The sequence below is a fragment of the Pseudophaeobacter flagellatus genome (assembly GCF_021228235.1).
GTDB classification, from domain to species: domain Bacteria; phylum Pseudomonadota; class Alphaproteobacteria; order Rhodobacterales; family Rhodobacteraceae; genus Pseudophaeobacter; species Pseudophaeobacter flagellatus.
The window spans coordinates 56,630-169,692 of record NZ_JAJQRG010000002.1 but is presented as its reverse complement, the minus strand read 5'-3'; the positions used below and the strand labels follow the sequence as shown (position 1 = coordinate 169,692).

The following is a 113,063-nucleotide window of genomic DNA, read 5'->3' as shown; positions in this document are numbered from 1 at the left end:
GAATTCAACGGGTTTTGCCGGTGCCGAAGGCCCGTTGCCGCACGTGCCTGATGACCTGCGTCCAGTATTGGATGCTGCTTTGCCTTATTATGAGGCGATGAAGGCGCAAAAGATCTGAAAGGTATTTGCGGGGGCTTTGCCCCCCGCGCCTGGGGGCAAAGCCCCCAAGGTATTTATGGTAAGATGAAGCGCGTCAGCCGATCAGTTTCCCCAGCTTCATCGCGATGGACATATCGCCTGAAATTTTCAGCTTGCCCATCATCACCCCGGTCATCGGGTTCAGCTTGCCTGAGAGCAGCTTTATCAGATTCTCTCGGGTGAGTTTGATGGTGCAATCGGTGTCGCGATCAGTTGTTGTAGCGCTGCCATCGGCCAGAATGATGACGCCATCCTTGCCACAGTCAAATTTCAGCGATCCCTCAACGGTCTTCCCGTGAAGCCCGTCAGATATGCCATCTGCAATGTCTTGTAGCACCATCGGATTGCCCCCTTGGACTGTCACGCAAAGGGATAGGCCTGCCCCCGATAGCTGGCAAGCCTGACGAGGCGGCAAGGGTAGGACAAAAGGAAAAATTCCCAGGATTAGAGCCTGTTTCGCCGTTTAGGCGATCGCTTGAAGGGTCATGTCGCAGGGGCTGGCGGCAAAGAAGGTTGCCAGAACTTCGGCAAAGACATCAGGTGCGCCGGGAACCGCGGCAAACAATGTCATCGAAGAGCGCAGCTTCTTGGCATCTGTTGCCCCAAGGATGCTGGCGGCCTCTTGCCCCTGATGGGACAGCATCAGTTGGCTGACCTCAACCAGGCGGGCGCGCAGAGTGTCGTGACCCAGATAGGCGGTGGCCTCTGCCAGGTCTTCGATACCGTAGAGCTGCGCCATGTGTGACTGGCCCAGTTCGGCCAGCTGGGGAAAGACGAACCACATCCAGTGGCCCGTCTTCTTACCCGCACTCAGCTCTGCCAGGACATCCGACCAAACGGTATCCTGGGCCTCGACAAACATCTCCAGCTCTTCTTCGAAATCATCCTCGAAATCACCGTTTATGTCGTCAAAGTCGCTCATTTTTTCAACCGACGATCACGGGCTGCCAGAAGTTTCAGGCGCAGCGCGTTGAGCTGGATAAAGCCCGCGGCATCGGTCTGGTCATAGGCGCCGGCATCTTCTTCAAAGGTCACATGGGCCTCGGAATAGAGCGAATGATCGGACCAGCGGCCAACGGTCGAGGCCATGCCTTTGTAGAGCTTGAGACGTACGGTGCCGGTGACATGGCCCTGGCTGGCATCGATTGCGGCCTGCAGCATTTCGCGTTCGGGGCTGTACCAGAATCCATTGTAGATGAGTTCTGCATATTTTGGCATCAGCTCATCTTTGAGATGCATCGCACCCCGGTCCATGGTGATGGATTCAATACCGCGATGGGCCTCGAGCAGGATGGTGCCACCAGGGGTTTCGTAGATGCCACGCGATTTCATGCCGACAAAGCGGCCTTCGACCAGATCGAGGCGGCCAATACCGTGCTTGCGGCCATATTCGTTCAGCGCTGTCAGCACGGTGGCGGGCGACATGGTCTCACCGTTTATGGAGACGGGATCGCCTTTTTCAAAACCGATTTCGATGAATTCGGGTGTGTCTGGTGCATCTTCGGGATTAACCGTGCGCTGATAGACATAGTCGGGCGCCATTTCGGCGGGGTCTTCCAGCACCTTGCCCTCGGAAGAGGTGTGCAAGAGGTTGGCATCCACCGAGAAGGGGGCTTCGCCGCGCTTGTCCTTGGCCACGGGGATTTGGTTTGCTTCGGCAAATTCCAACAGGCGGGTGCGCGAGGTCAGATCCCATTCGCGCCAGGGGGCGATGACCTTGATATCGGGGTTCAACGCATAGGCGGCCAGTTCAAAGCGCACCTGGTCGTTGCCCTTGCCGGTGGCCCCATGGGCGACGGCGTCGGCACCGGTGGCTTCGGCGATTTCCACCAGACGTTTGGAGATCAGCGGCCGCGCGATTGAGGTGCCCAGCAGGTAGAGCCCTTCATAGACGGCATTGGCGCGGAACATTGGGAAGACAAAGTCGCGCACGAATTCTTCGCGGACGTCTTCGATATAGATGTTTTCAGGCTTGATGCCGAGCATCTCAGCCTTTTTGCGGGCGGGCTCCAACTCTTCACCCTGGCCAAGATCGGCGGTGAAGGTGACAACTTCGCAGCCGTATTCGGTCTGCAGCCACTTCAGGATGATGGAGGTATCAAGGCCACCGGAATAGGCCAGCACAACTTTCTTGGGCGCGGACATGGAATTTCCTCTCAGTCAGATCGATTGGCCGATACCGGGTTTCACGCGCGAGGGCAAGGTTTGGCGGGGTTTTCCTTTCTTATGCACTCGCATAACGTGACAAAATATATGCAGTTCTTTCGTGGGGTATTGGCCGTGACAGGTTGGAAGATTTTTTCACATTCAGTTTTCTTACTGAAACATAATTTTAGTGATGCGGTCAAAATTTCCTGGCCGCTGATCTTGATCACCGTTTTGGGGTTCATTTTTGGCAGCTCGGCTGAGGTCAGCGGAGATTATGGCGCAGCACAACAGGTAAAAGGCGCGGATATTTTGTTGCAGTTGGCCATGGCCGTTGCCGGTGTCTGGGTGGCCGTCGCCTGGCATCGCTATGTACTGCTAGAGGAGGTACCCGGTCCCATCCCGCCGTTTCATGGCATGCGCATGCTTTCCTATTTCTTCACCGCAGTTTTGCTGGGCCTTGGCATTGGGCTGTTTGTTGGCATTGCTGGGGCTGTGATCGGGATGGTGACCTATAACCTGATGCCAGTGTTTTTCGTGCTGATGTTTGCGCTGGTTGTTGTGGCTATCTGGATGTTTTACCGTCTGTCGCCCTTGTTGCCAGCTGCGGCGCTGGGTGAAAATCTGGGCGTGAAAGAGGCCTGGGAGGCCACCGCGCAGATTTCAGGCGCTGTTTTGATGGCGGTACTGTTCCTGGCCGTTTCTGCCGTTGCCATTGGCGCGATTGCGGCCTTTGTGCTGCTGCCCCTAAGCATCCCGTTGGGGTTGGCGGTGATTGCGGCGTTGCAATGGGCCTATAGCATGGTTGGGATCAGCATTTTGACTACCATCTATGGCATCAGTATCCAGGGGCGGTCGCTGTAACCCGGGCACCTTTGCGCCTGACATTGGCCCAGCCCCCTTGCCTTGGGGGCTGGCTTGGGCCACTCAATAGCACATGAGCAATCCAGACACCCCTTTTCATACCGCCGCCCGTGCCGCCGAAGCGGCGATGCGCGACGTTTTTCCCGCAACGCCATTGCAGCGCAATGTGCATCTGTCTGAACGGTTTGAGGCTGATATCTACCTCAAGCGCGAAGATCTGAGCCCGGTGCGATCCTACAAGATCCGTGGTGCCTTTAACGCCATGCGCAAACAGCCTGATCAGCAGTTGTTTGTTTGCGCCTCGGCGGGCAATCACGCGCAGGGCGTGGCCTTCATGTGCAAACATCTGGGCGTCAAGGGTGTGATTTTTATGCCGGTGACGACACCGCAGCAGAAAATCCAGAAAACCCGGATGTTTGGCGGTGACAATGTCGAGATCCATCTGGTTGGCGACTATTTTGACGTCACGCTGGCCGCGGCTCAGGACTGGTGCGCCCGCGAAGGTGGGCATTTCCTGTCGCCTTTTGACGATGCGGATGTGATTGAGGGGCAAAGCTCTATCGCGGTTGAGATCGAGGCGCAGTTGGGGCGGGTGCCGGACCATGTGGTTCTGCCAGTGGGCGGCGGTGGCATGTCTGCCGGTGTCACCACCTGGTTTGGCGATCGGGTGCACAGTCTTTATGTCGAACCGGCTGGCGGGGCCTGTCTGCGTGCCGCACTTGCTGCCGGGCGACCGGTGGCGCTGGACCATGTGGATACATTTGTCGATGGCGCAGCGGTGGGCCGCCTTGGCGCGCGCCCCTATGAGGCGCTGAAACATGTGCTGCTACCGGATGTCATTGCCCTGACAGAAGACCGGGTCTGCGCCACCATCATCGAGATGCTGAATGTCGAGGGGATTGTGCTGGAACCGGCGGGCGCTTTGGCGATTGAGGCGCTGGGCGATCTGCGGTCCTGGATTCGCGGCAAGACGGTTGTCTGTGTCACCTCGGGCGGGAATTTTGATTTTGAACGCTTGCCAGAGGTCAAGGAACGGGCGCTGCGTTACAGCGGCGTCAAAAAATACTTTCTCTTGCGTCTGCCGCAGCGGCCCGGCGCTTTGAAAGAGTTCCTTGGCATGCTGGGGCCAGAGGATGATATCGCGCGGTTTGAATATCTGAAGAAATCGGCCCGAAATTTTGGTTCGGTCCTGATCGGGATAGAGACTAAGCGGCCAGAGAATTTTTCGGACTTTTTTGCGCGGCTGGATGCGGCGGGTATGTCCTATACGGATATCACCAGTGATGAGACACTGGCGCAATTCTTAATTTAAAACAGTATTTTACGGTCAGTTAATGGTTGGAAACCTCTGCCAGGAAGACCTGTTTTGACTGATCGAAGTTTGCCAGAATTTCTGGCAGGTCGACGGTATCTGCTGCACCCCCGGCTGCTTGGCGTTCGCCTTTGAGGCAAAGGTCCGAGAACTGGTCAAAGCCAAGATTCAAGGCACATCCCTTGAGGAAATGCAGGTCTTGTTCCAGCTGGCCGCGATCATCACCACGCAGCTTTTCAATAATTTCGTCGACTTCCTCTAAAAAAAGTTCCACTACTTCGTCAAATCCATCGGACCCAATTTCGTCTTTCAACTCTTTTACCCGAGGCCAATTTATCATTATCGTGTTCCTGTTTGCCTTCAGTTTGCGGGGGTTAGACTGGCTATATATAGTAAACTTATGATGAAAAATCGACAACAAGACAAATTTTCACGTTCATATCGTATTAAAGGTCTGCACGGATAGTAACAGCAGTGATAAGGCCGCGATCATTTTTTAAGAGGTACCAAGGGTGCTGCAAGAAGGTTCATCGGACAACGAGGAACACGCCATGAGCGGGTCGATTAGTCGTGTGCTGGTCGTCGATGATAGCCGCTTGCAGCGCCGTATTCTTGTTGCCTCCTTGCAAAAGTGGGGGTTCGATGTCGTTGAGGCAGACAGCGGCGAGGCGGCGATGGAGATTTGCCGCCAAGAGCCGCCGGACCTGATTCTCAGCGATTGGATGATGCCGGGGATGAATGGGCTGGAATTCTGCCAGGCCTTTCGCGAACAATCCAAAGATAATTACGGCTATTTCATTCTGCTGACCTCCAAGAGCGAAAAGAACGAGGTGGCCGAAGGTCTGGATGCCGGCGCCGATGATTTTTTGACCAAGCCGGTCAGTTCGGATGAGCTGCGGGCGCGGATATCCGCAGGCGAACGTATCCTGCGGATGCAGCGCGAGCTGTCGGAAAAGAATCGAATCGTTTCCGACACGCTGGGCGAATTGCAGCGCGTTTATGACGCCATCGACAAGGATCTTATCCAGGCCCGCAAAATTCAGGAATCACTGGTGCCGGAACTGTCGAAAGAGTTTGGCTCTTCCACGGTGAGCCTGCTGCTGAAACCCTGTGGCCATATCGGCGGTGACCTGGTTGGCATGTTCTGCCCCAGTGTGAACCAGATCGGCTTCTATTCGATTGATGTGTCGGGGCATGGCATTACCTCGGCGATGATGACTGCCCGTCTGGGCGGCTATCTGTCTTCGACTTATTATGATCAGAACGTCGGGATGGAGCAGCGATTCAAGCGGTTCTATGCCCTGCGGCAACCGGATGAGGTGGCGCGGCTGCTGAACGCGCGCCTGATTGCGGATACCGGGATCGAAGAATATTTCACCATGGCCTATTGCATCGTCGATCTGCGCAATGGGCTGTTGAAAATGGTGCAGGCCGGACATCCGCACCCGCTGTTGCTGCGCCGTGATGGCACCACCGAATTCCTTGGTAAGGGGGGTGTGCCGATCGGTTTGGTTCCCGATATCAGCCACAGCCAAGAAGAAATATACCTGGAAAAAGGCGATCGCCTGCTGCTGTATTCTGACGGGTTCACCGAGGCGCGGCTGGAAAACGGCGAGATGCTGGAGACAGAGGGCCTGCTGGAACTGATCGGCAAATGTGATCGGGGCCAGAGCGGCAAAGAGTTCCTGGATGATCTATACTGGAACCTGACGCAGATCATGTCGTCGGAACATGGGCTGGAAGATGACGTCTCGGCTACCCTGTTTGAATTCGAAGGTCCCTGATTCAGGGGCCCAAACGGCACGACAATCGCGCCGCGCTAGCGCTTGCAGAAATACTGCTGCGCAAAATGCCGATCCCCCGGATTCCCAAGGCAGGATATGACATCCTGTGGTGCCAACCAGACCGCCTGATGCTGGCTTTCGGCGGGTGGACCCAACCGGCGCAGGGGGCGGGCGACATAGATCTGGCAGATCTTCTCGGCCCAGAGGTCATATTCCGGCATGAAGGTATAGCGGCGAAACGCGCCTAGCCGCCGGGGCGCAGCAATGGACCAGCCGGTTTCCTCAAACACTTCGCGGTGCAGCGCCGGAAGGGGCGATTCGCCCGGATCAATGCCGCCTCCGGGCAGTTGAATCTCCGGGCCGGGCTCTAGCTGGCGAGTCAGTAAGACCTGGCCATCACGGGGCAAAATCGCATAGACACCGGGGCGCATGCGATAGTTTTGACCCAGCCGTGGCCGCTCTCCGAATCGTCTGATCATATCGCCCCCTTCACTCTATTGTGTAAAACCCTATATAGGCTCGATATGCCAACCCTCGGCGCGTAAGGAAACCCCCATGGCTCTTGGATCAAAAATGACGCTTGGATCAAAAATCGCATGGGACGATACCGTCCTGCCCTTTCAGCTTGATGCATCGGATATGCGCGGCCGCGTGGTGCGATTGGATTCTGCGCTGGATGGTATCCTGAAACAGCACAATTACCCGCCTCAGGTCGAAGCGCTGGTGGCCGAGATGGCCCTGCTGACTGCCTTGATTGGGCAGACGGTGAAGCTGCGCTGGAAACTGTCGCTGCAGGTTCAGTCCAAAGGCGCGGTGCGGATGATCGCCACTGACTATTATGCGCCGCAAAAAGAGGGCGATCCCGCACGCATTCGCGCCTATGCTAGCTATGATGCGGATCGGCTGACCGATGCAGCCCCCTTTGATCAGGTGGGCGAGGGCTATTTTGCGGTGATGATTAACCAGGGCGAAGATACCACGCCCTATCAGGGCATTGCCGCCCTGGACGGGCCATCGCTGGCGGCCTGTGCCGGCGCCTATTTTGCCCAGTCAGAACAGTTGCCGACGGTGTTCAGCCTAAGCTTTGGCAAATCGTCTAGCCCCGGTGTGGCGGAACACTGGCGTGCCGGCGGCATGATGCTGCAGCATATGCCCAAGGCCTCTCCGTTTGTGGCAGGTGGAACCGAGGGCACGGGCACCACGCTTCAGCCAAAGGATCTGGTCGAAGGCGAAGCCGCCGAGAACTGGCACCGGGTCAATACCTTGATGGCCACGGTTGAAGAGCTGGAGCTGATTGGCCCCTCGGTCACCCCAACTGAATTGCTGCTGCGCCTGTTCCACGAAGAACAGCCACGGGTCTATGAGGCCCAGTCGGTGCATTTTGGCTGTACCTGTTCCGAAGAACGTGTGCGCCAAAGCCTGTCGATCTATTCGGCCAAGGACATCGCAACCATGACCACCGACGACGGGCGGGTCACGGCGGATTGCCAGTTCTGTAGCGCCCACTACGATCTGGACCCGGCAACCGTTGGCTTTGAAGCGGAAACCGCAACAGGTGACTGATCTGCGGCAGGCATTGCAGGCTGCCCTGTCCAAGCCACAGACACAGGGGCAGGCGGGTACTGGCCAGGCTACGGGCGAGGCAGGGTCTTCGGATTTTGACCTCAACCCCGATCTTGTGGTGCCTCGCCCGCGCAGGCTGCGCCCGGCCGGGGTCTTGGTGGCGATTTCATTGGCCCAGCCAGAACAGCCTCGGGTGATCTTGACCAAACGGTCTTCGGCGTTGAAGCACCACCCCGGCCAGATCGCTTTTCCCGGTGGCAAGGTTGATGCAGACGATGCCGATGTGATCGCCGCGGCCCTGCGCGAAGCCTGGGAAGAAATTGGCCTGCCGCAAGACCTGCCCGATGTCATCGGCCAGCTGCCCAGCCATGAAACCGTGACCAGCTTTCAGGTGACCCCGGTGGTGGCGCTGCTGCATGAGGATTTTGAGATCCGCCCAGAGGTCGGCGAGGTGGCCGAAGTCTTTTCCGTGCCACTGTCGCATCTGCTGGATCCGACAAAATATACCGTCGCGGCGCGCAGTTGGCGCGGCACCCGGCGGCATTATTATACCGTGCCCTTTGGGCCCTATTACATCTGGGGTGCCACCGCGCGGATGTTGTTCAACCTTGCAAAAGTGATGCAGTAATGACCTCTCTTGCGGCGCAGCCCTGGTTACATAATCCGGCAACGCAGCAGGTCTGCGCGGCGCTGACGGCACAGGGTGCGGCGGCCTATTTTGTCGGCGGTTGTGTGCGCAATGCGCTGATGGGGGTGGCGGTCTCGGATATCGATATTGCCACTAATGCCACGCCGCAAGAGGTACTGGCCCTGGCGCAGGCGGCGGGGATCAAGGCGATCCCAACCGGGATCGATCATGGCACCGTAACGCTGGTGGCCAATCATATTCCGCATGAGGTGACCACCTTTCGCAAAGATGTGACCACCGATGGCCGCCGCGCTGTCGTGGCCTTTTCCAAAGACATCGCCGAGGATGCCGCCCGGCGCGATTTCACCATGAATGCGCTTTATGCCCGTCCAGATGGCCGCCTGGTTGACCCGCTGCAGGGGCTGGCCGATCTGCAGGCCCGGCGGGTGCGTTTTATCGGTACGGCACGGAATCGCATCCGCGAAGATTACCTGCGTATCCTGCGGTACTTTCGCTTTCACGCTTGGTATGGCGACGCGCAGGTGGGCTTTGATCCTGATGCCCTGGCGGCGATTGCGGACAATCTGGAGGGGCTGTCGCAGCTCTCACTTGAACGTGTCAGCGCCGAAATGCTGAAACTGCTTGCTGCCGCTGATCCCGCCCCGGCGATTGCGGTGATGCGTCAGTTGGGGGTGTTGGGGCAGGTGCTGCCCGGTAGCCATGATCGCGCCCTGGCGCCGCTTGTTCATCTTCAGGATGTGCACCAGGGCTATCCCAAGGCCGCCATAACACCCGATCCGATCTGCAGACTTGCGGCGCTGGGCGGCGAAGAGCTGCTGCCCTATCTGCGCCTCAGCAAAGCACAGGCGCGCCGACTGCAACAGCTGCGCGGCTCTGCGATGGGTTCCGACAGGACCAGCAAGCTGAGCTACCAGTTGGGACCTGACATGGCGCGATCTGCCTGTCTGTTGCGTGCAGCCCTGCTGGAACAGCCCGTTTCGCCTGATTTAGAGCCTGATTTGGCGCGCGGTGCTGCAGCTGTCTTTCCGGTTGTAGCGGCGGATCTGATGCCAGATCTATCTGGCCCTGCGCTTGGCGCCGCGCTGAAGAAGTTGCAGCAGGCATGGATTGATTCCGGCTTTGATCTGACCCGCGAAGACCTGTTGCAGCAGTTGAAATAACGCGCTGCACCCCCAGACCTAAACCTTCGGGTGGCACCTGCGGGGCCCAGCCGGGGGTGACAGTCAGAGATATTTTCAGTATCCGGAGCAGAGCCAAGACACTTATGCCGGGTGGGATGCATATGCACCACGGGATCTGGTCCAGCTACGGTCATCGCGCCCACGCCTTGGCGGGCATGGCATCACGCCTTATCTGCAGTATCACACGTCTCATTTGATCACCCCCATTGGAGCGCACTTCTGATGTTTCGCTTTTTTGAAAACCTTGTTGATCCATATTGCGACTATCCCGAAACGGACCAGCCGCCGACCCGGCTTTGGCCCTTTTTAAAGGGCTATACTGTGCCGTTTCGCGCGGTTTTCATCCTGACGGCCTGCATGTCGGTGGTGGTTGCGGCAATCGAGGTCGGCCTGATCTATTATATGGGCCGGGTGGTGGATCTGCTGAGCAAGACGCCCGAGCAGGTCTGGCAGCAGCATGGGGCAGAGCTGATCCTGGTGGGGCTGTTCATTCTGCTGCTGCGGCCAATCCTGCAATTGGCTGATGTCTTGTTGCTGAACAATGCGATCCTGCCGAATTTCGGCACATTGATCCGCTGGCGCGCCCATAAACATGTGCTGCGCCAGTCTGTGTCTTGGTTTGAAAACGACTTTGCCGGCCGCATTGCCAACCGGATCATGCAAACGCCGCCAGCGGCGGGCGAGGTGGTGTTTCAGGTCTTTGATGCGATCACCTTTTCGCTGGCCTATCTGATCGGCGCAGCGATCATGCTGATGGTGGCCGACGCGCGGCTGATGCTGCCGCTTTTGGTCTGGTTTGGCCTCTATGCGCTGCTGGTGCGCTGGACAATTCGGCGCGTGGGACCGGCTAGCCAGGCGGCTTCCGATGCGCGTTCAACCGTGACGGGCCGGGTGGTGGATAGCTATTCCAATATTCATTCGGTCAAGATGTTTGCCCATGACGGCCGCGAGCTATCCTATGCAAAAGAGGCAATTGAAAACACCCGCGAGACCTTTCAGCAGGAGATGCGGATTTTCACCGTGATGGATGCGGTTCTCGTTACCCTGAACGGGCTGTTGATTGTGGGTGTGGTGGGCTGGGCGCTGCATCTGTGGATGATTGGCGCGGCCTCCGCCGGGGTGGTGGCGGCGGCGACGGCGCTGACCCTGCGGTTGAATGCGATGACCGGTTGGATCATGTGGGCGCTGACATCGTTTTTCCGCCAGCTTGGCGTGGTGGCCGAGGGCATGCAGACCATCGCGCAGCCGATTGATCTGGTGGATGCCAAGGGGGCCAAGCCGCTGCAGCTGACCCAGGGCGCGGTTGTGCTAAAGGATCTGTCGCATCACTATGGCCGCGAGGCGGGCGGTCTGGATCACCTTGATCTGGTGATCCAGCCGGGGGAAAAGATTGGCCTTGTAGGGCGCTCTGGTGCGGGCAAATCAACGCTGGTCAAGCTGCTTTTGCGGTTCTACGACCCCGATGCCGGGCAAATCCTGATTGATAATCAGGATATTCGCCATGTTACGCAGGATTCGCTGCGCAGCGCCATCGGCATGGTGCAGCAGGACAGCGCCCTCTTGCACCGATCCGTGCGCGATAACCTGCTCTATGGACGCCCCGACGCCAGCGAGGCGGATATCATCGCTGCCGCCAAACAGGCGCAGGCGCATGATTTCATTCTGGATCTTGAAGATCCCCAAGGTCGGCGCGGCTATGATGCCCATGTGGGGGAGCGTGGCGTGAAGCTATCGGGCGGGCAACGCCAGCGGGTGACCTTGGCGCGGGTGATTCTAAAGGATGCGCCGATCCTGTTGCTGGACGAGGCCACCTCGGCGCTGGATTCCGAGGTCGAGGCAGAAATTCAGCAGACGCTCTATGGCATGATGCAGGGCAAGACGGTGATCGCAATTGCACATCGGCTGTCCACCATCGCACAGATGGACCGCATTTTGGTACTGGATCAGGGCCGAATTGCAGAACAGGGTCGCCATGCGGATCTGCTGCGGGCTCAAGGGCTCTACGCCCAGTTCTGGGCCCGGCAATCGGGTGGTTTTTTGAATATCGAGGCAGCAGAATGAAGATAGGCAATCTGATCGACGCGTTTCAACCCGCCAAGGGCGCGCCCCCTAGAAGATTGGGCGCCTTTATGATGTGGTGCCTGTCGGGAGCCTGGCCGATGCTGATCCTGGCGGCGGGGTTTTCGGCCCTGGCCGGCGCGATGGAGGCCGGCACCGCCTATATCCTGGGGCTGGTGATTGACACCTCTCTGGCAAGCGGGCCAGAGCAGTTTTTCACCATGGGCAATATTGTGGTCATTTTGGGCGCATTGGGTTTTTTCCTAATTCTGCGGCCGCTGCTGTTCGGCCTGTCAGCGGCGTCCAATGCGATTGTGGTGCAGCCCAATGTGAATCCGCTGGTGCTGTCGCGGCTCAACCGTTGGACCCTGGGTCAGTCGGTGCGCTTCTTTGACGATGATTTTGCGGGTCGCATTGCCCAGAAACAGATGCAGACGGCCTCGGCGGTGACCTCGGTGGCGACCGAAGTGATCAACGTGGTGGCCTTTGCGCTGGCTTCTCTTGTGGGGTCGATGGCGCTGCTGGGGGCAATAGATCTGCGCATCACGCTGCTGTTTACACTTTGGCTTCTGGGCTATTTTGCCATGATCAGCTGGTTCTTGCCGCGGGTGCGGCAGCGGTCGGGCAAACGGGCCGGGGCACGGGCCATGGTTTCGGGGCAGGTGGTGGATACCATCACCAATATCAAAACCGTCAAGCTGTTTGCTCATGCCGCCCATGAGGAACGCAGCGCCCAGGATGCGATGGTGCAATTCCGCGAGACCGCACTGGAGTTCGGCTATCTGGCGGCAACCTTCCGATTTTGCCTGATGGCGCTGGCGGGGCTTCTGCCGGTCCTGCTGATTGGCGCGACGTTGCTGTTGTGGCGCGACGGATCCGCCAGCGAGGGCGATATCGTGGCGGCTGGTGCGGTTTCCATTCGGATTGCGCAGATGACAGGCTGGGTCAGCTTTACCCTGATGGCGATCTATTCAAACGTTGGCGAGATTGAAAACGGCATGAAGACCCTCAGCCGTCCTGATCGGGTCGAAGACCGCCCCGAAGCGGCGCCCTTGTCGGCAACCGCAGGGCAGATCACCTTTGACGATGTGGGCTTTGCCTATGGGCGTGATGTGGGCGGGGTGCGCAATGTATCCCTGCAGATCAAAGCGGGGGAAAAGCTGGGTATTGTCGGGGCCTCCGGCGCGGGGAAATCTACCCTCGTGTCGCTCTTACTGCGGCTCTATGACGGGGAAGAGGGCCGGATCCTGATTGATGGCCAGGATATCGCGACGGTCTCGCAGGACAGTCTGCGCAGCCAGATCGGCATGGTCACGCAGGAAACCGCGATGTTCAATCGCTCTGCCCGTGAAAACATTCTTTACGGTCGACCTGATGCCAGCGAAGCAGAGCTGATCGCGGCGGCGAAACAGGCCGAGGCGCATGACTTCATTCTGGATCTGCAAGACGGGCAGGGGCGGCAGGGCTATGACGCCTATCTGGGCGAACGAGGCGTGAAACTGTCGGGCGGGCAGCGGCAGCGGATCGCGCTGGCGCGGGCAATCCTGAAGGATGCGCCGATCCTGATCATGGATGAGGCAACCTCTGCGCTGGATTCCGAAGTCGAGGCACTGATCCAGTCGGCCTTGGAGCGGGTGATGCATGGTAAGACGGTTCTGGCCATCGCCCACCGTCTGTCCACGCTGAGCGAAATGGACCGCATCATCGTGATGGAACAGGGCCAAATCGTCGAGGTTGGCAGCCATGCCGAGCTTTTGGCCCTGGGTGGGCTCTATGCGCAGTTCTGGTCTCGCCAGTCCGGCGGTTTCATCTGCACGGATGAGGACGAGAGCACAGCCGCCGAGTGATTTGGCAGAGTGCGTTGCTGGGAAACCGTCGGGGGCAGTGTATTTGCACTAAAACCGGCTTTCTGCTGTCTTGGCCGGGTTTTCACCTTTTTTAGCTGGCCGACAGTCGCTATCTAGCCCAGATGACAGATGTAGCCAGAACCACAGCAACCATCACCCGCCTTGGACACCAAGGCGATGGTGTCGCCCTCGGCCCGCTTTTTGCGCCCCGTACCCTGCCAGATGAACGGGTCAGCGGCGTGCAGCAGGGCACGCAGCTGACCGATATTCGGATTGAGACGCCATCCGAGCATCGCATTCAGGCGCCCTGTCGCCACTATAAATCCTGCGGTGGCTGCCAGTTGCAGCACGCCAGCGATGATTTTGTGGCCTCCTGGAAGCTGGATGTCGTGAAAAATGCGCTGGAGGCACAGGGGCTGGAGGCGACATTCCGCCCGATTCATACTTCTCTGCCGCAGTCACGCCGCCGCGCCACGCTGGCGGTCCGACGTACCAAAAAGGGTGCCATGGCAGGGTTTCACGGCCGCGCCTCTGGGGTGATCACGCCGATTCCCGATTGCCTGTTGCTGGACCCAGCGCTGATTGCGGCAATCCCCCTGGCCGAGGCCCTGGCAATGGCGGGGGCCAGCCGCAAAACGCCGCTATCGGTGACGTTGACCCAGTCTGAAACCGGGCTGGATGTGCTGGTGCGCGACGGCAAGCCACTGGACAGTGATCTGCGGGCCGAATTGGCCGGGCTTGGGGGGCAGCATGGGGTTGCCCGCCTCACCTGGCAGGACGAGCAGGTGGCGATGGAACAGCCGCCGTTGCATAGCTTTGGCTCGGCCCGTGTCTGCCCGCCGCCCGGTGCCTTTTTGCAGGCCACCCGTGATGGCGAAGCGGCGCTGCTGGCAGCCGTGCAAGACATCACCATGGGCGCCAAGCGTATCGTCGACTTTTTTGCCGGCTGCGGGACGTTTTCACTGCCACTTGCTGCCAATGCCGAAGTCTACGCGCTGGAGGGCGAGGCCGATATGATCGCCGCGCTGCAGGCTGGCTGGCGTCAGGGCAAAGGGCTGAAGAGGTTACAGGCCGAGGTGCGTGATCTGTTCCGCAATCCGCTGCTGCCGGAAGATCTGAAACCCTTTGGCACCTATTATGAGGCGGCGGTAATTGATCCCCCGCGTGCCGGTGCCGAGGCCCAGGTGGCGCAGCTGGTGGCCGCGCGCCTGCCCGTGATTGCCTATGTGTCCTGCAACCCTGTGACCTTTGCCCGTGATGCCAAAACCCTGGTGGCTGGTGGCTATCGGCTGAATTGGGTGCAGGTTGTGGATCAGTTCAGATGGTCCGCTCATACCGAACTGGCCGCCAGTTTCACCCTGAATGATTGACCGCGCAGCTGTAGCCCGTGCCCGGCCGCCTACAAGACCGAACTTGGATAGAACCTGATGACAGTGACAGAACGCCTTGATGGGCTTTTGCAAGACACGCGATTTACCCGTTTCATCATGGCGGTGATCCTGGTCAATGCGGTGACGCTTGGGCTGGAAACCTCTGAGCCAGTGATGGCGCGGATGGGCGAGCTGGTCCATTTGATCGACAAGATCTGCCTTGGCATATTTATCGTCGAGATCCTGATCAAACTGTTTGTGCGCCGCTTGCGGTTTTTCCTTAGCGGGTGGAGCCTGTTTGATTTTGTCATCGTGGGCATTGCCCTGGTGCCTGGCGCGCAGGGGTTTTCGGTCTTGCGGGCGCTGCGTATCCTGCGTGTTTTGCGGGTCGTCTCCGTTGCGCCCAGCCTGCGTCGGGTGGTCGAAGGCTTTGTCACCGCGCTGCCGGGCATGGGGTCGGTGTTTCTGCTGATGGCGATCATTTTCTACATCGGCTCGGTGATGGCGACAAAGCTGTTTGGCGCGAGCTTTCCGCAATGGTTCGGCGGTCTTGGACAATCCGCCTATTCGCTATTTCAGATCATGACGCTGGAAAGCTGGTCGATGGGAATCGTGCGGCCAGTGATGGAGGTCTACCCCTACGCCTGGGCCTTCTTTGTGCCCTTTATCATGGTGACCACCTTTGCGGTCGTGAACCTGTTGGTGGGTCTGATCGTCAACTCGATGCAGGATGCACATTCCGCCGAAGAAGGCGAGCGCACCGATGCCTATCGTGACGAGGTGCTGGAGCGGCTGAAAGCCATCGAGATCATGGTCAATGCGGATAGAACCGCGCTGCCGGGTTCAGGCGCTGTTTCGGCCCCCGCACCCGATCGGGCAAAAGATAACAAGTTGTGATTGTGATTTTGCTTCAATTTGCGGTATGGCGCTGACAAGGGCGATACAGCCCAGATGGTGGCAGGTCAGACAGGAAGACACATGGATAGACGGGCATTCGGATTAAGCGCAGTTGCGAGTGTGGCAGTGGCAGGGTGCGGCGGTCCCAATCAGGTCAGCCGGTTCAAGACCTACACCGGACCAGAGGTGACCAGCCTTGTGATCAACAAGGGCGCGCGCAAAATCTATCTTCTGCATGGGCAGGAGATTCTGCGCGACTACAAGATGGACCTCGGCTTTGCGCCGCAGGGCCCTAAACGGGTCGAAGGCGATGGCAAAACGCCAGAAGGGGTGTACCATATTGATCGGCGCAACCCGAACAGCGCCTTTCATCTGTCGCTGGGTATTTCCTATCCCAATGCCGAAGATCTCGCCCGCGCTGCCGCTCTTGGGAAAATGCCGGGCGGGGAAATCTTCATCCATGGTGAGCCAAACGATAAGAAGGCCCGCAAACGCGCTGGGCGGGTGCCGGACTGGACGGCAGGCTGTATTGCCGTACGCAACGAAGAGATCGAGGAAATCTACGCCATGGTGCGCGATGGCACCCCGATCGCGCTGCGGGCATAGTTATCCGCTTCCGCGCTGGCCTGGGTATAGTCGGGGTGGAACATCCGGAGAAAAACGAAGGGACCGCAAAGCAGACTGTCGGCGCTGAGCCTGCAGTTGCTGTTGCAAATATCGGTCCTGCGATTTACTTCGGGGCAATCACAGCAAGGAGATTTATGCACAGAGGTTTCGATTGCACCGCATTAGGCGGTATCGCTCGGCACATTTCGTAGCCGAACCATTGTGTATGACTTCTTCGGAGTTTCCATGAAAACTCAAAACATATTGATCCGTCCCTTCGATAGGGTGACGGATGTCGAAAACCTGTTGGGCATCTGGTTTGACGCATCGCTGAGGGCACCTCCGTTCATCGGTGAGCCAAGGCTTGTCGAGCAACGTAGCCTGATCGAGAAAGACTACTTTCCAACAGCCGAGACTTGGGTTGCCTGCCATAACGGCGAGGCCCTTGGTTTTATCAGCTTGCTGGGCAGTTTTATTGGCGGGATATTCATTGCGCCAGACCGGCAAGGCATGGGCGTTGGGCGCAGGCTCATTGCACATGCGCTGGAGCTATCCCTTGAGGTCTATACTGCGAACCGACAGGCCTTTGACTTCTACATCTCGCTCGGTTTCCAAGAGGTTTCTCGGCGTGATGTGGATGATTTTGGCTATCCGTTCCCAAACGCTGCTTTGCAGATGAAGGGCTAGCACCGGGGCGGGCAGGGTGTTCCTTGCCCGGCCACCGTGCAGTTTCAAAGCCAAGCACGAAAGGTGGTTTCCTCTGCGGCCCCGACAGCCTGCGGCGGACATCGATCATGAAGAGTCTGCGGGTCGTCGTTGATCGATCTGGCTGGCGGATGAGCAGCTGTTCAGGCGAAGCCTAGAGCATGTGGCGCAAAAGTTGGTACGGCTCTTGCGCATCTGAAACATGCGAAATCAAGCAAGGAACGTCAGTCTCGTGAATGTAAATGAACGCGACTGGCCTAGCTGGCCATCACCAGGGTCCACCAGATCTTGCCGTTGCTTTCCTGGAACCAGGAAAACCCCATGTTGATTGCCTTGGGGTCCAGAAGCACCGAACGGGTGCTTGGGTCTTCCATCCAGGCGGTCAGGGTTTGTAGCTCGTTCTCATAGGTTTCAGAGATATTTTCCCCCTGTACCGTGCCAGTATAGCCGGTGCGTGCAACCCGATCCAAAGGCGAGGAGCCGTCAGAGCCAAAATGCCAGGGGCGGTTTTGTACCGACATATCGCGTGAATGGGTGGCCGCCGCAGCATTGAGCTGCGCGTTCAGTTGTACCTGTGTCGCGCCCGAGGCCTGGCGCAGGGCATTGATGGAATCAAGCATCCGCAGCTGCACCTTATCGGCGTTGCGAATGCGGTAGGCCTTGCCACCGCTGCCGGTTTCAGATGTGGGCGTACAGGCCGCTGCCAGCGTCAGGGTGGCAGCCATCAAGATCAGAATAACGCGCTTCATCTTGCTTCTCACTTTATCATTCGCTTCTGCACTTAGCCTTCCTGTAGCGGTTGCGCAAACAGGCCGGCAGAAAACTGCAGAGAAATTACATGGTTTGATTTGCGACTGAGGCATTCCGGCCATACTATGCCTTAGCCCGAATGAATACGCGCAGGATATATTTCAGATGAAACGTACACTATTAGCTGGAGGCACCCGTCGGCAGTTTCTTGCTGGCTCTGCTGCCATGATTGCCACGCCTGCCCTGTCTCAGGTGGCGCCAGAACCTGAAGATGATCAAGCCCTTGACCCGCTGCGCCCGCCGCCCGAGCCAGAGCCGCCGGTAAAGCGCAATATCTCTGCCTTTCGGGCAAAACGCTGGCAGCCCTACTTCGATCACCTGCGCAAAGGGGCGATTCTTGTCGATATCGACAGCCGCGCTTTGCACTACTGGTCTGAAGATGGGAATAACTACCGACTTTTCCCCTCTTCCGTGCCATTGTCCGATGATTTGACCCGCAGAGGCCGGACATCAGTCATCCGTAAAGTGGACGGTCCGGGCTGGGCGCCAACGCCCAATATGCGAAAGCGCAATCCAGAATGGCCGTCCTATATTCCGCCTGGTCCTAATAACCCATTGGGAACGCACGCTTTATACCTAAGTTGGAAGTTCTACCGCATCCACGGAACCCATGACACACGCAAGATCGGCCGCAAATCTTCGAACGGCTGTATCGGGCTGTATAACGAGCATATCGCAGAGCTATTTTCCCTGACACAGGTGGGCACACAAGTGTTGCTTATTTGACCACATCGCACTGTCTGCAGGGCGAAAAATCGCAACAAGCAATTGCAATTCTGAGGGTTTACTGGTTAGAAAAAATTACGAGGTAAGTCTTGGTTGCGTAGATCTATTTAGGTCTGCGCTAATTCTGGAGGTTAACATGAACAAACTTGTACTCGCAGCCGCTCTGACCGCTGCTGCATCCACCGCTACTGCTGGCAACTTGGCAGAGCCTATCGTAGAGCCAGTCGTAATCGAAGAAGCTGCAACCAGCTCTTCCAGCGGCATCATTCTGCCCCTGCTGCTGCTCGTCCTGGTTGGCGCAGCTGTTGCAAGCAGCTAATTGCCCTGCACATGATTTGTAAAAAGGCGGTGGTTTTCCATCGCCTTTTTTATTTTCAGCTGCCGGTAATTTGACTGCGTGTAAATTGACCTGGGCCAGCTTATCAAACCTGCCTGGGCAGGTCTGATAAGGCAGCAGGGTGCCAAAGCGCCGTTTTAGCCCGGCTCTGCTTCGGCCAGAACCCTGTCCAGAACCTCCAGGATCATCTCGACCCCTTCGGCGTCGATGGTCAGCGGAGGGCGGATTTTCAGGATATTGTCTTTGGGTCCTTCGCTGCCGATTAGAATACGGTGGTCGCGCATGCGGTTCTTGACGTAGGAACACAGCGCCGTGGCCTCGGATCCGTCCGGGTTGATCAGCTCTACCCCCAGAAACAGCCCCATGCCGCGGATATCGCCGACAGATTGGTATCTCTGTTCAAGCGCCCTTAGGCCTGCAATCAATGCCGCACCGCGCTGGCGGGCATTGTCCTGCAGGGCCTCGTCATCGACAATATCCAGCACTTCCTTGCCCATGCGGCACGACAGGGTCGATCCCCCAAAGGTGGAAAAGAACTCTGGCCCATTAGCAAAACTGTCAGCGATGGCGCGGGTTGTCACCAGCACACCAAGGGGATGCCCATTGCCGATGGGTTTGCCAAGCACCACGATATCTGGGCTGGCGCCTTGGTGTTCAAAGCCAAAGTAATAGTCGCCAAGACGGCCCAGTCCGGTCTGGACCTCATCGGCGATGCAGATCCCGCCAGCGGCGCGGATCTTTTCATATACCGCCGGCAGGTAGCCCCTTGGCGGGATGATTTGGCCGCCAACCGAAGGGAAGGTTTCCGCGATGAAGCCGGCAATGCCCTGACCCCGCGCTTGCAGTGCGGCAATGGCGGGATCTACCAGATCGGCAAACTTCTGTGCCCGCTGCGGATCATCGCGGCCGAACGCTCCACGATAGTCATCAGCTACCGCGACCAGTTCAACCCAGTCAGAGGGGCCAACCCCGCCTGGCGCGTTGAATTTATAGGCCGAGACATCAATCACCCCGGTGGTATTGCCATGATAGCCGTGATCCGGTGTCACCATACCCTTGGCGCCGGTATGGGCGCGGGCCAGACGCAGCGCCAGCTCGTTTGCTTCGGTGCCGGAATTGACAAAGAAGCAGACATCCAGGTGATCGGGCATCTTTGACAGGATCTTGTCGGCAAAGGCGGTTTGGGCCGGGTGCAAATAGCGGGTGTTGGAATTCATCCGCTTGAGCTGATCTGCCGCGACGGCCTGAATACGCGGATGGGCATGGCCGACGTGGGGCACGTTGTTATAGGCATCCAGATAGGGGCGTCCCCATTCATCAAACAGGTGGTGCTTCCAGCCGCGCAGCAGCATCACCGGATCGCTATAGGTCAGGCTGAGATTGCCGCCAAAGTGATCCCGCCGCCCCTGGCGGATGTCTTCCTTGCTGGTCGGGGTAAAGCAGCATTTTCCATCCGGCAGGTTCAAAAGCGCCGCCGGGTTGGGGCAGATCGCTCGCCACATGTACATTTCATCCGGATCACCAACACCGGGCCAGTCGGCCTCGATGCCCTTGGTGGTGAGCGCCAGTTGGAAATGCACATGCGGTGCCCAGCCGCCATTCTGGGTCGCATCGCCCAAGCGGCAGAATTCTGCGCCTTTGTCGATCTTGTCGCCGGGCTGCAGCCTATCGCAACATTCCGGGTCCAGGTGGCCATAGAGCGTATAAAAGGCATCCCCTGCCGGGGTCTGGTGGCGCAGGATGATGACGCCGCCATAATCCAGATGCCCGGTGCGGTTTTCCACCACAAAGACCTCGCCTGCCAGCGGCGCAAACATCGGCGTGCCAGCCGGGGCAAAGGCATCCACCGCCAAGTGCACGGTGCGCCGATTGCTGGCCTTGTAGGAGCCTTTGCGAAAGGCCGGTTCGGCATAGATCAGCCGGGGTTCGTGGTAATAGCCCAGCCAGATGCGCCCGCCGTCTTCAAATTCTTCGCCGACACGGGCGGCCTCGCTCAAGGGCATGTCAAAGGGGTTTTGCGGCCAGGTCGAATGTTCAACCGAGAGCGCGCCCATAGGAGCTGCGCCAAGATCTTCGCCCATCAGCGGGGCAAAATTGCCGCGCTCGGATGCGATCCATTCCATGACCCGATCGGCACCGTCAACAACTGGCAGGCCACAGGCCGCGCGCAGGCGGGCGGCAACCAATGCGGGGTTCAGATCATGCCTTTCAAGAAAACGCCAGGCGGGTGCCTGCGAGATGGTCACATAGGGATCATCGGGATTTTCGTGGGCCATCAGGGTGGAATTCACCACCGAAACTGCCAGCCGCGCCCGCAGCAGCGGATAAACCAGATCAACCTCTTGCGGGGTCAGCGGATAGGCCGCGTGATACCCGGCCACCAATGCTGTCAATGCGGCTTCGGGGTCGGCCTGGTCCAGCACGATATAGGCGGCGGCAATGGCCAGATCACAGATGCGCGGCGCGGCGCACATATCGCCGAGATCAATCAGGCCCGAGACCTGGCGCGGTTCTGTCAGCTCACCCGTGACCATGATGTTATAGTCATTGGCGTCATTGTGGATGGCCTGCCTGGGTAGCTGCGCCAAAACAGGCTCTAATTTGGCAAATTCAGTGCCTATGTCGCGGATCAGGCTCTGTCGTGCAGGCTCTGTTATGGCTGCGATTTCAGAGCCTATCCAGCTGGCCTGCATCAGATCCCACTTGAAGTCACGTGCCAGTCCAGGGTGCTGAAAATCGGCCAGCGCCTTGCCCGCACCACCAAGTGTGGCGCCGATCTCATGGATCAGGGGGGGCAGCTTGGGGTTGGTCCTCGCGTAGCATTTGCCCGGCAGGCATTCGAGCATCCAGCACAGTCGGTCAGCGCCCGCCTCATCGGTGATCAGGCACATGGTCGTGCCGTCTCTGGCGGCAATCACCCTGGGGCAAGGCAGATCGGGGGCGCGGCTGGCAATATGCTGGAAGGCCTGCACCTGCATTTCAACCAGCCAGCTGTCACAGCCAGGGCGCATGGCCTTGAGGATATAGCCCCGGCCATCGCTGGCCTGGGCCTTGAAGTTCAGGTCATATTCCCCGTCAAGCCGACTTAGCTCGGCGGTGATGCCCCAATGGGATTTTAGGGCATCGACCCAATGCGCAAGACTCATTTAATTTTCTCCCCGTTTGTCGCTGTCGCGACAATCCAATATTGGATCCTATTTGGACCGGGGAAGACGGATTAGTCCAGCCAACCTTTGAGATTATTCTCGATAACGCCGGCAAGGGCGGCGATGTGGTCGTCGTCGTCGTTCAGGCAGGGAATATACAGGAAGTCTTCGCCGCCGGCCTCTTCAAAGCTTTCTTTGATTTCTTCGTTGATCTCTTCCAGGGTTTCGATGCAATCGGCGGCAAAGGCCGGTGCCATCACCGCGATGCTTTTCTTGCCCTCCTTGGCCAGGGTGGCAACGTGATCGACGGTATAGGGTTTGAGCCATTCTTCGGGGCCAAATACTGACTGAAAGGTGGTGGTGATTTCAGTCCCGTCCCAGCCCAGCCGTTCACGCAGCAGCCGCGTGGTTTTCTGACACTGACAATGATAGGGATCGCCCTGCATCAGATAGCGTTTTGGCATGCCGTGGTAGGATACCACCAGAATATCGGGGCGTTTGTCGGCCTTTGCGTAGGCCTCTTCAACCGAACGGGCCAGCGCGTCGATATAGGCGGGATCGTCAAAATAGGCCGGGATGGTGCGGGCGGCGGGTTGCCAGGTCTCCTGCATCAGGGCGCGAAAGAACTGATCGTTGGCGGTGCCTGATGTGGCACCGGCATACTGCGGGTAGAGCGGCATAAACAGGATCTTGGTGCAGCCTGCCGCAACCATGGCGCGGACCTTTTCCTGCGTCGACGGATTGCCATAGCGCATGCAGAAATCCACCATGACCTGATCGCCATAGCGTTTGGACATGACCGATTTCATTTTGGCGGTCTGATCCTTGGTGATAGTCATCAGCGGGCTTTCGCCCTTGTCGTGGTTCCAGATCGATTTATAGGCGGCGCCAGATGAAAATGGCCGCTTGCTGAGGATGATCAGCTGTAGCAGCGGCTGCCATTTCCAGGCCGGGTAGTCGATCACCCGTTTGTCCGACAGGAATTCGCTCAGATAGCGGCGCATCGGCCAATAGCTGTAGTCATCCGGCGTTCCGAGGTTTGCCAGCAGAACGCCGACCTTTTCGCCTTTGATCTTTGGATGATCTGCTGGCGCGTGGGCGGGGCAGGTGGCGGGGGTGGAAGAATCCAACATAGGGGCGGTGTTCCTGTATCTGCGGCAAAGCTTTGCGTATGGAAACCATGGCGAAAGTCACAATCCGCCATAAGATAGAGTGTTACGAGGCCAAAGGCCAATCGGATCACATTGGCGCAGTGTTTTGTTTTTACTATGGGTCGAGGGCGCGATGGGGCTGCGGTGTCACGCTGCAGTCTTATTCGGGCAATTTGGTTTCCGGCACCTTCAGGGCTTCGGCAAGTCGCATCTTGGCGGATCCAGGGCGCAGGGGCTGCTGCTGGCTGTCCGAGGGCGACCAGCCGGTCAGGCAGACCAGTTCAAAGGTGGCAGGCAGGCGGTCGTCCTTGGTGGCAAAGTGCTCTCGGTAGACCGCTTCGGTCTGGGCAAAGAGCGCCCTGGGGCTGGCTTGTTTCAGCCGCTGGCTCAGCGCATTCCCTTCGCCCATGGCGCGCAGATCCCGCATCAGATGCAGGCTGTCACGGTATTCGACCGTCAGTGGCACCACATCGGCCACCGGCAGGGCAAATCCCGCCCGTTGCAGCAGCCCGCCCAGATCGCGGACCTCTCCCATGGGGGCAATACGCGGCGACAGCCCGCCACAAACCCGCGTCTCGGCCTCGGCCAGGGCGCTGCGTAGCTGGTGCAGGGTGCGCCCGCCCAGCATGATCGCCAGCAGCAAGCCGTCCTCTGTCAGGGCGCGGCGGCATTGGATGAGCTGGCCAACGGGGTCATTGGCCCAGTGCAGTCCCATGGCGTGAATGATCAGATCATGGCTGCCGGGCTGCAGATCCAACACATCCGTGTCGGGGATGATTTTGGCCTTGGGAAACGAATCCTGCCAAACCTGCGAAAAAGGAGTCACAATCGAAGGACTTGAAAAGACTCTGTTTACCAGTTTCAGGCGATCTTCGACCTCGTCGCGGGCAAGGTCATGCAGAAACAGCGCCGCAGGCTGGTGGCGGCGGCGATGCGCCGCCAGGGTCCGGCGGTCAAACAGGTCGGGCTGTGATTTGGGTGCTTGCGTCATAGGAGCTATGTAAATGTTGCGCGCGCAGTTTCAAACCGCTGTTTCACTTGTTTATCCCGCCAAATGCCTGGGCTGCGGTGATTTGGTGGAACAGGATTTTGGCCTGTGTGGTGCCTGCTGGGTCGGCGCGCATTTCATCAGTGGCACCATCTGCGACGGCTGCGGTCTGCCGCTGCCAGGTGAGGCAGATGACCACCAGTTGGAGTGTGACGATTGCATGGAACAACCGCGCCCTTGGAGCCGGGGCCGGGCAGCCATGATCTACAAGGAAAGGGCACGCAGCCTGGTGATGGCGCTGAAGCATGGCGACCGCACCGAGCTGGCCGCGCCTGCGGCAATCTGGCTGCAACGGGCGGCAGCGCCGCTGTTGCGCGGTGATCCGTTGATCTGTCCGGTGCCACTGCATTGGTCGCGTTTTCTGAAACGACGCTACAATCAATCGGCCCTTTTGGCAGAAAACCTGGCGCGACAGGCGCAGCTGACCTATCAGCCCGACCTGTTGAAGCGGATAAAACAAACCCCGAGCCTAGAGGGCAAGACGCGGGCGCAGCGATTTGCAGTGCTGCAGGATGCCATAGCGGTGCATCCGCGCCAGGTCGAAGCCCTGCGGGGGCGGGTGGTTTTGCTGGTTGATGATGTGATGACCTCGGGGGCGACGCTGTCGGCCTGCGCCGAAGCCTGCCTGGCTGCGGGCGCCGCAGAGGTGCGGGTTGCGGTTTTGGCGCGGGTCACACGGGCGTGATTTGCCGGGCTGCTACTGGCAAAGATTGCAATATCCCCCCATATACCTCAGAATCTCAGCAACTGGATATGGAGCCTAGGATAACTATGGTTGAAATTTATACCTCGCCGCTTTGTGGATTTTGCCACGCGGCCAAACGCCTGTTGAACAAGAAAGGCGTGGAATTTTCCGAGGTCAATGTGCTGACCAACCCGGAGCGCAAGTCCGAGATGATCGAGCGGGCCAATGGCGGCTATACCGTGCCGCAGATCTTTGTTGGTGACACCCATGTGGGTGGCTGTGATGATCTTTACGCGCTGGAGCAGGCTGGCAAGCTGGACGCCCTGCTTGCTGCCTGAGGCAAACCCAAGCAGCAGAAGGGATATTTGATGCGCGCCGCCCTGTTGCAGATCACCTCCAGCGATAGCCCGGCAGAAAACCTGGCCCTGTTGCAGCGCTTGATTGGCGAGGCAGCGGCCAATGGGGCAGGGTTCGTGTTGACGCCAGAGGTCTCCAACTGTGTTTCGCTAAGCCGCGCGCATCAGCAGTCGGTGCTCTGTCTGGAAGACGAAGACCCCAGCCTTGCCACCCTGCGCGACTGCGCCGCCAAGCATGGGATCTGGCTGTCGCTGGGTTCTTTCGGGGTCAAGACCAATGACGATGCGGATGGCCGTTTTGCCAATCGCCAGTTCCTGATCTCGCCGCAGGGCGAGGTGGTGGCACGCTATGACAAGATCCATATGTTTGATGTGGCGGTCACCCCGGAAGAAACTTTTCGCGAATCAGATGGCTACCGGCCGGGCAATCGCGCGGTAATCGCCAAGACGCCTTTTGGCACGCTGGGGCTGACCATCTGTTATGATCTGCGCTTTCCCCATCTGCACCGGGCGCTGGCCAAGGCGGGGGCCGAGATCCTGATTGCGCCAGCAGCTTTTTCGCCCGTGACCGGTGCAGCCCATTGGCACGCCCTGCTACAGGCCCGCGCCATCGAAACCGGCTGCTACGTTCTGGCCGCCGCCCAGACTGGCTTGCACAAAACCAGCCGGGGCGCGCAGCGCAAGACTTATGGCCATTCGCTGGTGGTGGATCCCTGGGGTGCAATCCTGTCGGATGCGGGGCGCGAACCGGGGATAAGCTACGTTGATCTTGACCGCGAAAAAGTGGCACAAGCACGCAGGCGCATCCCCGCCCTGACCCATGACCGAGAGTTTGACAGTCCTTGATGGAAGAAACCCACTCCTTGGCGGTGTCGCTGTTCAGCGAGATCCTGATGGCGGACCAACTGGCGCGGGCCCGTCTGGGCAAAGCCCTGCCTAAGGGGATGGAACTGTCACATTTTTCTGTGCTCAATCACCTGGCACGGACAGGGGTTGAGCGTTCTCCTGCGCAACTGGCCAAGGCCTTTCATGTGACGCGCGGCGCGATGACCAACACGCTGAACAAGCTGGAAGTTGCCGGCTATGTGCATATCCGCCCGGACTGGGACGATGCCCGGCGCAAGATGGTGGCGATCAGCCCGGCGGGGCGACAGGCCCGTGATGCTGCGCTGGCCAGCATCGTGCCGCTGATTTCTGAAGTGGTTAGCGATCTGGGCGGTGAACGCGTCCGGGCAACCCTGCCAATTCTACGTGAACTGCGCGCAAAGCTGGAAACCACCGCCTGACGCAGCCCCAGATTGCAGCCCAAATGACCTTGGGCCTTCTGATATTGCTCTGTGATAATTCTGTAGGTGAAATGTAAGGGATGCCCGTAATTGGGCATCCCTTGCTCCGTTTGAATCCTCTGTCGAGGTGTGAGTGGTGGCAGAATCAGGGCCAAGCCCTGGAGGGTCAAACGGGTGTGTCGCGGCCTGTGGACACAGGCGCAAAAACAGGCGCAAAAGCTGTATTTGAAGTGGCCTATAGGCTTTGAGCCCCAAGCCCAAGGCCGCAAAAGTGCAACCCTCCTATCCAAAAGGATAGGAGGGGCACACCTCGAGTTGCATCGCATCATAAGCGCTGGGCGAAACCCAGTGCAGGCTATGCCTTTTTGATGCTGGCGGTAACGTAGTTGACCGAAAGATCACGGTCGGAAATCGACCAGTTCCAGCTGAGCGGGTTAAAGACAAACCCCTTGCGATCTACCGGGGTCAGTCCGGCCTGCTGCAACAGATCGACCAATTCATCGGGGGTGATGAATTTATGCCATTCATGGGTGCCGCGCGGCAGCCAGCGCATCACCACCTCGGCGCCAAAGATTGCCATGGCATAGCTTTTGGGGTTGCGATTGATTGTGGAGCAGATTTCCAACCCGCCGGGTTTCAACAGTTGTTGCGTTGCGGTCAGATAGCTGAGCGGATCGGCGACATGTTCCACCACCTCCATGTTCAGCACCACGTCGAACTGTTCGCCAGCCGCAGCCATGTCTTCGGCGGTGGTATGGCGGTAATCAATCTGCAGCCCGGTCTGTTCGGCATGAAGCCGCGCCACCGGCAGGTTGCCAGCTGCGGCATCGGCGCCGGTGACTTCGGCGCCAAGCCGCGCCATGGGTTCACACAACAGTCCGCCACCGCAGCCGATATCCAGCAAGTGCAGCCCTGCGAAGGGCTCTGGTTGGGTCAGATCCCGATCAAACTCGGCGGCGATCTGACCGGTGATATAGTCCAGACGGCAGGGATTGAGCATGTGCAACGGCTTGAATTTGCCATTGGGATCCCACCATTCAGCGGCCATGGCCTCGAATTTTGCGATTTCTGCCGGGTCGACCGTGGATTGAGGCGCTTGCATTCCTGTCTCCGTATGTTCTTTTGTAGGCTATGATGTCATCTAGGTCAGTAATGGACAAACACACGGATCAAAAGCGCGCTGTGCACTATCTTTACCCCCCGCTCGACAGTTTCGATCAGCGGATGATCGAGGTGGGGCAGGGACACAAGATATATGTTGAGCAATCTGGTAATCCACGTGGCATCCCTGTGGTGGTTTGTCACGGTGGGCCGGGGGGCGGCAGCAGCCCGGCAATGCGGCGCTATTTTGACCCCAAAATCTATCGCATCATCCTGTTTGACCAACGCGGCTGTGGCCGCTCGCAGCCGCATGCTTCTTGTGAAGATAATACCACCTGGCATCTGGTTGCCGACATGGAAATCATCCGCCGCCAGCTAGAGATAGAACACTGGGTGGTCTTTGGCGGCAGCTGGGGGGCGACGCTGTCGCTGATCTATGCCCAGACCCATCCAGAGCGGGTGATGCAGATCGTGCTGCGTGGCGTCTTTTTGATGACCAAGAGCGAGCTGAACTGGTTTTACGGTGGCGGTGCTGGGCGGTTTTGGCCGGAACCCTGGGCCAAATTTGTTGCTCCGATCCCGCAGTCAGAGCGCGACGATATGATCGCCGCCTATAATGCCCGGCTGTTTTCGGGCGACAAGGCGGAAGAAACCCGCCTGGGCCGCAGCTGGTCCGCCTGGGAAAATGCCCTGGCCTCGATCCATTCCAATGGCACCTCGGTCGAGGGTCCCGGCGATTACGCCCGTGCCTTTGCCCGGCTGGAGAATCACTATTTCACCCATGGCGGCTTTCTCGATTTTGATGGGCAGATCCTGGCCAATATCGGCCGGATTTCACATATTCCGGGCGTCATCGTGCAGGGGCGCTATGACATGATCTGCCCGCCTGCCTCGGCCTGGAAACTATCAGAGCTGTGGCCAAATGCCGAATTGATCATGGTGCGCAATGCGGGGCATGCTTTGTCAGAGCCGGGAATCAGCGCAGAGCTGGTGCTGGCCATGAACCGTATTGCCAAGGAACTGTTGCCTTGACCCGTATCGACCGCCGCGCGCTGTTTACCTCTGGTGCTGCCGCAGCCCTGTTGGCTGCGACCGGAACCTCTTTGGCTGCTTCGCCGCGGTCGGGTGGGGTCTTGCGTCTAGCGCTGCCGCGCGATGGTGGGCTGCTGGATCTGGTGGCGCGTGGCGCGGTGCTGGACTGTCTGACCGAAATTGCCCCGGATGGGCTGTTGCGGGCTGAACTGGCAAACAGCTGGCACAGCCGGTCTGACGCCCGGATCTGGCAGTTTGATCTGCGCCAGGATGTTGTCTTCCATGATGGCAGCCTCTTGCAGGCGGCAGATGTTGTGGCCTCGCTGGCGGGTCTGGTCGTGCCGGGTGTTGAACAGCTGTCGGTGGTTGCACTGGGGGCGCATCAGGTTGAATTCCATCTGTCCCATCCCAATCCGCACCTGCCCTATCTGCTGGCGGGGGCGGGCTATGCAATTGCGCCGCAGGGTGCAGTCGATCTGCCGTTGGCACAGCTGATCGGCACAGGCTGCTATCAGGTGGACCGCGCCCAGGAGGGGCGGCATTTTCGGGCCACCAAAGTGGCAACCCATTACAAAGAGGGGCAGGCCGGCTGGGTCGACAGCCTGGAGGTGATTGTTATCTCTGACCCGGCAGTGCGGGCCGAGGCCCTGCGTGATGGTTTCGTTGATGTGGCGGCCCTGCCGCAGCCAGAGGCATTGTTGGCGCGGGGCGGTTTTCTGTATCACCCCTCGGCCGAGGACATGGCCTTGGCCACCCGCTCTGATGTTGGCATTCCGCGGGTGGTGGCCCAGCATAACGCCCTGGACGACGGGCGGATTGGTGAACGCTGGTGGCGGCTATGACTTTGGTGAAGATTGGCCGGTAACGGGCCGCGCGCAACTGAAGGCTTGCAGATTCGAAACAAGAGGCGTATATGGCAATTCAACAGCGGCGTGTTGAGCTCTGGTTCAAGACACCACCGGATTAGTCAACGGGCCGCGCGCCCGTTTTTTTGTGTCCTTCGGGATGCCGAATCCACCGCCCAACCTGATTGTGGCCAACCCGATTGTGGGAAGTCAAATGACCAACGACCTTATTGCCAAAGCTGCGATTGACCGCCGATTGGCCGAAATCCTCATCCCTGTGATCGAGGATCTTGGTTATGAGCTGGTTCGCATTCGCCTGATGTCCGGCAAAACCACCACGCTGCAGATCATGGCCGACAAGCCAGACGGCGGCATCGAGGTGGATGATTGCGCGGCAATTTCCACCGCAGTCAGTGCCTCGCTGGATGTTGAAGACCCGATTCTGGATGCTTATACTTTGGAAGTATCAAGCCCCGGTATCGACAGACCGCTGACCCGGCTGAAGGACTTTGACATGTTCGAAGGCTACGAGGCGAAGCTGGAAACAGATGAGCTGGTCGGGGGCCGTCGTCGCTTCAAGGGCGAACTGGCCGGCACCGAAGATAATGAAGTTCTGATCAATATCGATGATCAGGGCGAAACTGTTACCATTGGTCTGAAATTTGACTGGCTGTCTGATGCCAAGCTGGTTTTGACCGATGATCTGATCACGGAAATGCTGCGTCAGCGCAAAGCGGCCGGCACCTTGAACGAAGACGCATTTGACGAGATCGAGGCCGAAGAGCCCGAAGGGGAGAATAAGTAATGGCTATCACCTCTGCAAACCAGCTTGAGCTGTTGCAAACTGCCGAAGCTGTGGCGCGCGAAAAGATGATCGACCCCGGCCTGGTGGTTGATGCGATGGAAGAAAGTCTCGCCCGGGCGGCCAAGAGCCGCTATGGCAGCGAGATGGACATCCGCGTGTCGATTGACCGCAAGACCGGCAAGGCGACCTTTACGCGCGTGCGTTCGGTTGTCGAGGATGACGCGCTGGAAAATTACCAGGCGGAATTCACCGTCGAGCAGGCCAAGCAATATATGGCTGACCCCAAAGTCGGTGATACCTTCGTCGAAGAAGTGCCCCCGGTCGAAATGGGCCGAATCGCGGCGCAATCGGCCAAGCAGGTTATCCTGCAACGGGTGCGCGAAGCAGAACGTGATCGCCAGTTCGAAGAGTTCAAGGATCGCGCAGGCACCATCATCAACGCGCTGGTCAAACGCGAAGAATATGGCAATGTCATCGTTGATGTGGGCGCGGGCGAAGGTATCCTGCGTCGCAATGAAAAAATTGGCCGCGAAAGCTATCGCCCCAATGATCGTATCCGCTGCTACATCAAGGACGTGCGCCGCGAACCCCGTGGCCCGCAGATCTTCCTGTCGCGGACTGCGCCAGAATTCATGGCCGAACTGTTCAAGATGGAAGTGCCCGAAATCTATGACGGTATCATCCAGATCAAGGCGGTTGCCCGCGACCCCGGTTCGCGCGCCAAGATTGCCGTGATTTCCAACGACGGCTCGATTGATCCGGTTGGTGCCTGCGTGGGTATGCGCGGCAGCCGGGTTCAGGCTGTTGTGAATGAATTGCAGGGCGAAAAGATCGACATCATTCCATGGAACGATGATCAGCCTACCTTCCTGGTGAACGCGCTGCAGCCCGCCGAAGTGTCTAAGGTGGTTCTGGACGAAGAAGCCGGCAAGATCGAAGTTGTCGTGCCGGAAGAGCAGCTGAGCCTGGCGATTGGTCGCCGTGGTCAGAACGTGCGCCTGGCCTCGCAGCTGACTGGGCTTGATATCGACATTATGACCGAAGAAGAAGAATCGGCCCGCCGCCAGAAGGAATTCGAAGCGCGCACCGGTCTCTTTATGGAAACTCTGGATCTGGACGAATTCTTTGCCCAGCTGCTGGTTTCGGAAGGTTTTACCAACCTTGAAGAGGTTGCCTATGTCGAGCAGGAAGAGCTCTTGGTGATTGACGGTGTGGACGAGGCCACGGCCTCTGAATTGCAGGCCCGTGCCCGCGACCACCTGGAAGCCAAGGCAAAGGCCGCGATTGATGCTGCCCGCGAGTTGGGCGCCGAGGACAGCCTGATCCTGTTTGAGGGTCTGACCCCTCCGATGATCGAAGCCCTGGCCAAGGACGATATCAAGACACTGGAAGATTTTGCAACCTGTGCAGATTGGGAACTGGCCGGTGGCTGGACCAATGACAACGGCGAGCGGATCAAGGACGACGGTATTCTGGAGCCCTTTGGCATGAGCCTGGAAGAGGCACAGAACCTGGTGATGACCGCACGGGTCATGCTGGGCTGGGTGGATCCTGATGATCTGCTTGGCAATAGCGATAATGCAGAAGACAGCATTGAAGAGGAAGCTGAGGCTTAAGCCTCGGGTTTCGAACAGGAGAGAACGGTATGGGTCGCGCAGGCGCCAGTAAAAATCACGAAGATGGGCCGGAACGCAAATGTATTGCGACCGGCGAGTCAGAGCCCAAGCAGGGCCTGCTCCGCTTTGTGATGGGGCCTGAGTCGCAGGTTGTGCCCGATGTCTTTGGCAAATTGCCGGGGCGTGGGGTTTATGTGACAGCCAGCCGCGAAGCGCTGGAGCTGGCGGTAAAGAAAAAACTCTTTGCCCGTGGTTTCAAAGCGCCGGTGACATTGCCAGAGGATTTGCCCGATGAGGTGGAGCGGCAGACGCTGCGCCGCCTGGTGGAGCTGCTGAGCCTGGCACGCAAATCGGGCCAGGCCGTTGGTGGCTATGAAAAAGTCAAGGATTGGCTGGGTAAAGAACAAGCCACGGTCCTGATTCAAGCAAGTGATGGATCAGGGCGTGGCAAATCAAAATTGAGTACCCCGCATCGGGGAAAATTCATCGGGTGCCTAACGGCTGACGAGCTGGGGATGGCATTTGGGCGTCAAACTGTGATACATGCGGCGCTCGCCTCTGGTGGACTCAGCAAACGTGTTGTAGACGAGGCGCAACGATTGCAGGGTTTGCGCGAAATGGTGGGCGGCAACGGCCGCACAGAAGGATAAAGAGCTTTATGAGCGATAGTGACGGCAAAAAGACCTTGGGTCTGCGTGGCGGCGGTTCCCGGCCTGGGAATGTAAAACAGAGCTTTAGCCACGGGCGGACCAAGAATGTCGTGGTGGAAACCAAGCGCAAACGCGTTGTGGTGCCAAAGCCGGGTGGCAACAAGGGCGGCAATGCCGCGCCTGCAACCGACGGATCCCGTCGGCCAGCTGGTATTACCGATGCAGAGATGAGCCGCCGCCTGAAGGCGTTGCAGGCTGCCAAGGCGCGCGAAGTCGAAGACGCGGCCAATCGTGCCGCTGAAGAGAAGGCCCGCGAAGAAGACCGCGCCCGCCGCCGGGCCGAGGCCGAGGCCAAGGAACGCGAGCAGCGCGAAGCCGAAGATCGCGCCCGTCAAAAGGCCGAAGATGAAGAGCGCAAGAAGCGTGAAGCCGCAGAGGCAGCCAAGCGCTCTGCCGAGCCCGCTGCCGCTAGCAAGGCTGCTGCACCGTCCGAAGCTGCTGCCCCTCGTGCAGCCGCCTCTAAACCGGCACCTGCCCAGACCCCGCGCAAATCTGATCGTGAACGCGAAGAGCGTGGTCGCAGCAACAAGGGACGGACCGGCGATGATAGCCGTCGTTCCGGCAAGCTGACACTGGGTCAGGCCACCGGCGGCGCGGGCAACCGTCACCGCTCCATGGCCTCGATGAAGCGCAAACAAGAGCGCGCCCGGCAAAAAGCCATGGGCACGGTCGAGCGCGAAAAGGTTCTGCGCGAAGTGCAGCTGCCCGAAGCCATTATGGTTTCCGAGCTGGCAAACCGGATGTCCGAACGTGTTGGCGCGGTTGTTAAATCGCTGATGAACATGGGCATGATGGTGACACAGAATCAGACCATCGATGCTGATACTGCGGAACTGATCATCGAAGAATTCGGCCACAAAGTGGTGCGTGTCTCGGCGTCTGACGTCGAAGACGTGATCAACGAAGTACAAGACAAGGTCGAAGACCTGCAGTCACGTCCACCTGTGATCACCATCATGGGCCATGTTGACCACGGCAAGACCTCGATCTTGGATGCCATCCGCAACGCCCGCGTTGTGGCCGGTGAAGCCGGCGGTATTACCCAGCACATCGGGGCCTATCAGGTCACTACCGAAAGTGGCGCGGTGCTGAGCTTCCTCGACACCCCTGGCCACGCGGCCTTTACTTCGATGCGTTCGCGCGGTGCACAGGTCACGGATATCGTGGTTCTGGTTGTGGCGGCGGATGACGCGGTGATGCCGCAGACCGTCGAAGCCATCGCGCATGCCAAGGCGGCCGAGGTTCCGATGATCGTTGCGATCAACAAATGCGACAAACCGGCTGCTGACCCCATGAAGGTTCGCACCGATCTGCTGCAGCACGAAGTCATCGTCGAAGCGATGTCTGGCGACGTGCAGGACGTCGAGGTTTCGGCCCATACTGGCCAGGGTCTGGACCAACTGCTGGAAGCCATTGCGCTGCAGTCTGAAATCCTGGAACTGAAGGCCAACCCGGATCGTGCCGCCCAGGGCGCCGTGATCGAAGCGCAGCTGGATGTGGGCCGTGGCCCCGTTGCCACTGTTCTGGTTCAGAACGGCACCCTGCGTCAGGGCGATATCTTTGTTGTCGGTGAGCAATACGGTAAGGTCCGTGCGCTGATCAACGACAAGGGCGAGCGCGTGCAAGAAGCCGGCCCTTCGGTCCCTGTTGAGGTCCTTGGCCTGAACGGCACACCTGAAGCAGGCGACGTGTTGAACGTGACCGAAACCGAAGCCCAAGCGCGCGAGATTGCTGAATATCGTGCTCAGGCTGCCAAGGATAAGCGCGCCGCTGCCGGCGCTGCGACAACCCTGGAACAGCTGATGCAGAAAGCGAAAGATGACGAAACCGTCTCTGAGCTGCCGATCTTGGTCAAAGCTGACGTGCAGGGCTCTGCCGAAGCCATCGTTCAGGCGATGGAAAAAATCGGCAACGACGAAGTCCGCGTCCGGGTGCTGCACTCTGGTGTAGGCGCCATCACCGAAACCGATATCGGCTTGGCCGAAGCTTCCGGCGCGCCGGTCATGGGCTTTAACGTGCGGGCCAATACCTCGGCCCGGAACACGGCCAACCAAAAGGGCGTTGAGATCCGGTATTATTCGGTGATCTACGATCTGGTCGACGATGTGAAAAAGGCTGCTTCCGGCCTGCTCAGCGCCGAGATCAAAGAAACCTTTATCGGCTACGCGCAGATCAAGGATGTCTTCAAGGTGTCCAACGTTGGCAAGGTTGCCGGGTGTTTGGTTACTGAAGGTGTTGCTCGCCGGTCTGCTGGTGTGCGCCTGCTGCGTGACAACGTGGTTATCCACGAAGGCACGCTGAAGACCCTGAAGCGGTTCAAGGACGAGGTTGCCGAAGTGCAGTCTGGTCAGGAATGCGGCATGGCCTTTGAAAATTACGAAGATGTGCGCGCAGGCGACGTCATCGAGATCTTTGAACGCCAGGAAGTTGAACGTAGCCTGGATTAAACTGATCCTGAAATGTCGATCTACGATTAACCCAGTTTGGGCTAAGTATCTGGATCTAAATCAAAAGCCCCGGCAGAAATGCCGGGGCTTTTGCATGTGCACCGCCGCGGCAGGTGTGTTTGGCTTTTACTAATGCTGGGGGAAACGCTGCTGCGGCGCATTGGCGTGTATAGGTTTTTGCCCACTCCAGCGGCCGTGTTGAGCGGTGAGCAAGCTTGGGGCAGCCATTATTGGCTGCCCCGGTTCTGCGAGTGAGTGGTGGTCTTGAAATATGGTAGAGCGCGGGCGAACCTTGGGGACCTTATATGCGCTCCGCAGCGGGCTGCATCGAAAGGTTTTGCCTGTATGGCTGCACCGCAGATCCCCTGTAAAAACCCCGGAGAGGGGCATCTGTCTGTCTACGGTCTGCCCAGGAAAGCTGTTGGGTCTTGGTGGGCATGTTAAGAGTATGCCGATATTTTGCCAAATTGGTTAAAAAAGGTTTCCGGCGATTTGCGCTGCCCGTTTTTTTTGCCGATCCTGGTATTTTCACGAAGGGTTGAGGGGTGGCGCGGGGGGCAGACAAAGCAAGGCAAGCCCTGAGGCAGATCTGTCAGAACAGGGCAAAGGGGTAGGGGGGCCGCAACCAGTCGGCTGCAACCCCTCGTTCAGAGCCAGTCCCGCAGAATGGGGATCAGCGGAATATCTGCCGCTGGCATTGGATAGTTTCGCAGCTCTTGCGGGCGCACCCATTTCAGCGTCTGCCCTTCGCGGGCCTGGGGAATACCGTTCCATTTGCGACAGGCAAACAGCGGCATCAACAGATGGAAGCTATCGTAGCTATGGCTGGCAAAGGTCAGCGGTGCCAGACAGGACGACCAGGTGTCGATGCCCAGCTCCTCTTGCAGCTCCCGGACCAGGGCCGCCTCTGGGGTTTCGCCGGGTTCGATCTTGCCACCGGGAAACTCCCACAGCCCGGCCATGGCTTTGCCCTCTGGTCGCTGTGCCAGCAGAACACGCCCCTCTACATCAATTAAGGCAACCGCCGATACCAGAACCACCTTCATGAGCGATAGTCCGCATTGATGGTGATATATTGGTGGGTCAGGTCGCAGGTCCAGACGGTGCAGTGCCCCTCGCCAAGTCCAAGATCCACCTTGATGGTGATCTCATCACGGCGCATCTGTGCGGCACCGTCTTCTTCGCGGTAGCTGGGGCTGACCCAGCCCTTTTCCGCCACCAGAACATCGCCAAAAGAGATGGAGAGCAGGTCGCGATCCGCTGCTGCACCAGATTTGCCAATGGCCATGACGACGCGGCCCCAGTTGGGATCTTCGCCGGCGATGGCGGTTTTCACCAGCGGTGAATTGGCAATGGCTAGCCCATGGGTCTTGGCCTCTGCGTCTGAAATGGCGCCGGTGACCTGGATTTCGACAAATTTGGAGGCGCCTTCACCATCGCGCACAACCTGATGCGCCAAATCCAGCATAACAGCTTCTAGTGCTTGGGAAAATTCAGGTTGATTGGTGACGTCAACGCCAGAGGCCCCAGTCGCACAGAGCATCAGACTGTCCGAGGTAGAGGTGTCGCTGTCGACGGTGATGCAGTTGAAGCTGCGGTCGCAGAGGCGGCTCAGCTCTGCCTGCAGCGGTTCTTGCGGGATTTTGGCGTCGGTAAAGATATAGACCAGCATGGTGGCCATATCGGGTGCGATCATGCCTGACCCCTTGGCGATACCGGCGATAGAGACGGTCTTGCCCTCAACGGTAACCTTGGCCGACGCGCCCTTGGCAAAGGTATCGGTGGTCATGATCGCCTCGGCGGCGGCCTCAAGCGCTGTGTCCTGCAGCCCATCGTTCAACGTCGCAATCTGGGCAATGATGCGGTCATGCGGCAGTGGCTCGCCAATCACCCCGGTCGAGGCGGTAAAGACCCGCGCAGACGGCAGCCCGGTAATCTGCGCCACCGCAGCGGTGATTTCCGCCACCGAGGTCTGGCCATAATGGCCGGTAAAGGCGTTGGAATTGCCAGAGTTCACCAGAATGGCAGCGCCGGCACTGCTGTCGCCCCCCAGCTTGCCCTGGCAGTCGCGCACCGGTGCCGATCGGGTCTTGGACCGGGTGAAGGTGCCGGCGACGGTGGTGCCGGGATCCATCACGGCCAGCATGACATCGTTGCGGTTCTGGTATTTGACGCCAGCAGAGCCCGCGCAGAGGCGCAGGCCCTTGATCACCGGCAAATCCGGAAAGGCCGCTGGGGCCAGTGGAGAGCGGGGTAGGCTGTCGCCCATGATCAGTTCCTCACCAGGCTAAGGTCGCGCAGGATTTCGGGGTCGAAATCTTCGATCTCCGGGCGCTCAATCACGGCTGCGGCCGTCAGATCGCTGACGCGGGCCTCGACGGCGGCATCTTTCAGCTCCTGGCTCAGCGCCTCGCGGACCTCTTCAAAAGCTGGGGCGGCGGTCTTGCGGCGCTCTTTCAGCAGGATCAGGTGCCAGCCGAACTGGGTTTCAACCGGGGCAGAGACCTGGCCGGCCCGCAGGTCCAGCACCGCCTCTTCGAATTCGGGGACCATGCGGCCACGGGTGAACCAGCCCAGATCGCCGCCATTTGGCCCGGATGGCCCGATAGAGCGTTCCTTGGCCATGGTGGAAAAGTCGGCGCCGCTGTCCAGCTCTGTCTTGATTTCCAGCGCATCTTCCTGGGTTTCGACCAGGATATGCGCGGCGTTGAATTCATCGCCGCCATCGCCATCGGAATATTTGTCCTCGTAGGCCTGGCGCAGGTCATCCTCTTGGCTGGCGGTTTCCATCACGGAGTCTATGACATTGGCGGCCAGCAGGGCGCGCTCTTCGTTGTCGATGGCCAGTTTCACATACTGGGGCATGCCTCCGTGCAGTTCCTGTTTTAGCGCGGTTTGCTGTACCAGCTGATCAAGGATCGCATTGTATAACACATCATCGGGCAGCTGTTTGTACTGCTCGGGCAGGCTGTCGCGGGCCATGATCATGTGACCCAGGGTGATCGCTTCGCCGTTGACGGTTGCGATCACGGTATTGGCATGGGGCGCAGCCAATGCAGGCAGGGGCAGGGCCAAAAATATGCCCAGTGCTGTACCACGCAGAAAAGTGAGGCCTTTACGCATTGAATTCTTCCTATTCCCGGGCCGCAACGGGGCGCGGCGTTGACACTTATTTTCCTGCCCCTTACATCCCAAAGAGGCCTAGGGCAGGACCGTCGTTTCCCCCGTTGTTTATGGGTTGAGACCGCGACGGGCAAGCCTGCCTGATACAGAGGCCGATAAGAGGATCGTTGGAGAACACATGCTGGGTATCGGAACACTCGCCAAAAAGGTTTTCGGAACACCGAATGACCGCAAAATAAAGGCGACACGGCCGCTGGTTGCACAGATCAATGCGCTGGAAGAGACGTTCGAAAAGCTTAGCGATGAGGGGCTGAAAGCGAAGACCGCAGAGCTGCGCAAGCGGGCGCTGGAAGGTGATAATCTGGACGACCTGCTGCCAGAGGCCTTTGCCAATGTCCGCGAAGCCGCGCGCCGGGCGCTGGGGCTACGGGCCTTTGACACCCAGCTGATGGGCGGCATCTTTCTGCATCAGGGTAACATTTCCGAGATGAAAACCGGCGAGGGTAAAACCCTTGTGGCGACCTTCCCGGCCTATCTGAACGCGCTGACTGGGCGCGGTGTGCATGTGGTGACGGTGAACGAATACCTGGCCAAGCGTGACTCGGAATGGATGAGCAAGGTCTTTGACGCCCTTGGCATGACAACCGGCGTGATCTGGTCGGGCCAGCCCGATGATGAAAAGATGACCGCCTACAAATGCGACGTCACCTACGCCACCAATAACGAACTTGGCTTTGACTATCTGCGCGACAACATGAAGCCCAGCCTCGATCAGGTGTTCCAGCTACAGCATAATTTTGCCATCGTGGATGAGGTCGACTCGATCCTGATCGATGAGGCCCGCACGCCGCTGATTATCTCTGGCCCGGCCGAGGATCGTTCGGATCTGTATATTTCCATCGACAAAATGATCCCCTTCCTGACGGAAGAGCATTTTGAGATTGATGAAAAAACCCGCGGTGTGACCTTCACCGAAGAGGGTAACGACTTTCTTGAGAAAACCTTGCGCGAGCATGGGCTGCTGGACGAGGACGCGTCGCTTTATGATCCCGAGAGCACCACAGTGGTGCACCACGTCAACTCGGCTTTGCGGGCGCATAAGCTGTTCCAGCGCGACAAGGATTACATCGTGCGCGACGGCGAAGTGGTCTTGATCGATGAATTCACCGGCAGGATGATGGCCGGGCGCCGCCTGTCCGAAGGGCTGCATCAGGCGATCGAAGCCAAGGAAGAGGTCTCGATCCAGCCGGAAAACACCACGCTGGCCTCGGTGACCTTCCAGAACTACTTCCGTCTCTATGACAAGCTGTCCGGCATGACAGGCACCGCCCTGACCGAGGCCGAGGAATTTTCCGAAATCTATAATCTGGGCGTGGTCGAAGTGCCCACCAACAAGCCTATCGCCCGCGTTGACGAAGACGATCGCGTCTATCGCACTGCGGTTGAAAAATTCCAGGCCATGGTGGAGGAGACGAAGATCGCCCATGCCAAGGGCCAGCCGGTTCTATTGGGGACCACCTCGATTGAAAAATCAGAACTGCTGAGCCAGATGCTGGAGCATGAAGGCATCAAACACAACGTGCTGAACGCCCGCCATCACGAGCAGGAAGCGCAGATTGTGGCGGATGCAGGTCGGTTTGGCGCGGTGACAATCGCCACCAACATGGCGGGGCGCGGCACAGATATTCAGCTTGGCGGTAACGTCGATATGATGGTGATGGCAGCGCTAGAGGCCAATCCGGATGCCGATCCTGTCGCCCTGCGCGCCGAAGAAGAAGCCAAGCACGCGGAAGAAAAGAAAAAGGTCCTTGAGGCCGGCGGTCTCTGTGTGATGGCCTCTGAGCGCCACGAAAGTCGTCGTATCGACAACCAGCTGCGCGGCCGTTCTGGCCGTCAGGGTGATCCAGGGCGCACCTGTTTCTACCTGAGCCTGGAAGACGACCTGATGCGGATCTTTGGCTCGGAACGTCTGGATAAAGTGCTGTCCAGCCTGGGCATGAAGGAAGGCGAGGCGATCATTCATCCCTGGGTGAACAAATCGCTGGAACGCGCCCAGGCCAAGGTCGAAGGCCGCAACTTCGACATGCGTAAAAACGTGCTGAAGTTTGACGATGTGATGAACGATCAGCGGAGGGTGATCTTTGGTCAGCGCCGTGAAATCATGGCCGCCGAAGATCTGTCAGAGATTGTTGGTGATATGCGTGAAGAGGTGATCGAAGAGCTGATCGACACCTATATGCCGCCAAAAACCTATGCCGAACAGTGGGATGTCGATGGGCTTCACGCCGCCGTTCTGGAAAAGCTGAGCATGGATGCCCCGGTTGCCGATTGGGCTGCCGAAGAAGGCGTCGATGATGAACAGATGGCCGAACGCTTGAATGCTGCCGCCAATCAGATGATGGCGGAAAAAACCGAAGCCTTTGGCCCGGAAAGCATGCGCAACATCGAAAAGCAGGTGCTGTTGCAGACCATTGATGCCAAATGGCGCGAACATCTGCTGACACTAGAGCATCTGCGCTCTGTTGTGGGGTTCCGAGGTTATGCGCAGCGCGATCCGCTGAACGAATACAAGAACGAAAGCTTTCAGCTGTTTGAAACCATGCTCGATTCGCTGCGTCTGGATGTGACCCAACAGCTGAGCCGGGTGCGCCCGATGACCGAGGAAGAGCAGAAGAAAATGCTGGCGGAAATGGCGGCGCGTCAGGCGGCCATGCAGCAGATGGCGCAGGGTGGTGCGCCTACCCCGGCGGGCAACCCAGAGGATGCGGCACCCGGTTTTGTCGAAGATGACCCGCAGACCTGGGGCAACCCTTCGCGCAATGACAAATGCCCCTGCGGGTCCGGTAAAAAGTTCAAACACTGCCACGGGCGCATCGCCTAAGCCCCAGCCAGCAATGATCCTGCCCTGACCGCAGCTGCGGCCTGGGGAAACCGTAAAATCTGCGTGAATGACCCCGGCCCTTGGCTGGGGTTAATTCTTTTTGGCTACCCATATTTCCAATGGCGTCACCGCGCCTGCACCCCTTGCGATGGGGCATTATAGGCGGAAATGACGGGCGAATGCCTGAATCTCTTCAGGTAGTGGTCATAAACCGGCCTCTTTTGAAGCCTTAAATCAAGGCGCCGAAGGTAAATGTTGATGCTTGGTTCTGGAGGGTAAGATGCTGAATAAACATGTCATTCTGATAAGCGCCGCGACTGTCGCCTGTGCTTTGGGAATCGGTTTCATGATGCAGCCTTCTGCAGATCACCAACCGCGGATGCAACAGGCAGAGGCCGCGCAACCGCAGCTGCCGCAGGACTCGGCCTTGGCTCAACCCGTTGCAATTGAAAAAATTACACTCACCTCGGCCAAGCCGCAGATCTCCGCCTCAGAGAGGGCTGCCCGGGCGGTTCCGGTTGCCGGTTGTGCGCTCCAGGCCGAGGGTAAGGCGCTGCCCGGCGCGCTGGTGCAGCTACAGCTTTCTGCTCCCTGTCGGCCGGGGGAACGTATTACGCTGCACCACCAAGGCATGATGGTTACAGAAACGCTGGATGAAGACGGCGCATTGGATCTGGTGATCCCTGCGCTGGCCAGCACCGCAACCTTTATCGTTGTGCCCTCGTCAGCTTCTGATCCGGCTGCCGCTCTGGCTTCGGCGGGCCGGGTTGTCCAGGTGGCGGTGCCCGATATGGCCAGCGTTGACCGGGTTGTACTGCAATGGCGTGGCAACAGCGGCTTTGAAATCCATGCGCGCGAATTTGGCGCCCAATATGGCGAAGCGGGCCATGTCTGGCATGGTGCGGACCCGGCGCAGGGCGCCGGGCTGTTGCTGCAACTGGGGGACCCGGCGCAACTGGTGCCGCACCTGGCCGAGATCTACAGCTTTCGCCGAGATGCGGATCGCGAAGAGACCAAGGCGGCGGGCAATATCGAAATCAGCATCGAGACCGAAATTACCGAGATCAACTGTGGCCGCGAAATTGCCGCCCAAAGCCTGCGCATGTCGGATGGGCGGGTGCAAAGCCGCGATTTAACCCTCGCCGTGCCAGATTGCAGTGCCACGGGTGACTTTCTGGTGTTGAATAATCTGGTAGAAAACCTGAAAATCGCCTCTAGGTAATTCTCGGCTACTTCAGGATTTCACATGCTCGATTTTCGTGCGGCGGTTTGCGCCGCACTGCTCCTCTTTGTCTCTCCGAAATTCGCGCAGGCGCAGGATGTGACCCTGTCGTCGCCGGATGGGGTGGTTGAAATCACCGGTAACCTGTTGGGATTCGACGGTGAATTCTACCGGGTAGAGACAAAGTTTGGAGAGCTGACCCTGGATGGATCTGGTGTCAGCTGTGACGGGCCCGGCTGCCCCAGCCTGTCTGATTTTGTCGCCGAAGTGACCCTGTCGGGTTCAGCAAACATGGCAGAGGTTCTGCTGCCGGCATTGATCGAAGGCTTTGCCTTGCGCAATGGCTATCAAACCCGCCGCGAGACGCTGCCCGGCGGTAATTTCGATTATATTTTGCTGCGCTCGAATGGTGCCCCAGCGGCGCGATTTTCTTTTCTGGTGGGCACTACGGATGATGGCTTTCGTGATCTGATTGCGCAGGAGGCCGATATCGTCATGGCCCTGCGCGAGATGCGACCGGGAGAGCAGACCCGGGCCCGTGCGGTGGGGCTTGGTGATATGACCACGGCCAGCCGCAGCAGGATTGTTGCGCTGGATGCCATGGTGCCGGTGGTTTCGCGGGAAAACCCGGTGACGCGGATTTCCCTTCCGCAACTGGCGGCGGTGTTTTCCGGCGAGATCGATAACTGGCAGGTCCTGGGCGGACCGGATGCGCCGATTTCGCTGCATTTGCCAGTGGCGGGATCGGGCATGACCCAGGCCTTTCAAGACCGGGTTTTGGCCGCCGCAGATCGGCAGTTGGCGGCGGATCTGCGCTATCACGAACGGGAAAAGAACTTGGTACGGCGGGTTTCCACCGATCCTTTTGCTATTGGAATGGCAAGTTTTTCTGACACAGGCACCGCACGCATGCTGACGCTGACGGGGCCTTGTGGCTTTTCCCTGCGGGCCAATCGCCGGGGGATCAAGACAGAAGACTACCCATTGACCGCGCCGATGTTTTTGTATCTGCCACAGCGCCGCCTGCCCAAGGTTGCGCGTGATTTCCTGGGCTATGTGCGCGGTCCGGGGGCGCAGATCGTTATTCGCCGCGCCGGGTTTGTCGATCAGGCACCCGAGATGATTTCGCTGAATGCCCAAGGCGACCGGCTGAGCAATGCCATCCTTGCCGCAGGCCCAGAGGTGGATCTGGCAGAGCTGCAACGGCTGGTGCAGGTGCTTTCCGGGTTTCAGCGACTTAGTATTTCGTTTCGCTTTGAAGCCGGATCGACCCGGCCAGACGCCCAGTCACGCAGCAATATCGCCCAAATGGCCCGGGCGTTGGAAACCGGGTTGTATGATGGGAAAACATTGAAATTCATTGGTTTTTCTGATGGCGAAGGCCCAGCCTCTGGCAATCGTGCGATTGCAATCAAACGGGCAAAAGGGGTGCAACGAGCGGTTCTGGAAGCGGCAGAAACCATCGGGGTTGAACGCGTAGATCTAGAGGTCGATGGCTTTGGCGAGGCCCTTCCCATGGCCTGCGATGACAGCGACTGGGGCCGACAGGTTAACCGCCGGGTTGAAGTCTGGGTGCGCTAGTGCCATTTGGCGCGCCCTGCTGTGGGGGGCATTATAGTAGGCCTTCGGTGCGAAAGCTGAGCTCAGCCGCGCTGCCGATGATCAGGTGGTCGTGCAAGACAATCCCCAAGGGAGAGAGCGCCTGATTGACCCGTTCGGTCATGTCAATGTCACTGGCCGAGGGCGAAGGGTCGCCCGAGGGGTGATTATGCACCAGAATCACCGCACTGGCATTGAGATCAAGCGCCCGTTTAGCCACTTCGCGCGGGTAGACGGGCACGTGATCGACGGTGCCGCGAGCCTGTTCTTCGTCGGCAACCAGGCAGTTCTTGCGGTCTAGAAACAGCACCCGAAAATGCTCGATGCTGCGATGTGCCATGACCGTGTGGCAGTAATCCAGCAGCGCGTCCCAGCTGGAAATCACCTGCCGCTGCATCACCTTGGCGCGGGCCATGCGTTGGGCGGCAGCCTCCAGCACCTTGAGATCGGTGATCAAGGCCTCGCCGACACCTTTGACCTGGGCCAGCCGTTCCGGGCGGGCGCTGACAACCCGGCTGAAATCGCCAAACTGTTTCAGCAACTGATGCGCCAGCGGTTTGACGTCCTGCCGCGGTAGCGATCGAAACAGCACCAGTTCCAGCAGTTCGTAGTCGGGCATGGCGGCAGCACCGCCGTCGCGAAACCGATCCCGCAGCCGACTGCGGTGATCTTTGATGTAGGAGGGCAGCCGACCAGTGGGGAGGGCTGCATCGGCTGGGGTGGGGCAGTCCCCGGACAGGGGGGCATTCGGAAACAGTGGCAGGGTGGCTGCATCGCGTGTTTTACCCTGTGCCATGATCCCTTTCCTTTGCGAGTGCAGAGGCTTTCAACTTAGGCGGACAGAGGGAGAGGCAAAAGAAAAACGCCCCAGAGGGGGCGTTTTTATTGGTAGCATTTTGATTGAGCGCTGAAACGCCAGACGGGGGCGTTTCAGGTATGCCCGCCTACCCCTTCATGCCGTCCCAAAAGCCCTTGACCGAGGAAAAGAAGCTGCGGGATTCGGGGTTGGTATTGTCCTCCGAGAGGTCTTCGAATTCGCGCAGGATGTCTTTTTGCCGACCGGTCAGGTTCACTGGGGTTTCCACCGCCAGTTCTATGAACATATCGCCGACACCGCCGCCACGCAGGGCGGGCATGCCCTTGCTGCGCAGGCGCATCTGGCGCCCGGACTGGCTGCCTTCGGGGATCTGGACCCGTCCACGGCCACCGTCGATGGTGGGCACCTCTATGGCACCGCCCAGGGCCGCTTTGGCCATCGAGACGGGCACCCGGCAATACAGATTGTTGCCGTCCCGTTCAAACAGACCATGTGGTGCGACCTCGACAAAAATGTAGAGATCACCTGGGGGGCCACCGCGCAGGCCAGCTTCGCCTTCGCCAGCCAGGCGAATGCGGGTGCCGGTTTCCACGCCCGCCGGGATGTTCACCGAGAGGGAGCGATCCTTTTCGGTGCGACCATGGCCATGGCATGATTTACAGGGGTTCTTGATGATTTGGCCCAGCCCCGAACAGGTCGGGCAGCTGCGTTCTACCGTGAAAAATCCCTGCTGGGCGCGCACTTTACCCATGCCCGAACAGGTCGGGCAGGTGGTGGGCTCTACACCGCCTTCGGCACCGGATCCGTCGCAGGCGCTACAGGCCACCGAGGTGGGCACCTTGATGGTCTTGTGCAGCCCGGAAAAGGCCTCTTCCAGAGAGACCCGCAGGTTGTAGCGCAGATCGGCCCCGCGAGAGGCGCGTTGACGCCCACCGCCCGGCGCGCCGCCACGGCCCCCCATGAAATCGCCAAATAGGTCGTCAAAGACATCAGAGAAAGCGGAGGAGAAGTCGCCGTTGCCGCCGCCTTGGCCGCCGGGACCACGGCCACCGCCGCCCATGCCGTTTTCAAAGGCGGCATGACCAAAGCGGTCATATGCGGCCTTTTTCTCGGCATTTTTCAGGACGTCATAGGCCTCGTTGGCCTCTTTGAACTGTGCTTCTGCATCCGGATTATCGCTGTTGCTGTCCGGATGCAGCTCTTTGGCCTTCTTACGAAAGCCCTTCTTGATTTCATCAGCGCTGGCGCCTTTGGCTACGCCTAGAATCTCGTAATAATCGCGTTTCGACATCGGTTTACCCCTGCTGCCTCAACGACAACGAGCCGGCCCGTGGTCGGACCGGCCCGTTGCGGCCAAGTGTTCAGACCTTAGCGCTTGTCGCCGTCCAGATCTTCGAATTCGGCGTCGACGATGTCGTCATCACCGGGAGCTGCGCCTTCGTCAGCAGCGGAAGGCTCGTCGCCGGTCTCATCCTGAGCAGCCTTGTAGATGGCTTCGCCAAGACGCATGGAGGCCTCGGTGACGTTCTGGATGCCTGCCTTGATCTTTTCGGCGCTGGCGGCGTCACCTTCCAGATCATCACGCAGCGCGGCCAGAGCCAGCTCGATGGCTTCGACAGTGGAGGGGTCCACTTTGTCGCCATGCTCTTCGACGTGCTTTTCGGTCGAGTGGATCAGGCTTTCGGCCTGGTTGCGGGCTTCGATCAGCTCGCGACGTTCCTTATCGGCCTCGGCATTCTCTTCGGCGTCTTTGACCATCTGATCGATGTCGGCATCGGACAGACCACCAGAAGCCTGGATGGTGATGACCTGCTCTTTGCCGGTGCCTTTGTCCTTGGCCGAAACCGACACAATGCCGTTGGCGTCGATGTCAAAGGTGACTTCGATCTGGGGCAGGCCGCGGGGCGCAGGTGGGATTTCTTCCAGGTTGAACTGGCCCAGCATCTTGTTGTCTGCCGCCATTTCGCGCTCACCCTGGAAAACCCGGATGGTCACGGCCGACTGGTTGTCTTCGGCGGTCGAGAAAACCTGAGACTTTTTGGTCGGGATGGTGGTGTTGCGGTCGATCAGGCGGGTGAAGACACCGCCCAGAGTTTCGATACCCAGCGACAGAGGCGTCACGTCGAGCAGAACAACATCTTTGACGTCGCCTTGCAGAACGCCGGCCTGAATGGCAGCACCCATGGCAACCACTTCGTCAGGGTTCACACCTTTGTGTGGTTCCTTGCCGAAGAATTTGGTCACCTCTTCAAAGACCTTTGGCATCCGGGTCATACCGCCGACCAGAACGACTTCGTCGATGTCAGAGGCCGACAGGCCGGCGTCTTTCAGAGCGGCGGCGCAGGGCTTCATCGAGGCTTTGATCAGGTCGTTGACCAGGCTTTCCAGCTTGGCACGGGTCAGTTTGATGACCATGTGCAGTGGCTGGCCCGAGGAAGGATCCATCGAGATGAAGGGCTGGTTGATTTCGGTCTGGCTGGAAGAGGACAGCTCGATCTTGGCTTTCTCAGCGGCCTCTTTCAGACGCTGCAGGGCCATCTTGTCTTTGGTCAGATCAACGCCGTGTTCCTTTTTGAACTCGCCCGCCAGGTAATTGACGATGCGCATGTCAAAATCTTCACCGCCAAGGAAGGTGTCGCCGTTGGTCGATTTGACTTCGAACAGGCCGTCGTCGATTTCCAGGATGGTCACGTCGAAGGTACCACCACCAAGGTCATAAACCGCGATGGTCTGGGTTTCTTCCTTGTCGAGACCATAGGCCAGCGCAGCGGCTGTTGGCTCGTTGATGATGCGCAGCACTTCGAGGCCAGCAATCTTGCCGGCATCTTTGGTGGCCTGACGCTGGGCGTCGTTGAAATAGGCAGGTACGGTGATCACGGCCTGTGTCACTTCTTCGCCGAGATAGGACTCGGCGGTTTCTTTCATCTTGCCGAGGATGAAGGCAGAAATCTGCGAGGGGGAGTATGTCTCACCCTTGGATTCAACCCATGCATCGCCATTGCCGCCGTTCACCAGGGAAAAGGGCAGGTTCTTTTTGTCTTTGGCCAGGTCTTCGTCGTTGAAGCGACGACCGATCAGACGCTTGACGCCAAAGACGGTGTTTTCAGGGTTGGTTACTGCTTGACGCTTGGCAGCCTGGCCGACCAGACGCTCATCGTCGGTGAAGGCAACAATCGATGGTGTGGTGCGTGCGCCTTCGGCGTTTTCGATAACGCGCGGCTGCGACCCATCCATGATGGCAATACAAGAGTTGGTGGTCCCGAGGTCGATCCCGATAACTTTGCTCATTTTGATCCCTTTACTTACTAAGGCGATTACCCGCGGCCTGAACCCGTTGTGGCATCCAGGCCCCGATTTTGTTGCAGTGGGGTCTGCACCTCACTGCGTCACGGCGTATATAGGGAGCGGAAATTGCCCCTGCAACCGCCTGAACGCATCGAGAATTGCGATTCAGTGCGCTTTTTTGCACGGGAGAGGGTTAAGAACGGGCTAATCACCATGAGCATGCTGCGATTGCGTGGGTTTGAAATTCACAAAGGGTATCTGGATCCTGCGGCGCAGCGCGCCCTGATCGAGGTGTTGCGCCCGATTCTGCGGGCGGCACCGCTGTTTTCGCCTGCGGTACCAGGCGGCGGCAAGATGTCGGTGCGGATGACCTCGGCTGGGGCCTTTGGCTGGTATGCCGACGCGGCTGGATACCGCTATGTTGATTGCCACCCCAAGGGCCACGACTGGCCTTCGATCCCGCAGCCGGTGCTGGATATCTGGCACGATCTCACCGGGTTGGAGCGGCAGCCAGAATCCTGTCTGCTGAATTATTATGGCAAGGATGCCAGGATGGGGGTGCATCAGGACAAGGACGAGGCGGATTTTTCCTATCCCGTGGTGTCGATCAGCTTGGGCGATGACGGGTTGTTTCGCATGGGCGGCACCCGCCGGGGTGGGGCGACGGATCGGCTCTGGTTGAATTCAGGCGATGTGGTGGTGATGGGCGGCGCGGCGCGGCTGAATTATCATGGGGTGGACCGGATCCGCTTTGGCTCTTCCCGGTTGCTGCCCAAGGGCGGGCGAATCAATCTGACGCTGCGGGTGGTGACCTGAGCCCCCGCTAAGCCTATAGAGAGACCGGGGAGAGCTTAGCGCCGTGCGTTCCAGCTGATAGAGGCATGGCGGCGGGTGTAGAATTCACCCATCAAGCCAACCATGACCAGCGCCAGCGCCACCCAGGCGGCATATTGCCAGCTGCTGAAATGCGGGTTGTAGTTGATAAAAGTATAGCCCCGCGCCTGATCGATGCAGTGAAACAGGGGGTTCCAATCAAACATCGCCAGCATAGAGCTGGGTAGGGTATTGGCCAAAAACATCTTGCCCGAGGCAATCATATTGGCCCGCTGGTAGACCGTTGTCAAAATGCCAACGGTTCCGGGGGACCAGGGTTTGAGCACCAGAAACACCAGCCCGACCGCTGCACCGGTGAACCAGGCCAGCAGCACCATGCCATAGGCCTGGATGGGCTGTTCGATTTCTAGTGGGGTAAAGGCCACATGATAGACAAAGAGGATGAGAAACAGCGAAACCGTCTGAATATAAAGCGAGCCAACTGCCGCCGAGAGAATCGCCACCATGGTATTCATCGGCGCATGCTGCATCATTGGGCTTGCAGGGCCTTCGGCACCGGCCACGGCCCCAACGGTTTTCGTATGGGTCAGAAACAAAAAGATGCCCGACATCACATAGAGCAGGAAATCCCCCCGGATCGCAGAGCCACGCAGCCCGATCACCGCAAACATCACGTAGAACAGGGCAACAAAGATTACCGCCTGCATGATATTCATCGCCAGGGCGATCAGCGCATTGTTATGCTTGGAACGGACGCTGCGCACGATAGAGTGGAACACCACTTCCAGCAGCGAAATGGCGCTGTAAAACCTCGTCTCTTCGGGGCGAACCTGAAACATTTTGCCTGCGATCTGTGCTGTGGCCACATGAGCCTGCTGATAACCGAACGGACTTCTTGCTGATCCATCTTGTAATCAGCATAAGGGGGCAGAGAAAAATTTTCAATTAACCCTTTCAACGTGGGGAGCCGTGCATGACCTATGAAGCGCTAATTCCGGTGATCCGTCGCCTGGCAATCGAAGCTGGCGACAAGATCATGGAAATCTACAATTCTGACGATTTTGACGTGAAGGTAAAGTCTGACGACAGCCCGGTGACCGCTGCGGACGAGGCAGCTGATGCCTTGATCTCGGCCGGTCTGCGCAGCGCCTTCCCCGACATGATGTTGGTGACCGAGGAACAATCCGAATCGCACAAGACGCGTGGCGATACCTTTCTGATCGTGGATCCGCTGGATGGCACCAAAGAATTCATCCATCGCCGTGGTGATTTCACCGTGAATATCGCCTTGGTTGAAAAAGGTGTGCCCACCCGTGGTGTGGTTTATGCGCCGGCAAAACAGCGGATGTTCTTTACCCTGGCGGATGGCTCTACCGTGGAAGAAGTCAGCGCAGCCGGCGTCTTTGATCCGCAGGTGATCGGCGAGACCCGCGCCCTGAGTGTCGCGCAAAGCGACAATGCCGCGCTGATGGTGGTGGCGTCGAAATCGCACCGCGATCAGGCGACAGAGGACTACATTGGCAAATATAACGTCAAAGACAGCAAGAGCGCGGGATCTTCTCTAAAGTTCTGCCTGGTGGCCACAGGCGAAGCGGATATCTATCCCCGCGTTGGCCGCACCATGGAATGGGACACTGCTGCGGGCCACGCGGTCTTGTCGGGTGCGGGCGGCAAAGTGGTGCGCTTTGACGATCATTCGCCGCTGCTCTACGGCAAAGAGGATTATGCCAACCCCTTCTTCATTGCCTATGCCCCTGATGTTGAACTGAAAGAAGCCTGATGTCTGTCCTGATCGTCATCCCTGCCCGCTATGCCTCGACGCGCTACCCCGGTAAACCGCTGGTCGCATTGACCGGGGCGAGCGGTGAAAAGCGCAGCTTGATTGAACGATCCTGGCGAGCTGCCTGTGCAGTGCAGGGGGTCGATCGGGTGGTGGTGGCAACGGATGATGATCGCATCCGCCAGGCTGCCGAAGGCTTTGGTGCTGAGGTGGTGATGACCGCCGAAAGTTGTGGCAATGGCACCGAACGCTGCGCCGAGGCTCATGCCACGTTGGGCGGCGGCTATGAGGTGGTGGTCAACCTACAGGGCGATGCGCCGCTGACCCCGCATTGGTTTATCGAAGACCTGGTCAAGGGGCTGCGCGCTGCGCCTGAAATGGGCCTGGCAACGCCAGTGCTGCAATGTGACGGCGCAACGCTGAACAGTCTGCTGGCTGATCGGGCGGCGGGGCGCGTTGGCGGTACCACTGCGGTTTTTGGCCGCGATCGCAGCGGGCTGTATTTCTCTAAAGAGGTGGTGCCTTTTTGCGCTGAACAGTTTGCCCCCGCTGACCTGACGCCGGTCTTCCATCATGTCGGGGTCTATGCCTATCGGCCGGATGCCCTGGCGGATTATCCCAACTGGCCCGTTGGCCCACTGGAACAGCTGGAAGGACTGGAGCAGCTGCGCTTCCTGGAAAATGGCCGCAAGATACTCTGTGTTGAGGTTGCCGCTCGCGGGCGAGAATTCTGGGAGCTGAACAATCCCGAAGATGTAGAGCGTCTAGAGGCGATGATGGCGAAAATGGGTGAAAATTAGCGTAAATACTATCTGCAATGAGCAGATTTTGTCTCGTTTTGCCGGGCTAGAGTTGTGATCGGTCATGGATTTGGGTCACAATAATGATAGGGGGGCGCTAGGCTTTCCCTGCACAAATGATAGGCGCGGCTGATGGCGAACAATGAATGTGGAGCGCTTGTATTGCAGACTAATCGATAGATGTCCTGTGATATTTGACCAAATTCTTGATGTGAAAGAGTGAGAACTCAATGCGTAAAAAAGTAACAAAAGCAATTTTCCCGGTGGCGGGTCTGGGCACGCGTTTTTTGCCTGCTACTAAATCGGTCCCAAAAGAGATCATGACATTGGTTGACCGTCCTTTGGTGCAATATGCCATCGACGAGGCCCGCGCGGCCGGTATTAAGGAATTCATCTTTGTAACCTCGCGCGGCAAGGGCGCGTTGGAGGATTATTTTGATCACTCTCCCGTGCTGGAGCAGGAACTGCGCAAAAAGGGCAAGAACGAACTGCTGGAGGTGTTGAAAGACACCTACATGGATAGCGGCGCCATCGCCTATATCCGCCAGCACCGTGCCATGGGGCTGGGCCATGCTGTCTGGTGCGCCCACCGCCTGATTGCCAATGAACCCTTTGCGGTGGTTCTGCCGGATGACGTCATCGCCGCCGAAAAACCCTGCTTGCAGCAGATGGTCGAAGCCTACGAAGAAACCGGCGGCAATATGGTTGCGGCTATGGAAGTCGCACCTGAACAGACCAGCTCTTACGGGGTGCTGGATGTTGCCGAAGATCACGGTTCTGTCGTGTCGGTCAAGGGGATGGTGGAAAAGCCCAAAGCCTCTGAGGCGCCGTCGAACCTGGCGGTGATCGGGCGCTATATCCTTGGGCCATCGGTGCTGCGCAACCTGCGGCAGATGAAATCTGGGGCCGGTGGTGAAATCCAGCTGACTGATGCGATTGCCCAGGACATTGGCTCTGATGTGCCGGTTTCTGGCTTCCGTTTCCAGGGTGAGCGGTTTGACTGCGGCTCCAAGGCTGGGTTCCTGCAGGCCACGGTATCCTTTGCCCTGTCCCGCCCCGATCTGCGCGACGATCTGATGGCGCATCTGAACAAGGTAACCCAGATCGACAAGGCCGCTGAATAATCAAGGTAGCGGAAGGCTTTAGGCGAAAGTTCTGTTGATCGCATGGCCCGCCGCGGTCAACACATATCAGGGCTGTGAAAGGCGTAAATCAACGTGACGACTGTTCTTGTGACCGGCGGTGCCGGCTATATCGGATCTCATGCCTGCAAGGCGCTAAAGGCGGCGGGATATACACCTGTCACCTATGATAACTTGGTAACTGGTTGGAAAGATGCGGTTAAATTCGGCCCCTTTGAACAGGGGGATCTGAAGGATCGCGCCCGGCTGGACGAGGTTTTTGCCAAGCACAAGCCCGTGGCAGTGATGCATTTTGCGGCTCTTAGCCAAGTTGGCGAAGCCATGAGCGAACCGGGCCGATACTGGGCCAATAACACCGGTGGCTCGCTTAACCTGATCGAGGCCGCCGTGGCGGCGGGCTGTCTGAATTTTGTCTTTTCTTCCACCTGCGCCACCTATGGTGAACACGACAATGTCGTATTGGATGAAAACACGCCACAACTGCCGCTGAATGCCTATGGTGCCTCTAAACGCGCGGTCGAAGATATCTTGCAGGATTTTGGCGCCTCTGCCGGGTTGAATTCGGTGATTTTCCGCTATTTCAACGTTGCGGGTGCCGACCCCGAGGCCGAGGTGGGTGAATTTCACCGTCCCGAGACCCACCTGGTGCCGCTGGTGCTGGATGCGATCGACGGAAAACGCGACGCGCTGACCATCTTTGGCACTGATTACGACACGCCTGACGGCACCTGCATCCGCGATTATGTGCATGTCTGCGATCTGGTCGACGCGCATGTTCTGGGCCTGAAATGGCTAGAGGATGGCAAGGGCAGCCAGGTGTTCAACCTGGGCACCGGCAGCGGCTTTTCGGTGCGCGAAGTCATGGACCGTGGCGCTGCGGTTACAGGCCGCCCGGTGCCCTGCAATACCGGCCCGCGCCGGGCTGGTGACTGTACTAAATTGGTGTCGGGCTCGATCCGCGCGGTCACCGATTTGGGCTGGGAGCCGCGCCGTTCAACCCTGGACACCATGATTGCCGACGCCTGGGCCTGGCACCAGACAGGCCATTACGAGGCCTGATGCGGTGGCCCAGCCCCGTGTCGCCGCATCTGCCCTGCCGGGTTGGGCTGTGCGTTATAGGCTGCGCCTGAAGCGCCGCAAACTTCTGTGGCGTGCCCTGCGGGCACGGCACCGCCTGATGTCTCTGGTGGACCGCACCAGCGAGATTGCGGAGCAGGATATTCTGGCCTTTGTGGTGCTGCGCAACGAAGCGGCGCGTTTGCCCTATTTTCTGGATTATTATCGCCGCCTTGGCGTGGCGCAGTTTCTGGTGGTCGACAATGCCAGCACGGATGGCAGCGCTGCCTATTTGGCCGATCAACCGGATGTCTCGCTATGGCAAGTTGCGGATGGTTATCGGGCGGCGCGATTTGGTCTGGACTGGAGCGCCTGGCTGCAGATGCGCTATGGTCATGGGCATTGGTGTCTGACCGTGGATGCGGACGAGCTGCTGACCTATGATGGCATTGACAGCCATGATCTGCAGGCGTTGACGGCTCATCTGGCGGCGCAGGGGCGCAGCGGCTTTGGCGCGATGATGCTGGACCTGTTTCCCAAGGGTCCTCTGGACAGCCACCTGTATATGCCGGGGCAGGATCCCTGCGCGGTGCTGAACTGGTTCGACCCTGGCCCCTACCGCGCCACCCGCCAGAATCCGATGGGCAGTCTCTGGCTGCAGGGGGGGGCGCGGGAGCGGGCGTTTTTCGCAGACTGTCCAGAGCGCTCTCCGACTTTGAACAAGATTCCACTGGTTCATTGGAACCGACGGTATGCCTATGTGAATTCAACCCATTCCCTGCTGCCGCCCCGCCTGAACGAGATATATGAGGGGCCGGGCGGGCCGCAGCCTGCTGGTGTTTTGCTGCACAGCAAGTTCCTGCCCGAGGTTGTTGCCAAATCGGCAAGTGAAAAGCAGCGTCAGCAGCATTTTCACACACCGCAAGATTTTGACGGCTACTATGACAGGCTGATGGGCGCGCCGGACCTATGGCATGAAAAGGCGCAGCCCTATCGCGGCCCGGCGCAGCTCTGTGCGGCTGGGTTGATGCCACGGTTGCAGTGGTAAGGCTGCCTGAACCGGGTGCATGGGGGCAGGCAGACAATAATCAGCGGTAAAGAGACCGCCTAACCGCTTCTAAATCCGTTGTTTATAGAAGTTTTCCATGACATATTGCGGCCTGTGGCAGGCATTTGCGCGGCCCTGGAATTACCCATGGGCCCATGCCGGTTTGGCCCTGCTACAGAATATGTCGCAGCATGTGCCATTGCGTCTGGTACGGGGCATAGAACAGGCGTGGAGGGACTGTGGGGCTTTGGGATTCTTACCGTATGCGGGTTCGGCGCAAGCGCAGGCTGGTGCGGGCGCTGCGCAAATCGGCTGAGCTGAGCTGCCTGCAGGACAATACGCGCGCGATCCAGCCCAGTGATGTTCTGCTGGTCTGCACCATGCGCAACGAACAGATCCGGCTGCCCTATTTTCTGGAGTATTACCGCAAGCTTGGGATCAACCACTTTCTGTTTGTCGACAACGACTCTGACGATGATACGGTGGCCTATCTGCAGGGCATGGACGATGTGTCGCTGTGGCAAGCCAAGGCGAGCTATCGGCGGGCGCATTATGGCGTCGATTGGATGAACTACCTGAAACGCAAATATGCCCATGGGCATTGGGTTCTGGTGGTCGACCCGGATGAGCTGTTTATCTATCCCTTCTGTGATACCCGGCCTATTCAGGCGCTGACCGATTGGCTTGATAGTTCGGCCATCCGCAGTTTTTCTGCCATGTTGATCGATACCTACCCCAAGGGGCGTCTGAGCGAGACCCCTTATCACGCCGGGCAAAACCCGCTGGAAATTGCCAATTGGTTCGACAGCGGAAATTACACCATCAGCAAGAATCCGATGTATGGCAATCTGTGGATACAGGGCGGGCCACGTGCGCGGGTGTTCTTTGCCGATGCGCCGCGCAATGCTCCTGCCCTTAACAAGATCCCGCTGGTGAAATGGGACCGCCGCTATGCCTATGTCAGCTCGACACATGCCCTGTTGCCACGTGGGTTGAACCAGGTTTACGAAACCGACGGCGGGGAAAAAGCCAGCGGCGCGCTGCTGCATACCAAGTTTCTCGATACGCTGGGGATCAAGGCCCAGGAAGAGCTGGCGCGCAGCGAGCACTATGCCAATTCGCGCGAATACAAGGCCTATGCCAAGGCGCTGGAACAGCAGCCAGAGCTGTGGTGCAAATGGAGCGAGAAATACATCAACTGGCGCCAGCTAGAAATCCTAGGCCTGATGTCCAAGGGGAACTGGGCATGAGCGCCGCTTCGGTTGGCATTGTCATGCTGGTGCATACGGCGCTAGAGCGCGCCGAACAGGTGGCGCGGCACTGGACGGCGGCGGACTGCCCCGTGGTGCTGCATGTGGACAAGAATGTTGATGAGGCCGTCTTTCAAAGGTTTCGTCAAAGTTTGGCGTCAGATCCTCTGGTCCGGTTTTGCACGCGGCATCGCTGTGAATGGGGCACCTGGGGCATTGTTGCGGCGTCGCAATCGGCCGCGACCCTGCTGTTGCAGGACTTTGCAGAGGTCCGCCATGTCTACCTGTCTTCGGGGTCTTGCCTGCCGCTGCGCCCGGCGGAAGAATTGGCTGCCTATCTAGAGGCGCGGCCGCAGACCGATTTCATCGAAAGCGCCACCACTGCCGATGTGCCCTGGATCGTCGGCGGTCTGGATGTGGAACGCTTTACCCTGCGGTTTCCGTTTTCTTGGAAAAGACATCGGTATCTGTTTGACCGCTATGTCGATCTGCAGCGCAGGCTGGGGATGCGTCGGCGCATCCCGGCGGGCCTGGTGCCGCATATGGGCAGCCAGTGGTGGTGCCTGACCCGGCAGACCCTGACGGCGATCCTGCAGGATCGCGAACGCGCGCGCTATGATCGCTACTTTCAAAAGGTCTGGATCCCGGACGAAAGTTATTTCCAGACCCTGGCGCGGAAACATTCCAGCCGGATCGAGAGCCGCTCTCTGACCCTGTCGAAATTCGATTTTCAGGGCAAGCCGCATGTGTTTTACGATGACCACCTGCAACTGCTGCGGCGCTCTGACTGTTTTGTCGCGCGCAAGATCTGGCCACGGGCGGATCGGCTCTATCAGGCGTTTTTGACCGATGGTGCCAGGGCGCTGACGCGCACCGAACCCAACCCCGGCAAGATCGACCGCATTTTTGCCAAGGCGGTAGAGCGCCGCACGCGCAGTCGCCCCGGCCTGTACATGCAAAGCCGGTTTCCCAGTCGCTGGTCGGTCAAAAGCGTAACGTCGAACCGCTATTCGGTGTTTCAGGGCTTTTCCGAACTGTTTGAGGATTTTGAAACCTGGCTGGCGCAGATCACCGGGGCCAGGGTGCATGGGCATCTGTTTGCGCCAAAACGCGCAGAGCTGGCCCAGGGCAGCACGATGATCAATGGGGCGCTGACCGATTGCGCCAAGCTGCGCGATTACAACTCCCAGAGCTTTCTGACCAATCTGATCTGGAACACCCGAGGCGAGCACCAGTGCTTTCAGTTTGGTCCTGGCGACCGGCAAGAGATCCGCGCGGTGCTTGCCAGTGATCCCAATGCGCAGATCTCGGTGATCAGCGGCGCCTGGGCGGTGCCGCTGTTTCGATCTGATCGGGATTTTGGCGATGTGCGCCGCGAGGCCGCCAGGCTGCAACAGATAGAGGCCAGCTATCTGCATACCCTGCGCCACCGAGAGACCAAGGCGCGGGTACGGATCTGGAGCATGGCAGAATTTGTCGAGGCCCCCATGGAGCCGCTGCAGAGCATTCTGGACGAACTGGGACATTTGCACCCGCTGAGCACACCGCCTGCCTTGGTCAATCTTGATGGGTTTGGCCAGTTTCTGCAAAACCTCAAGAACCAGGGCATGCACCCCCATCTGATGGGGGATTTCCCGGTCGAACAGGGGGGGCTGGACCGTGCCAAACCCCCTCGGAAACCCTATCTGGTACGAAGGTAACCAATGACAGATTTGTTTGACTACTTCGTTGTTTTTGCCGAAATGCGGACGGGGTCCAATTTTCTGGAAACCAACCTCAATGCGATCACAGGGGTCTCCTGCCATGGTGAGGCCTTCAATCCGCACTTCATTGGCTACCCCAACCGTGATGATCTTTTGGGGGTGACCCAGGAGATGCGCGAACAGGATCCGGGCGCGCTGCTCTCGCGCATCAAGGGATCTGCGACGGCTGGCGGGCTTGCTGGATTTCGCTATTTCCATGATCATGACCCGCGCATTCTGGATCTGGCGCTAGAGGATCCGCGCTGTGCCAAGATCATCCTGACCAGAAACCCGTTGGAGAGCTATGTTTCCTGGAAGATTGCGCGGGCCACCGGGCAGTGGAAACTGACCGATGTAAAGCGCCGCAAAGAGGCGCAGGCCCGCTTTGACAGCGCTGAGTTTTCCCAACATGTGGCCGATTTGCAGGCGTTTCAGGTCACCCTGTTGAACAGGTTGCAAAAAAGCGGTCAAAGCGCCTTTTACCTGGCCTATGAAGACCTGCAGAGCCTGGAGGTAATGAATGGCCTTGCGCAGTGGCTAGGGATGTCCGGGCGGCTAGAGGCGCTGGACGCGAGCCTGAAGCCGCAAAACCCGGCACCGCTAAGGTCCAAGGTCGAGAACCCCACCGAGATGGCGGCAGCCTTGGCAGAGATGGATCATTTCAACCTAGGCCGCAGCCCCAATTTTGAACCCCGCCGCGGGCCGGCAGTCCCCAGTTATGTTGCCGGCGCGGTGACGCCGCTGCTCTATTTGCCGATCAAGGGCGGACCCGAGGCCGAGGTAACAGCCTGGATGGCCCAGCTGGATCAGGGGGCAGGGGAAGAACTGCAAAGCCGGATGAACCAAAAGCAGTTGCGCCATTGGAAACGCCATCATCCGGGATTTCGCAGCTTTACGGTGTTGCGCCATCCGGCTGCGCGGGTGCATGCCGCCTTTTGCCGTCGGGTGCTCGCCAAAGGTGGCGAGAGCTATGGCAATATCCGTGAGACGCTGCGCCGCCAATTCAAACTACCGCTCCCCAAAGGCGGCCCCGATGTCAGCTATAGCGTCGCAGATCACCGGGCGGCCTTTTCGCAGTTTCTGACCTTTTTGCAGGCTAATCTAGCCGGGCAGACCTCGATTCGGGTGGATGCGGACTGGGCCAGCCAGTCGCAGGCCCTATTGGGGCTGGCTGAACTGGGGGCACCGGATCTGGTCCTGCGCGAAGAAGAACTGGGCGAGGCGCTGCCTGCTCTGGCGCAGCGGCTGGGCAGCGCCAGCCCAGGGCGACCACAGCGGGCGGCGGCGGATCAGCCCTACCCCTTGGCCGCGATCTGGGATGCGGCGCTGGAAAAGCAGGTTTCATCTCTCTATCAGCGCGATTACATGATGTTTGGCTTTGCCCCCTGGGTGGCAGGACCAGAGGGCTAGAGCGTATGGGCTTCATGCGCAGTCAGGCGGCACGCTCTCGTTTACGGATTTCGCATCTCGAATAGCCGAAACCGGAACCCACTTTCGAGCGACACGCTCTAGACCCGCAGCGGTGCGCGATCAGGCGGCCTGGACGGGCTGATTCTCTGTCAGGATGGCGAACAGCGTCGCGGGGTCGTGGTTGGCACGCAGTTTGGTGCAAAAGCTCTGTTCGCGCAGGGTGCGCGACACCAGCGCCAGGGCCTTCAGGTGTTCCACCCCCGCATCTTCGGGCGCAAAAAGCGAAAAGGCGATATCCACCGGCTGGCGATCCACCGAGTCAAAATCCAGCGGTTTTTCCAGAATCACAAAGACGCCGCGTACCTCGTTCAGGCCATCAAGGCGGGCATGGGGCAGGGCAACGCCGTGCCCCACGCCGGTAGGACCAAGGCTCTCGCGATCCAGCAGAGCCTCGACAGTGGACTGGGCATCAAGGCCATAACAGGTATGTGCGACCTCAGAAATTTCCTGAAACAGGCGCTTCTTGCTGGATGCGGCCCCAATTACCCGGACGGCGCCGGGTTTCAGAATACTCGAAATCTGCATAGGTCACCTGCTCTGTTCAGATGCTGTGGCCCAGCTCTATGTCTGGCCTATACCTGTTGTGGGTCGATCCAACCAATGTTGCCATCTTCCCGGCGGTATACCACGTTCACACCGTTTTTGCTTTCATTGCGGAACACCAATACCGGCGCACCTGCAAGCTCCATTTGCATCACGGCTTCACCAACAGAGAGGGACTGAATCCTGGCCTCCATTTCGGCAACAATGATCGGCTGCAGTGTGTCGGGTTCGGCACTGGAATCCGCGTCGTCAGAGGCGAGGATATAAGAGTTTGCGCCGAGGATTTCAACCGGTTCGCTGCGATCGCGATGGTGATCTTTCAGCCGACGTTTGTAGCGGCGCAGCTGTTTTTCCATCTTTTCACAGCAGGCTTCAAAAGCGGAATAGATTTCAGTGGCATGCGCCTTGGCCTGTGCGGTTAGCCCAGTGGAAAGATGCACGGTGGCTTCGCAGACAAATTCATGTGCGGACTTGGAAAATACAATATTCGCGTCAGTCGGACGCTCAGCATATTTCGAGACGACGGCCCCTAGCTCGGTTTGAACATGGGTCTGCAACGCTTCGCCAATGTCGATCTGTTTACCGGTGATTTTGTAATGCATGTGATCTCCTTCACAAATTTTCACCCAAAACACCATCCGGGCCGGGCCCGAAGGGGTGTCGTCAGTTTTGGGTCAGGGGATTTGGCAGGGAAGTGCGAGACAGGCCTTCAGGTCTTGTTGCCAAGACCACGTCTAGGTCTGCCTGATACTGCACGTTTGCCATGTTTCAATTCGATGACAAACCAGCATAAGAGTCAATGGTATTCCGCCAATTTGATCCCGCCATTTGTGTCGGATTGGCGGAAAATCGCTATTGTTGAGTATCGTAAAAAGGGCTCTCTTTTCCGGTGCTTGTCGTGCGTTCCGCCCCGGTTTTCTGCGGGCTAAGAGATGCGGAAATTGTCACCCAGATAGACCCGGCGGACGTTTTCATTTTCAACCACTTCCGCGGGGCTGCCGGACATCAGTACCTGGCCGTCATGCAGGATATAGGCGCGATCCACGATCTCTAGGGTTTCGCGTACGTTGTGATCGGTGATCAAGACTCCGATCCCGCGCTTCTTGAGATCGGCCACCAGATGGCGGATATCGCCAACCGAAATTGGGTCAACCCCGGCAAAGGGTTCATCCAGAAGCAGGTATTTTGGATCGGCGGCCAGGCAGCGGGCAATTTCCACCCGGCGACGTTCGCCCCCTGAAAGCGCCAGGGCCGGCGCCCGGCGCAGGTGCTCGATGGAAAAATCCGACAGCAGCTCTTCTAGACGTTCGCGGCGTTTGTGGTCGTGTTTGACGGCAATATCCAGCACTGCCATGATATTGTCCTCGACCGAGAGGCCGCGAAAAATCGACATTTCCTGCGGCAGATAGCCAATCCCCAACCGCGCGCGACGATACATCGGCAGGCTGGTGACGTTCTGACCATCAATGGTCACGGTGCCGGCCTCGGGAAAGACCAGCCCGGCGATGGCGTAAAAACTGGTAGTTTTGCCCGAGCCATTTGGCCCCAGCAGCGCCACGACCTCGCCGCGATTCAGCGACATCGACACATCTCGGATCACCACTTTTTTGCGATAGCTTTTGCGGAGTCTTTCGATGCGCAGGCCAGAGGAGCCTTCGGTGAGGTGCAGGTCAGGGGTGCGGGGCATTAGTTACTGTCGTCCGATTCGGAGCTGGGGTTCAAAATGGTTTTGACACGCCCTGCCATGCTAGCGGTGCCGGTGGTCAGGTTGACCACCATCCGCTGCGAGGTAAGCGAGCCTGCCCCCTGGTTCAAAAGGACATTGCCTGTCATCACGATGGTACCCTGGTCGATGCTATATTCCGCCTTCTCGGCCTCGGCGGCATCCGGGCCGCTGACCAGCAGCACATCGCCCGTGGCTTCCAGTCGTTCAATGCCGCGCTTGCCGGTGTCGTCGGTTTTGTAGATCACCAGAACCCGAGCAGCTGAAAGCCGCATAACGCCCTGTATGATCAACACATTGCCAATAAATTCCGCCGAGCCATCCACCTGGTTGACTGCCAGCGTATCCGAAGTGACCTCAACCGGCTGCGATGGATCTGCCTTGACCGAGCCAAAGGCAACAGACGCGGTTTGCGCCGCCACCGGCAGTGCAAGAAACAGGCTGGTCATCAGGGCAATCAATAAACGGCACAAATGGGTCAAGGATCTATCTTTCCAATTTTTAAGGAGCGTATACCAGCTTGACGCCTTTGGTGAAGAGTAGATGCACGGGCCCGCCAATAGTTTCTGAGGTGATCTCCATATGGCCAGCCGTCAGATCACCAAGCGCGCTGGTCGCCCGAATGGCACCGGGGCTTTCGGCCTGCACCCGGCTCAGCTGCGTCTTGAGCGCCTCTGTCGTGACCACCATGCCATCGGCGGTGGTCAGTTCGACATTGCCGATAAAGCGGGCCAGATCCTGATCGGGATGCACTGTGCCGCGATCGGAACTCAGCGTCAGCCGACCTCCGGCCACCATGCGAATCTCGGCCTCAAGGCCGCTGGCGATCACCGGTTCGTCCGCCTTGGCGCGGGCCACGGTTGCGATGACCTCAATTTCATCGCCCTGCGCGGTAGAACCGGAAAAGAACGGCGCCGTTACCTGCTGGCCGCGCAGGCGTTCCTCTATCTCGCGGTCGGCAAAGGGGATGACCGCCTCGGTTTCGGCACCGCGCGAGATCATGAACAGCGTCGATAACAAGGCCAGTGCCGTCAGGGGCAGCAGCACTTTGAGATAGCTTACGGTGCGCGAATATGGATCCATGATCGGGTTCCCCTGCGACTATCCAAGCCCGGCGCGCAGGCAGTCGTGAATATGCAACAGCCCCTCGGCGCGCTGGCCCTTATTGGGGTCAATGGCAAACAGACAGGTGATCTTGTGCTGGTTCATGATGGCCACGGCTTCTTCGGCCAGGGCATCGGGGGCGATGGTGGTTGGCTGCGTGGTCATGACCTCGGCAGCCTGTTTTTGCAGCAGCCCATCCATGTGGCGGCGCAGGTCGCCATCGGTGATGATGCCCAAGATCTGGCCCGTGTTATCGGTGACGCCGACGACGCCAAATCCCTTTTGGCTGATCTCGATCAGGGCTTCGGTCATTGGGGTATCCTGGCGGACCAAGGGCAGGGCATCGCCGCCATGCATCAGATCGCGCACCTTGCTGAGCTGGGCACCCAGCTTACCGCCCGGGTGAAAGTCGCGGAAATTTTCGGGTCTGAAATCGCGGTGTTTCATGATGGCAATTGCCAGCGCATCGCCCATGGCGAGGGTCAGCGTGGTGGAATTGGACGGCACAATACCGTAGCCGCAGGCCTCGCCCATGGCGGGGATTTGCAGCTGCACATCCGCCTGGGTCATCAGGGTGCTTTCGGGTTTGCTGGACAGGCCAATCAGCGGAATGTTGAAGCGCCGGGTAAAGGCCAGCAGATTGGCCAGCTCCGGCGCTTCGCCAGAGTTGGAAATTGCCAGCACCACATCGCCCTTGGAGAGCATGCCCAGATCACCATGGCTGGCCTCGGCGGGGTGAACAAAATAGGCCGGGGTGCCGGTGCTGGCCAGGGTGGCGGCAATCTTGTGGCCGATATGGCCGGATTTGCCGATGCCGCTGATGATCACCCGACCAGTGGCCGCCAGGATCAGCTCCGCCGCCGCTACAAAGCGGTGGTCAAAGCTCTCGGCCAGGGCGTCGAGCGCGCGGGCTTCGTCGGTAGCAACCTGACGGGCCGTGGCGAGGAATTTATCTGAGGAGGTCATGAGTGTGCAAAAATATCCGTTTCGGGCCATCCAGCGAGATCCAGTTTGGCACGCATTGGCAGAAAATCAAAACAGGCCTGGGCCATTTCCATGCGGCCTTCGCGCTCTAGCCGCTTGTTCAGCGCCTCACGCAGGCGGTGCAGGTACAAGACATCCGATGCAGCATAGTCCAGTTGCGCATCAGTCAGGGTCTTGGCACCCCAGTCGCTCATCTGTTGCTGTTTGGAAATGTCTACTCCGATCAGTTCTTGCGTCAGGTTCTTGAGCCCGTGGCGATCCGTATAGGTGCGCACCAGTCGGCTGGCGATCTTGGTGCAATAGACCGGTGCCGTCAGCGCACCAAAGGCATGATACATGGCGGCAATATCAAAGCGGCCAAAGTGGAACAGCTTCAGCGTATCGGGGTCTTGCAGCATGGCGCAGAGATTGGGCGCCTCGGTCTGGCCCTTGGCCACCTGCACGATATGGGCATTGCCATCGCCATCCGACAGCTGAATGACGCAGAGCCGGTCGCGGTGCGGGTTCAGCCCCATGGTTTCGCAGTCGATCGCCACTACAGGGCCAAGTTTGAGATCATCAGGCAAATCGTTTTGGTAAAGATGGTTGGTCACGGAGGAAATCCTTTGCCGATAGGGGCTGCGCTGGACCTGATCTGGGGTCCTGGTGTGGGTCTGAAGGGCGCGACAGGCGTCCCGCGTGTCTGCACGCCTGCTTGAAATAGGAGGAATGGCGCGCGAACTCAACTGCTGGACCGCGCTGGCGATGATTAAACTGATGATATGGCAGAGTAGGGAGGGGCGGCTGTCGCTTGTCCCCGGCTGGCGCAATTGCCGGTCGCATCATGGTCGATGCCGGTCAGGATGAACCGGAAACAACCGGATTCGCAGGGGCGCGGTGGCCGTAAATATTGCTGCAACGCAGAGAAAGCAGCCGTTCCGTGGCCCAAAGCGGTGAAAATTCGTCTCAAAACCAGCGTCCAGCGAAAAATTCGACCTGAAAATAAATTTTATGCTTGAAACAAATCGAAATATGCATCTGCATATATAGTAATCAATAACACCAACAGGGATGACTTCGCATGAATCAGACGGACACGCTTGCCGCACTTGCCTCCGGACTTCTGGATGGGGGGATCAGGGTTGTCGATTGCTCCGCCCCGCTGGGGCCGGACACCCCGCTGTTGAAACTGCCGCCCGAGCTTGCCGATGACACGCCCAAGATCGAAATTCATCAGATTTCGAGATACGGCGACCGTGGGCCGTTCTGGGCCTGGAACTGGCTCAAGCTTGGTGAACATTCGGGAACGCATTACGACGCGCCGCACCACTGGGTCACCGGCAAGGACTATCCCGATGGGTCCGTCGACACGATCGATCCGCAAAAATTCATGGCCCCTGCAAATGTCATCGACTGTTCGGCACAGGCCGCCGAAGACAATGATTTCCTGCTGACCAAACAGGGCGTGCAGGACTGGGAAGCCGAGCACGGAGAGATCAAGGCGGGCGAATGGGTTCTGATGCGCACCGACTGGGATCAGTACAACCACGACGAGGACAAGTTTCTCAACACCGATGAGAACGGCCCCCACACCCCCGGCCCCTCGGCAGACTGCATCGAATACCTGATGGAAAAGAACGCGCTTGGCTGGGGGTCTCAGTGCATCGGGACCGACGCCGGACTCGCGGCAAGTTTTGAACTGCCCTTCCCGGCCCACAACCTGCTGCATAAGGCCAACCGCTATGGTCTGGCCTCGCTGACCAATCTCAAGGAGCTGCCCGCCAAAGGCGCCATTGTGGTCACAGCGCCGCTGAAGATCGTCAACGGAACAGGGTCTCCGGTGCGCGTTCTGGCGCTGGTTCCGGGGGCCTGAAAATATGTCACCTGCCACTGAATTTGACGTTGCCATCATAGGTACGGGCATCAATGCGCTGACCTCTGGCGCCCTGCTGGCCAAGGCGGGAAAGCGCGTGGTGTTGCTGGAACGTGAATCCGTGGCAGGTGGCTGCATGCGAACTGAACCTCTGGGCGACGGCGTGATCCATGACCCTTTGGCGACCACATTGGTCCTATGGGTGACCGGAGCTGCGCATGCGGCCCTGGGCGACGATCTCATGCGCCACGGCGTCGAATTCTGCGCCACCAAAACGCCCACTGGCGTGCTCCTCCCCGACGGTCAGGCGCTGGTCTACCAGATGGATCGTGCCGCCAATGTTGCGGCCTTCAACGCGGCAGCAGCGGGCGACGGCGACCAGCTTTCTGCCGATTTGGACGCTTTCGGCGGCAAGGCTGAGCTGCTGTTCGGCCTGATGGGCGGCGATCCATGGTCCCGCGCAACTGCCAAGCTGCTCGGCAAGGAGGCCTGGAAACGTGGCCCCCACGGGCTTGCCGCAACCATGGGTGAATCGCTGACGTCGATGCGGGGCTGGCTGGAAACCTCGTTCCAGTCCGAACTTGCACAGGCGCTCTGGGCGCCGTGGTGCCTGCATGCGGGCCTTGGACCGGAAGCTGCCTTTTCCGGACAGATGGGACAGATCATCGGCTTTGCCCTCGAAGCCGCCGGTGCGCCGATCGCCAAGGGCGGCATCGCGTCTATGGTGCAGGGCCTGTGCGCGATCATCGAGGAAAACGGCGGCACCGTGCGCACCAACGCCGACGTCAGCCGGATTGAGCAGACCCGCGGGGCGGTCACTGGCGTCACCCTCGCCAACGCGGAGTACATCGCGGCGCCATCCGTACTGGCCTCGGTCACGCCCCATCAGCTCTACGGCACGCTGCTCGAGGGAGAGAGCAAAGCAGACGACCTGCGCCGCTATCGTTATGGCAAGGGGAACTTCCAACTGCACTATGTACTGGAGGGGCCGGTGAACTGGCGCACACCGGAACTGGACAAGGTGCAGCTTTTGCATCTCACACCCGGATTGGACGGGGTCTCCAAGGCCGGAAACGAGGCCGAACGCGGTCTGCTGCCGGAGGTGCCGACAATCTGCGTCGGCCAACCCTGCGCCGCCGACCCGACACGCGCGCCAGAGGGGAAATCCGTGCTCTGGCTGCAGATGCCCGAAGCCCCGCGTCACGTCAAAGGCGATGCCAAGGGCGAGATTTCGGTGCCTGACGACGGCACCTGGACGCCAGAGCTGCGCGAGGCATTTGCAGATCGTGTCGAGCAGATCCTGGCGAACCACATCGACGGCTTTGCCTCAAAGGTCGTGACACGGCGGGCCATTTCACCTGCAGATCTGGCGGGCATGAATGCGAACCTCGTGGGCGGCGATCCCTATGGCGGGGCGTGCTCGCTGGAACAGTTCTTTCTCTGGCGCCCCTTTGCGGACAGCAAACGGCACACCACCGGGGTGAAGGGCCTTTATCACATCGGGGCATCGACCCATCCGGGGCCCGGCCTGTCCGGTGGCTCAGGCTATCTCGTGGCGAAGGAACTTGGCGCATGACAACCGGCCCCGATCATCTGGAGGAGTTCACCCCCTATCTGATGAACCGCATCATGGCGCGATACAACAAGGGTGTTGAAGAGGCCCTGAAGGAGGTTGGAATAACGGTGGCGCAGATGCGCGCGCTGGCCGTGCTGACCGAGAGCGGCCCCTGCACCATCAATACCCTGTCGGTGTTGACGGTTATTAAGCAACCAACGCTGTCGCGTACGCTGGACACGATGGAAACCGCCGGGTTGATCCGGCGCGAAGCAGACAGCAAAGACAGCCGCATCCGCCACATCCAACTGACCGAGACCGGGCGTCAGGTCCACGAGACTGCCTGGCCCGCCATGCTTCAGATGCGGGAGGTCATGCTGTCGGCGCTTTCTACAGACGACAGAAAGATGATGAACGATCTGCTGCTGCGCGTTTTCTACAGCATCCGCCAGCACGATTTTTGAAAGGCCTCAACGGCCCAGCCCCAACCAGGGGCAAATTGATGTCATCCGCACCGCGCGCGTGGCCAAGTTTTCCGACATGGAGGCACGACGACATAGCGTTGTCCCCCTCCAGATGTCGGTCGTTACGACCCAAGGAGACCACCGATGGCTGAACGTTCCTTTGCCAAGGAAGTCCAAAAACTGAAACAGGGAGACGGAGAGACCTTCTCAGGCGAAGGGATCCTCGCCATTACCAAGGCGCTGCTGGAAAACGGCGTTGGATATGTCGGGGGCTATCAGGGCTCGCCGATTTCGCATCTGATGGATGTTCTTGCAGATGCACAGGAGATCCTCGGGGAGCTGGGCGTCCGTTTTGAAGCCTCTGCCAGCGAGGCCACGGCAACCGCGATGCTGGCGGCATCGGTGCATTATCCCATTCGTGGTGCGGTCACCTATAAGTCCGTGGTGGGGACCAATGTTGCCTCCGATGCGCTGTCCAATCTGGCCTCGGGAGGCGTAACCGGCGGTGCCCTCATCATCGTCGGCGAAGACTACGGCGAAGGCTCTTCGATCATGCAGGAGCGCACCTACGCCTTTGCCATGAAAAGCCAGGTCTGGATGCTTGACCCGCGCCCCAACCTGCCCTCGATCGTTGCGGCAGTTGGGGATGGCTTTGAGCTTTCGGAGGCCAGCAACACACCAGTGATGCTGCAAATGGGCATTCGCTCCTGCCATGTGCACGGCTCCTTCGCTGCCTCTGACAATCGCCGCCCCGATATGACGGTGAGCCAGGCTCTGGAAAGCCCGCGCCGGGATCTTGAGCGGATCGTCCTGCCCCCCGCCACCTATCTGCATGAAGCGGAGAAGCTGACCAAACGCAAACCCGCGGCTGAGCGCTTCATTCTGGAACGCGGCCTGAACGAGCGTTTCGGACAGCCATCGGGGAAGGTCGGTCTGATCATTCAGGGCGGGACCTACAACACGGTGATCCGCGCGCTGAACCGTCTTGGCCTTGCCGATCTCTATGGCGATACCGATCTGGATATTCTTTGCCTCAACTGCGTTTACCCGCTGGTCGACAGCCAGATCCTTGACTTCTGCGAAGGCAAGGAGGCCGTCCTGATCGTCGAAGAAGGCCATCCCAACTACATCGAACAGCAGATCGGTCACATGCTTTACAAGGCAGGCAAGCGGGTCACGCTTGAAGGCAAGGGCATGTTGCCGATGGGCGGCGAATACACCGGGCAGGTGATGCTGGAGGGTCTTGGAGCCTTTCTCACGGCCCATGCGCCAGAGCTGATGCCTGTCGCTGCGGTGACCACGAACGAAGAACCAGTCGCGATTCCGGATCTCTCAGAGGTTCTGCCCGCACGTCCCCCGGGGTTCTGCACCGGCTGCCCAGAACGGCCCATCTTTGCGGCAACAAAACTGGTCGAGCAGGAACTGGGTGAGCACCACATTTCATCGGACATCGGCTGCCATCTGTTTTCGATCATGCCGCCCTTCGACCTCGGCGCGACGACCATGGGATATGGGCTCGGCCCGGCCTCGGCTTCGGCGTTTCACAATGAAGACCCGCATGGCCGTCGCTCCATCTCCTTCGTCGGGGATGGTGGGTTCTGGCACAATGGCCTGACGTCTTCTGTGGGCAATGCGGTCTTCAACAAGTCCGACAATGTGATCGTGATCGTTGATAATTTCTATGCTGCGGCGACCGGCGGGCAGGACATTCTGTCATCTCGCGCAGACAACAAGACCAAGCAGACGCAGAATTCCATCGTCGAGGCCTGCCAGGGCATGGGCGTCAAATGGATCCGACAGATCGACAGAACCTATGATGTCACCAAGGTCCGCGACACGCTGAAAGAGGCCCTGACAACGCAGGTTGCAGGCCCAAAGGTCATCGTCGCCTCCTCTGAATGCATGCTGAACCGGCAGCGCCGGGAGAAGCCGCTGCTGGCCAAGGCCACCAAGGAAGGCAAGCGCACCGTGCGGCCACGCTTTGGCGTCGACGAGGACATCTGCACCGGCGATCACGCCTGCATGCGGCTTTCGGGCTGCCCGTCCCTGTCGGTCAAGGATACCGGAGATCCGCTGCGCGATGATCCGGTCGCAGCGATCGATCAGACCTGTGTGGGATGCGGCAACTGCGGCGAAGTCGCCGATGCCGCCGTGCTCTGCCCGAGTTTCTATCAGGCCGAAATCGTATCGAACCCCACCCTGCGCGAAGGCCGCAAGGCGCGCAGGAGCCAGAAGATCATCGATTGGCTGCAACGCAGGCGTGACGCGAAACGCGTGGTCTTTGCCTGAAGGATTTGACGACATGAACATTCAAGACACCTCGATTGCCGCCCGCCGTTCGCCCAGTGCAGACGGTGAAAAAATCATCACACTGGCGGCGCTTGCCGTTGGCGGCCAGGGCGGTGGCGTCCTCACCAATTGGATCACCGCCGTGGCCGAGGCCAATGGCTATCGCGCTCAATCTACCTCGGTGGCGGGTGTGGCGCAGCGAACTGGGGCCACGATCTATTACGTTGAAATGTGTCGTGACACCGGCCGTATGCCGGTCTTTGCCCTGTCGCCCGCCGAGGGGGATGTGGACATCCTGATCGCATCCGAGTTGATGGAAGGCGGTCGCGCCATCATGCGCGGTTTTGTGACCCCGGGACGTACCACCTTGATCGCCTCGACCCATCGCATTCCTGCGGTTGCGGAAAAAACAGTCCCCGGGGACGGGCGCGCCGATGGTCACAAGGTGATCGAAGCCATGGGCATCGCCGCCGATCATACGGTGGCCTTCGACATGGAGGCGCTGGCAAAATCCGCCGGCTCGATGATCTCGTCCTCGCTGCTGGGCGGGCTGGCCGGATCTGGTGCCCTGTCCTTTCCCAAGGAGAGCTATGAAGAGGTGATACGCGCCTCTGGCCGGGGCGTGGAGGCCTCGCTTCGGGCCTTCAATGATGCCTTTGACTGCGCCACCGGCAAGCAGCAACCACCCCAGCCCGAAGCGGTGACGAAGCAGATCGAAACGCTGCATGTGCCGTCCCGCCATCAGGCCAAATGGGCGCAACTGCAATCGCGCCTTGCCGCCTTGCCCGCCGCGGCCAAGGACATGGCGGGATTGGGGTTGACCAAAGTGGTGGATTATCAGGATCTTGCCTACGGCGAACAGTATATGGACATGGTCGAAGCTCTGGCCGTGACAGACAGCGCGCCGTTCGAGATGACCATTGCCGGGGCAAAATACTGCGCCCGCGCTCTGTGCTATGATGACATTCTGCGGGTCGCCGACATCAAGACCCGCGCCAGCCGGATGACCCGCGTGCGCGACGAGGTTGTGGTTGGTGACGACCAGGTGTTGATGGTGACCGAGTATTTCCATCCGCGGTTTGAAGAATTCACCACGACACTGCCCGGCTGGCTTGGCAAACGGCTGCGCAATTCATCCCGTCTCGAAGCTTTCTACTCGCGCTATCTCGACAAGGGACGCCGGATCAGAACCGACCGGTTGGGCGGGTTCCTGATGCTTTGGGCGGTGTCCGCCCTGCGCCCCTGGCGCCGGGCCCTGCTGCGGCATGAGACAGAGATGGCCCATATTGATCAGTGGTTCGCCACGGTGACGGATGTGGCGGGGCGTGACCGTGCTCTGGCGACGGAACTTTTGGCCAACTATCGGCTGATTAAGGGATATTCCGACACACATGTGCGCGGGCATTCGAAATTCGCCCGGATCATGCAGGCGCTGCCCCTTCTGCAGGGGCGCCCCGATGCGGCGGACTGGATGCGGCGTCTGCGCACCGCCGCCTTGGCGGATGAGTCCGGGGCGCAGCTGGAGGGTGCGTTGGCCACGGTCCACAGTTTCGCCGGCGAAGCTGCATGACCGGCCCCATTCACATCATTGGTGCCGGGATCAACGGGCTGGTGGCCGCCGCGGATCTGGCAGCGCGCGGGCGCAAGGTTCAGGTCTGGGAGCGCGGCCCCACCCCCGGCGGAGCCGTGCAGACCAAGGAACTGACACTGCCCGGCTTTCACCATGACGTGGCCGCCATGAACCTCTCGATGTTTGCGGGCTCCGGCTTCATGGCGCGCCATGGCGAGGAGATGGCCCGTCATGGGCTGGAACTGGTGTCGGTTGATCGCCCCTTTGCCCAGGCGATGACGCCGGGCGATTTTGTCGGCGTGTCGACAGATATCGAAGAAACGCTGGCGAGTTTTCACAGTGAGCAGGACAAAGAAACCTGGCAGTCATTGATGCGCGAATTCCCCGAGAAGGCCGCGGTGATCGGTGGGCTTCTGGGGACGCCGATGACGCGGGCGGCCCTGTTGAAGTTCGCTTGGCGGCAGTGGCGCAGCCTGGGGCTGGGCAAGATGACTGATATCGCCCGCCTGCTGATGACCTCGCCGCGCGACTGGCTGCAGGATACGTTCGAAGATCCCCGATTGCATTGCTCCTTTTCCACCTGGGGATTGCATCTGGATTTTGCGCCGGATGTTGCAGGCGGGGCCATATTCCCGTTCCTCGAGGCCCTCGGCGGGCAGGCGCAGGGCATGGTGATCGGCAAGGGCGGAGCGGCAACGGTCACCGATGCCCTCGTGCGGATGATCGAGGCCCATGGCGGCAGCGTCACCTGCAATGCCGACGTGAGCAGCATTGCGCACGACCGCGGCGCCGTCACGGGCCTGACCGTCAACGGTGATCAGATCGCAACGGATACGGTACTGGCCGGACTGGCTCCGCGTCATCTGTCCACCCTGATGGGCGACAGCGGCCAGGATCGCTTTGACGAAGGTCTGAAATCCTTCCGCCATGCTCCCGGAACCATGATGATCCACCTTGCTCTGGATGGGCCAGTGCCATGGGTCGCCCCCGAATTGGGTCGCTATGCCTATGTACATGTCGGCCAGTCCATCGACGCCACGGCGCAGACCTATCAGCAGGCCATGGCCGGTTTGCTGCCGGACAGTCCGGTGTTGGTGATTGGGCAACCTTCGGTCTTTGACCCGACACGCGCGCCGGAGGGCAAACAGACGCTCTGGGTGCAGGTTCGCGTCCTGCCTGCGGATATCGCAGGGGATGCCAAGGGCAAGATCTCCGCACGGGACTGGGATCAGGCCAAAGCGCCATTTGCGGCCCGCGTGATGGATCAACTGGAAGCGCAGGCACCGGGATTGCGGAGCCGAATTCTCGCCCAGACCGTGGTGTCGCCGAGAGATCTGGAAGCCGGCAACCCCAACCTCGTGGGCGGCGACCAGCTGTGCGGCTCGCACCATCTGCGGCAGAATTTCCTGTTCCGCCCAGTGCGTGGGTTCGCCGACGGCACGACCCCTATCAAGGGGTTGCACATGATCGGAGCAGCTGTCTGGCCAGGCGCCGGCACCGGCGCCGGTTCAGGGTTTTTCAAGGCACAAGACCTTTGACCGCCCTGCGGTCGCCCCTGCCCGCATGGGCAAAAAATAAGAAATAAATTGGGTCGAAACAGGCCCGCCAACAGGAGAGAAGACATGAAGAATATGAACCGTCGCGGTTTTCTAGGCACCTCAGCCTTTGCCACCGCTCTTGCGGCCTCTGGGCTGCCGGTGATCGCCCAGAACGGAGGCGATCTGACCATTGCCTATAACGTGCCTGTGCAAAGCTGGGACCCGACCACCGGCCCGGCTGCGGTCAACCCGGTGCTGCAATCCATCTACCTGGCGATTTTCGACCGCTTTGTCGGCCAGAACCCGGATCTGAGCTTTGACGCTGGTCTGCTGACCGACTGGGGGTTCAGCGAGGACAAATCCCAGATCCACATGACCGTCCGTGACGGGGTGACCTGGCAGAACGGGGATCCGCTGACCCCGGATGACATCGTCTGGTCGCTGACCCGTGCCGCCCAGGCCGAGACCGGAAACCCGATGCAGTTTGTCTGGTCCAAGATTGGAAACTTCCGGACCGAAGGACAGACCATCACCGCAGATGTGATCGAGTTCGAACCGGCCTTGTTCAAATGGATGGCCTTCCTGACCGCCTTTGTTCTGCCCAAGGACTATTACGAAAGCGTCGGCTCCGAAGGGTTTGAAAAGGCACCGATCGGATCTGGCCCCTATATGGTGGATACATTCGAGCCGGGCGCCTACGTCCGCCTGAAAGCCTACGACGGCTATTGGGGCGCGGCCCCGGAGTTCTCCACGGTGACGATCAAGTTTGTGACCGATGCGACCTCGCGCGTGGCCGAGGTGGAATCCGGCAACGCGGATATCACCACCAATATGCCCTACGAAGACTACGATCGCCTGATCGCCAAGGACGGCCTGTCCGGTCAGGCGGTGCCGATCACCGATATCGGCATGATCTTCCTGAATGACGTCGGGCCGATGCTGGACAAGAACGTCCGCCTCGCGGCCCATCATGCCATCGACAAGGAGCTGATCATCGACCGGCTCCTGAAAGGCTACGGCGTGCCGCTCTCCACCCTCGAAGTGCCTGGCTATGCCGCCTTCGACGACAGCATCACGGTGCCTTACGATCCGGAGCGTGCCAAGGCGCTGCTGGCGGAGTCAGGGTATTCCACGGACAATCCGGTCAAATTCACCATCCAGACCACCAAGGGCTTCAAACCCAAGGATTATGAAATGGTGCAGGCCATTGTGGGACTGTGGCGCCGCGTCGGTATCGAAGCCGAAATCGAAGTCTACGAGATCGCCAAGCATTACGAGTTGCGCGCCACGGACCAACTGGCACCAGCGGCTTTCTACAACTGGGGCAACTCGATCGGTGATCCGTCGACATCGACAGGATTTTCCATGTTCGGCCCCTCGCCCCATGCGGTTTGGGACACGCCGGATCTGGTGGAAAAGATCGGCCCGCTGTTCGTGGAAGCCGACGAAGAGAAGCGCATCCAAGGCTATAAGGACGTGTCGCGTTACATTGCAGAAGAGGGCTATGTGATCCCGCTTCTGCAATATGTGATGCCCATCGTCTACCGCTCGGATCTGAACGTCACGGCCTATACATCGGGCGACTTGCTGCCCCAGGCCGTGACATCCGTCTGATCTGTCAATTTCCTGCCGTCGGCCAGATGTGGTCGGCGGCATTGATGCGGAGTACTCTCGATGTTTCTCAGGACAGTGCTGTCCCGTTTGCTGACGACCCTGGTCACGCTGTTCGGTGTTGCCGTTGTTGTCTTTGTTCTGGTGCGTGTGGCACCGGGCAACCCGATCGCCATGATGCTGCCGCCGGGTGCGAGCGAGGACGACATCGCCCAGCTGACGGCCCTTTATGGGTTCGACAAAAGCCTGGTCGAACAATTTTTCATCTGGATCGGCGGGGTGGTCCAGGGGGACTTTGGCACCTCGATCACCCTGCGCCAGCCAGTGTCCGATCTGGTTTTGGCCCGCCTTCCGGCGACGCTTGAGCTGTCTTTCTTTGCCTTGCTGATCGCGGTGGCCATTGGTGGTGTGGCTGCCGTGATCGGGGCGCGCCGACGGGGCAGCCCGACCGAGGCCGCTGTCGATCTGACCAGCGGTGCGGTGCTTTCGATCCCCGACTTCCTCTGGGGATTGCTGTTTGTCCTGCTGTTTGGCGTGCTCTGGCCCGTCCTTTCGATTTCGGGGCGGCTGGATCCGAGACTGGAATTCGATTTCCTCACCAACTTCGTGGCACTCGAAGGGCTCCTACGGGGACGTTTCGACGTTGCTGGCAGCGCCTTTTCGCACATGCTGATGCCTGCGCTCTCGCTCGCTCTGCCCTTGGCCGCATTGATTGCACAGCTGCTGAAGCAGAATCTCAAGGAGGTTCTGATCCAAGACTACACAACATTGTCGCGGGTGCGCGGGTTCTCCGAAACGCAGGTGATCCTGCGCGACGCCATGCGCAATGCCGCCCTGCCGACGCTGACGCTGGTTGGGGTGCAGTTCACCTTTCTCATTGGTGGCACGGTGATCGTGGAGCGCCTTTTTGCTTACGGCGGCCTTGGCAACATGGCCATAGATGCGGTCATCAATCGTGATCTGCCGCTGATCCAGGGGATCGTGCTGCTGTTTGCCGCCCTGTTTGTCGCCATCAACATGCTGGTGGATCTGTCCTACACCCTTCTGAACCCGAGGCTGCGTCATGGCTGATGTTTCCCTGCAAACCACGCCCCGTGCCCGCTCGGGTCGCCGCAACCTGCGTCTGTGGTTGCCGTTGGCGTGGATCTCCACGCTGGTTCTGGCGGCCGTTCTTGCACCGCTGATCGCGCCTCACGATCCGCTCTATCAGGATCTGTTTCTCGAACGCCTGCCGCCATTCTTCATGGCGGGAACGGAACCCGGCTATTGGCTGGGCACCGACAGTCTGGGACGAGATGTTTTGTCGCGGGTCATCTACGGCACCCGCATCGCGCTTTGTGTCAGCCTGATCGCAGCCACTGCGACCTGTCTTGTGGGCTCGACGCTGGGTTTGCTGGCGGGGTTCTTTGGCGGTTGGTGGGATCGGGTGATCTCTCGCCTGATCGAGATCTGGATGGCCTTTCCCCCGGTGCTGTTCGCAGTTTTGCTGGTGGCTGTCATGGGCACCGGTCTGACCTCGGTCATCGTGGCGATCGCCTTGATCGACTGGACCCGTTTCGCGCGGGTAATCCGTGCCGAGACCATGGTGCAGGCCCAGATGGACTATGTGGACAGCGCCCAGATCGGCGGTGCCCGGCGTCTGACCACACTGGTCTCGGAGATCCTGCCAAATGTGCTGCCCTCGATTGTCGCCCTGCTGATGCTGGAGATGGGCATCGCGGTGATCGTCGAGGCGATCCTCAGCTTCGTGAACCTGTCTCTGTCCTCGGATGTGGCGACCTGGGGCAGCATGATTGCCGAGGGGCGCAACGCCATCCATTTTGCCTGGTGGGTGCTGCTGTTCCCGCTGATCGCCCTGTTCCTCACGGTGCTGAGTTTCTCGCAGCTGGGCGAAGGGCTGAAACAACGCTTTGATCCGGTGCTGCAATGACCATGTCCTCGACGCTGAACATCCAGAATCTGACCGTTTCCCTGCGCAGCGGCTTGCCGCTTCTGGGACAGGTCAACCTGACACTAGAGCCCGGCGAGGTGCGCGCGCTTGTTGGCGAAAGCGGCGCCGGCAAGTCGATGATCGGCAAGGCCGTGCTTGGCACCCTGCCCCCGGCAGCCAGGGTGTCCGGCGGTCAGATCTTTCTCAGGGGGCAGGCGCTGGATCGCCTCAATGCAGCCCAGAGGCGCCACTGCGTGGCCCAGAGTGCGGCCCTGATCCCCCAAGATCCACTCACCGCCCTGAACCCGGTACGGCGGATCGCGCCACAGATCACCGATCCGCTGACCCGCATCCATGGCTGGTCTACGGAACGTGCGCAGGCGCGGGCCCTGGATTTGCTGGAGCGGGTCGAAATTCGTGATCCGGCGCGCGTCATGCGCAGCTATCCGCATGAGCTGTCCGGTGGCATGCGTCAGCGCATTCTTATCGCCGCAGCCTTTGCACCCTCGCCGCCGCTGATTGTGGCGGACGAGCCGACCACCGCACTGGACGTGACCGTACAGAAGCAAATCCTGAAACTTATCAGAGAACTGCAAAAGGAAGTTGGAACCGCAGTGCTGTTTGTCACCCACGACATGGGCGTCGTGGCCAAAATCAGCCAGAAGGTATCGGTATTGTTTCAGGGCCGCGTCATGGAGGACGCAACCACCGAGGCGATTTTCACCAATCCGACGCATCCCTATACGCGCGCGCTGATTGCCGCCACGCCCAGCTATGCCGATCCCTCGCGCAGCTTCTCTCCGGTGCCCGCCGAACTGATTGCACAGATGAAATCCGAGATTGCAAAAGAGGAGGTCTGGTGATGGCCGTTCCCTTGACCTGCCCTCAGACCGACCCCGCTCCGGCGTTGTTTTCGGTGCGAGGCCTGCGTTTGTCCTTTCCCGACTCCGCCCATAAGCCCCTGTTTGCCCCGGCCCCACGGATCGAGGTTCTGAAAGGTCTCGATCTTGATCTGCCGAAGGGGCAGATCACAGGTATCGTCGGCGAGAGTGGCTCCGGAAAATCGACCTTGGGGCGCGTTCTCGTACGTTTGATGCGCCCGGATGCCGGACAGGTTCTGCTCAATGGACAGGATATCTCCACGCTGAACGAAGCAGCTTTGCGTCCCCTGCGGCGCAATCTGCAAATGATCTTTCAGGATCCGATGTCGTCCCTCAATCCGCGTCACAAGGTCTGGCGCATCGTTGCCGCCCCACTGGCGCGATACGAGTGCGGTTCTGCGCCGCAGATCGGGCTGGCCGAGCGCCGGGATCAGGCCCTGCGGGCGCTGGAACGTGTCGGCCTCGATCCCGGCTTTGGCGAACGCTATCCGCATGAGCTTTCAGGCGGGCAGCGCCAGCGCGTCGGCATTGCCCGCGCGATCGCATTGGAGCCGGAGTTCATTCTGGCCGACGAGATCGTTTCCGGCCTCGATGTCTCCAGCCAGGCGCAGGTGCTGTCGCTGCTCAAATCGCTGGCGCAGGAAATGAACCTGACCATCGCCTTCATCAGCCATGACCTGAGCGTGATCCGGCACCTATGCGACAATGTCATCGTGTTGAACCGCGGAGAGATCCTGGAAAATGGGTCAGTGGAACAGGTCTTCTCCGCCCCCCAATCCGACATCACGCGCCTGCTGCTTGATGCGATTCCACTGCCAGAGCTGGACGATAAATGGTTCGACTGATCCGACCAGACCGACGAGCGGCATAGATCAGATCCGGCCTTTGGGTTGGACCTGATTGCCAGACTGAAAACAACACCTCGCCAGTACCTCTGCGCGGGCTGGATGCCTGCATGCGCGAGATTATAGGAATCTGGAGATAGAAATATCTATCCTGTTGTAAATGAACAGAAGTATTTTACTTCATGCATAAAACTTCATGCTTGAAGATTGCCGATCTTGCCTCTAGGCTTTCACAATGGAAACGGATCAACAAGAGGCAGAAAACCGCCCCCATCCGCCCCAGAACACACATCCAGGGAGACCGAATATGACCATCCGATCATTCGCCACAGCCGCAATTTTTGGCGCTTCAGCCCTCACCGCCGTCTCGGTTCAGGCTGAGGAAGTTACGCTGAAGGCCGTCACGGCCTTTGCCACCGGCACAACGTTTTCCCGTGACTTCGAAGCCTTCGTTGACTGGGTCAATGAAAACGGAGAGGGTCTGGTTCAGATTGACCTTCTGGGTGGTCCCGAGGCCGTTCCGCCGTTTGAACTGGGCAACGCAGTTCAGGCTGGCATCGTGGATATCGCAAACAACACCACGGCCTATTATCCAAACCTGTTGCCAACCGGTGACGCATTGCATCTGGCGCAGAACACCATTCAGGAGCAACGCGTCAATGGGTGCTATGAGTTGATCGATGGCATTCACCAGCAACAGATGAACGTGAAATACCTCGCCCGGGTGGGCGACAACATGAACTACCATCTGTATCTGGCAAAACCGCTGGAGGGCCCGGACCTGACCGGTCTGACCATTCGCACCACACCAGTCTATCGCGCCATGTTTGAAAAGCTGGGTGCAACCCTTGTCCGCACCGCCCCGGGCGAGGTCTATACCGCCCTCGAACGCGGTGCCATTGATGGCTATGGCTGGCCCAGCCAGGGGGTTCTCGATCTCGGTTGGCACGAGCAGACGGCCTACCGGATCGACCCTGGCTTTTACCAGGTGGATGTGAATTTTCTGGTGAATATGGACCGCTGGAACGACCTGAGCGCAGATCAGCAGGCGCTGCTGCAACAGGGTGCCGCCTGGATCGAGGCGCAAAACGCCGAGAACATCGCACGCAATCAGGCCGAAGCGGAAGCACAGGCGGAAGCCGGGATTGAAACTGTCACCTTCGACGGGGCCGATAAGGATCTGTGGGCCACAACCGCGCAATCCGAAGGCTGGGGCGAAGTGATGGAAATCGACGCCGCACTTGGTGAGAAACTGCAATCCTGTCTGACAAAGTAAGGTGGCTGGGGCGGCCTGGTGCCGCTCCACCGTTGTTCCCATGTTGAACTTCAATCGCTACTTCGGCGCGCTGACCACTGGCCTTGCCGTGTTCGCCGCTGCCATCCTTGCGGCGATCACGCTGGTGATCCCGCTAAATGTCTTTCTGCGCAACCTTGGTCTGCCCGTCATCTATGGGGCGCTTGATGTCATCGAATACGGTCTGATGGCGGTTGCCTTTCTTGGCGCGCCCTGGGTGTTGCATCTGGACGCCCATGTGCAGGTGGATTTGGTGACCCGCGGATTGCCACCGCGCGGCGCACGTGTTGCTGCCGTGCTGACCTGCCTGTTGGGTGCCATCACCTGTGCGGTGCTGGGTTGGGCCGGGTTGCAAGCCTTGATCCAGTCCTATGCGCGCGGGTCAATGGTGCGCACGGCCTTCACCTTTCCCGAATGGTGGGCGCTGACTGTCCTGCCACTGTCGATGCTTTTGTGCATGATCGAGTTCCTGCGCAAGATTTTCCGCCCCTCGCCGCAATCCGCGCCGCTGACTGGCCTCTGAAAGGAATTTCCATGGATTGGATTCTCACGCTCACGCTGATGCTGGGCGGTCTGGCGATCCTGTTGCTGATCGGCCTTCCGGTCGCCTTTGCCTTTATCACCGTCACCATGATCGGTGCTTTCGAGGTTCTGGGCGGGGATCGTGGCCTGCTGCAACTGGCGCGAAATGCCACCCAGTCGGTGGCCAATTTCCAAATGGCACCGATACCTCTGTTCATCTTGATGGGGGAAATCCTGTTCCAGACTGGCGTGGCCCACCGGGCCATTGACGCGATCGAGCGCGTGGTGACACGGGTTCCCGGCCGTCTGTCGGTGGTCACTGTTTTTGGTGGCACCATCTTTGCCGCTCTGTCCGGGTCCACCATCGCCAATACCGCTATGCTGGGCTCAACTTTGATGCCGGGTATGTTGCAGCGCGGATATCACCCGACCATGGCCATGGGGCCAATCATGGCTTCGGGGGCGATCGCGATGCTGATCCCCCCGTCCGCCCTGGCGGTTCTGGTCGGCAGCCTTGCCGGCATCTCCATCTCGGGCTTGCTGATCGCGGGCGTGATCCCTGCGCTGATGCTGGCGGGTGCCTTTGTCGTCTACATCATTGGTCGCAGCATTCTGGACCCCAGCGTGGCCCCGCCCGATGACCTGCCAGAGATGACATTGGCAGAGCGCTGGCGTCCCTTCATGATCTATGTCGCGCCGCTGTCGGTCCTGTTTGCGGTGGTGATCGGAAGCCTGCTGATGGGTTTTGCCACACCGACAGAATCCGCCGCGCTGGGGTGTCTTGCAGCGCTTGTGATCGGGGCCGCCTACCGCGCCCTGTCGCCGACAAAGATTGCTAAGGCGCTGATGGAGACGGTCAAGCTGTCGGTGATGATCCTCTTCATAATGGCGGCCAGCCAGACATTTGCCCAGGTGTTGTCTTTCAGCGGTGCCACCAATGGGCTGATTACAGCAATCAACGCTGTGGACCCGACCCCTACAATGGTTCTGGTGGGTATGATCCTGATCCTGCTGTTTCTGGGATGTTTCGTGGATCAGGTTTCGATGCTGATGGTCACCGTGCCGGTGTTTGTACCGCTGGCGGCGCATCTGGGCATAAATGAGCTGGTTCTGGGCGTGGTCTATCTTTTGACCATGGAGATCGGGCTTCTGACTCCGCCCTTTGGCCTGTTGTTGTTTGTCATGCGGGGTGTCGCACCTGAGGGCATCGGCATGAAGCATATCTATGCGGCCGTGACGCCATTTCTGGTGATAAAGCTGGCCGTGCTGGCGTTGATCGTCTGGCAGCCCGGCATTGGTACCTGGTTGCCCGGCCTTATCGCAAACTGAGGCGGGCAGGGGCGCTATCGCAAAATCTGCTAAGGGCCGGGGGCTGGGCTGTCCCTGGCCCGCCCCGCGCCTGGGCCAGGGGTGTGATCCAAGAGTGGCGGCATCTTCCATTGCCAAAGACCCAAAGCCTGCGCGAGATCGGCAGCAATCAAGCGGCGCATATTTTGCGACCGGGTGGCACTGGAGAGAGCGGGAGGCAAAAGGTGGGCTGTAAGTGACTGGATCTATCGCATATTGCGCCGCCTCTTCACCCCTAATACCGCAGGTTTGCGGGCAGGCAGAGGCAAGAGGGTTGCATCGCCGCCGCATCCGGTGAACATGTGCAAAGCTCATAATCTTCCGTCAAATTATGAATTTTTATCTAACGGAACTATACGCCATAAGTGCAGGATGCCAGCACAGAACAAAACCGACACATTTCACCAGCTTGCGGCCTTAACCCGTGAGAAAATCCTAATTCTTGATGGGGCCATGGGCACCCAGATCCAGGCTCTTGGCCTGAGCGAGGAAGACTACGTCGGCCAAGGGTCTGGCCAGGTCTGCCGCCACCATTCGGATCATCCGCAAAAGGGCAACAACGATCTGTTGATCCTGACCCAGCCCAAGGCGGTCGAGGACATCCATTTCGATTTTGCCATTGCAGGTGCCGATATTGTCGAGACCAACACCTTTTCCGCTACGACGATCGCGCAGGCGGATTACGGGATGGAGGAAGCAGTGCATGACCTGAACGCCCAGGGCGCGCGCATCGCCCGCCGCGCGATGGACCGGGCCACGGCGATCGACGGCAAGCCGCGGTTCGTTGCCGGGGCAGTTGGGCCGACGAACCGCACCGCCTCGCTTAGCCCTGATGTGAACGATCCCGGCTATCGCGCCGTGACCTTTGATGACCTGCGCATTGCCTATGGCCAGCAGGTGAACGGGCTGATCGCCGGTGGCGCTGACCTTATCCTGATCGAGACGATCTTTGACACGCTGAACGCCAAGGCCGCAATTTTTGCATGTTATGAGGCGTTTGAAAAACATGGCGCACAATTGCCGCTGATGATCTCGGGCACGATCACCGATGCCTCTGGGCGCACGCTGTCTGGGCAGACGCCTACAGCCTTTTGGCATTCGGTGGCCCATGCGCGCCCCTTTAGCGTGGGGCTGAACTGCGCTCTGGGCGCCGCCGCGATGCGCCCGCATCTGGCCGAGCTTGCGGGCGTCGCCGACACGCTGATCTGCGCCTATCCCAATGCGGGCCTGCCCAATGCCTTTGGCCAATACGACGAAGGCCCCGACGATACCGCGCGCCAAGTGGCGCTGTTCGCGGCCGAAGCGCTGGTGAACGTGGTTGGCGGCTGCTGCGGCACCACGCCCGACCATATTGCGGCCATTGCCGAGGCGGTGGCGCCTTTTGCGCCGCGCCGCTTGCCAGCCGAGGTGGCAGCATGAGCCGGTATTTGCGCCTTTCCGGGCTGGAGCCATTTGTTCTGACGCCCGATATCCCCTTCGTCAACGTGGGCGAGCGCACCAATGTCACCGGCTCTGCCCGTTTTCGCAAGCTGATCACCAACCATGACTATGCCGCCGCATTGGATGTGGCACGTGATCAGGTGGAAAACGGCGCGCAGATCATCGACATCAACATGGATGAGGGGCTGATCGACAGCAAGCAGACGATGGTGGACTTTCTGAACCTCGTCGCCTCTGAACCCGATATCGCCCGTGTGCCGGTGATGATCGACAGCTCGAAATGGGAGGTAATCGAGGCGGGGCTGCAATGTGTACAGGGTAAATCCATTGTTAATTCCATCTCCATGAAAGAGGGCGAAGAGCAGTTCCGCCATCAGGCGCAGCTCTGCCTTGCCTATGGCGCGGCGGTTGTGGTCATGGCCTTTGACGAGCATGGACAGGCCGATACCTGCGCCCGCAAGACCGAGATTTGCGCGCGTGCCTATCGCATCCTCGTGGATGAGGTTGGCTTTCCGCCCGAGGACATCATCTTTGATCCCAACGTATTCGCGGTGGCGACGGGGATTGAAGAGCATGACAATTACGGCGTCGATTTCATCGAGGCGACCCGCTGGATTCGGGCGAACCTGCCACATGCCCATATCTCGGGGGGGGTGTCGAACCTGTCGTTCAGCTTTCGCGGGAACGAACCCGTGCGCGAAGCGATGCATGCCGTGTTTCTCTATCACGCCATTCAGGCGGGGATGGATATGGGGATTGTCAATGCCGGGCAATTGGCGGTCTATGACCAGATCGACCCGGAACTGCGCGAGGCCTGCGAGGATGTGGTGTTGAACCGCCGCCCAAAAATCGGGGGCAGCGCAACCGAGCGGATGCTGGATATTGCCGAGCGGTTTCGCGGCGGCCTGCGCGAGGAAAAGACCCGCGATCTGGCGTGGCGCGACTGGAGCGTGGCAAAGCGCATGGAGCATGCGCTGGTCAACGGCATCACCGAATTCATCGAGGCCGATACCGAAGAGGCGCGCCAATCCGCCGAACGCCCGCTGCACGTGATCGAAGGCCCGCTTATGGCGGGGATGAATGTGGTGGGCGATCTTTTCGGTGCGGGCAAAATGTTCCTGCCACAGGTGGTGAAATCGGCGCGTGTGATGAAACAGGCGGTGGCGATCCTGTTACCCTACATGGAAGAGGAAAAGCGCCTGTCAGGCGGCGAAGGGCGCGAGAGTGCGGGCAAGATTCTAATGGCGACCGTAAAGGGCGATGTGCATGACATCGGCAAGAACATCGTCGGCGTGGTTCTGGCCTGCAACAATTATGAGATCATTGATCTGGGCGTGATGGTGCCGCCACAGAAAATTCTTGAAACTGCACGTGCTGAAAATGTTGATGTGATCGGCCTGTCGGGTCTGATCACCCCGAGTCTAGACGAAATGACCCATCTGGCCGCCGAGATGGAGCGCGAGGGTTTCGATATCCCGCTGCTGATTGGCGGCGCGACCACCTCTAAGGTACATACCGCCGTCAAGATCGCGCCGCGCTACACGGGCAGTCAGGCGGTCTATGTGCTGGACGCCAGCCGCGCGGTGGGGGTGGTCAGCAAATTGCTGAGCGAAGATCGCAAAGCGGCCTATGTCGACGGGATCAAAGCAGAATATATCGAGGTGACCGAGCGCCACGAACGCGCCGAGCGCGCCAAGAAACGGGTTCCGCTGCCCGAGGCGCGGGCCAATGCGATGAAGATCGACTGGCAGGGCTACAGTGTCGCCCGCCCCGAATATCTGGGTACGCGGGTGATCGACGATTGGGATCTGGCGGAAATCGCCGAGTATATCGACTGGACGCCATTCTTTCGCACATGGGAGCTGAAGGGTGTTTACCCCAAGATTCTGGAGGACGACAAACAGGGCGCAGCCGCCCGTGCGCTGTTCGAGGATGCGCAGGCGATGCTGAAACGGATCATTGACGAAGGCTGGTTTGGCCCGCGCGCTGTTGTCGGATTCTGGCCCGCAAATGCAGAGGGCGATGATATCCAACTCTTCAAGGATGGTGGCCGACAGGCCCCGCTTGCCACGCTACACACGTTGCGCCAGCAACATGCCAAACGGCCGGGGCGGCCCAATGTCGCACTGGCCGATTTTGTCGCGCCCAAGGGCGTTGACGATTATATCGGCGGCTTTGTCGTTACCGCCGGCCCCGAGGAAAAGACGATTGCCGAGCGGTTCGACAAGGAGAATGACAACTATTCCGCGATCCTGGTTAAGGCGCTGGCCGATCGCTACGCCGAGGCAATGGCCGAGATGCTGCACCAGCGTGTGCGCCGCGAACTCTGGCCCTATGCCCCCGACGAAACCTTTGCCCCTGCTGACCTGGTGGGAGAGCCCTATCGCGGCATCCGCCCTGCGCCCGGCTATCCGGCCCAGCCCGACCATACCGAAAAGCAGACGCTTTTCAGCCTACTGGATGCCGAGGCCGCGACCGGGGTGGAACTGACCGAAAGCATGGCGATGTGGCCCGGATCATCGGTATCGGGCCTCTATATCGCCCATCCAGACAGCTATTACTTTGGCGTCGCCAAGGTCGAGCGGGATCAGGTGCAGGATTATGCGACTCGCAAGGGCATGACGCTGGAGGAGACCGAACGCTGGTTGGCACCGGTGCTGAACTATACACCCGCCAGCATTTCGGTGGTGGCGGCAGAATAGGGGGGCGGGGTCAGAAATCCCAATCCTCATCTTCTGTCGCCTCGGCCTTGCCGATGACATAGGACGACCCTGATCCCGAAAAGAAATCGTGGTTTTCGCCGGCATTCGGACTAAGCGCCGCCATGATCGCCGGGTTGACCTTGCAAAGATCGTCGGGGAACAGGGCCTCGAACCCGAGGTTCTGTAAGGCTTTATTGGCGTTGTAGTGCAGGAAGTTCTTCACATCCTCTGTCAGACCAAGCGGATCATATAGGGTCTCTGTATAGCGGGTTTCGATCTCGTAGAGTTCGAACATCAGAGAAAAGGCAAAATCCTTCATCTCGGCCTGCTCTGCCTTGGTCAGACGTTCCATCGCGCGCTGGAATTTGTAGCCGATGTAATAGCCATGCACCGCCTCGTCGCGGATGATCAGCCGGATCAGATCGGCGGTGTTGGTCAGGCGGGCACGGCTGGACCAGTGCATCGGCAGGTAGAAGCCGGAATAGAACAGAAAACTTTCCAAAAACACGCTGGCCACCTTCTTGCGCAGCGGGTTCGCGGTGGCGTCGTATTCTTCAAGAATAAGCCGCGATTTCTGTTGCAGCTGTGCGTTTTCTTCCGACCAGCGAAACGCCTCGTCCACCTCGGCGGTCGAACACAGCGTTGAAAAGATCGACGAATAGCTGCGTGCATGCACCGCCTCCATAAAGGCGATGTTGGTCAACACCGCCTCTTCATGGGGGGTGATCGCATCAGCTATCAGCGCAGGCGCACCCAGGGTGTTCTGGATCGTGTCGAGCAATGTTAGACCGGTAAACACCCGGATCGTCAGGCGCTGTTCTTCCTCGGTCAGTTGCGACCAGCTTTGGATGTCATTTGACAGAGGCATCTTTTCGGGCAGCCAGAAATTCACCGTCAGGCGGTTCCAGATCTCCAGATCCTTATCGTCTTGCAGGCGGTTCCAGTTGATCGCGCGGGGTACGGGGCGGCTAGGGGGTAAATCTTTCATGAGGTCCTCACAACGAACACGAGACGCAACCCTGCACCTCGGTTCCTTCCAGCGCCATCTGACGAAGGCGGATGTAATAGATGGTCTTGATGCCCTTCTTCCAAGCATAGATCTGTGCACGGTTGATGTCGCGGGTGCTGGCGGCATCCTTGAAGAACAGGGTCAGCGACAGGCCCTGATCCACGTGCTGGGTGGCAGCCGCATAGGTGTCGATGATTGCCTCGGGGCCGATTTCATAGGCATCCTTGTAGTATTCAAGGTTGTCATTGGTCATGAATGCCGCCGGATAATACACGCGACCGATCTTCCCTTCCTTGCGGATTTCGACCTTGGATGTGATCGGATGGATTGATGAGGTCGAGTTGTTGATATAGCTGATTGATCCGGTTGGCGGCACTGCCTGAAGGTTCCGGTTGAAAAGCCCGTCCCGGATGACGTCGTCGCGCAGTTCGGCCCATTGTGCGCGGGTAGGCGGCGTAATGGCGAAGCGTGCAAACAATGCGGTTACGGTGGCGGTGTTGGGCAGCCAGTCGCGATCGACATATTTGTCGAAGAAACTGCCATCCGCATAGGTTGAAGCCTCGAACCCCTTGAAGCTGCGCCCCTTTTCGCGCGCCAAGGCATTGGAGGCGCGCAGGCAGTGAAACAGTACCGTGGCGAAATAGATATTGGTGAAATCCACCCCTTCAACACTGCCGTAGTGGATACGTTCACGCGCCAGAAATCCGTGCAGGTTCATCTGGCCCAGCCCGATCGCGTGGCTTTCATCATTGCCGCGCCGCACCGAGGGGACAGAGTTGATTGCTGACAGTTCCGATACGGCATTCAGGGCGCGGATCGCCACTTCGACCGTCCCGGCCAAATCGCCGCCATCCATCGCACGGGCGATATTGAGCGACCCCAGATTGCAGGAAATATCCGCGCCCAGGTGCCTGTAGCTTAGATCGTCATTGAACTGAGAGGCCTCGTTTACCTGCAAAATCTCGGAACACAGGTTCGACATGGCGATGCGCCCCGCGATGGGATTTGCGCGGTTCACCGTGTCCTCGAACATGATATAGGGATAGCCGGATTCAAACTGAATTTCCGCCAGGGTCTGAAAGAACGCGCGGGCGTTGATCTTCTTCTTGCGGATCTTGGGGTTGTCCACCATCTCGTGATATTTTTCCGTTACCGAGATATCAGACAGCGGCACCCCATAGACCTTTTGCACGTCATGCGGCGAAAAGAGGTACATATCCTCGTTCTTTTTGGCCAACTCAAAGGTGATATCCGGAACGACCACCCCCAGCGACAGCGTCTTGATGCGGATTTTTTCGTCCGCGTTCTCGCGCTTGGTGTCTAGAAATCTCAATATATCGGGATGGTGTGCGTTCAGATAAACCGCCCCGGCCCCCTGACGCGCGCCCAGCTGGTTGGCATAGGAAAAGCTGTCTTCCAATAGTTTCATCACCGGAATGATGCCAGAGGACTGGTTTTCGATGCCCTTGATCGGCGCGCCATGTTCGCGAATATTTGTCAGCATCAACGCCACACCGCCGCCGCGCTTCGACAGTTGCAGCGCCGAATTGATCCCGCGTCCGATGCTTTCCATGTTGTCTTCCAGCCGCAGCAGAAAACATGATATCAACTCGCCGCGCTGCGCCTTGCCGGCGTTCAGGAAGGTGGGTGTCGCGGGCTGGAACCGGCCGCCGATGATTTCCTGCATCAGGCGCATGGCATCCGCTTCGCTGCCGCGCGCCAGCGTCAGTGCCACCATCACCACACGGTCCTCGAACCGCTCCAGATAGCGTTTCCCGTCCAGGGTCTTCAGTGTGTAGCTGGTGTAGTATTTGAACGCGCCCAGAAAGGTCTGAAACCGGAATTTTACGGCAAAGGCTGCGGCCCAGATCCGGTGCAGAAAGGTGCGGGCATATTGCGCCAGAACGGTCCCTTCATAGAAGCCCTCGGCGACCAGATAATCCAGCTTTTCATCTAGCGAATGAAAGAACACGGTGTTCTGGTTCACATGCTGCAGGAAATATTGCCGTGCCGCCATGCGGTCGGCATCAAAGCGAATACGTCCCTCGTCATCATATAGATTCAGCATCGCATTCAGCGCGTGATAATCCAGCCCCTGCCATTCAGCAGGCATGGCCCGTGTAGGCGTGCCCTCCATTACTGCGCGGTCGAGAGTTGCGTTTTCCAAAACCTGTCCAATCCATCCAATACGCGGGCGACATCCGTGTTGGTCCCCGCCAGTTCAAACCGATGCAGCACCGGCACACCGCATTTTGTGGCGATCACGTCACCAGCCAGCGCGAATGTGGTGCCAAAATTGCGATTGCCCGAAGCAATGACCCCGCGCAGCAACCCGCGATTGCGGGCGATATTGAGAAACGCGATCACTTGTCGTGGAACCGCGTGGCGGCCCTGCCCATCCGCGAAGGTTGGCGTGACAAGGACAAAGGGGGCCTGTGCCAATGGCATCGCGGTCTCGGATGCGATCGGAATACGTGCCGCGCCAAGGCCCAGGCGGCCCACAAAGCGGTGTGTATTCAGCGACCGGGATGAAAAGTAGATCAGCCCGCCCATCACCCCTGTCCCTCAGATCATCGCGCTGATCTTGTCGGGGCGAAAACCGGCCCAGTGGTCATCCCCCGCGATCACGACCGGTGCTTGCCGATAGCCAAGACGCTGCACCAGTTCCATGGCAGCCAGATCTTCTGTCAGGTCGATCAGTTCAAAATCGACGCCGCGCAGTTCAAGCGCGCGGGTGGTGGCGGTGCATTGCACACAAGCAGGTTTGGAATAGACGGTAATGGTCATTTTCTCTGTCCCCTTCAGGTTTAGCCAAGGCAAGGAGGAACACGGGACCGAACGCCAGACAGGCATCTGAGCACGCGTCCCGGCCCTCCGCCGTGATCGTCATCTATCTCGCCTTGGCAGGTCTCCTGACTTTGCGGCTCGGACGTCTTGATCCCCTTCCCAATACAGGTTGCATCAGTGGTATTGGATCGCGACTTGCCGCTTACAGTTGCGGGGGCAGTGCCGGATTTTCACCGACTTCCCTTTTCACCGGCATATGAAGTGCCAGAACCAAAGCACCCTTATATTGTGTTATTTGGTTATAATTTGTCAATATGTAGATTTTCCGCCTTTTTTGCGGGGCTCTCGCGGAACCAGAATTTCGCGGGTTTTCAGCTGTAGTGGCGCTGTCAGATCTGGAAAATGCCACGGTCAGCGGGCTGAATAAACCCCTTCAGGTTGCGCCTTTTACATCCGCAGGACGGCGGGTAAAGGTGGCAGGATTCCGTTGCAGAATAGTCATTGCAACAGGGGGAATTGCTGACTAGACACAACCTGTCGGTTTCCGTGAGGAATCAAAAGGGAATCCGCCACCGGCTCGCCGGTGAACCGGAACTGCCCCCGCAACTGTAGGCGATGAACGTGCAGCGATAATGCCACTGTGGCCACCGTGCCATGGGAAGGCCGCTGCTGTGATGACTCGCAAGTCAGGAGACCTGCCGACACTGAATGCAACGCGGCCCGGGCGGGGAGTCCGGGGAGGTGTCGAATGAGATTAATCCTGCGGTGCCCCCCGGTACCTGCCATCGCCAGTGCCTATGCGTCGCCCCTTTCGGGTGCCGTATTGGTCAGCCACGGGTTCGCCATTCCTTCTTTGTTTCTGGTCGCATCACCCTCTGGAGACAAACAATGTATTACCGATTCCTGACGGCGGCCCTGCTGTGCGTGGCCAGTTTTGCGCCGATGGCGCAGGCCCAGACGACCTATCCTTTGACGATTGAAAATTGCGGTGTCGAGGTCACCTTCGATGCAGCCCCCAAGACTGCGGTGACGGTCGGTCAGGCCGGAACCGAGCTTTTGTATTCGCTTGGACTTGGCGACAAGGTCGCGGGAACATCGGTCTGGTTTACCGAGGTGTTGTCCGAATTTTCCGAATTGAATGCGGGTGTCGAACGACTGGCGGACAATGATCCCAGCTTCGAATCAGTGGTCGACAAGCGCCCGGATATCGTTGTGGTGCAATATGAATGGCATATCGGCCCGCAAGGCATCGTTGCCACCCGCGAACAATTCTCGGATCTTGGCATCCCGACCTTTGTTCTGCCCGCCGATTGCTGGGCCAAGGACAACAGCACCGGATCGGACGGAACCCGCTCTGCCATGTTTGAGATGGCCAGCATTTATGCAGGCGTCAGCCAGCTTGCGCAGATCTTCGATGTGTCTGACCAAGGCGACGTCTTGCTGGCGGATCTGAAGGCCCGCGAAGCTGCGGCCATTGCAAAGGCGGCTGAGTTGGATCTGCAAGACGCCTCGGCCGTTTTCTGGTTCTCGTCGGCCGAGATGGACATTGATCCCTACGTTGCCGGTCGCAAGGGCCCTCCGGGCTACATGATGGACAAGCTTGGGCTGCGCAATGTCGTGGAAAGCGACGAGGAATGGCCGGTTGTCGGCTGGGAAACCATCGCCCGCGCGAATCCTTCCGTCATCGTGGTGGCCGAGATGGACAGGCGCCGCTTTGAGGCGGATGATGTCGAGAAAAAGCTGGAATTCCTCAGGACTGATCCGGTGACCAGCCAGATGGATGCGGTAAAGAATGACCGCATCGTGATTCTGAATGCGCATTCGATGGATCCATCGATCCGCAATATCACGGCGCTTGAAACGCTGGCCGAGGCCCTGCCGAAATTTGATCTGCAATGACGGATGCGGCTGCTCCCAGCGGTTTTCGGCGCTCGTTTGGGCTGTGGGTTACACAGGGGCCAGCCGTATTGATCCTGGCAATCCTGGCTGGGGTTGTCATCGGTGAAACGCCGCTGCCGCTTTCGACGGTGGCGGCGGTCTTTGCAAACCGTCTTTGGGATGCCGGTTTAATCCTTGATCCCATCGACGCAGGTATAATCTGGAGCTACCGGCTGCCGCGCACCCTGGTCGCTGCGGGCTGTGGCGCGGGCCTTGCCCTGTCGGGCGTTGTTTTACAGGCTTTGGTACGCAATGCCTTGGCGGATCCCTATCTTTTGGGCGTATCTGCGGGGGCCGGTGCAGGTGCGGTGGCCGTGACTATCCTTGGCGTCGGTGGCGGGTTGCTCGGGATCTCGGGCGGGGCCTTTATCGGCGCTACCTTGTCGTTTGTCGTGGTGGCGGCGCTGGCGCGGGCTGCGGGGGGCGGTTCGGCGCAGCTTGTGCTTGCGGGCATCGCCGGTTCGCAGCTTTTCAACGCGTTGACCTCCTTTCTTATCGCCAAGTCGGCGAACGCGGAACAGGCGCGTGGCATCATGTTCTGGCTGCTGGGCAATCTGTCTGGCGTGCGCTGGCCGGATGTCATGCTGGCGGCGCCCGTCGCGATAATCGGCTTTCTGATCTGCCTGTGGTTCGCGCGCGCGATGGATGCGTTTTCCTTCGGCGTTTCTTCGGCGGCATCGCTGGGCGTGCCGGTTCGCCAGGTTCAGATTGTGCTGATCGGTGCCGTGACGCTGATGACCGCGACCATGGTCAGCCTGGTTGGATCCATCGGATTTGTCGGCCTTGTAATCCCGCATGCCATGCGCTTCATCGTCGGTCCGCGGCACGCGCGGCTGGTGCCCGCCTCGGCGCTGGCGGGGGCTGTTTTTCTGATCGCGGCGGATATCGCCTCGCGGATGCTGATCCCCGGTCAGGTTGTCCCGATCGGCGTGGTCACAGCGCTGGTCGGTGCGCCGGGCTTTGCGATGATCCTTGTGCACAGCCGGAGGCGGCTGTGAGATTGGCAGCGAAATCCGTCGGTTGGGCGGCAGGATCACGGCGCATCGTTCAGGAGGTCTCGCTTGAGATCGCCCCGGGCGAGACATTCGGCCTGATTGGTCCAAACGGCTCTGGCAAGTCTACACTCTTGCGTCTTTTGGCGGGGCTTCTGGCGCGGCCCTTTGGCGCCGTTTTGCTGGACGGTGATCCTCTGACCAGCCTTAGCAGGCGTGACATTGCCCAGCAGATTGCAGTTGTGGAACAGATTGCCGAAACCTCCGAGGCGCTTTCGGTGCGCGATGTGGTCGAGCTTGGCCGCACGCCCTGGCTCTCGGCGCTGGCGCCCTTTGGTGCACAGGATCGGGTCATCGTGGCGGAATCGTTGGCGGCCGTGGACATGGCCGATATGGCAGGGCACAGCTGGGCAACGCTTTCGGGTGGTGAACGCCAGCGCGTCCAGATCGCGCGGGCCCTGGCGCAGCGACCGCGCCTTATGATGCTGGACGAGCCGACCAATCACCTGGATATCCACCACCAGCTGTCGCTATTGCGGTTGGTGGGTGATTTGCCGGTGACGGTTGTTATGGCGCTGCATGATCTCAATCAGGCGATGAGATGCGATCGCCTTGGCGTGATGGAAGCGGGGCGGTTGGTCGCGTGCGGCCCCCCCGAGGATGTGCTGACCACTGCGCGGCTTGCCTCTATCTTTCGCGTAAGGGCCACCCGGCTGCGCGACCCTGCCGATGACGCAACCGTCTTTCGTTTTCAATGTCTCGAGGAGTGAACAGATGAAACCCATTTTGCTGCTGACCTCCCTGATCTTCCTAACCGCGCAGCCTGTCTGGGCCGAGACGCACGAGGTGCAGATGTATACGCGCAACGCGCGCGGTCCGATGGTCTATGAACCGGATTTTCTGCGGATTGCCCCCGGCGACAAGGTGCGTTTCATCCCCGTGCAACCGGGCCATAATGCCGCGACCATCGACGGCATGACGCCCAAAGGTGCCGTGCCGTTCAAGAGTCAGATCAACGAAGAATTTACGGTGACGTTGACGATTCCGGGAGGCTACGGGATCAAATGCTCGCCGCATTTTGCCATGGGCATGGTGATGCTGATCGAAGTCGGCGACAGCCCTGAAACCATATTTCCCGCCGATCTTCCGCACCGGGCGAAAGACCGTTTCGATGCCATTCTTGCGGAAAATCCCGAATGATCCCACCATCACGATCTGTGATGTCAGGATCACATAATCTGTGCTTCTTCTTTCTGGATGACCTGCGATAAAGGTGCGTCACAGGAGGCACAGATGACCCAGAATGCGCGCGAGAATGTTGATACCCCCCAGGGGCTGGCCTTTGCCATCACGGCCTATCTGCTCTGGGGTTTTTTGCCGCTTTATATGAAGCTCTTGGATCACGTGCCCGCAGCCGAGGTGGTGGCACATCGGGTGCTGTGGTCGGTGCCGGTGGCCGGTGTCTTGCTGGTTTTTCTGGGGCGTACTCGTGATCTGCGCACGGCGCTGACCAATCCGCATACTCTTGGGATGGCCTGCGTGACGGCGGCGCTGATTTCCATCAACTGGGGGATCTATGTCTGGTCCATTTCGGCTGGACATGCGCTGGATGCCGCATTGGGCTATTACATCAACCCGCTGTTCAGTATCGCCCTGGGGGCAGTCTTGCTGCGCGAAAAGCTGAGCCGCACCCAGCTGGCGGCCATTGCCCTGGCGGCGGCCGGGGTTCTGGTGTTGACGCTTGAGGCCGGGCGCGTGCCGCTGGCAGCCATTGGGCTCACGCTCAGCTGGGGGTTTTATGCCTTTTTCAAAAAGCGGCTGCCGGTTGGCCCCAATCAGGGCTTTATGCTGGAGGTGCTGATCCTGACACCGCCTGCGCTGGGCTATCTGGTCTATGCCTCTGTCACTGGGACAACGAATTTTCAGGGCGTTGATGTCTGGCTGCTGATGGGCTGTGGCTTGGTGACGGCGGTGCCGCTGATCGTTTATGCCAATGGGGCGAAATTGCTGCGGCTTTCGACCATCGGGATTTTACAATATATCGCGCCAACAATGATCTTCTTGATCGCGGTTTTTGTTTTCGGAGAAGAATTCGGCCGCGCCCGGATGATTGCCTTCCCGATGATCTGGGCGGCCTTGGTGATCTATTCGATCCCATTGATCCGCAACTGGCGCAGCCCGGCAAAGACCCTCGCCTGAGGCCACCCTGGCCAAGCGCGCTTTGCGCCTGGCCGCGGGGGCGGATCTTTCTAGCTGAGCGCCTTGCGGAAGTCTAGAAAGCGGGCATCTGTCTGGACCCGTGCATTGATCGCGTCGCGTAGCGCCCCAATCGTTTTATGGGGGCGCATTACCACCTCGAAGGTCTGGATCAACCCGGCATCATTCAGCGTGATCAGGTCAACGCCGACGCAGTCCAGATCACCGACCTTGCACTGGAACTCAAGGGCCCAATCGGCACCTTCGCCCATGATCCGGCGATAGCGGAAATCCAAGAAGATCTGCCCGACATGGCCCAGAACAGCGGCAACAGGTGCGCGTCCAGTCCAGGTTTTCCAATAGGTAGGCGGCAGAAAACGCACGTCTTCGGCCAGCAGCTCGGCGATGGCGGTTTCCTCGCCCTTGGCGACGACCTCCTGCATGCGGGTGATGGTTGGGTGCATTGTCTTCTCTCCCTTGGATTGCTTGCTGTGATGCTTGCGTTTAGCGGCCTGCGGGGCAAGCGCGACGTTGCGGGAACTTGCCCTGGACAGCAAGGCGCAGTAGGCAGGCGCTCATGGCAGTTTCAAGTGACTATACCCCGCCGCAGGACCCACTGGAGATCCTGCATCATGACGCCCAGATTCTGGTGGTCAACAAGCCCGCAGGTTTGCTCAGCGTTCCCGGACGTGGTGCGCATCTTGCGGATTGCCTGCTCACACGGGTGCAAGCGGTTTTCCCCGAGGCCCTGCTGGTGCATCGGCTGGACCGCGATACCTCGGGGGTTCTGGTTTTTGGCGTCACGCCGCATGCGCAGCGACATCTGTCGATGCAGTTTGAAAAACGTACTGCGCGCAAGGTCTATGTGGCGCGTCTTGCCGGGCGGCTAGAGCCAAGGGCCGGAGAGGTCGATCTGCCGATGATCGTGGATTGGCCCAATCGGCCGCGCCAGATGGTCTGCCATGACACGGGGAAACCCGCCTTGACCGAGTACCGGGTGGTGAAATTTGGCGAGGGTGAAACCCGTGTCCGCCTGACGCCCAAGACCGGGCGGACCCATCAGCTGCGGGTGCATATGCTGGCGCTGGGCCATGCGATTCTGGGCGATCCGCTCTATGCCAGTGGCGCGGGGTTGGATTATGATCGGATGATGCTGCATTCCGAAGAGCTCCGGATCAAGCACCCGGACAGTAGCCTGTCGATGAAGTTCCGCGCCAAGGCGGATTTCTAGCCGAATCAGCGCCAGATCAGCGACAGGGCATCAGGGGCTGATCTTCAGCCAGTCTGGCGGCAAAATATCAGGGTTGTGCAATTTGGGGTCGCCAAACCAGTTGGCCGGCCCAGCCACCCGTTTCTGCGGATTCTGGTTCAGCCAGGCGGCCCACCAGGAAAAAGAGCTGTTGCCGATGATATTATGCTGGCACAGGCTCATCAGGCGCATGTCTTCAAAATCGGTCTCCGGCCCGTTGAAATCGACAACGACCTTGCGACAGGGCAGCGGCAGATTGGCCTTGGCCCAGTCGGGATCATCCGAAAACACATAGACTGTGGGATCCCCACCGGCCAGCCCGTCCAGAAGGCGCGCCAGTGCCGCTTCGTAATAGGCCTGATCGCAGAGCACATGGGCCGAGAGGGCCACATAATCGCCGCGCCGCACATGCAGTGAGATGGCGTTATCGCCGGTGATCTGCGCCGCCATCTCGGCGTTCTGGGTATTTGAGACTTCGGGAAAGGTGAAATCGGCGCGAATCTGGTTCGCGATACCGGCGAAGTAGCGCTCGCTCTGCCAATAGCCATGCAGATAGCTGTCATCGCCCCAGTTTTCAAATGCGGGGTTATAGCCCAGCCCGCGCTCGCGGCGAAACTTTGGTGCCAGCCCCAATCCGCGCCACAGGGCATAGCGCAGCAGCGCTTCGTCTTTCAGTGGCGGCAGGGGGGCGGGCGGGGTGAGGGGCAGATCAAAGACCCGTGTCAGCACTCCCTCTCCGCGCCGTTCGGCACCGCGGCTGTCCAGCGCCACAGGGCAGTGCAGGCGGTGCGCCAGGGCGCGGGCGGCTGCGTATTGAAACATCTGGTTGCCAAGACGGCCATGCAGGCGAGCGGTGATCATGACAGGGTCCTTCCCGGCTTGTGCGCCTTTGTGAATAGAGCGAATATTCCGGTTTGACCAGTTCTGGCCTGCGCGAGGGCGGCGGCATGAGGCTTGACGCAAAGCGGGCGAGTGCCGTAAGGGGGCGCAAGGTTTGGGTTCCCTGCCTGCCGCAGCCCTGTCGGGGCCATGGTGAAACCCTAGAGACCAAGATCACATCTATCGCTCATATCTCTGGCGCGCTGGATGGCAATGCGGCCCCCATCATGACCTGCGTGCCTTTTGGGACGATATACAGATGACTGATTTTTCTAACATACCGCCTGTGGATGCGTTGAAGCTCCAGGCAAAGCGACTGCGACAGCAGCTTAAGTCTAGCGGCGTTGCCGTGGCCCATTCGCAATCTCTGGAACTGGTGGCGCAGCAATATGGCGCCCGCGATTGGAACACCCTGCAGGCGCGGGCCGGGAACCGGTTGCAGCTGCGCGTTGGCGATCATGTGCGCGGGCGCTATCTGGGGCAGGCCTTTACCGGCGAGGTGCGCAGCCTGACCCTGATGGGAGACGGCGAAAGCCGCCAAGTTGTCCTGCATTTCGATACCCCCGTGGATGTGGTGCGCTTTGAAAGCTTTTCCTCGTTGCGGCAACGGGTTCGGGGGGTGATCGGCTGGGATGGCTGTTCGACGCTCAAGACGTCGGATGGGGTGCCGCAGCTGGTGGTCGAAGGGGCCGCCAAGGCATGACGATATCCGGGCGCAGCGGCAGGATCACCGTTGGCGCGAACACAGCAAAGGCCGTCCAAGATGGGCGGCCTTTGCATGGGTTTATCGCTGCGCCAGCCGCAGTTTGGCGGCGGCGCTGACCTTATTCTGGCGTCCAGCCGCCCACCGATTTGACCTCAAGAAAGTCTTCGATACCCCAGCGACCACCTTCGCGGCCATTGCCGGACTGTTTCATACCACCAAAGGGCGCGCCGGCGCTGCGGGACTTGCCGTTGATTTCAACCATGCCAGACCGCAAAACGCGGGCCAGGCGATTGGCGCGGGCGCTGTCCTGGGTCTGCACATAGTTGGTCAGCCCATAGGGGGTATCATTGGCGATCTCGATGGCTTCCTCTTCGGTTTCAAAGGGGATGATGCTCAGGACCGGGCCAAAGATTTCTTCGCGTGCGACAACCATCTGGTTGTTCACATCGGCAAAGACCGTGGGCTTGACGTAAAAGCCCTTGTTCAGCCCTTCGGGGCGTCCGGTGCCGCCGGCGACCAGCTTGGCACCTTCATCAATGCCCTTTTGGATCAGGTCCTGAATCTTGTTCCACTGCACCTCGTTGACCACTGGGCCGATGTGGCGGCCTTCGTTTGAGGACGGACCAACGGATACCTTGGCGGCCACTTCGGCGGCGGTGGCGACGGCCTGGTCATAGACGCCCTTTTGCACCAACATCCGGCTTGGCGCGTTGCAGCTTTGGCCGGTGTTGTTCATCATGCTCAACACGCCGCGTTTGACCGCCTTTTCATCGGCATCGTCAAACACCAGGTTAGCCCCTTTGCCGCCCAGCTCCAGATGTACCTTTTTCAGGGTATCTGCGGCGGCTTTGGAAATCGCGGTGCCCGCGCGGGTGGAGCCGGTGAAAGACACCATATCCACATCGGGATGGGCGCTCAGCTGTGAGCCAACGCCAACGCCATCACCATTGACCAGGTTGAAGACACCTTTGGGGAAGCCGGCCTCGTCCATCATTTCGGCAAACAGGATCGCGTTCAGCGGGCTTTGCTCAGACGGCTTCAGCACCATGGTACAGCCGGCAACTGCCGCCGCTCCCACCTTCAGGGTGACCTGATTCATCGGCCAGTTCCAAGGGGTGATCAGCGCTGCAACGCCAACTGCTTCGTGGATGATGCGGTCATTGGGGGCGTGATCGCCCAGAGGCTCTTCAAAGGCAAAGGCCTTGGCCTCTTTGATGAAGTTGTCCAGGTGGTAGCTGCCGGCGCCAACCTGCTGGCTACGTGCCATTGAAATGGGGGCACCCATCTCCAGAGACATCGCTTCGGCCATTTCATCGCCGCGTTTGGCATAGATCTCGAGCAGTTTTTCCACCAGGGCAATCCGCTCTGCCACCGGGGTGGCCATCCAACCGGGCAGCGCGGCCTTGGCGGCGGCGACGGCGGCGTCGGTATCGGCCTGATCGCCCAGCGAGATTACCGCGCAGGCCTCTTCGGTAGAGGGGTCGATCACTTCGAAATCATGTGCTTGTGCGGGGGCCACCCACGCACCGTTGATGTAAAAGTCGCGTTTCTCAATCATGTCCGGGTCTCCCATTTCGATGCAGGTTCTGGCTGGCTGGCCAGAGGTCAAGCGGTACTCTGTCATCCCGGTTACGGAGGGGCAAGCTCTCATGCGGAATAATTTGATCAAATTATTCGTGCCAGTCGGATTGACGGCAAAGTTTGGCAGGGATTGGCCCAATCAGCCATGGCTCTGGTGTTTTGGGGTGGTGAATTTCCTGTTGGGCTGTAACGTTGCGGCATCATGAAACCGGGCTGTAGACTGGCCCGATGATGACCAAAGAGGAGACCGTTATGGGTTTGCGTATTAATGATGTCGTTCCAAACTTCACCGCCGAAACCGACCAGGGAGAGATCAGCTTCCACGATTGGATCGGCGACAGCTGGGCCATTTTGTTTTCTCACCCCAAGGATTTCACCCCGGTCTGCACCACCGAGTTTTCGGCAGTGGCGCAGTTGAGTGATGAGTGGGCGAAGCGCGGCACCAAGGTCATCGGCGTCTCTGTTGATGGTGTCGAGGACCATAAGAAATGGAAAGATGATATCGAGAAATACGGCAATGCCGCCGCTGGTTTCCCGATCATCGCCGATGAAGGTCTGGCCGTTTCCAAAGCTTTTGACATGCTGCCCGCCGAGGCCTACATGCCCGATGGGCGCACCCCTGCTGACAGTGCCACGGTGCGGTCTGTCTTTATCATTGGTCCCGACAAACAGCTGAAGTTGTCGATGACCTACCCGATGTCGGTTGGCCGCAACTTTGCCGAGATCCTGCGCGCCTTGGATGGGCTGCAAATGTCCACTGGCAACGGTGTCGCCACCCCGGCCAACTGGGTTCCGGGTGAAGATGTGATCATTCCGCCGACCGTATCGAACGAAGATGCCAAGGCCAAGTTTGGCGAATTCGAGACCGTCTTCCCCTATCTGCGCAAAACCAAAGCGCCCAGCTGAAGCTGGAAGACAGCTGTGACGTTCTGCAAAGGGGCCAATGGCCCCTTTGCTTTTTTGAGCCATTTCGCGATTGAGGCATACACCACGAGGGTGAAGCCCTTTTTCGGGGCTGGCGGCACAAAATGCCGGGAATACAGCTGAAACTCTGCCTCCGTTGTGGCAAAGGGATGATCCCCTCTGTGTTGCGGTGCCCTAGGCAGATCTCATCTGGGGTGTTCAGCAAGGACGAGACATGCGGCCCAATGCTGCAGTGTTTACCAGCGTCCGCTGGGTGTATTGAGCGGTCAGTTAAAGCTCTTGATCACCTTGCGAAGGTTCTTCTGCTCGATTGATAGGATACCTGCTGGCCCGACCAAGAAGAGGTTGAATGAGCATTCGATCAAGCCAGAGACTGCGCAGGTTTCGAAACTGCTCAATTCCAATTGTCATGTTTTCATGCCCGGACTTGGGTTGTGCCAGGTAGGTTCCTAAAATTCGATCCCACCACGGCAGGTTGAAGCCAAAGTTGCTGTTGGTCTCTGACGGGTGAATCGAGTGATGGACGCGGTGCATGTCTGGCGTGACGATGAACAGCCGCAACACCGAATCAATCCTGAGCGGAAGACGAATGTTGGAGTGGTTGAACAGAGAGCTTGCATTCAACAGCACTTCGAAAATCAAAACCGCAAATGCGGGCGGCCCAAGAGCCAGCACAACGCCAAGCTTGATCACCATGGAAAGAAGGATTTCCAGAGGGTGAAATCGCAGGCCCGTCGTGACGTCAAACTCGAGATCAGCATGGTGCATCCGGTGCAAACGCCAAAGTACTGGGACCGCATGAAACAGGACATGTTGCAAGTAGATGGCGAGATCCAGTGCTAGAACAGCAACGGGGAACACCATCCAGCCCGGAATGCGTATCTGATTGAGCAGGCCCCAGCCATTTTCCTGGGCGGTCACGGCGAGCCCGACAGCGACAACTGGGAATGCAAGCCTGACAAGCAGCGTGTCCAGCACGACCAGGGCAAGATTGTTCGACCAACGCAGGAGACGAGGAATTTCCACTCTCCTACGTGGCACTGCTACCTCCCAGACCGCCATGCCAATCAATACGCCAAGAAAGACCGTGAGGCGGATGACTGTTTCTTGTTCCAGAATGGTTTGCGGCATTTCAAGCACCGATGATGTCTTTGACCTGTCTTAAGTGACAGCATAGAGCCACTTGCAGTCATAGACTAACGATATCGCATGCTCGGCAATGTCCCGCACAGCTGAGCCTGGTGCCAGATGCAGCGTTGGGGATGTGTGAGACATGGAAAACAGCTGTGTTGGCGCATGTCGCGCGCCGGTCATTCAGAAAAACGAAGGCTACCCGGCCCATCCAGCTGTCAGACCGGGGTGGTAATTCGCGCTTGGCACTGGGGGGCTATTTTCTGAAGCAAGGTGGTCATGCCTGATGATTTGCACAGAAAGGACTCTCTGGTCAGCCTGGAACCGGCTGCCGGGGCGCTGTTCTATTTCGCTGTTTGCGGCCGTGATGAGATCTGGGCGCGATAGAGGGTGCGTTTGAATTCTCGGGTGAGTTTGCTGCCGGATTTTTGTTTCTGGATGGTGGATCCCCCCAGTGCCTCGGTCTGTTCGGAAACGCCGTTGGGCAGGATGGTGTGAATCGGCTGTTGGTGGATCCAATGCATCTGCAGAAAGGTGTCCACCGGACGGTCCAACATCTCGGTTGCGGCCAACAGGCGCTGGGCAGCGGTGCGGCCAACCACCTGCGCCACGGTCTGTAGCCCGATCACTTTGGGCAGGAACAGTTTGCTATCGCCTTCCTGGCCGAGCTGGGTGGCGGGGGCCTCGCGGCGTTTGGCCGGCAGGCGGATAAAGCAATCCGGGGTGGCAAAGCGGTCGATCAGGGCGCAGGCTTGGCCCCAGCCGATTGCGTCAAGGGCCAGGTCATCTTCGACAATCAGTGCGTAGTCCCAGCCGGTATCGATAATGCGCTGCCAGCAGCGCCGATGCGACAGGAAGCAGCCAATTTCGCCGGGGCCGAGCGCAAAGGGGTAGGGCGGCTGATGCAGGTCGCCGGGGCGCAGTATCTCTGCGTGATCTGCGGCGACCTTGCGCCCGTTCACGGCCTCGATCACCTCGGCGTCGGGGAGCGAGAACAGCAGGTGTTCGACATTGGCGGCGCGGTTGCTGCTGCCGGGCATATGGATGATCAGTGAATGCATATCTTCACCTAGCGCAGATCCGGCGCCGGGGAAAGCTATCTGCACAGACCCGGTGCCTGCCTGCCATTGATGATCTGTGCCTGTTGGAAACAGGGGTGATCTGGTGCCGCAACGGGCGTGAAAAAAGGCCCCGGCGCAACACGCCGGGGCCTTTTCATTCGTCAGATCAGAAGGCTGGATCAGTCTTCTTTTTGCTCAGGAGCCATCTCTTCGCCGGTTTCCTGATTGATCATTTTCATCGACAGGCGCACCTTGCCACGATCGTCAAAGCCCAAGAGCTTCACTTTCACTTCCTGGCCTTCCTTCAGAACATCCGAAGGGTGGTTCAGGCGGCGATTTTCGATCTGGCTGACATGTACCAGGCCGTCGCGCTTGCCAAAGAAGTTCACGAAGGCACCGAAGTCGACGATTTTGACAACTTTCCCGGTGTAGACTTTGCCTTCTTCTGGCTCGGCCACGATGGAATAGATCATGTCGTAGGCTTTCTTGATCGAGTCGCCGTTTGGCGATGCGATCTTGATGATGCCTTCGTCATTGATATCAACCTTGGCGCCGGAAACCTCGACGATCTCGCGGATGACTTTACCGCCAGAACCGATCACTTCACGGATCTTGTCGGTGGGCACCTGCATGGTCTCGATGCGGGGCGCGTGGATCGAGAAGTCGGCAGCACCGGACAGCGCTTTGTTCATCTCGCCGAGGATGTGGATACGGCCAGCTTTGGCCTGCTCCAGGGCTTTTTCCATGATCTCGGGCGTGATGCCTGCGATCTTGATGTCCATCTGCAAAGAGGTGATGCCTGCTTCGGTACCGGCCACTTTGAAGTCCATGTCGCCGAGGTGATCTTCGTCACCCAGGATGTCGGACAGGATCGCGTAGGAACCGTCGTCTTCCAGGATCAGACCCATGGCCACACCGGCAACCGGCGCTTTCAGCGGCACACCTGCATCCATCATCGACAAGGAACCACCGCAAACGGAGGCCATCGAGGAGGAGCCGTTCGATTCGGTGATCTCGGACACCACGCGGATGGTGTAGGGGAAGTCGGTTGCCGCAGGCAGAACCGCCTGAAGCGCACGCCATGCCAGCTTGCCGTGACCAATTTCACGACGGCCGGGGCCGCCCACACGACCAACTTCACCAACCGAATAGGGAGGGAAGTTATAGTGCAGCAGGAAGTTCGACTTGAAGTTGCCATGCAGCGCGTCGATGAACTGTTCGTCATCTCCGGTGCCCAGCGTGGTCACAACCAGACCCTGGGTTTCACCACGGGTGAACAGGGCGGAACCGTGGGTCCGTGGCAGCAGGCCGGTTTCGGACACGATATCGCGTATTTCGTCGGTGGCACGGCCATCGATACGCTTGCCGGTTTTGACAACATCGCCACGCAGAATGCCTGCTTCCAGCTTTTTCAGGGCGGAACCAAGGTTGGCGTCGTCCAGCTGCTCTTCGGTCAGGGATTCTTTGATGATGGCGCGTGCGGCGGCAACAGCGGCGGTGCGCTCTTGCTTGTCGCTGATCGCAAAGGCGGCGCGCATTTCTGTTTCACCAGCAGCTTTCACAGCTTCAAACAGATCAGCATAGTCGGGCGCGACAAAGTCGAAGGGCTCTTTCGCGGCGTCTTCTGCCAGCGAGATGATCAGGTCGATCACCGGCTGGATGGCCTCATGGGCAAATTTGACCGCGCCGAGCATTTCAGCTTCCGACAGCTCATAGGCTTCGGATTCGACCATCATCACCGCGTCTTTGGTGCCGGCAACAACCAGATCCAGGCGCTGATCAGGGTTCAGGCGCAGGTCCTGCATGTCGTCGACGGTTGGGTTGAGGACGTATTCGCCGCCTTCAAAACCAACGCGGGCCGCTGCGATTGGGCCCATGAAAGGCGCGCCAGACAGGGTCAGCGCCGCAGAGGCTGCGATCATCGCAACCATATCCGGGTCATTGACCAGATCGTGGCTTAGCACGGTGCACATCACCAGGACTTCGTTTTTGAAGCCAGGCACAAACAGCGGGCGGATCGGACGGTCGATCAGGCGCGCAGTCAGTGTTTCTTTTTCGGTTGGGCGCGCTTCGCGCTTGAAGAAACCGCCGGGCACTTTACCCGCGGCATAGTATTTTTCCTGGTAGTGGACGGTCAGGGGAAAGAAGTCCTGACCAGGCTTTTGCTGGCGGGCAAAAGTCACATTGGCCATAACGCTTGTTTCACCTAGGGTGGCGATGACCGAGCCATCAGCCTGACGGGCAACTTTGCCCGTTTCCAGTGTCAGCGTTTCTTCGCCCCACTGCATCGATTTTTTCGTAACGTTGAACATGTCAGCATCCTATATGGGAGCACTCCCAGGCGGATCCCGGGTCTCCCGTTGCATGTAGCGGCCGCATTGCCGCCGGCTTCTTCCATCTTTATTTCGCGTGTCGAAGCCAAGCACGTGTCTCAGATAAGTCGCCCATACAGCAGAATGGTGCCGAAAGAAAGGAAAAGCACAGGGGGGGCTCTTGCTACGCGCAGGATCGGCGATATAGTACCGGAAAGATGAGGACGACCTCCCCGCATGCGGCGGGATAGCGCACGGGACGGCCCGGTTTGGGGCCCTTTGGGGCCGCAGAGATATGGAATCTCAGATGCGCCGTACAGCAGATCGAATTCGTCACGCCATCAGTTTTGAAGTAATCGGCCTACTGGTGGCCATCCCTCTGGGAGCCTGGGCCTTTGGGCTGGAGATGCACGCAATTGGCGTAATTGCCCTGGTCGGGGCGACCCTGGCAACACTCTGGAACTATCTGTTCAATCTCGGCTTTGACCGCGCCATGATATACTGGGTTGGGCACAGTCGGAAATGGCCGGTCCTGCGGGTTTTTCATGCGCTGCTGTTTGAGGCAGGTCTGTTGGCGATGCTGTTGCCCTTCATCGCCTGGCACCTGCAAATCGGAATTTGGGCCGCGCTGGTGATGGACCTGGGGTTCGCCGGATTTTATCTTGTCTATGCCTTTGTTTATAACTGGGCCTATGATCTGGTGTTTCCGATTCCAGCGCGGCCGACCACCGATTAGAGCGCTTCGCTGGCGCTGGTAAAGCTGGTGGCGATCTGTTGCAGTGCCGCTTGGTTTGCCTTGTAGAATACCCAGTTCTTGATCTTTTTTGAGCTCACCAACCCGGCCTGCTCCAGGCTTTTCATATGGCTGGTCACTGTCGGTTGGCTGAGGCCGGTTTTGTCGGTGATAAAGCCAACACAAACACCATCCAAAACCAGATCACCATCGCGCTGCGGCGGGAAATGGCTTTGGGGATCCAGCAGCCAATCCATGATCTGAACCCGATGTGGATTGGCCAGGGCGCGCAGCGCGGCAAGATGGGTGACGAGCGGCTTGTTCATATAGTGAATCTTCTATATAGATATTTTTCGATATTAAATCGGATGGGGAGAGACTGCCATGGATGAGGATCAGTTGCTACAGGAAGCCGACAGGCGCGGCCGCAGCTATGTGTCGGGTGCCGAGACACGTCGCGTTTTTCCCAGTGATCAGGATGTTGCTGCGCTCTCGGGATTTGATGAGGCTCTGCCCGACCAGGGGCGCCCCGCAGCGGAAACCATTGCCTTGATGGATGATCTGGGTTCACCGGCCACAGTGGCCTCTAACGGGCCGAACTATTTTGGCTTTGTTATTGGCGCCAGCCTGCCGGTGGCGGCAGCGGCGGAACGTCTGGCGCTTGCCTGGGATCAATGCGCCTCGACTGAGGATGGCAGCCCGACGGCCTATGCTCTTGAACAGCAGGCCAGCAAGTGGATGCTGGAGATCCTGGACTTGCCGCGCAGCAGTGCCGTGGCCTTTGGCACCTCTGCCACTGCCTGTGGGCTCAGCTGTCTGGCAGCTGCCCGGGCCGATCTGTTGGCGCGGCAGGGCTGGGATGTGGTAAATGATGGGCTGCATGGCGCGCCCGAGGTCAAGGTGGTGGTGCCTGCCAGCACCCATGTCACTGTGCGCAAAGCGCTGCAGGTGCTGGGCTTTGGCTGGAACCGGGTGGTCAAGGCACCGGTGGATGACCAGGGGCGGATCCTGCCGGACCAGTTGCCGGACATGGATGCAACGACCCTGCTGGTGTTGCAGGCGGGCGAGGTCAACACGGGTGAGTTTGATGATTTCGCCGCGATCATTCCCCGAGCCAAGGCCGCAGGGGCCTGGGTGCATGTGGATGGGGCCTTTGGGCTCTGGGCCCGCGCGGCGCCAGGGTTGCGCGATTTGACCACGGGGATCGAAGGCGCCGACAGCTGGACCACCGATGGCCATAAATGGCTCAACACCCCCTATGACGGCGCCATGGCGATTTGCCGGGATCCCCAGGCTCTGGCCCGGGTGATGAACAGCGATGCCGCCTATTCCACCGCCTCGGCAGAGGCGCAAAAGAACCTGACGCTGGAATTCTCGCGTCGGGCGCGCGGTATTCCAATCTGGGCAGCGCTGCGCAGCCTGGGCAAGGCGGGGATCGCAGATCTGGTCACAGGCCACCACAATCAGGCCCGTCGAATTTGTGCTGCCCTGGAGGAGGCTGGGTTTGAGGTGTTGAACCGGGTGGTGCTCAATCAGGTCTTGGTGCGCGGCGGGGACGATGCTGCAACCGAGGTCATTTTGCAGAAAGTTCAGCAAAGTGGTACCTCTTGGTTTGGTGGCACCGTCTGGCAAGACCGCCCGGCATTCCGCATCAGCCTATCCTCCTTTCGCACCCAGGACAGGCATGTGGACCAGCTCATCAATCTGCTGGTCGGGATCGGCGCCAAAGGTGAAGGCTGATCGGCTGTGCGCCGACTGGCAAAACGCAGACTGGGCAGCGTCATTCAGTCCAGCGTCATCTCCGCTTGATCCGATCCGAAGGGCAATTCCTAGGCGCTGGGCTGTTTAAATATTGGCAGTCGCACTTTGCGTGTGGCGGTGCCAGAGACAGGGCCTGAGGACTGCGTGGTGCTGGGCTTTACCGTGGTGCGTTTCAGGTTCAGAGGCTTGAAGTCCCCCCGTTCCATGGATCTGTGCAGACGAAGTGAAAAGGTCAAGGTAAGTATCCTCGCGGTTGTTGTATGACCTTTCTATCCGATTTTCCGGCACTGTCTAAGATATGCAAGTGGCGAGTTTTTGGGTGCGATTGATACCGCTTATATCCAGAGGTGTAGGTGGTTCGGCGCATTTTGCCAGTTCCGCGCCCGCTGTTTCGGCTGCGGGGGATGGGGCCTGTTTGATATCCGATCCTAGGGGCGGGCAGGCCGATCGCTGCGTGCCAGAGTTGCCGCTTCTGCCCGGTCCAGGCTGGCCAGGGTCTGTTCCAAGGTGTCGCCTCTGGCTTTGGTCTTTAGCCAGATTTTGCGGCAGGAGGCAGGCGACCAAGGCAGTTTGGCCCCTTGAATCCAAAGCCGCAGGTCGCGCGGCAATTGATCGTAGGCCCGCATGGGGTCTTCCTTTCGTTTGCGGCGTTTTAGCTTGGTTTCCCCAATGTTCCTGATCCGGCGGCTGTGGTGGGCGATCTGTGTCATACTATCTGATGTTATGATATATTATTACTAGACTGGTAGCAATTTCGACTTCCGATCACAAGAGAGTTTGCAGGGAAAATGCTTCATCACAGGGCCTACGAATATGGGCGAGGTTGCGTTTGTTGTTCCATGGAAGTTAGGGAAGGGTACCTGAAAATTTGACCACCTATTGCGAAGTAGGTGATTTCCAAAGTGAGCTGCGTTCCATGACCGATCTCCATAATAGCGCGACATTCCAAAACAGATTCAACCAAGCACAGCGCTTTATTGCACCAACCATGCGCCAGGCCGGGCTGGACCTCAGTAAAATGCGAGCGCTGGAAATCGGGTGCGGCGAGGGGGCGAAAGTTTGCGCTTTGGCGCCGTTGTTTCAGACCTATGTTGGTATCGATTTGGACCGCCATGAACTGGCTATTGGGCAGGCCAATGTTGAGGCCCATGGTATCCAGAATGCAGAGCTGCGTTTGCAGGCGGCCAATGACCTGCCGCAGCTTTTGGCACAAGAGAGCTTTGACGTTATTTTCCTCTATGCTGTGATTGAACATTTGACGATTGAGGAGCGGCTCAACACATTGAAACTCTGTTGGGAGGCCCTGCCGCCCCATGGGTTATTGTATATCGGCGAGGCCCCAAACCGGATCGCGCCAATCGACTACCATTCGTCCAAAATGCCTTACTACAATCTGCTCCCCCGTGAGTTGGCCATTAAATTGGTTGATCGGTCTGGACATGAGAAATGGCGGCAAAGAGTTTGGGCGCAGGAAACCACCGAACTAGGGCTGTATCGCAATGGCCAGCATGTCGGGTTTGAGGACTTTGATCTCGGACTGATTCCGATGGATCAATTTGAACGGCATCTGATCGTCGATAATTGGTCAGAGGCCATGATGAACCTCTATCCCCTGCGCTGGTTTGAGCCGCGCAATCTGGAAGATTTTGAGTTTTTTGTGGCCTCTGGCACGTCAGAGCATCCAATCCCCCAGATGTTTGGGCGCTATTGGATCGAAGGAATCCTGGCAAAGACGCCCGCGGCGAAACCTTTGCCCAGAGTGCGTTTCCTAGAGCTGTCCGGGGTGGATCAAAAGCGGATTCACAGGGATCGTCTGGGGGTGCCAATTCATGGGGTCCATTTCAATTCCACGGCAAGGGTCACAGTGCCACCCGAGGTGCGCGAACTGTCCCTGGGCATTTCAGAAAAAAGCTATGGCGGGTTTCAACTGCTTTGGGGGGACGAGGTCCTCGGACATTATGCCGTTGAGGATATCCGAGCGGCCAACCTCGGCATCTGGACATTGCAATCCTGGAAGACCGTAAGGTTGCCACAATCGGGGGAGGCCAGACCGGTTGAGGTAATAATCCGACCCACAGAAGGCTCCTGGGTTGGTTTGTGTCCGCCATTTACGCGCTAGTCCTGCAGGCCGCGTATTTGTCACAAAAAACGCCCGCTCAAATCTGAGCGGGCGCTGATAATCCAAAATGGATCGGTGTTCTTAGCGGCGGATGCCAAGGCGTTTGATCAGGTCTTGGTAACGGGCCTCATCTTTGCCTTTGGTGTAATCTAGCAGCTTACGACGCAGGGCAACCATTTTCAAAAGGCCACGACGACCGTGGTTGTCTTTCTTGTGGGTTTTGAAGTGCTCGGTCAGGGTGTTGATGCGCGAGGTGAGGATAGCAACCTGTACTTCGGGCGAACCGGTGTCGCCTTCTTTGGTTGCGAATTCTTTCATCAAGCGTGTTTTTTCTTCAGCTGTAATCGACATCGGGGTCTCCTTTAAAAGGTTAGAGGGATGGCACAGGCCGGGATGTCGTCCAGCGCAGGCCCATGGAGTATAGCTGTCCCGAATCTATGACAGATGCGGACCAGATGCGGGCGTATAGGCGGTATTTCGGGAAAAGGCAAAGATGTTTTGCCCCGATGTTTCTATTGCGATCAACCAGGCAAGAACCCAGCAGAGATCGCAGATTGGCTGTCGATCAGCGCGATGTCAGAGATGCTCAGCCCTTTGCCGCCCGAAAGGCGCAGAACCTCAGCACCATTGACCCGGATGATTTGCTGGCCAGGGGTCTCTGCGTCGGGTTCGATTGTGATCTGCGGCTCTGCTTCGCTATCCGGGGTCCAGAACACCACCAACTGATCTTCGGAACTGTCAAAATCAATCAGTTCAACAGCTTCACCGCTGCCTGCCAGATCTTCGGCCCAGATGTGATCTGCGCCCTCGCCCGCGGTCACGATATCTCCTGCTCCGGCCACCAGGGTGTCGTCGCCTGCGCCGCCGTTGAGGTAATCCGTTTCGTCACCATCATCGGCCCCCCAGACCAAATCATCGCCGCTGCCGCCAAACAAGCTGTCCTGGCCTTCGCCGCCTGCCAGGGTGTCATTGCCGTCATTGCCATGCAGCGCGTCATTACCAGCCCCGCCGTCCAGGCTGTCATCGTCCGCACCGCCATGGGCGGTATCGTTGCCGCTGCCGCCTGTCAGGGTGTCTGCACCAAAGTGGCCAAATAGCGCGTCGTCGCCCGCATCGCCCTGCAGCGCGTCATCGCCGTATTCTCCGTGCAGGGTGTCATTGCCGCTGCCGCCCGTCAGCGTATCGTCCCCGGTTGCACCATGCAGGCTGTCATCGCCTGCGCCGCCCTCGATGGAGTCGTCGCCCGCATAGCCGTTCAATTGGTCGTTGCCGCCCAAGCCGGTGATGTGGTCGTTTGTGTCGCTGCCGACAATGGTGTCAGCCAGGTCAGATCCTGTCATCTGCGACCCGTCCAACAGCAGCAGATCGCCACTGCCGTCGCTCTCGGTCTCTGTGTCGCTGCTGCTGTCAATAAAATCGCAGAGCTCTAGCCCGCTGTCGGTGCCGCTGTCGTTGTTGCCCTCTGTTGCGCCATCGAGGAACTCGTCGGCAGGAATCACAGGACCATCTGCGGGGGCATCATCCGCGGGCTGATCGTCCCCGGCCTGATCCTCTGAGGTCTGATCGTCGCTAAAATCTAGCAGGGCGGCACCGCCAATTCCCATAAGCCCCAAAAGGCCTGCAAACCACAACATGGCATTACTCCAAAACCAAAGCGATCGTCGCGGAGATAGGGTGACGATCCGTGGTCAGTCTGCCATATCTGGCTTAATTGTCTCCAAACAAATGCAGAACACTGCGCATGGTTGCTTTGCTAGCAAGTTCAAACGCTTGGCAGATAACTCTGCGAATCCCGGCCGTTAAAAATGCGTCAATTCCAAAGCTGCGGGGCCTGAGAATAGGCGATGTAGAGCGGATGCTTGGGGTGGCCGTGCTTGCTCAGCCCCAGGTGATGCAGCGGTTTGCCGCTGGCGCGCAGCAGGTCGGCGATGATCGCGCCCTGGCCGCGATGCGCCCCATGGGTGCCCCAGGCGCAGATCACCATATCGGCCCAGTGCATGCCTGCAAGGATCGCCGCGCGATTGTCGGGGCCTTCCGGGTCAGCGGCGGCGCGCATCACCTTTGGATCGGTGGCGCGCAGGGCAAAGATATTGGTGGCTTGAAAACCGCCGAACCCCAGGGCGCGGGCGCGGCGTTCGCAGCGCTCGATCGTGGGGTCGTTTTGCACCTCTGTCGCCTTGGAGGGGTTGAGCATCACAAACATCACCCGCTGGCCTGCGGGCTCCCAAACGCGGGTCAGGCTGTAGCGATAGGTTTCGCAGTCGGAATAGACAGCGGTGGAGGGCGCATCGCCCTTGGTATGGCTGCGGCTGATCATGGCGCTGTCCTGCCAGTCTGCCAGCGATGAGGCAAGCCCATCGCAGCACAGACTTGTCAGGGGCTGTTTATCACTCTGGCTGCACAAACACGCGCGAGGGGTGCAATTCGCCTGCCTTGTAGATCCCCACGGCAACGGCCTTGCCCTCAAACGAGGCCCAGGCTTCATCGCCGTATTCGACGGTTGCCGCCAGCACCATGCCGGGATTGCCATTGCGCAGACGCACCGCACCTTCCGGGGTGCATTTCAGCTCGGGCAGATCGGCCAGCCCCTGTTCCAGCGGGCGCAAATAGCTGTCCAGCTCTGGTGTGCGTTCCATCCGCAGGATGTCGTCCAGCTTCAGCCCGTCGCTGGCATCGAAGGGGCCGGACCAGATGCGGCGCAGCTCCTTCACGTGGCCATGACAGCCCAGTGCCGCGCCCAGATCCCGCGCGATAGAGCGCACATAGCCGCCCTTGCCGCAGGTCATTTCCAGGACCACGTGGTCGGGATCGGGGCGATCCACCAACACCAGCTCTTCCACCCAAAGCGGCCGGGCGGCGATTTCAAAGTCATCATCGCCGTCGCGGGCCAGTTTATAGGCGCGCTGCCCGTCGATCTTGACGGCAGAAAATTTGGGCGGCACTTGCTGGATATCACCGATAAAGGCACCCAGCGCCTGCTTGATCTCTTCATCCGTGGGGCGTGCATCGCTGCTGGCAATGACTTCACCTTCGGCATCGTCGGTGTTGGTGGCCTGGCCCAGCCGCACGGTAAAGGTATAGGCCTTCAAGGCGTCGGTGATATAAGGGACGGTCTTGGTGGCTTCGCCCAGAGCAATGGCCAACACGCCGGTTGCTTCGGGGTCAAGCGTTCCCGCATGGCCGGCCTTCTTGGCCTCCAGCGCCCAGCGGACCTTGTTGACGACAGCGGTCGAGGTCAGCCCGGCGGGTTTATCCACCACCAGCCAACCTGAAATATCGCGCCCTTTGCGTTTGCGTGCCATGTGGTTCCCCGAATGCAAGTGAGGCGCGCGGCCTATCCCAGGGATGATGTCCTGTCAATTCGACAGTCCAAAGACCTGGATCGGTGTGATCAGATTCGATGCCATCCGGCGGCGGGTTATTCCACCACGCCGATGACCGGCCCCATCATGAAACCCGCATCAGATCGTCCGATCTGTGGCGCATGCAGGCGTGATATATTGCCGTCAAAATACAGCGCATTGGGCAGCTTCAGGTGGTCGCGAAACAGGCTGCCAAACTGGTGAAAGGTCACAGCATTACGCGAAATGGCAAAGACCACGCGGCGGCCATCCGCCGAGGTGCCAACGCCGTTGCGAATATAATACGAGGTAGAGTCGGGCAGAAACCGCGGATGCAGCGCGCCATCAATCACCAGCATCGGCCCCGATTGGGTGGCCGAGGTGCAGGTTGTGCCGGCATCGCGAAAGGCGAGGGTTTCAAACACATCGGCGCGGCCCTCGCGCAGGCACAAGACGCCATTGGGCAGCAGGCCAAAATTGCCGGGACCGGCGTTGGGGATCAGCCGCATCTCTTGTTTGCCGTCTTCGATATACAGACCAACCGGAGCGCGATTGGCGTGATACATGCCGGCATTGGTCGCAAAGGCGAGGGCCTTGCCTTCGGCCGCGAGCGCCTCTTCGATCCGGGAGAAATGGCCATAGACCTGGCCTTGTTCATTACGCAGAAACAGCCGAAGCTGCGCCCGGCTGGCATCCACGTCGCACAGCGTATAACGATTGCCATCATAGGCGATATCTTCGCACTGCAGGGGCGTTGTCTCGGCGATTGCCTGTTCGGTGATCTGTGAGGTCGTCACCACATCTGACCCGCTGTCGGCCCCCAGTGTTGGTGCCGCCCATAGGGCGGCCAGCACTGCAAGGGCCGGGCGGATCACTCGTCG

Annotated in this window: 106 protein-coding genes and 2 riboswitches (2 of these 108 running past the window's edge); of the genes, 64 read left to right on the top strand and 42 right to left on the bottom strand. The window is 59.1% G+C overall.

Features of this window, described 5'->3' with window-relative positions:
• Positions 1 to 118: the 3' portion of a sulfotransferase-like domain-containing protein gene (locus tag LRK71_RS04315; protein WP_232401365.1), read on the top strand. Its footprint begins 596 nt before the window's first position; only the last 118 of its 714 coding nucleotides appear in the window; its start codon lies off the left edge, out of view; its stop codon occupies positions 116 to 118.
• Positions 119 to 193: 75 nt separating this feature from the next.
• Here the strand turns inward: LRK71_RS04315 and LRK71_RS04310 are convergent, their stop codons facing one another.
• The 3 genes from LRK71_RS04310 to LRK71_RS04300 all read right to left on the bottom strand — a co-directional run bounded on the left by LRK71_RS04310 (position 194) and on the right by LRK71_RS04300 (position 2,283).
• Complete coding sequence (locus tag LRK71_RS04310; RefSeq protein ID WP_232401363.1) at positions 194 to 478, bottom strand: SCP2 sterol-binding domain-containing protein; 285 nt, start codon at positions 476 to 478, stop codon at positions 194 to 196.
• 123 nt (positions 479 to 601) lie between these two features.
• A complete protein-coding gene (locus LRK71_RS04305) occupies positions 602 to 1,060 on the bottom strand; it encodes a DUF1810 domain-containing protein (protein WP_232401361.1) in 459 nt (152 codons plus the stop codon).
• Positions 1,057 to 2,283, bottom strand: coding sequence for an argininosuccinate synthase (locus LRK71_RS04300; protein WP_232401359.1), 1,227 nt, complete (start codon positions 2,281 to 2,283; stop codon positions 1,057 to 1,059). The genes LRK71_RS04305 and LRK71_RS04300 overlap by 4 nt, the downstream gene beginning before the upstream one ends.
• A gap of 222 nt (positions 2,284 to 2,505) precedes the next feature.
• On the opposite strand from LRK71_RS04300, the gene LRK71_RS04295 reads away from it, so the two are divergent.
• The gene (locus LRK71_RS04295) at positions 2,506 to 3,147 is read left to right on the top strand and encodes a hypothetical protein (protein ID WP_232401357.1); all 642 of its coding nucleotides are present in this window, start codon (positions 2,506 to 2,508) and stop codon (positions 3,145 to 3,147) included.
• 73 nt (positions 3,148 to 3,220) lie between these two features.
• Positions 3,221 to 4,459, top strand: a complete 1,239-nt coding sequence (gene ilvA, locus LRK71_RS04290; protein ID WP_232401354.1) for a threonine ammonia-lyase IlvA — start codon at positions 3,221 to 3,223, stop codon at positions 4,457 to 4,459.
• A 19-nt stretch (positions 4,460 to 4,478) separates the two neighbouring features.
• Here the strand turns inward: ilvA and LRK71_RS04285 are convergent, their stop codons facing one another.
• Positions 4,479 to 4,799 (bottom strand): Hpt domain-containing protein, encoded by a 321-nt coding sequence (locus tag LRK71_RS04285; protein WP_232401352.1) that lies wholly within the window; start codon positions 4,797 to 4,799, stop codon positions 4,479 to 4,481.
• Between the two features lie 211 nt (positions 4,800 to 5,010).
• Between LRK71_RS04285 and LRK71_RS04280 the strand changes: the two genes are divergently transcribed.
• Positions 5,011 to 6,243: a PP2C family protein-serine/threonine phosphatase gene (locus LRK71_RS04280; RefSeq protein WP_232401350.1), complete on the top strand. Its 1,233-nt coding sequence runs from the start codon at positions 5,011 to 5,013 to the stop codon at positions 6,241 to 6,243.
• Positions 6,244 to 6,278: 35 nt separating this feature from the next.
• Here the strand turns inward: LRK71_RS04280 and LRK71_RS04275 are convergent, their stop codons facing one another.
• On the bottom strand, positions 6,279 to 6,722 hold the full coding sequence (locus LRK71_RS04275) for an NUDIX hydrolase (RefSeq protein ID WP_232401348.1): 444 nt from the start codon (positions 6,720 to 6,722) through the stop codon (positions 6,279 to 6,281).
• A 94-nt stretch (positions 6,723 to 6,816) separates the two neighbouring features.
• Here LRK71_RS04275 and hslO point away from each other — a divergent pair, with 94 nt between their 5' ends.
• The 9 genes from hslO to LRK71_RS04230 all read left to right on the top strand — a co-directional run bounded on the left by hslO (position 6,817) and on the right by LRK71_RS04230 (position 17,101).
• Entirely contained in the window at positions 6,817 to 7,806 is a 990-nt protein-coding gene (gene hslO / locus LRK71_RS04270; RefSeq protein WP_232401967.1) for an Hsp33 family molecular chaperone HslO, read from the top strand.
• Positions 7,807 to 7,831: 25 nt separating this feature from the next.
• Positions 7,832 to 8,434 (top strand): CoA pyrophosphatase, encoded by a 603-nt coding sequence (locus LRK71_RS04265; protein WP_232401965.1) that lies wholly within the window; start codon positions 7,832 to 7,834, stop codon positions 8,432 to 8,434.
• Positions 8,434 to 9,615: a CCA tRNA nucleotidyltransferase gene (locus tag LRK71_RS04260; RefSeq protein ID WP_232401346.1), complete on the top strand. Its 1,182-nt coding sequence runs from the start codon at positions 8,434 to 8,436 to the stop codon at positions 9,613 to 9,615. The genes LRK71_RS04265 and LRK71_RS04260 overlap by 1 nt, the downstream gene beginning before the upstream one ends.
• 243 nt (positions 9,616 to 9,858) lie before the next feature.
• On the top strand, positions 9,859 to 11,697 hold the full coding sequence (locus LRK71_RS04255; RefSeq protein ID WP_232401345.1) for an ABC transporter ATP-binding protein: 1,839 nt from the start codon (positions 9,859 to 9,861) through the stop codon (positions 11,695 to 11,697).
• The gene (locus LRK71_RS04250) at positions 11,694 to 13,541 is read left to right on the top strand and encodes an ABC transporter ATP-binding protein (RefSeq protein WP_232401343.1); all 1,848 of its coding nucleotides are present in this window, start codon (positions 11,694 to 11,696) and stop codon (positions 13,539 to 13,541) included. Before LRK71_RS04255 ends, LRK71_RS04250 begins: the two co-directional genes overlap by 4 nt.
• Positions 13,542 to 13,663: 122 nt before the next feature.
• Positions 13,664 to 14,911 carry a class I SAM-dependent RNA methyltransferase gene (locus LRK71_RS04245; RefSeq protein WP_232401341.1) on the top strand — a complete coding sequence of 416 codons (1,248 nt, stop codon included), beginning with the start codon at positions 13,664 to 13,666 and terminating at the stop codon, positions 14,909 to 14,911.
• Between the two features lie 57 nt (positions 14,912 to 14,968).
• Positions 14,969 to 15,808, top strand: coding sequence for an ion transporter (locus tag LRK71_RS04240; protein ID WP_232401339.1), 840 nt, complete (start codon positions 14,969 to 14,971; stop codon positions 15,806 to 15,808).
• An 81-nt stretch (positions 15,809 to 15,889) separates the two neighbouring features.
• Positions 15,890 to 16,414 (top strand): L,D-transpeptidase family protein, encoded by a 525-nt coding sequence (locus tag LRK71_RS04235; RefSeq protein WP_232401338.1) that lies wholly within the window; start codon positions 15,890 to 15,892, stop codon positions 16,412 to 16,414.
• A 246-nt stretch (positions 16,415 to 16,660) separates the two neighbouring features.
• Positions 16,661 to 17,101, top strand: a complete 441-nt coding sequence (locus LRK71_RS04230) for a GNAT family N-acetyltransferase (RefSeq protein ID WP_232401336.1) — start codon at positions 16,661 to 16,663, stop codon at positions 17,099 to 17,101.
• Between the two features lie 275 nt (positions 17,102 to 17,376).
• On the opposite strand, the gene dalA is transcribed toward LRK71_RS04230, so the two are convergent.
• Complete coding sequence (dalA, locus tag LRK71_RS04225) at positions 17,377 to 17,868, bottom strand: divisome-associated lipoprotein DalA (protein WP_232401335.1); 492 nt, start codon at positions 17,866 to 17,868, stop codon at positions 17,377 to 17,379.
• A gap of 166 nt (positions 17,869 to 18,034) precedes the next feature.
• On the opposite strand from dalA, the gene LRK71_RS04220 reads away from it, so the two are divergent.
• Positions 18,035 to 18,655: a L,D-transpeptidase gene (locus LRK71_RS04220; protein ID WP_232401334.1), complete on the top strand. Its 621-nt coding sequence runs from the start codon at positions 18,035 to 18,037 to the stop codon at positions 18,653 to 18,655.
• 136 nt (positions 18,656 to 18,791) lie between these two features.
• Positions 18,792 to 18,974: a hypothetical protein gene (locus LRK71_RS04215; RefSeq protein ID WP_232401332.1), complete on the top strand. Its 183-nt coding sequence runs from the start codon at positions 18,792 to 18,794 to the stop codon at positions 18,972 to 18,974.
• Positions 18,975 to 19,129: 155 nt separating this feature from the next.
• Here LRK71_RS04215 and LRK71_RS04210 read toward each other — a convergent pair whose 3' ends face one another.
• From LRK71_RS04210 to LRK71_RS04200, 3 genes are all read right to left on the bottom strand, one after another.
• Positions 19,130 to 22,138 (bottom strand): aminotransferase class III-fold pyridoxal phosphate-dependent enzyme, encoded by a 3,009-nt coding sequence (locus tag LRK71_RS04210; RefSeq protein WP_232401330.1) that lies wholly within the window; start codon positions 22,136 to 22,138, stop codon positions 19,130 to 19,132.
• A 71-nt stretch (positions 22,139 to 22,209) separates the two neighbouring features.
• Positions 22,210 to 23,271: a ferrochelatase gene (hemH, locus tag LRK71_RS04205; protein ID WP_232401329.1), complete on the bottom strand. Its 1,062-nt coding sequence runs from the start codon at positions 23,269 to 23,271 to the stop codon at positions 22,210 to 22,212.
• Positions 23,272 to 23,449: 178 nt separating this feature from the next.
• Entirely contained in the window at positions 23,450 to 24,280 is an 831-nt protein-coding gene (locus tag LRK71_RS04200) for a methyltransferase domain-containing protein (RefSeq protein ID WP_232401327.1), read from the bottom strand.
• Positions 24,281 to 24,293: 13 nt separating this feature from the next.
• Between LRK71_RS04200 and LRK71_RS04195 the strand changes: the two genes are divergently transcribed.
• The 4 genes from LRK71_RS04195 (at position 24,294) to LRK71_RS04180 (ending at position 26,664) form a co-directional block, all read left to right on the top strand.
• Positions 24,294 to 25,022, top strand: coding sequence for a double zinc ribbon domain-containing protein (locus LRK71_RS04195; protein ID WP_232401325.1), 729 nt, complete (start codon positions 24,294 to 24,296; stop codon positions 25,020 to 25,022).
• 80 nt (positions 25,023 to 25,102) lie between these two features.
• Complete coding sequence (gene grxC, locus LRK71_RS04190) at positions 25,103 to 25,360, top strand: glutaredoxin 3 (RefSeq protein WP_408635980.1); 258 nt, start codon at positions 25,103 to 25,105, stop codon at positions 25,358 to 25,360.
• 30 nt (positions 25,361 to 25,390) lie between these two features.
• A complete protein-coding gene (locus LRK71_RS04185; protein ID WP_232401321.1) occupies positions 25,391 to 26,224 on the top strand; it encodes a carbon-nitrogen hydrolase family protein in 834 nt (277 codons plus the stop codon).
• Positions 26,224 to 26,664: a MarR family winged helix-turn-helix transcriptional regulator gene (locus LRK71_RS04180; protein ID WP_232401320.1), complete on the top strand. Its 441-nt coding sequence runs from the start codon at positions 26,224 to 26,226 to the stop codon at positions 26,662 to 26,664. Before LRK71_RS04185 ends, LRK71_RS04180 begins: the two co-directional genes overlap by 1 nt.
• 355 nt (positions 26,665 to 27,019) lie before the next feature.
• On the opposite strand, the gene ubiG is transcribed toward LRK71_RS04180, so the two are convergent.
• A complete protein-coding gene (ubiG, locus tag LRK71_RS04175) occupies positions 27,020 to 27,766 on the bottom strand; it encodes a bifunctional 2-polyprenyl-6-hydroxyphenol methylase/3-demethylubiquinol 3-O-methyltransferase UbiG (protein ID WP_232401319.1) in 747 nt (248 codons plus the stop codon).
• Positions 27,767 to 27,816: 50 nt separating this feature from the next.
• On the opposite strand from ubiG, the gene pip reads away from it, so the two are divergent.
• From pip to infB, 6 genes are all read left to right on the top strand, one after another.
• A complete protein-coding gene (gene pip, locus LRK71_RS04170) occupies positions 27,817 to 28,797 on the top strand; it encodes a prolyl aminopeptidase (RefSeq protein ID WP_232401318.1) in 981 nt (326 codons plus the stop codon).
• Positions 28,794 to 29,639: an ABC transporter substrate-binding protein gene (locus LRK71_RS04165; protein WP_232401317.1), complete on the top strand. Its 846-nt coding sequence runs from the start codon at positions 28,794 to 28,796 to the stop codon at positions 29,637 to 29,639. The genes pip and LRK71_RS04165 overlap by 4 nt, the downstream gene beginning before the upstream one ends.
• Before the next feature lie 217 nt (positions 29,640 to 29,856).
• On the top strand, positions 29,857 to 30,447 hold the full coding sequence (rimP, locus tag LRK71_RS04160) for a ribosome maturation factor RimP (protein WP_232401316.1): 591 nt from the start codon (positions 29,857 to 29,859) through the stop codon (positions 30,445 to 30,447).
• Entirely contained in the window at positions 30,447 to 32,063 is a 1,617-nt protein-coding gene (gene nusA, locus LRK71_RS04155) for a transcription termination factor NusA (RefSeq protein ID WP_232401315.1), read from the top strand. Before rimP ends, nusA begins: the two co-directional genes overlap by 1 nt.
• Positions 32,064 to 32,092: 29 nt before the next feature.
• Positions 32,093 to 32,713: an RNA-binding protein gene (locus LRK71_RS04150; protein WP_232401313.1), complete on the top strand. Its 621-nt coding sequence runs from the start codon at positions 32,093 to 32,095 to the stop codon at positions 32,711 to 32,713.
• 8 nt (positions 32,714 to 32,721) lie between these two features.
• Entirely contained in the window at positions 32,722 to 35,220 is a 2,499-nt protein-coding gene (gene infB / locus LRK71_RS04145; RefSeq protein ID WP_232401311.1) for a translation initiation factor IF-2, read from the top strand.
• A gap of 647 nt (positions 35,221 to 35,867) precedes the next feature.
• Here the strand turns inward: infB and mutT are convergent.
• The 3 genes from mutT to LRK71_RS04130 are packed head-to-tail and all read right to left on the bottom strand — an operon-like array spanning position 35,868 to position 38,343.
• Positions 35,868 to 36,266, bottom strand: coding sequence for an 8-oxo-dGTP diphosphatase MutT (gene mutT, locus LRK71_RS04140; RefSeq protein ID WP_232401310.1), 399 nt, complete (start codon positions 36,264 to 36,266; stop codon positions 35,868 to 35,870).
• On the bottom strand, positions 36,263 to 37,489 hold the full coding sequence (gene argJ / locus LRK71_RS04135) for a bifunctional glutamate N-acetyltransferase/amino-acid acetyltransferase ArgJ (RefSeq protein ID WP_232401309.1): 1,227 nt from the start codon (positions 37,487 to 37,489) through the stop codon (positions 36,263 to 36,265). Before argJ ends, mutT begins: the two co-directional genes overlap by 4 nt.
• 2 nt (positions 37,490 to 37,491) lie before the next feature.
• Positions 37,492 to 38,343 (bottom strand): peptidylprolyl isomerase, encoded by an 852-nt coding sequence (locus LRK71_RS04130; RefSeq protein WP_232401308.1) that lies wholly within the window; start codon positions 38,341 to 38,343, stop codon positions 37,492 to 37,494.
• A gap of 178 nt (positions 38,344 to 38,521) precedes the next feature.
• Between LRK71_RS04130 and secA the strand changes: the two genes are divergently transcribed.
• The 3 genes from secA (at position 38,522) to LRK71_RS04115 (ending at position 44,027) form a co-directional block, all read left to right on the top strand.
• Complete coding sequence (gene secA, locus LRK71_RS04125) at positions 38,522 to 41,224, top strand: preprotein translocase subunit SecA (protein ID WP_232401307.1); 2,703 nt, start codon at positions 38,522 to 38,524, stop codon at positions 41,222 to 41,224.
• 280 nt (positions 41,225 to 41,504) lie between these two features.
• Entirely contained in the window at positions 41,505 to 42,446 is a 942-nt protein-coding gene (locus tag LRK71_RS04120) for a hypothetical protein (protein WP_232401306.1), read from the top strand.
• A gap of 24 nt (positions 42,447 to 42,470) precedes the next feature.
• Positions 42,471 to 44,027, top strand: a complete 1,557-nt coding sequence (locus LRK71_RS04115) for a phosphate ABC transporter substrate-binding/OmpA family protein (RefSeq protein ID WP_232401305.1) — start codon at positions 42,471 to 42,473, stop codon at positions 44,025 to 44,027.
• A 31-nt stretch (positions 44,028 to 44,058) separates the two neighbouring features.
• Here LRK71_RS04115 and radC read toward each other — a convergent pair whose 3' ends face one another.
• The 3 genes from radC to dnaK all read right to left on the bottom strand — a co-directional run bounded on the left by radC (position 44,059) and on the right by dnaK (position 48,150).
• Positions 44,059 to 44,841, bottom strand: a complete 783-nt coding sequence (gene radC, locus LRK71_RS04110) for a RadC family protein (protein WP_232401304.1) — start codon at positions 44,839 to 44,841, stop codon at positions 44,059 to 44,061.
• A 148-nt stretch (positions 44,842 to 44,989) separates the two neighbouring features.
• A complete protein-coding gene (gene dnaJ / locus LRK71_RS04105; protein ID WP_232401301.1) occupies positions 44,990 to 46,153 on the bottom strand; it encodes a molecular chaperone DnaJ in 1,164 nt (387 codons plus the stop codon).
• Positions 46,154 to 46,230: 77 nt separating this feature from the next.
• On the bottom strand, positions 46,231 to 48,150 hold the full coding sequence (gene dnaK / locus LRK71_RS04100; RefSeq protein WP_232401299.1) for a molecular chaperone DnaK: 1,920 nt from the start codon (positions 48,148 to 48,150) through the stop codon (positions 46,231 to 46,233).
• Between the two features lie 210 nt (positions 48,151 to 48,360).
• Here dnaK and LRK71_RS04095 point away from each other — a divergent pair, with 210 nt between their 5' ends.
• Positions 48,361 to 48,963 carry an alpha-ketoglutarate-dependent dioxygenase AlkB family protein gene (locus LRK71_RS04095; RefSeq protein ID WP_232401297.1) on the top strand — a complete coding sequence of 201 codons (603 nt, stop codon included), beginning with the start codon at positions 48,361 to 48,363 and terminating at the stop codon, positions 48,961 to 48,963.
• Positions 48,964 to 48,998: 35 nt separating this feature from the next.
• Here the strand turns inward: LRK71_RS04095 and LRK71_RS04090 are convergent, their stop codons facing one another.
• Positions 48,999 to 49,820 (bottom strand): ABC transporter permease, encoded by an 822-nt coding sequence (locus LRK71_RS04090; protein WP_232401963.1) that lies wholly within the window; start codon positions 49,818 to 49,820, stop codon positions 48,999 to 49,001.
• A gap of 134 nt (positions 49,821 to 49,954) precedes the next feature.
• On the opposite strand from LRK71_RS04090, the gene cysQ reads away from it, so the two are divergent.
• The 8 genes from cysQ to LRK71_RS04050 all read left to right on the top strand — a co-directional run bounded on the left by cysQ (position 49,955) and on the right by LRK71_RS04050 (position 59,209).
• A complete protein-coding gene (cysQ, locus tag LRK71_RS04085; RefSeq protein WP_232401295.1) occupies positions 49,955 to 50,761 on the top strand; it encodes a 3'(2'),5'-bisphosphate nucleotidase CysQ in 807 nt (268 codons plus the stop codon).
• Entirely contained in the window at positions 50,761 to 51,561 is an 801-nt protein-coding gene (locus LRK71_RS04080; protein WP_232401293.1) for a 3-deoxy-manno-octulosonate cytidylyltransferase, read from the top strand. The genes cysQ and LRK71_RS04080 overlap by 1 nt, the downstream gene beginning before the upstream one ends.
• 230 nt (positions 51,562 to 51,791) lie before the next feature.
• On the top strand, positions 51,792 to 52,685 hold the full coding sequence (galU, locus tag LRK71_RS04075) for a UTP--glucose-1-phosphate uridylyltransferase GalU (protein ID WP_232401291.1): 894 nt from the start codon (positions 51,792 to 51,794) through the stop codon (positions 52,683 to 52,685).
• Between the two features lie 93 nt (positions 52,686 to 52,778).
• The gene (gene galE, locus LRK71_RS04070; RefSeq protein WP_232401290.1) at positions 52,779 to 53,762 is read left to right on the top strand and encodes a UDP-glucose 4-epimerase GalE; all 984 of its coding nucleotides are present in this window, start codon (positions 52,779 to 52,781) and stop codon (positions 53,760 to 53,762) included.
• 49 nt (positions 53,763 to 53,811) lie between these two features.
• The gene (locus tag LRK71_RS04065; RefSeq protein WP_232401289.1) at positions 53,812 to 54,807 is read left to right on the top strand and encodes a glycosyltransferase family 2 protein; all 996 of its coding nucleotides are present in this window, start codon (positions 53,812 to 53,814) and stop codon (positions 54,805 to 54,807) included.
• 263 nt (positions 54,808 to 55,070) lie between these two features.
• Complete coding sequence (locus tag LRK71_RS04060; RefSeq protein ID WP_232401288.1) at positions 55,071 to 56,057, top strand: glycosyltransferase family 2 protein; 987 nt, start codon at positions 55,071 to 55,073, stop codon at positions 56,055 to 56,057.
• A complete protein-coding gene (locus LRK71_RS04055; RefSeq protein WP_232401287.1) occupies positions 56,054 to 57,757 on the top strand; it encodes a DUF5927 domain-containing protein in 1,704 nt (567 codons plus the stop codon). The genes LRK71_RS04060 and LRK71_RS04055 overlap by 4 nt, the downstream gene beginning before the upstream one ends.
• Before the next feature lie 3 nt (positions 57,758 to 57,760).
• Entirely contained in the window at positions 57,761 to 59,209 is a 1,449-nt protein-coding gene (locus tag LRK71_RS04050; RefSeq protein ID WP_232401286.1) for a sulfotransferase family 2 domain-containing protein, read from the top strand.
• Positions 59,210 to 59,329: 120 nt separating this feature from the next.
• Here the strand turns inward: LRK71_RS04050 and LRK71_RS04045 are convergent, their stop codons facing one another.
• From LRK71_RS04045 to LRK71_RS04015, 7 genes are all read right to left on the bottom strand, one after another.
• The gene (locus tag LRK71_RS04045; RefSeq protein WP_232401285.1) at positions 59,330 to 59,794 is read right to left on the bottom strand and encodes a PTS sugar transporter subunit IIA; all 465 of its coding nucleotides are present in this window, start codon (positions 59,792 to 59,794) and stop codon (positions 59,330 to 59,332) included.
• Positions 59,795 to 59,841: 47 nt separating this feature from the next.
• On the bottom strand, positions 59,842 to 60,414 hold the full coding sequence (gene hpf / locus LRK71_RS04040) for a ribosome hibernation-promoting factor, HPF/YfiA family (RefSeq protein WP_232401284.1): 573 nt from the start codon (positions 60,412 to 60,414) through the stop codon (positions 59,842 to 59,844).
• A gap of 323 nt (positions 60,415 to 60,737) precedes the next feature.
• Positions 60,738 to 61,499 carry an LPS export ABC transporter ATP-binding protein gene (gene lptB, locus LRK71_RS04035; protein WP_232401283.1) on the bottom strand — a complete coding sequence of 254 codons (762 nt, stop codon included), beginning with the start codon at positions 61,497 to 61,499 and terminating at the stop codon, positions 60,738 to 60,740.
• Positions 61,499 to 61,984 (bottom strand): LptA/OstA family protein, encoded by a 486-nt coding sequence (locus LRK71_RS04030; RefSeq protein WP_232401282.1) that lies wholly within the window; start codon positions 61,982 to 61,984, stop codon positions 61,499 to 61,501. Before LRK71_RS04030 ends, lptB begins: the two co-directional genes overlap by 1 nt.
• Before the next feature lie 52 nt (positions 61,985 to 62,036).
• Positions 62,037 to 62,618, bottom strand: coding sequence for an LPS export ABC transporter periplasmic protein LptC (gene lptC / locus LRK71_RS04025; RefSeq protein ID WP_232401280.1), 582 nt, complete (start codon positions 62,616 to 62,618; stop codon positions 62,037 to 62,039).
• Positions 62,619 to 62,636: 18 nt separating this feature from the next.
• Positions 62,637 to 63,605 carry a KpsF/GutQ family sugar-phosphate isomerase gene (locus LRK71_RS04020; protein WP_232401278.1) on the bottom strand — a complete coding sequence of 323 codons (969 nt, stop codon included), beginning with the start codon at positions 63,603 to 63,605 and terminating at the stop codon, positions 62,637 to 62,639.
• Complete coding sequence (locus tag LRK71_RS04015) at positions 63,602 to 64,216, bottom strand: ribonuclease D (RefSeq protein WP_232401276.1); 615 nt, start codon at positions 64,214 to 64,216, stop codon at positions 63,602 to 63,604. The genes LRK71_RS04020 and LRK71_RS04015 overlap by 4 nt, the downstream gene beginning before the upstream one ends.
• A gap of 467 nt (positions 64,217 to 64,683) precedes the next feature.
• Between LRK71_RS04015 and LRK71_RS04010 the strand changes: the two genes are divergently transcribed.
• The 16 genes from LRK71_RS04010 to metH all read left to right on the top strand — a co-directional run bounded on the left by LRK71_RS04010 (position 64,684) and on the right by metH (position 85,463).
• The gene (locus LRK71_RS04010; protein ID WP_232401275.1) at positions 64,684 to 65,475 is read left to right on the top strand and encodes a cyclase family protein; all 792 of its coding nucleotides are present in this window, start codon (positions 64,684 to 64,686) and stop codon (positions 65,473 to 65,475) included.
• A 4-nt stretch (positions 65,476 to 65,479) separates the two neighbouring features.
• Positions 65,480 to 67,051 carry a phytoene desaturase family protein gene (locus LRK71_RS04005; RefSeq protein ID WP_232401274.1) on the top strand — a complete coding sequence of 524 codons (1,572 nt, stop codon included), beginning with the start codon at positions 65,480 to 65,482 and terminating at the stop codon, positions 67,049 to 67,051.
• Positions 67,048 to 67,494, top strand: coding sequence for a MarR family winged helix-turn-helix transcriptional regulator (locus LRK71_RS04000; RefSeq protein ID WP_232401273.1), 447 nt, complete (start codon positions 67,048 to 67,050; stop codon positions 67,492 to 67,494). Before LRK71_RS04005 ends, LRK71_RS04000 begins: the two co-directional genes overlap by 4 nt.
• Before the next feature lie 144 nt (positions 67,495 to 67,638).
• Positions 67,639 to 69,783: a thiamine pyrophosphate-dependent enzyme gene (locus LRK71_RS03995; protein WP_232401272.1), complete on the top strand. Its 2,145-nt coding sequence runs from the start codon at positions 67,639 to 67,641 to the stop codon at positions 69,781 to 69,783.
• Positions 69,784 to 69,796: 13 nt separating this feature from the next.
• On the top strand, positions 69,797 to 71,353 hold the full coding sequence (locus LRK71_RS03990; protein WP_232401271.1) for an indolepyruvate oxidoreductase subunit beta family protein: 1,557 nt from the start codon (positions 69,797 to 69,799) through the stop codon (positions 71,351 to 71,353).
• Complete coding sequence (locus LRK71_RS03985; RefSeq protein WP_232401270.1) at positions 71,350 to 72,891, top strand: phytoene desaturase family protein; 1,542 nt, start codon at positions 71,350 to 71,352, stop codon at positions 72,889 to 72,891. The genes LRK71_RS03990 and LRK71_RS03985 overlap by 4 nt, the downstream gene beginning before the upstream one ends.
• Before the next feature lie 84 nt (positions 72,892 to 72,975).
• The gene (locus LRK71_RS03980; protein ID WP_232401269.1) at positions 72,976 to 74,505 is read left to right on the top strand and encodes an ABC transporter substrate-binding protein; all 1,530 of its coding nucleotides are present in this window, start codon (positions 72,976 to 72,978) and stop codon (positions 74,503 to 74,505) included.
• A gap of 60 nt (positions 74,506 to 74,565) precedes the next feature.
• The gene (locus LRK71_RS03975; RefSeq protein ID WP_232401268.1) at positions 74,566 to 75,573 is read left to right on the top strand and encodes an ABC transporter permease; all 1,008 of its coding nucleotides are present in this window, start codon (positions 74,566 to 74,568) and stop codon (positions 75,571 to 75,573) included.
• Positions 75,566 to 76,432, top strand: coding sequence for an ABC transporter permease (locus LRK71_RS03970; protein ID WP_232401267.1), 867 nt, complete (start codon positions 75,566 to 75,568; stop codon positions 76,430 to 76,432). The genes LRK71_RS03975 and LRK71_RS03970 overlap by 8 nt, the downstream gene beginning before the upstream one ends.
• Positions 76,429 to 77,295, top strand: a complete 867-nt coding sequence (locus LRK71_RS03965) for an ABC transporter ATP-binding protein (protein ID WP_232401266.1) — start codon at positions 76,429 to 76,431, stop codon at positions 77,293 to 77,295. The genes LRK71_RS03970 and LRK71_RS03965 overlap by 4 nt, the downstream gene beginning before the upstream one ends.
• Entirely contained in the window at positions 77,295 to 78,158 is an 864-nt protein-coding gene (locus tag LRK71_RS03960; protein ID WP_232401263.1) for an ABC transporter ATP-binding protein, read from the top strand. The genes LRK71_RS03965 and LRK71_RS03960 overlap by 1 nt, the downstream gene beginning before the upstream one ends.
• 307 nt (positions 78,159 to 78,465) lie before the next feature.
• Positions 78,466 to 79,434, top strand: coding sequence for a TRAP transporter substrate-binding protein DctP (dctP, locus tag LRK71_RS03955; RefSeq protein ID WP_232401261.1), 969 nt, complete (start codon positions 78,466 to 78,468; stop codon positions 79,432 to 79,434).
• Between the two features lies 1 nt (position 79,435).
• Positions 79,436 to 79,975, top strand: a complete 540-nt coding sequence (locus LRK71_RS03950) for a TRAP transporter small permease (RefSeq protein ID WP_232401260.1) — start codon at positions 79,436 to 79,438, stop codon at positions 79,973 to 79,975.
• An 11-nt stretch (positions 79,976 to 79,986) separates the two neighbouring features.
• The gene (locus LRK71_RS03945; RefSeq protein ID WP_232401259.1) at positions 79,987 to 81,303 is read left to right on the top strand and encodes a TRAP transporter large permease; all 1,317 of its coding nucleotides are present in this window, start codon (positions 79,987 to 79,989) and stop codon (positions 81,301 to 81,303) included.
• Between the two features lie 390 nt (positions 81,304 to 81,693).
• Positions 81,694 to 82,740: a homocysteine S-methyltransferase family protein gene (locus LRK71_RS03940; protein WP_232401258.1), complete on the top strand. Its 1,047-nt coding sequence runs from the start codon at positions 81,694 to 81,696 to the stop codon at positions 82,738 to 82,740.
• Complete coding sequence (gene metH / locus LRK71_RS03935) at positions 82,737 to 85,463, top strand: methionine synthase (protein WP_232401257.1); 2,727 nt, start codon at positions 82,737 to 82,739, stop codon at positions 85,461 to 85,463. Before LRK71_RS03940 ends, metH begins: the two co-directional genes overlap by 4 nt.
• A gap of 10 nt (positions 85,464 to 85,473) precedes the next feature.
• Here the strand turns inward: metH and nrdF are convergent, their stop codons facing one another.
• From nrdF to nrdH, 4 genes are read right to left on the bottom strand one after another with little or no spacing between them, the layout of a single operon-like run.
• On the bottom strand, positions 85,474 to 86,451 hold the full coding sequence (nrdF, locus tag LRK71_RS03930; protein WP_232401256.1) for a class 1b ribonucleoside-diphosphate reductase subunit beta: 978 nt from the start codon (positions 86,449 to 86,451) through the stop codon (positions 85,474 to 85,476).
• 7 nt (positions 86,452 to 86,458) lie between these two features.
• Positions 86,459 to 88,585, bottom strand: coding sequence for a class 1b ribonucleoside-diphosphate reductase subunit alpha (gene nrdE / locus LRK71_RS03925; RefSeq protein WP_232401962.1), 2,127 nt, complete (start codon positions 88,583 to 88,585; stop codon positions 86,459 to 86,461).
• 23 nt (positions 88,586 to 88,608) lie between these two features.
• Positions 88,609 to 89,025, bottom strand: a complete 417-nt coding sequence (gene nrdI, locus LRK71_RS03920; protein WP_232401255.1) for a class Ib ribonucleoside-diphosphate reductase assembly flavoprotein NrdI — start codon at positions 89,023 to 89,025, stop codon at positions 88,609 to 88,611.
• Positions 89,026 to 89,037: 12 nt separating this feature from the next.
• Positions 89,038 to 89,259, bottom strand: coding sequence for a glutaredoxin-like protein NrdH (nrdH, locus tag LRK71_RS03915; RefSeq protein WP_232401254.1), 222 nt, complete (start codon positions 89,257 to 89,259; stop codon positions 89,038 to 89,040).
• Between the two features lie 98 nt (positions 89,260 to 89,357).
• Positions 89,358 to 89,549, bottom strand: a riboswitch (cobalamin riboswitch).
• Positions 89,550 to 89,780: 231 nt separating this feature from the next.
• A riboswitch (cobalamin riboswitch) is annotated at positions 89,781 to 89,976 on the top strand.
• Positions 89,977 to 90,147: 171 nt separating this feature from the next.
• Between nrdH and LRK71_RS03910 the strand changes: the two genes are divergently transcribed.
• The 5 genes from LRK71_RS03910 (at position 90,148) to rarD (ending at position 94,388) form a co-directional block, all read left to right on the top strand.
• The gene (locus LRK71_RS03910; RefSeq protein WP_232401253.1) at positions 90,148 to 91,158 is read left to right on the top strand and encodes an ABC transporter substrate-binding protein; all 1,011 of its coding nucleotides are present in this window, start codon (positions 90,148 to 90,150) and stop codon (positions 91,156 to 91,158) included.
• Complete coding sequence (locus tag LRK71_RS03905) at positions 91,155 to 92,195, top strand: FecCD family ABC transporter permease (protein ID WP_232401251.1); 1,041 nt, start codon at positions 91,155 to 91,157, stop codon at positions 92,193 to 92,195. Before LRK71_RS03910 ends, LRK71_RS03905 begins: the two co-directional genes overlap by 4 nt.
• Positions 92,192 to 92,959, top strand: a complete 768-nt coding sequence (locus LRK71_RS03900) for an ABC transporter ATP-binding protein (protein ID WP_232401249.1) — start codon at positions 92,192 to 92,194, stop codon at positions 92,957 to 92,959. Before LRK71_RS03905 ends, LRK71_RS03900 begins: the two co-directional genes overlap by 4 nt.
• Positions 92,960 to 92,963: 4 nt before the next feature.
• A complete protein-coding gene (locus LRK71_RS03895; RefSeq protein ID WP_232401248.1) occupies positions 92,964 to 93,389 on the top strand; it encodes a pseudoazurin in 426 nt (141 codons plus the stop codon).
• A 93-nt stretch (positions 93,390 to 93,482) separates the two neighbouring features.
• Positions 93,483 to 94,388: an EamA family transporter RarD gene (gene rarD, locus LRK71_RS03890; RefSeq protein WP_232401246.1), complete on the top strand. Its 906-nt coding sequence runs from the start codon at positions 93,483 to 93,485 to the stop codon at positions 94,386 to 94,388.
• A gap of 50 nt (positions 94,389 to 94,438) precedes the next feature.
• Here the strand turns inward: rarD and LRK71_RS03885 are convergent, their stop codons facing one another.
• Positions 94,439 to 94,849 (bottom strand): nuclear transport factor 2 family protein, encoded by a 411-nt coding sequence (locus tag LRK71_RS03885; protein WP_232401243.1) that lies wholly within the window; start codon positions 94,847 to 94,849, stop codon positions 94,439 to 94,441.
• Positions 94,850 to 94,962: 113 nt separating this feature from the next.
• Here LRK71_RS03885 and LRK71_RS03880 point away from each other — a divergent pair, with 113 nt between their 5' ends.
• Complete coding sequence (locus LRK71_RS03880) at positions 94,963 to 95,616, top strand: pseudouridine synthase (RefSeq protein WP_232401241.1); 654 nt, start codon at positions 94,963 to 94,965, stop codon at positions 95,614 to 95,616.
• Positions 95,617 to 95,646: 30 nt separating this feature from the next.
• Here LRK71_RS03880 and LRK71_RS03875 read toward each other — a convergent pair whose 3' ends face one another.
• Complete coding sequence (locus tag LRK71_RS03875) at positions 95,647 to 96,495, bottom strand: alpha-1,2-fucosyltransferase (RefSeq protein ID WP_232401239.1); 849 nt, start codon at positions 96,493 to 96,495, stop codon at positions 95,647 to 95,649.
• 277 nt (positions 96,496 to 96,772) lie between these two features.
• On the opposite strand from LRK71_RS03875, the gene LRK71_RS03870 reads away from it, so the two are divergent.
• Entirely contained in the window at positions 96,773 to 97,216 is a 444-nt protein-coding gene (locus LRK71_RS03870; RefSeq protein ID WP_232401238.1) for a glyoxalase superfamily protein, read from the top strand.
• Positions 97,217 to 97,337: 121 nt separating this feature from the next.
• Here the strand turns inward: LRK71_RS03870 and LRK71_RS03865 are convergent, their stop codons facing one another.
• Positions 97,338 to 98,777, bottom strand: a complete 1,440-nt coding sequence (locus LRK71_RS03865) for an aldehyde dehydrogenase family protein (RefSeq protein WP_232401236.1) — start codon at positions 98,775 to 98,777, stop codon at positions 97,338 to 97,340.
• Between the two features lie 275 nt (positions 98,778 to 99,052).
• Between LRK71_RS03865 and LRK71_RS03860 the strand changes: the two genes are divergently transcribed.
• A complete protein-coding gene (locus LRK71_RS03860; RefSeq protein WP_232401233.1) occupies positions 99,053 to 99,706 on the top strand; it encodes a peroxiredoxin in 654 nt (217 codons plus the stop codon).
• A gap of 288 nt (positions 99,707 to 99,994) precedes the next feature.
• Here the strand turns inward: LRK71_RS03860 and LRK71_RS03855 are convergent, their stop codons facing one another.
• The 3 genes from LRK71_RS03855 to pnp all read right to left on the bottom strand — a co-directional run bounded on the left by LRK71_RS03855 (position 99,995) and on the right by pnp (position 104,228).
• The gene (locus LRK71_RS03855; RefSeq protein WP_232401960.1) at positions 99,995 to 100,855 is read right to left on the bottom strand and encodes a sterol desaturase family protein; all 861 of its coding nucleotides are present in this window, start codon (positions 100,853 to 100,855) and stop codon (positions 99,995 to 99,997) included.
• Between the two features lie 344 nt (positions 100,856 to 101,199).
• Complete coding sequence (locus LRK71_RS03850) at positions 101,200 to 101,916, bottom strand: glycosyltransferase family 25 protein (RefSeq protein WP_232401231.1); 717 nt, start codon at positions 101,914 to 101,916, stop codon at positions 101,200 to 101,202.
• Between the two features lie 179 nt (positions 101,917 to 102,095).
• Positions 102,096 to 104,228 carry a polyribonucleotide nucleotidyltransferase gene (gene pnp / locus LRK71_RS03845; protein ID WP_232401228.1) on the bottom strand — a complete coding sequence of 711 codons (2,133 nt, stop codon included), beginning with the start codon at positions 104,226 to 104,228 and terminating at the stop codon, positions 102,096 to 102,098.
• Positions 104,229 to 104,535: 307 nt separating this feature from the next.
• Here pnp and LRK71_RS03840 point away from each other — a divergent pair, with 307 nt between their 5' ends.
• Positions 104,536 to 104,964 (top strand): PACE efflux transporter, encoded by a 429-nt coding sequence (locus tag LRK71_RS03840; protein WP_232401225.1) that lies wholly within the window; start codon positions 104,536 to 104,538, stop codon positions 104,962 to 104,964.
• Here LRK71_RS03840 and LRK71_RS03835 read toward each other — a convergent pair.
• Complete coding sequence (locus LRK71_RS03835; RefSeq protein WP_232401223.1) at positions 104,961 to 105,287, bottom strand: ArsR/SmtB family transcription factor; 327 nt, start codon at positions 105,285 to 105,287, stop codon at positions 104,961 to 104,963. The genes LRK71_RS03840 and LRK71_RS03835 overlap by 4 nt on opposite strands.
• 58 nt (positions 105,288 to 105,345) lie before the next feature.
• Between LRK71_RS03835 and LRK71_RS03830 the strand changes: the two genes are divergently transcribed.
• Positions 105,346 to 106,701, top strand: coding sequence for a pyridoxal phosphate-dependent decarboxylase family protein (locus LRK71_RS03830; RefSeq protein WP_232401221.1), 1,356 nt, complete (start codon positions 105,346 to 105,348; stop codon positions 106,699 to 106,701).
• Positions 106,702 to 107,150: 449 nt separating this feature from the next.
• On the opposite strand, the gene LRK71_RS03825 is transcribed toward LRK71_RS03830, so the two are convergent.
• On the bottom strand, positions 107,151 to 107,432 hold the full coding sequence (locus LRK71_RS03825) for a DUF6525 family protein (RefSeq protein ID WP_232401219.1): 282 nt from the start codon (positions 107,430 to 107,432) through the stop codon (positions 107,151 to 107,153).
• 206 nt (positions 107,433 to 107,638) lie between these two features.
• On the opposite strand from LRK71_RS03825, the gene LRK71_RS03820 reads away from it, so the two are divergent.
• Positions 107,639 to 108,841: a class I SAM-dependent methyltransferase gene (locus LRK71_RS03820; RefSeq protein ID WP_232401218.1), complete on the top strand. Its 1,203-nt coding sequence runs from the start codon at positions 107,639 to 107,641 to the stop codon at positions 108,839 to 108,841.
• 81 nt (positions 108,842 to 108,922) lie between these two features.
• On the opposite strand, the gene rpsO is transcribed toward LRK71_RS03820, so the two are convergent.
• The 6 genes from rpsO to rbfA form a co-directional block, all read right to left on the bottom strand.
• Entirely contained in the window at positions 108,923 to 109,192 is a 270-nt protein-coding gene (rpsO, locus tag LRK71_RS03815) for a 30S ribosomal protein S15 (RefSeq protein ID WP_232401216.1), read from the bottom strand.
• A gap of 170 nt (positions 109,193 to 109,362) precedes the next feature.
• The gene (locus LRK71_RS03810; protein ID WP_232401214.1) at positions 109,363 to 110,475 is read right to left on the bottom strand and encodes a calcium-binding protein; all 1,113 of its coding nucleotides are present in this window, start codon (positions 110,473 to 110,475) and stop codon (positions 109,363 to 109,365) included.
• Positions 110,476 to 110,651: 176 nt separating this feature from the next.
• Entirely contained in the window at positions 110,652 to 111,158 is a 507-nt protein-coding gene (locus tag LRK71_RS03805) for a DUF1643 domain-containing protein (protein WP_232401213.1), read from the bottom strand.
• Positions 111,159 to 111,228: 70 nt separating this feature from the next.
• Positions 111,229 to 112,143 (bottom strand): tRNA pseudouridine(55) synthase TruB, encoded by a 915-nt coding sequence (gene truB, locus LRK71_RS03800; protein ID WP_232401210.1) that lies wholly within the window; start codon positions 112,141 to 112,143, stop codon positions 111,229 to 111,231.
• Positions 112,144 to 112,259: 116 nt separating this feature from the next.
• Positions 112,260 to 113,057, bottom strand: coding sequence for a phosphodiester glycosidase family protein (locus tag LRK71_RS03795; protein ID WP_408635971.1), 798 nt, complete (start codon positions 113,055 to 113,057; stop codon positions 112,260 to 112,262).
• Positions 113,054 to 113,063, bottom strand: the 3' end of a protein-coding gene (rbfA, locus tag LRK71_RS03790; protein WP_232401208.1) for a 30S ribosome-binding factor RbfA. It continues 386 nt past the right edge of the window; the window shows 10 of its 396 coding nt (coding positions 387–396); the start codon falls outside the window, past its right edge — the gene reads right to left on this strand; it ends in the stop codon at positions 113,054 to 113,056. The genes LRK71_RS03795 and rbfA overlap by 4 nt, the downstream gene beginning before the upstream one ends.

Excerpts from the sequence above, each read along its gene's own strand:
- LRK71_RS04020 (WP_232401278.1), bottom strand. The coding sequence starts at position 63,605 with ATGACCTCCTCAGATAAATTCCTCGCCACGGCCCGTCAGGTTGCTACC.
- LRK71_RS04250 (WP_232401343.1), top strand. The coding sequence starts at position 11,694 with ATGAAGATAGGCAATCTGATCGACGCGTTTCAACCCGCCAAGGGCGCG.
- ilvA (WP_232401354.1), top strand. The coding sequence starts at position 3,221 with ATGAGCAATCCAGACACCCCTTTTCATACCGCCGCCCGTGCCGCCGAA.
- LRK71_RS04095 (WP_232401297.1), top strand. The coding sequence starts at position 48,361 with ATGAGCATGCTGCGATTGCGTGGGTTTGAAATTCACAAAGGGTATCTG.
- pip (WP_232401318.1), top strand. The coding sequence starts at position 27,817 with ATGGACAAACACACGGATCAAAAGCGCGCTGTGCACTATCTTTACCCC.
- LRK71_RS04050 (WP_232401286.1), top strand. The coding sequence starts at position 57,761 with ATGACAGATTTGTTTGACTACTTCGTTGTTTTTGCCGAAATGCGGACG.
- LRK71_RS03865 (WP_232401236.1), bottom strand. The coding sequence starts at position 98,777 with ATGATTGAGAAACGCGACTTTTACATCAACGGTGCGTGGGTGGCCCCC.
- LRK71_RS04240 (WP_232401339.1), top strand. The coding sequence starts at position 14,969 with ATGACAGTGACAGAACGCCTTGATGGGCTTTTGCAAGACACGCGATTT.
- ubiG (WP_232401319.1), bottom strand. The coding sequence starts at position 27,766 with ATGCAAGCGCCTCAATCCACGGTCGACCCGGCAGAAATCGCAAAATTC.
- LRK71_RS03940 (WP_232401258.1), top strand. The coding sequence starts at position 81,694 with ATGCCAGCACAGAACAAAACCGACACATTTCACCAGCTTGCGGCCTTA.
- lptB (WP_232401283.1), bottom strand. The coding sequence starts at position 61,499 with ATGCCCCGCACCCCTGACCTGCACCTCACCGAAGGCTCCTCTGGCCTG.
- LRK71_RS03960 (WP_232401263.1), top strand. The coding sequence starts at position 77,295 with ATGGCCGTTCCCTTGACCTGCCCTCAGACCGACCCCGCTCCGGCGTTG.
- LRK71_RS03835 (WP_232401223.1), bottom strand. The coding sequence starts at position 105,287 with ATGAACAAGCCGCTCGTCACCCATCTTGCCGCGCTGCGCGCCCTGGCC.
- dnaK (WP_232401299.1), bottom strand. The coding sequence starts at position 48,150 with ATGAGCAAAGTTATCGGGATCGACCTCGGGACCACCAACTCTTGTATT.
- LRK71_RS04000 (WP_232401273.1), top strand. The coding sequence starts at position 67,048 with ATGACAACCGGCCCCGATCATCTGGAGGAGTTCACCCCCTATCTGATG.
- pnp (WP_232401228.1), bottom strand. The coding sequence starts at position 104,228 with ATGTTCAACGTTACGAAAAAATCGATGCAGTGGGGCGAAGAAACGCTG.
- LRK71_RS03975 (WP_232401268.1), top strand. The coding sequence starts at position 74,566 with ATGTTTCTCAGGACAGTGCTGTCCCGTTTGCTGACGACCCTGGTCACG.
- LRK71_RS03905 (WP_232401251.1), top strand. The coding sequence starts at position 91,155 with ATGACGGATGCGGCTGCTCCCAGCGGTTTTCGGCGCTCGTTTGGGCTG.
- LRK71_RS03995 (WP_232401272.1), top strand. The coding sequence starts at position 67,639 with ATGGCTGAACGTTCCTTTGCCAAGGAAGTCCAAAAACTGAAACAGGGA.
- dctP (WP_232401261.1), top strand. The coding sequence starts at position 78,466 with ATGACCATCCGATCATTCGCCACAGCCGCAATTTTTGGCGCTTCAGCC.
- LRK71_RS03875 (WP_232401239.1), bottom strand. The coding sequence starts at position 96,495 with ATGATCACCGCTCGCCTGCATGGCCGTCTTGGCAACCAGATGTTTCAA.
- LRK71_RS04245 (WP_232401341.1), top strand. The coding sequence starts at position 13,664 with ATGACAGATGTAGCCAGAACCACAGCAACCATCACCCGCCTTGGACAC.
- LRK71_RS03855 (WP_232401960.1), bottom strand. The coding sequence starts at position 100,855 with ATGCCGCAAACCATTCTGGAACAAGAAACAGTCATCCGCCTCACGGTC.
- LRK71_RS04305 (WP_232401361.1), bottom strand. The coding sequence starts at position 1,060 with ATGAGCGACTTTGACGACATAAACGGTGATTTCGAGGATGATTTCGAA.
- LRK71_RS03945 (WP_232401259.1), top strand. The coding sequence starts at position 79,987 with ATGGATTGGATTCTCACGCTCACGCTGATGCTGGGCGGTCTGGCGATC.
- LRK71_RS03895 (WP_232401248.1), top strand. The coding sequence starts at position 92,964 with ATGAAACCCATTTTGCTGCTGACCTCCCTGATCTTCCTAACCGCGCAG.
- cysQ (WP_232401295.1), top strand. The coding sequence starts at position 49,955 with ATGACCTATGAAGCGCTAATTCCGGTGATCCGTCGCCTGGCAATCGAA.
- LRK71_RS04255 (WP_232401345.1), top strand. The coding sequence starts at position 9,859 with ATGTTTCGCTTTTTTGAAAACCTTGTTGATCCATATTGCGACTATCCC.
- LRK71_RS04045 (WP_232401285.1), bottom strand. The coding sequence starts at position 59,794 with ATGCAGATTTCGAGTATTCTGAAACCCGGCGCCGTCCGGGTAATTGGG.
- infB (WP_232401311.1), top strand. The coding sequence starts at position 32,722 with ATGAGCGATAGTGACGGCAAAAAGACCTTGGGTCTGCGTGGCGGCGGT.
- LRK71_RS04230 (WP_232401336.1), top strand. The coding sequence starts at position 16,661 with ATGAAAACTCAAAACATATTGATCCGTCCCTTCGATAGGGTGACGGAT.
- LRK71_RS04030 (WP_232401282.1), bottom strand. The coding sequence starts at position 61,984 with ATGACCAGCCTGTTTCTTGCACTGCCGGTGGCGGCGCAAACCGCGTCT.
- LRK71_RS04150 (WP_232401313.1), top strand. The coding sequence starts at position 32,093 with ATGGGTCGCGCAGGCGCCAGTAAAAATCACGAAGATGGGCCGGAACGC.
- rpsO (WP_232401216.1), bottom strand. The coding sequence starts at position 109,192 with ATGTCGATTACAGCTGAAGAAAAAACACGCTTGATGAAAGAATTCGCA.
- LRK71_RS04060 (WP_232401288.1), top strand. The coding sequence starts at position 55,071 with ATGCGGGTTCGGCGCAAGCGCAGGCTGGTGCGGGCGCTGCGCAAATCG.
- LRK71_RS04195 (WP_232401325.1), top strand. The coding sequence starts at position 24,294 with ATGTTGCGCGCGCAGTTTCAAACCGCTGTTTCACTTGTTTATCCCGCC.
- LRK71_RS04310 (WP_232401363.1), bottom strand. The coding sequence starts at position 478 with ATGGTGCTACAAGACATTGCAGATGGCATATCTGACGGGCTTCACGGG.
- nrdF (WP_232401256.1), bottom strand. The coding sequence starts at position 86,451 with ATGAAAGATTTACCCCCTAGCCGCCCCGTACCCCGCGCGATCAACTGG.
- nrdH (WP_232401254.1), bottom strand. The coding sequence starts at position 89,259 with ATGACCATTACCGTCTATTCCAAACCTGCTTGTGTGCAATGCACCGCC.
- LRK71_RS04260 (WP_232401346.1), top strand. The coding sequence starts at position 8,434 with ATGACCTCTCTTGCGGCGCAGCCCTGGTTACATAATCCGGCAACGCAG.
- LRK71_RS04080 (WP_232401293.1), top strand. The coding sequence starts at position 50,761 with ATGTCTGTCCTGATCGTCATCCCTGCCCGCTATGCCTCGACGCGCTAC.
- LRK71_RS03810 (WP_232401214.1), bottom strand. The coding sequence starts at position 110,475 with ATGTTGTGGTTTGCAGGCCTTTTGGGGCTTATGGGAATTGGCGGTGCC.
- hslO (WP_232401967.1), top strand. The coding sequence starts at position 6,817 with ATGACGCTTGGATCAAAAATCGCATGGGACGATACCGTCCTGCCCTTT.
- LRK71_RS03860 (WP_232401233.1), top strand. The coding sequence starts at position 99,053 with ATGGGTTTGCGTATTAATGATGTCGTTCCAAACTTCACCGCCGAAACC.
- LRK71_RS04115 (WP_232401305.1), top strand. The coding sequence starts at position 42,471 with ATGCTCGATTTTCGTGCGGCGGTTTGCGCCGCACTGCTCCTCTTTGTC.
- radC (WP_232401304.1), bottom strand. The coding sequence starts at position 44,841 with ATGGCACAGGGTAAAACACGCGATGCAGCCACCCTGCCACTGTTTCCG.
- argJ (WP_232401309.1), bottom strand. The coding sequence starts at position 37,489 with ATGGGCGACAGCCTACCCCGCTCTCCACTGGCCCCAGCGGCCTTTCCG.
- metH (WP_232401257.1), top strand. The coding sequence starts at position 82,737 with ATGAGCCGGTATTTGCGCCTTTCCGGGCTGGAGCCATTTGTTCTGACG.
- LRK71_RS03825 (WP_232401219.1), bottom strand. The coding sequence starts at position 107,432 with ATGACACAGATCGCCCACCACAGCCGCCGGATCAGGAACATTGGGGAA.
- LRK71_RS04180 (WP_232401320.1), top strand. The coding sequence starts at position 26,224 with ATGGAAGAAACCCACTCCTTGGCGGTGTCGCTGTTCAGCGAGATCCTG.
- hemH (WP_232401329.1), bottom strand. The coding sequence starts at position 23,271 with ATGTTGGATTCTTCCACCCCCGCCACCTGCCCCGCCCACGCGCCAGCA.
- LRK71_RS03970 (WP_232401267.1), top strand. The coding sequence starts at position 75,566 with ATGGCTGATGTTTCCCTGCAAACCACGCCCCGTGCCCGCTCGGGTCGC.
- LRK71_RS04185 (WP_232401321.1), top strand. The coding sequence starts at position 25,391 with ATGCGCGCCGCCCTGTTGCAGATCACCTCCAGCGATAGCCCGGCAGAA.
- nrdI (WP_232401255.1), bottom strand. The coding sequence starts at position 89,025 with ATGGGCGGGCTGATCTACTTTTCATCCCGGTCGCTGAATACACACCGC.
- hpf (WP_232401284.1), bottom strand. The coding sequence starts at position 60,414 with ATGCATTACAAAATCACCGGTAAACAGATCGACATTGGCGAAGCGTTG.
- truB (WP_232401210.1), bottom strand. The coding sequence starts at position 112,143 with ATGGCACGCAAACGCAAAGGGCGCGATATTTCAGGTTGGCTGGTGGTG.
- nusA (WP_232401315.1), top strand. The coding sequence starts at position 30,447 with ATGGCTATCACCTCTGCAAACCAGCTTGAGCTGTTGCAAACTGCCGAA.
- LRK71_RS04200 (WP_232401327.1), bottom strand. The coding sequence starts at position 24,280 with ATGACGCAAGCACCCAAATCACAGCCCGACCTGTTTGACCGCCGGACC.
- LRK71_RS04130 (WP_232401308.1), bottom strand. The coding sequence starts at position 38,343 with ATGCGTAAAGGCCTCACTTTTCTGCGTGGTACAGCACTGGGCATATTT.
- LRK71_RS04005 (WP_232401274.1), top strand. The coding sequence starts at position 65,480 with ATGTCACCTGCCACTGAATTTGACGTTGCCATCATAGGTACGGGCATC.
- LRK71_RS03880 (WP_232401241.1), top strand. The coding sequence starts at position 94,963 with ATGGCAGTTTCAAGTGACTATACCCCGCCGCAGGACCCACTGGAGATC.
- secA (WP_232401307.1), top strand. The coding sequence starts at position 38,522 with ATGCTGGGTATCGGAACACTCGCCAAAAAGGTTTTCGGAACACCGAAT.
- LRK71_RS04090 (WP_232401963.1), bottom strand. The coding sequence starts at position 49,820 with ATGTTTCAGGTTCGCCCCGAAGAGACGAGGTTTTACAGCGCCATTTCG.
- LRK71_RS04215 (WP_232401332.1), top strand. The coding sequence starts at position 18,792 with ATGAACAAACTTGTACTCGCAGCCGCTCTGACCGCTGCTGCATCCACC.
- LRK71_RS03830 (WP_232401221.1), top strand. The coding sequence starts at position 105,346 with ATGGATGAGGATCAGTTGCTACAGGAAGCCGACAGGCGCGGCCGCAGC.
- LRK71_RS03980 (WP_232401269.1), top strand. The coding sequence starts at position 72,976 with ATGAAGAATATGAACCGTCGCGGTTTTCTAGGCACCTCAGCCTTTGCC.
- rarD (WP_232401246.1), top strand. The coding sequence starts at position 93,483 with ATGACCCAGAATGCGCGCGAGAATGTTGATACCCCCCAGGGGCTGGCC.
- LRK71_RS04055 (WP_232401287.1), top strand. The coding sequence starts at position 56,054 with ATGAGCGCCGCTTCGGTTGGCATTGTCATGCTGGTGCATACGGCGCTA.
- LRK71_RS03870 (WP_232401238.1), top strand. The coding sequence starts at position 96,773 with ATGACTGATTTTTCTAACATACCGCCTGTGGATGCGTTGAAGCTCCAG.
- dnaJ (WP_232401301.1), bottom strand. The coding sequence starts at position 46,153 with ATGTCGAAACGCGATTATTACGAGATTCTAGGCGTAGCCAAAGGCGCC.
- LRK71_RS04220 (WP_232401334.1), top strand. The coding sequence starts at position 18,035 with ATGAAACGTACACTATTAGCTGGAGGCACCCGTCGGCAGTTTCTTGCT.
- LRK71_RS04300 (WP_232401359.1), bottom strand. The coding sequence starts at position 2,283 with ATGTCCGCGCCCAAGAAAGTTGTGCTGGCCTATTCCGGTGGCCTTGAT.
- LRK71_RS04285 (WP_232401352.1), bottom strand. The coding sequence starts at position 4,799 with ATGATAAATTGGCCTCGGGTAAAAGAGTTGAAAGACGAAATTGGGTCC.
- LRK71_RS04010 (WP_232401275.1), top strand. The coding sequence starts at position 64,684 with ATGAATCAGACGGACACGCTTGCCGCACTTGCCTCCGGACTTCTGGAT.
- LRK71_RS03990 (WP_232401271.1), top strand. The coding sequence starts at position 69,797 with ATGAACATTCAAGACACCTCGATTGCCGCCCGCCGTTCGCCCAGTGCA.
- LRK71_RS04210 (WP_232401330.1), bottom strand. The coding sequence starts at position 22,138 with ATGAGTCTTGCGCATTGGGTCGATGCCCTAAAATCCCATTGGGGCATC.
- LRK71_RS03850 (WP_232401231.1), bottom strand. The coding sequence starts at position 101,916 with ATGCATTCACTGATCATCCATATGCCCGGCAGCAGCAACCGCGCCGCC.
- LRK71_RS04280 (WP_232401350.1), top strand. The coding sequence starts at position 5,011 with ATGAGCGGGTCGATTAGTCGTGTGCTGGTCGTCGATGATAGCCGCTTG.
- LRK71_RS03820 (WP_232401218.1), top strand. The coding sequence starts at position 107,639 with ATGACCGATCTCCATAATAGCGCGACATTCCAAAACAGATTCAACCAA.
- galU (WP_232401291.1), top strand. The coding sequence starts at position 51,792 with ATGCGTAAAAAAGTAACAAAAGCAATTTTCCCGGTGGCGGGTCTGGGC.
- dalA (WP_232401335.1), bottom strand. The coding sequence starts at position 17,868 with ATGAAGCGCGTTATTCTGATCTTGATGGCTGCCACCCTGACGCTGGCA.
- nrdE (WP_232401962.1), bottom strand. The coding sequence starts at position 88,585 with ATGCCTGCTGAATGGCAGGGGCTGGATTATCACGCGCTGAATGCGATG.
- mutT (WP_232401310.1), bottom strand. The coding sequence starts at position 36,266 with ATGAAGGTGGTTCTGGTATCGGCGGTTGCCTTAATTGATGTAGAGGGG.
- LRK71_RS04235 (WP_232401338.1), top strand. The coding sequence starts at position 15,890 with ATGGATAGACGGGCATTCGGATTAAGCGCAGTTGCGAGTGTGGCAGTG.
- LRK71_RS03805 (WP_232401213.1), bottom strand. The coding sequence starts at position 111,158 with ATGATCAGCCGCAGCCATACCAAGGGCGATGCGCCCTCCACCGCTGTC.
- lptC (WP_232401280.1), bottom strand. The coding sequence starts at position 62,618 with ATGGATCCATATTCGCGCACCGTAAGCTATCTCAAAGTGCTGCTGCCC.
- LRK71_RS03985 (WP_232401270.1), top strand. The coding sequence starts at position 71,350 with ATGACCGGCCCCATTCACATCATTGGTGCCGGGATCAACGGGCTGGTG.
- LRK71_RS03965 (WP_232401266.1), top strand. The coding sequence starts at position 76,429 with ATGACCATGTCCTCGACGCTGAACATCCAGAATCTGACCGTTTCCCTG.
- LRK71_RS04275 (WP_232401348.1), bottom strand. The coding sequence starts at position 6,722 with ATGATCAGACGATTCGGAGAGCGGCCACGGCTGGGTCAAAACTATCGC.
- LRK71_RS03910 (WP_232401253.1), top strand. The coding sequence starts at position 90,148 with ATGTATTACCGATTCCTGACGGCGGCCCTGCTGTGCGTGGCCAGTTTT.
- LRK71_RS03885 (WP_232401243.1), bottom strand. The coding sequence starts at position 94,849 with ATGCACCCAACCATCACCCGCATGCAGGAGGTCGTCGCCAAGGGCGAG.
- LRK71_RS04120 (WP_232401306.1), top strand. The coding sequence starts at position 41,505 with ATGCTGAATAAACATGTCATTCTGATAAGCGCCGCGACTGTCGCCTGT.
- rimP (WP_232401316.1), top strand. The coding sequence starts at position 29,857 with ATGACCAACGACCTTATTGCCAAAGCTGCGATTGACCGCCGATTGGCC.
- LRK71_RS03840 (WP_232401225.1), top strand. The coding sequence starts at position 104,536 with ATGCGCCGTACAGCAGATCGAATTCGTCACGCCATCAGTTTTGAAGTA.